General features: G+C 41.3%; 113 protein-coding genes, 4 tRNA genes and 2 pseudogenes (2 of these 119 only partly in view). 32 read left to right on the forward strand and 87 right to left on the reverse strand.

The annotated features are described in order from the left end of the window. The 3 genes from KAN5_RS13115 to KAN5_RS13125 all read right to left on the reverse strand — a co-directional run. A protein-coding gene (locus tag KAN5_RS13115) for a phosphoadenylyl-sulfate reductase (RefSeq protein WP_016709058.1) crosses the window boundary here: on the reverse strand, nucleotides 1-275 show its start. The gene continues 466 nt to the left of window position 1, outside the view; the window shows 275 of its 741 coding nt (coding positions 1-275); it begins with the start codon at nucleotides 273-275; the stop codon falls past the left edge of the window. A gap of 43 nt (nucleotides 276-318) precedes the next feature. Beyond that, nucleotides 319-2016 (reverse strand): assimilatory sulfite reductase (NADPH) hemoprotein subunit, encoded by a 1698-nt coding sequence (gene cysI, locus KAN5_RS13120; protein WP_016709057.1) that lies wholly within the window; start codon nucleotides 2014-2016, stop codon nucleotides 319-321. Between the two features lie 68 nt (nucleotides 2017-2084). Next, on the reverse strand, nucleotides 2085-3893 hold the full coding sequence (locus KAN5_RS13125) for an assimilatory sulfite reductase (NADPH) flavoprotein subunit (protein ID WP_016709056.1): 1809 nt from the start codon (nucleotides 3891-3893) through the stop codon (nucleotides 2085-2087). 394 nt (nucleotides 3894-4287) lie between these two features. Here KAN5_RS13125 and KAN5_RS13130 point away from each other — a divergent pair, with 394 nt between their 5' ends. Next, complete coding sequence (locus tag KAN5_RS13130) at nucleotides 4288-5916, forward strand: endonuclease (protein WP_244389885.1); 1629 nt, start codon at nucleotides 4288-4290, stop codon at nucleotides 5914-5916. 596 nt (nucleotides 5917-6512) lie between these two features. Here KAN5_RS13130 and KAN5_RS13135 read toward each other — a convergent pair. The 12 genes from KAN5_RS13135 to rpsJ form a co-directional block, all read right to left on the reverse strand. Next, on the reverse strand, nucleotides 6513-7277 hold the full coding sequence (locus KAN5_RS13135) for a hypothetical protein (RefSeq protein WP_244389886.1): 765 nt from the start codon (nucleotides 7275-7277) through the stop codon (nucleotides 6513-6515). Between the two features lie 234 nt (nucleotides 7278-7511). Beyond that, nucleotides 7512-7769, reverse strand: a complete 258-nt coding sequence (gene rpsQ, locus KAN5_RS13140) for a 30S ribosomal protein S17 (protein WP_016709053.1) — start codon at nucleotides 7767-7769, stop codon at nucleotides 7512-7514. Further along, nucleotides 7769-7960, reverse strand: a complete 192-nt coding sequence (gene rpmC / locus KAN5_RS13145) for a 50S ribosomal protein L29 (RefSeq protein WP_004588692.1) — start codon at nucleotides 7958-7960, stop codon at nucleotides 7769-7771. The genes rpsQ and rpmC overlap by 1 nt, the downstream gene beginning before the upstream one ends. Continuing rightward, nucleotides 7960-8373: a 50S ribosomal protein L16 gene (gene rplP, locus KAN5_RS13150; RefSeq protein ID WP_016709052.1), complete on the reverse strand. Its 414-nt coding sequence runs from the start codon at nucleotides 8371-8373 to the stop codon at nucleotides 7960-7962. The genes rpmC and rplP overlap by 1 nt, the downstream gene beginning before the upstream one ends. A 12-nt stretch (nucleotides 8374-8385) precedes the next feature. Further along, nucleotides 8386-9087 (reverse strand): 30S ribosomal protein S3, encoded by a 702-nt coding sequence (rpsC, locus tag KAN5_RS13155; RefSeq protein WP_008108350.1) that lies wholly within the window; start codon nucleotides 9085-9087, stop codon nucleotides 8386-8388. Nucleotides 9088-9098: 11 nt separating this feature from the next. Beyond that, on the reverse strand, nucleotides 9099-9431 hold the full coding sequence (gene rplV / locus KAN5_RS13160) for a 50S ribosomal protein L22 (RefSeq protein WP_004588690.1): 333 nt from the start codon (nucleotides 9429-9431) through the stop codon (nucleotides 9099-9101). 14 nt (nucleotides 9432-9445) lie between these two features. Next, on the reverse strand, nucleotides 9446-9724 hold the full coding sequence (gene rpsS, locus KAN5_RS13165; protein ID WP_010561269.1) for a 30S ribosomal protein S19: 279 nt from the start codon (nucleotides 9722-9724) through the stop codon (nucleotides 9446-9448). A gap of 15 nt (nucleotides 9725-9739) precedes the next feature. Continuing rightward, nucleotides 9740-10564 carry a 50S ribosomal protein L2 gene (gene rplB, locus KAN5_RS13170; RefSeq protein WP_016709051.1) on the reverse strand — a complete coding sequence of 275 codons (825 nt, stop codon included), beginning with the start codon at nucleotides 10562-10564 and terminating at the stop codon, nucleotides 9740-9742. Between the two features lie 17 nt (nucleotides 10565-10581). Further along, on the reverse strand, nucleotides 10582-10884 hold the full coding sequence (rplW, locus tag KAN5_RS13175; protein WP_016709050.1) for a 50S ribosomal protein L23: 303 nt from the start codon (nucleotides 10882-10884) through the stop codon (nucleotides 10582-10584). Then, nucleotides 10881-11486, reverse strand: coding sequence for a 50S ribosomal protein L4 (gene rplD / locus KAN5_RS13180; RefSeq protein ID WP_016709049.1), 606 nt, complete (start codon nucleotides 11484-11486; stop codon nucleotides 10881-10883). The genes rplW and rplD overlap by 4 nt, the downstream gene beginning before the upstream one ends. Before the next feature lie 17 nt (nucleotides 11487-11503). Continuing rightward, a complete protein-coding gene (gene rplC / locus KAN5_RS13185) occupies nucleotides 11504-12139 on the reverse strand; it encodes a 50S ribosomal protein L3 (RefSeq protein ID WP_016709048.1) in 636 nt (211 codons plus the stop codon). A 27-nt stretch (nucleotides 12140-12166) separates the two neighbouring features. After that, a complete protein-coding gene (gene rpsJ / locus KAN5_RS13190) occupies nucleotides 12167-12478 on the reverse strand; it encodes a 30S ribosomal protein S10 (protein ID WP_002957900.1) in 312 nt (103 codons plus the stop codon). 407 nt (nucleotides 12479-12885) lie between these two features. Between rpsJ and plsB the strand changes: the two genes are divergently transcribed. Next, a complete protein-coding gene (gene plsB / locus KAN5_RS13195; RefSeq protein ID WP_016709047.1) occupies nucleotides 12886-15339 on the forward strand; it encodes a glycerol-3-phosphate 1-O-acyltransferase PlsB in 2454 nt (817 codons plus the stop codon). On the opposite strand, the gene tesB is transcribed toward plsB, so the two are convergent. Next, on the reverse strand, nucleotides 15336-16193 hold the full coding sequence (tesB, locus tag KAN5_RS13200; protein WP_016709046.1) for an acyl-CoA thioesterase II: 858 nt from the start codon (nucleotides 16191-16193) through the stop codon (nucleotides 15336-15338). The two genes, plsB and tesB, sit on opposite strands and share 4 nt — an antisense overlap. A gap of 77 nt (nucleotides 16194-16270) precedes the next feature. Between tesB and KAN5_RS13205 the strand changes: the two genes are divergently transcribed. Together KAN5_RS13205 and KAN5_RS13210 are read left to right on the forward strand one after the other, a co-directional pair. Beyond that, nucleotides 16271-16729 carry an EVE domain-containing protein gene (locus KAN5_RS13205; protein WP_016709045.1) on the forward strand — a complete coding sequence of 153 codons (459 nt, stop codon included), beginning with the start codon at nucleotides 16271-16273 and terminating at the stop codon, nucleotides 16727-16729. A 117-nt stretch (nucleotides 16730-16846) separates the two neighbouring features. Next, nucleotides 16847-17878 carry a hypothetical protein gene (locus KAN5_RS13210; protein ID WP_016709044.1) on the forward strand — a complete coding sequence of 344 codons (1032 nt, stop codon included), beginning with the start codon at nucleotides 16847-16849 and terminating at the stop codon, nucleotides 17876-17878. Between the two features lie 150 nt (nucleotides 17879-18028). Here the strand turns inward: KAN5_RS13210 and KAN5_RS13215 are convergent, their stop codons facing one another. After that, nucleotides 18029-18241, reverse strand: a complete 213-nt coding sequence (locus KAN5_RS13215) for a hypothetical protein (RefSeq protein WP_016709043.1) — start codon at nucleotides 18239-18241, stop codon at nucleotides 18029-18031. After that, a complete protein-coding gene (locus tag KAN5_RS13220; protein ID WP_029216167.1) occupies nucleotides 18241-19308 on the reverse strand; it encodes a potassium channel family protein in 1068 nt (355 codons plus the stop codon). Before KAN5_RS13220 ends, KAN5_RS13215 begins: the two co-directional genes overlap by 1 nt. 151 nt (nucleotides 19309-19459) lie before the next feature. Between KAN5_RS13220 and KAN5_RS13225 the strand changes: the two genes are divergently transcribed. Continuing rightward, a complete protein-coding gene (locus KAN5_RS13225) occupies nucleotides 19460-20410 on the forward strand; it encodes a chemotaxis protein CheV (RefSeq protein WP_016709041.1) in 951 nt (316 codons plus the stop codon). 91 nt (nucleotides 20411-20501) lie between these two features. Beyond that, a pseudogene (locus KAN5_RS13230) lies at nucleotides 20502-21028 on the forward strand (TIGR00366 family protein); the annotation flags it as partial. Here the strand turns inward: KAN5_RS13230 and KAN5_RS13235 are convergent. The 8 genes from KAN5_RS13235 to KAN5_RS13275 all read right to left on the reverse strand — a co-directional run bounded on the left by KAN5_RS13235 (nucleotide 21025) and on the right by KAN5_RS13275 (nucleotide 26718). Continuing rightward, nucleotides 21025-21354 (reverse strand): hypothetical protein, encoded by a 330-nt coding sequence (locus KAN5_RS13235; RefSeq protein WP_244389887.1) that lies wholly within the window; start codon nucleotides 21352-21354, stop codon nucleotides 21025-21027. The pseudogene KAN5_RS13230 and the gene KAN5_RS13235 overlap by 4 nt on opposite strands. Nucleotides 21355-21401: 47 nt before the next feature. Further along, a complete protein-coding gene (locus KAN5_RS13240; protein ID WP_244389888.1) occupies nucleotides 21402-21569 on the reverse strand; it encodes a hypothetical protein in 168 nt (55 codons plus the stop codon). A gap of 64 nt (nucleotides 21570-21633) precedes the next feature. After that, nucleotides 21634-22410, reverse strand: coding sequence for a prolyl oligopeptidase family serine peptidase (locus tag KAN5_RS13245; protein WP_244389889.1), 777 nt, complete (start codon nucleotides 22408-22410; stop codon nucleotides 21634-21636). A 39-nt stretch (nucleotides 22411-22449) separates the two neighbouring features. Further along, on the reverse strand, nucleotides 22450-22686 hold the full coding sequence (locus tag KAN5_RS13250) for a hypothetical protein (protein ID WP_244389890.1): 237 nt from the start codon (nucleotides 22684-22686) through the stop codon (nucleotides 22450-22452). Between the two features lie 323 nt (nucleotides 22687-23009). Continuing rightward, nucleotides 23010-23717, reverse strand: coding sequence for a signal peptidase I (gene lepB / locus KAN5_RS13260; RefSeq protein ID WP_244389891.1), 708 nt, complete (start codon nucleotides 23715-23717; stop codon nucleotides 23010-23012). A gap of 65 nt (nucleotides 23718-23782) precedes the next feature. Beyond that, nucleotides 23783-23950 carry a hypothetical protein gene (locus KAN5_RS13265; protein ID WP_244389892.1) on the reverse strand — a complete coding sequence of 56 codons (168 nt, stop codon included), beginning with the start codon at nucleotides 23948-23950 and terminating at the stop codon, nucleotides 23783-23785. Between the two features lie 224 nt (nucleotides 23951-24174). Beyond that, entirely contained in the window at nucleotides 24175-25272 is a 1098-nt protein-coding gene (locus KAN5_RS13270; protein ID WP_244389893.1) for an HlyD family efflux transporter periplasmic adaptor subunit, read from the reverse strand. Nucleotides 25273-25701: 429 nt separating this feature from the next. Beyond that, entirely contained in the window at nucleotides 25702-26718 is a 1017-nt protein-coding gene (locus tag KAN5_RS13275) for a site-2 protease family protein (protein WP_244390952.1), read from the reverse strand. A gap of 145 nt (nucleotides 26719-26863) precedes the next feature. Here KAN5_RS13275 and KAN5_RS13280 point away from each other — a divergent pair, with 145 nt between their 5' ends. Next, nucleotides 26864-28084, forward strand: coding sequence for an EAL domain-containing response regulator (locus KAN5_RS13280; RefSeq protein WP_016709039.1), 1221 nt, complete (start codon nucleotides 26864-26866; stop codon nucleotides 28082-28084). On the opposite strand, the gene KAN5_RS13285 is transcribed toward KAN5_RS13280, so the two are convergent. Next, nucleotides 28081-29157, reverse strand: coding sequence for a hemolysin family protein (locus KAN5_RS13285; protein WP_244389894.1), 1077 nt, complete (start codon nucleotides 29155-29157; stop codon nucleotides 28081-28083). The two genes, KAN5_RS13280 and KAN5_RS13285, sit on opposite strands and share 4 nt — an antisense overlap. A gap of 166 nt (nucleotides 29158-29323) precedes the next feature. Here KAN5_RS13285 and KAN5_RS13290 point away from each other — a divergent pair, with 166 nt between their 5' ends. Both KAN5_RS13290 and KAN5_RS13295 read left to right on the forward strand, forming a co-directional pair. After that, complete coding sequence (locus tag KAN5_RS13290; protein ID WP_244389895.1) at nucleotides 29324-31810, forward strand: prolyl oligopeptidase family serine peptidase; 2487 nt, start codon at nucleotides 29324-29326, stop codon at nucleotides 31808-31810. Nucleotides 31811-31962: 152 nt separating this feature from the next. Then, nucleotides 31963-32667 carry a response regulator transcription factor gene (locus KAN5_RS13295; protein WP_016709036.1) on the forward strand — a complete coding sequence of 235 codons (705 nt, stop codon included), beginning with the start codon at nucleotides 31963-31965 and terminating at the stop codon, nucleotides 32665-32667. Here KAN5_RS13295 and KAN5_RS13300 read toward each other — a convergent pair. The 6 genes from KAN5_RS13300 to KAN5_RS13325 form a co-directional block, all read right to left on the reverse strand. Further along, nucleotides 32664-34178, reverse strand: a complete 1515-nt coding sequence (locus KAN5_RS13300; protein ID WP_138554581.1) for a YifB family Mg chelatase-like AAA ATPase — start codon at nucleotides 34176-34178, stop codon at nucleotides 32664-32666. The two genes, KAN5_RS13295 and KAN5_RS13300, sit on opposite strands and share 4 nt — an antisense overlap. A 33-nt stretch (nucleotides 34179-34211) precedes the next feature. Continuing rightward, a complete protein-coding gene (locus tag KAN5_RS13305) occupies nucleotides 34212-34826 on the reverse strand; it encodes a trimeric intracellular cation channel family protein (protein WP_016709034.1) in 615 nt (204 codons plus the stop codon). A 61-nt stretch (nucleotides 34827-34887) separates the two neighbouring features. Then, nucleotides 34888-35259, reverse strand: coding sequence for a hypothetical protein (locus tag KAN5_RS13310; protein ID WP_138554582.1), 372 nt, complete (start codon nucleotides 35257-35259; stop codon nucleotides 34888-34890). A gap of 89 nt (nucleotides 35260-35348) precedes the next feature. Then, nucleotides 35349-38951: a hypothetical protein gene (locus KAN5_RS13315; RefSeq protein WP_244389896.1), complete on the reverse strand. Its 3603-nt coding sequence runs from the start codon at nucleotides 38949-38951 to the stop codon at nucleotides 35349-35351. A gap of 629 nt (nucleotides 38952-39580) precedes the next feature. Further along, nucleotides 39581-43540 carry a two-component regulator propeller domain-containing protein gene (locus tag KAN5_RS13320; RefSeq protein WP_244389897.1) on the reverse strand — a complete coding sequence of 1320 codons (3960 nt, stop codon included), beginning with the start codon at nucleotides 43538-43540 and terminating at the stop codon, nucleotides 39581-39583. 159 nt (nucleotides 43541-43699) lie between these two features. Further along, nucleotides 43700-44971 carry an MATE family efflux transporter gene (locus tag KAN5_RS13325; RefSeq protein WP_244389898.1) on the reverse strand — a complete coding sequence of 424 codons (1272 nt, stop codon included), beginning with the start codon at nucleotides 44969-44971 and terminating at the stop codon, nucleotides 43700-43702. Between the two features lie 39 nt (nucleotides 44972-45010). Between KAN5_RS13325 and KAN5_RS13330 the strand changes: the two genes are divergently transcribed. After that, nucleotides 45011-46042 (forward strand): polysaccharide deacetylase family protein, encoded by a 1032-nt coding sequence (locus tag KAN5_RS13330; RefSeq protein WP_244389899.1) that lies wholly within the window; start codon nucleotides 45011-45013, stop codon nucleotides 46040-46042. Here KAN5_RS13330 and KAN5_RS13335 read toward each other — a convergent pair. The 13 genes and pseudogenes from KAN5_RS13335 to KAN5_RS13395 all read right to left on the reverse strand — a co-directional run bounded on the left by KAN5_RS13335 (nucleotide 46039) and on the right by KAN5_RS13395 (nucleotide 58570). Continuing rightward, complete coding sequence (locus tag KAN5_RS13335; protein ID WP_138554587.1) at nucleotides 46039-47070, reverse strand: chemotaxis response regulator protein-glutamate methylesterase; 1032 nt, start codon at nucleotides 47068-47070, stop codon at nucleotides 46039-46041. The genes KAN5_RS13330 and KAN5_RS13335 overlap by 4 nt on opposite strands. 10 nt (nucleotides 47071-47080) lie before the next feature. Next, a complete protein-coding gene (gene cheD / locus KAN5_RS13340) occupies nucleotides 47081-47698 on the reverse strand; it encodes a chemoreceptor glutamine deamidase CheD (RefSeq protein WP_016709026.1) in 618 nt (205 codons plus the stop codon). Further along, a complete protein-coding gene (locus tag KAN5_RS13345; RefSeq protein ID WP_244389900.1) occupies nucleotides 47688-48512 on the reverse strand; it encodes a protein-glutamate O-methyltransferase CheR in 825 nt (274 codons plus the stop codon). Before KAN5_RS13345 ends, cheD begins: the two co-directional genes overlap by 11 nt. 125 nt (nucleotides 48513-48637) lie before the next feature. Next, a complete protein-coding gene (locus KAN5_RS13350) occupies nucleotides 48638-51343 on the reverse strand; it encodes a methyl-accepting chemotaxis protein (RefSeq protein ID WP_138554589.1) in 2706 nt (901 codons plus the stop codon). Nucleotides 51344-51390: 47 nt separating this feature from the next. Beyond that, complete coding sequence (locus KAN5_RS13355) at nucleotides 51391-51876, reverse strand: chemotaxis protein CheW (protein ID WP_016709023.1); 486 nt, start codon at nucleotides 51874-51876, stop codon at nucleotides 51391-51393. After that, nucleotides 51873-53957, reverse strand: coding sequence for a chemotaxis protein CheA (locus KAN5_RS13360; RefSeq protein ID WP_016709022.1), 2085 nt, complete (start codon nucleotides 53955-53957; stop codon nucleotides 51873-51875). Before KAN5_RS13360 ends, KAN5_RS13355 begins: the two co-directional genes overlap by 4 nt. Nucleotides 53958-53971: 14 nt before the next feature. Next, nucleotides 53972-54334, reverse strand: coding sequence for a response regulator (locus KAN5_RS13365; protein WP_016709021.1), 363 nt, complete (start codon nucleotides 54332-54334; stop codon nucleotides 53972-53974). 9 nt (nucleotides 54335-54343) lie between these two features. Then, nucleotides 54344-54616 carry an STAS domain-containing protein gene (locus tag KAN5_RS13370; RefSeq protein WP_016709020.1) on the reverse strand — a complete coding sequence of 91 codons (273 nt, stop codon included), beginning with the start codon at nucleotides 54614-54616 and terminating at the stop codon, nucleotides 54344-54346. Nucleotides 54617-54789: 173 nt separating this feature from the next. Continuing rightward, complete coding sequence (locus tag KAN5_RS13375) at nucleotides 54790-55416, reverse strand: SCO family protein (RefSeq protein WP_244389901.1); 627 nt, start codon at nucleotides 55414-55416, stop codon at nucleotides 54790-54792. Beyond that, nucleotides 55413-56321, reverse strand: coding sequence for a heme o synthase (gene cyoE, locus KAN5_RS13380; RefSeq protein WP_036981111.1), 909 nt, complete (start codon nucleotides 56319-56321; stop codon nucleotides 55413-55415). The genes KAN5_RS13375 and cyoE overlap by 4 nt, the downstream gene beginning before the upstream one ends. An 8-nt stretch (nucleotides 56322-56329) precedes the next feature. Further along, nucleotides 56330-57319 (reverse strand): annotated as a pseudogene (locus KAN5_RS13385) (COX15/CtaA family protein). Between the two features lie 17 nt (nucleotides 57320-57336). Continuing rightward, the gene (locus tag KAN5_RS13390; protein ID WP_016709016.1) at nucleotides 57337-57831 is read right to left on the reverse strand and encodes a hypothetical protein; all 495 of its coding nucleotides are present in this window, start codon (nucleotides 57829-57831) and stop codon (nucleotides 57337-57339) included. A 1-nt stretch (nucleotide 57832) separates the two neighbouring features. Beyond that, a complete protein-coding gene (locus KAN5_RS13395) occupies nucleotides 57833-58570 on the reverse strand; it encodes an SURF1 family protein (RefSeq protein ID WP_016709015.1) in 738 nt (245 codons plus the stop codon). Here KAN5_RS13395 and KAN5_RS17565 point away from each other — a divergent pair. Beyond that, nucleotides 58524-58886 (forward strand): DUF2909 domain-containing protein, encoded by a 363-nt coding sequence (locus tag KAN5_RS17565; RefSeq protein ID WP_308700769.1) that lies wholly within the window; start codon nucleotides 58524-58526, stop codon nucleotides 58884-58886. The genes KAN5_RS13395 and KAN5_RS17565 overlap by 47 nt on opposite strands. Here the strand turns inward: KAN5_RS17565 and KAN5_RS13405 are convergent. The 6 genes from KAN5_RS13405 to KAN5_RS13430 all read right to left on the reverse strand — a co-directional run bounded on the left by KAN5_RS13405 (nucleotide 58786) and on the right by KAN5_RS13430 (nucleotide 64836). Then, entirely contained in the window at nucleotides 58786-59661 is an 876-nt protein-coding gene (locus tag KAN5_RS13405; RefSeq protein WP_016709014.1) for a cytochrome c oxidase subunit 3, read from the reverse strand. The two genes, KAN5_RS17565 and KAN5_RS13405, sit on opposite strands and share 101 nt — an antisense overlap. 11 nt (nucleotides 59662-59672) lie before the next feature. Beyond that, nucleotides 59673-60200 carry a cytochrome c oxidase assembly protein gene (locus KAN5_RS13410; RefSeq protein WP_016709013.1) on the reverse strand — a complete coding sequence of 176 codons (528 nt, stop codon included), beginning with the start codon at nucleotides 60198-60200 and terminating at the stop codon, nucleotides 59673-59675. Next, on the reverse strand, nucleotides 60200-61801 hold the full coding sequence (gene ctaD, locus KAN5_RS13415) for a cytochrome c oxidase subunit I (RefSeq protein ID WP_016709012.1): 1602 nt from the start codon (nucleotides 61799-61801) through the stop codon (nucleotides 60200-60202). Before ctaD ends, KAN5_RS13410 begins: the two co-directional genes overlap by 1 nt. Then, complete coding sequence (gene coxB / locus KAN5_RS13420; RefSeq protein ID WP_016709011.1) at nucleotides 61801-62943, reverse strand: cytochrome c oxidase subunit II; 1143 nt, start codon at nucleotides 62941-62943, stop codon at nucleotides 61801-61803. Before coxB ends, ctaD begins: the two co-directional genes overlap by 1 nt. A gap of 416 nt (nucleotides 62944-63359) precedes the next feature. Continuing rightward, nucleotides 63360-63977, reverse strand: coding sequence for a transcriptional repressor LexA (lexA, locus tag KAN5_RS13425; RefSeq protein ID WP_016709009.1), 618 nt, complete (start codon nucleotides 63975-63977; stop codon nucleotides 63360-63362). Nucleotides 63978-64050: 73 nt separating this feature from the next. Beyond that, nucleotides 64051-64836: a hypothetical protein gene (locus KAN5_RS13430; RefSeq protein ID WP_244389902.1), complete on the reverse strand. Its 786-nt coding sequence runs from the start codon at nucleotides 64834-64836 to the stop codon at nucleotides 64051-64053. Nucleotides 64837-64956: 120 nt separating this feature from the next. Here KAN5_RS13430 and KAN5_RS13435 point away from each other — a divergent pair, with 120 nt between their 5' ends. Beyond that, a complete protein-coding gene (locus KAN5_RS13435; RefSeq protein ID WP_016709007.1) occupies nucleotides 64957-65400 on the forward strand; it encodes a PaaI family thioesterase in 444 nt (147 codons plus the stop codon). On the opposite strand, the gene KAN5_RS13440 is transcribed toward KAN5_RS13435, so the two are convergent. Next, complete coding sequence (locus KAN5_RS13440; RefSeq protein ID WP_029216163.1) at nucleotides 65397-65777, reverse strand: hypothetical protein; 381 nt, start codon at nucleotides 65775-65777, stop codon at nucleotides 65397-65399. The genes KAN5_RS13435 and KAN5_RS13440 overlap by 4 nt on opposite strands. 163 nt (nucleotides 65778-65940) lie before the next feature. Here KAN5_RS13440 and KAN5_RS13445 point away from each other — a divergent pair, with 163 nt between their 5' ends. Together KAN5_RS13445 and KAN5_RS13450 are read left to right on the forward strand one after the other, a co-directional pair. Continuing rightward, complete coding sequence (locus tag KAN5_RS13445) at nucleotides 65941-66642, forward strand: hypothetical protein (protein WP_244389903.1); 702 nt, start codon at nucleotides 65941-65943, stop codon at nucleotides 66640-66642. A gap of 138 nt (nucleotides 66643-66780) precedes the next feature. Beyond that, on the forward strand, nucleotides 66781-67434 hold the full coding sequence (locus tag KAN5_RS13450; protein WP_244389904.1) for an endonuclease: 654 nt from the start codon (nucleotides 66781-66783) through the stop codon (nucleotides 67432-67434). Between the two features lie 37 nt (nucleotides 67435-67471). Here KAN5_RS13450 and hmpA read toward each other — a convergent pair whose 3' ends face one another. Genes hmpA through KAN5_RS13465 form a run of 3 tightly spaced genes read right to left on the reverse strand, consistent with a single transcriptional unit; the run spans nucleotide 67472 to nucleotide 70173 of the window. After that, entirely contained in the window at nucleotides 67472-68653 is a 1182-nt protein-coding gene (hmpA, locus tag KAN5_RS13455; protein ID WP_016709003.1) for an NO-inducible flavohemoprotein, read from the reverse strand. A gap of 18 nt (nucleotides 68654-68671) precedes the next feature. Further along, complete coding sequence (locus KAN5_RS13460) at nucleotides 68672-69904, reverse strand: NnrS family protein (protein ID WP_244389905.1); 1233 nt, start codon at nucleotides 69902-69904, stop codon at nucleotides 68672-68674. Continuing rightward, nucleotides 69904-70173: a hypothetical protein gene (locus KAN5_RS13465; protein ID WP_212748234.1), complete on the reverse strand. Its 270-nt coding sequence runs from the start codon at nucleotides 70171-70173 to the stop codon at nucleotides 69904-69906. Before KAN5_RS13465 ends, KAN5_RS13460 begins: the two co-directional genes overlap by 1 nt. Before the next feature lie 163 nt (nucleotides 70174-70336). Here KAN5_RS13465 and norR point away from each other — a divergent pair, with 163 nt between their 5' ends. Continuing rightward, entirely contained in the window at nucleotides 70337-71920 is a 1584-nt protein-coding gene (norR, locus tag KAN5_RS13470) for a nitric oxide reductase transcriptional regulator NorR (RefSeq protein WP_244389906.1), read from the forward strand. A gap of 15 nt (nucleotides 71921-71935) precedes the next feature. On the opposite strand, the gene KAN5_RS13475 is transcribed toward norR, so the two are convergent. Continuing rightward, complete coding sequence (locus KAN5_RS13475) at nucleotides 71936-72130, reverse strand: hypothetical protein (protein WP_244389907.1); 195 nt, start codon at nucleotides 72128-72130, stop codon at nucleotides 71936-71938. Between the two features lie 29 nt (nucleotides 72131-72159). Continuing rightward, nucleotides 72160-73056, reverse strand: coding sequence for a LysR family transcriptional regulator (locus KAN5_RS13480; RefSeq protein WP_016708998.1), 897 nt, complete (start codon nucleotides 73054-73056; stop codon nucleotides 72160-72162). Nucleotides 73057-73189: 133 nt separating this feature from the next. Between KAN5_RS13480 and KAN5_RS13485 the strand changes: the two genes are divergently transcribed. Beyond that, entirely contained in the window at nucleotides 73190-73759 is a 570-nt protein-coding gene (locus KAN5_RS13485) for an NAD(P)H-dependent oxidoreductase (RefSeq protein ID WP_138554602.1), read from the forward strand. An 11-nt stretch (nucleotides 73760-73770) separates the two neighbouring features. On the opposite strand, the gene KAN5_RS13490 is transcribed toward KAN5_RS13485, so the two are convergent. After that, entirely contained in the window at nucleotides 73771-74217 is a 447-nt protein-coding gene (locus tag KAN5_RS13490; protein WP_016708996.1) for a TerB family tellurite resistance protein, read from the reverse strand. Nucleotides 74218-74312: 95 nt separating this feature from the next. Between KAN5_RS13490 and KAN5_RS13495 the strand changes: the two genes are divergently transcribed. Further along, nucleotides 74313-74684: a hypothetical protein gene (locus KAN5_RS13495; RefSeq protein ID WP_016708994.1), complete on the forward strand. Its 372-nt coding sequence runs from the start codon at nucleotides 74313-74315 to the stop codon at nucleotides 74682-74684. Nucleotides 74685-74694: 10 nt separating this feature from the next. Here the strand turns inward: KAN5_RS13495 and KAN5_RS13500 are convergent, their stop codons facing one another. Then, nucleotides 74695-75288 (reverse strand): hypothetical protein, encoded by a 594-nt coding sequence (locus tag KAN5_RS13500; RefSeq protein ID WP_244389908.1) that lies wholly within the window; start codon nucleotides 75286-75288, stop codon nucleotides 74695-74697. A gap of 195 nt (nucleotides 75289-75483) precedes the next feature. Between KAN5_RS13500 and KAN5_RS13505 the strand changes: the two genes are divergently transcribed. After that, nucleotides 75484-75795 carry a hypothetical protein gene (locus KAN5_RS13505; protein WP_244389909.1) on the forward strand — a complete coding sequence of 104 codons (312 nt, stop codon included), beginning with the start codon at nucleotides 75484-75486 and terminating at the stop codon, nucleotides 75793-75795. A 53-nt stretch (nucleotides 75796-75848) separates the two neighbouring features. Here the strand turns inward: KAN5_RS13505 and leuD are convergent, their stop codons facing one another. The 19 genes from leuD to fabR form a co-directional block, all read right to left on the reverse strand. After that, on the reverse strand, nucleotides 75849-76448 hold the full coding sequence (gene leuD / locus KAN5_RS13510; RefSeq protein WP_016708991.1) for a 3-isopropylmalate dehydratase small subunit: 600 nt from the start codon (nucleotides 76446-76448) through the stop codon (nucleotides 75849-75851). Beyond that, nucleotides 76448-77848, reverse strand: a complete 1401-nt coding sequence (leuC, locus tag KAN5_RS13515; protein WP_016708990.1) for a 3-isopropylmalate dehydratase large subunit — start codon at nucleotides 77846-77848, stop codon at nucleotides 76448-76450. The genes leuD and leuC overlap by 1 nt, the downstream gene beginning before the upstream one ends. A 76-nt stretch (nucleotides 77849-77924) precedes the next feature. Continuing rightward, nucleotides 77925-79001 (reverse strand): 3-isopropylmalate dehydrogenase, encoded by a 1077-nt coding sequence (gene leuB / locus KAN5_RS13520; protein ID WP_016708989.1) that lies wholly within the window; start codon nucleotides 78999-79001, stop codon nucleotides 77925-77927. After that, nucleotides 78998-80551, reverse strand: coding sequence for a 2-isopropylmalate synthase (leuA, locus tag KAN5_RS13525; protein WP_016708988.1), 1554 nt, complete (start codon nucleotides 80549-80551; stop codon nucleotides 78998-79000). Before leuA ends, leuB begins: the two co-directional genes overlap by 4 nt. A 512-nt stretch (nucleotides 80552-81063) precedes the next feature. Next, complete coding sequence (locus KAN5_RS13530) at nucleotides 81064-85701, reverse strand: OmpA family protein (protein ID WP_244389910.1); 4638 nt, start codon at nucleotides 85699-85701, stop codon at nucleotides 81064-81066. 2 nt (nucleotides 85702-85703) lie between these two features. Continuing rightward, nucleotides 85704-86768, reverse strand: a complete 1065-nt coding sequence (locus KAN5_RS13535) for a hypothetical protein (RefSeq protein ID WP_244389911.1) — start codon at nucleotides 86766-86768, stop codon at nucleotides 85704-85706. Between the two features lie 57 nt (nucleotides 86769-86825). Continuing rightward, nucleotides 86826-87188 (reverse strand): hypothetical protein, encoded by a 363-nt coding sequence (locus KAN5_RS13540; RefSeq protein WP_244389912.1) that lies wholly within the window; start codon nucleotides 87186-87188, stop codon nucleotides 86826-86828. A gap of 1 nt (nucleotide 87189) precedes the next feature. Beyond that, nucleotides 87190-88257 carry a hypothetical protein gene (locus KAN5_RS13545; protein WP_244389913.1) on the reverse strand — a complete coding sequence of 356 codons (1068 nt, stop codon included), beginning with the start codon at nucleotides 88255-88257 and terminating at the stop codon, nucleotides 87190-87192. Nucleotides 88258-88351: 94 nt separating this feature from the next. Next, entirely contained in the window at nucleotides 88352-88714 is a 363-nt protein-coding gene (locus tag KAN5_RS13550) for a hypothetical protein (protein WP_016708983.1), read from the reverse strand. Between the two features lies 1 nt (nucleotide 88715). Continuing rightward, a complete protein-coding gene (locus KAN5_RS13555) occupies nucleotides 88716-89372 on the reverse strand; it encodes a peptidoglycan-binding protein (protein ID WP_016708982.1) in 657 nt (218 codons plus the stop codon). 33 nt (nucleotides 89373-89405) lie between these two features. Then, a complete protein-coding gene (locus KAN5_RS13560) occupies nucleotides 89406-89831 on the reverse strand; it encodes a hypothetical protein (RefSeq protein WP_244389914.1) in 426 nt (141 codons plus the stop codon). Continuing rightward, entirely contained in the window at nucleotides 89782-90291 is a 510-nt protein-coding gene (locus tag KAN5_RS13565) for a DUF2931 family protein (RefSeq protein WP_244389915.1), read from the reverse strand. The genes KAN5_RS13560 and KAN5_RS13565 overlap by 50 nt, the downstream gene beginning before the upstream one ends. Before the next feature lie 183 nt (nucleotides 90292-90474). Beyond that, a complete protein-coding gene (locus tag KAN5_RS13570) occupies nucleotides 90475-90987 on the reverse strand; it encodes a DUF2931 family protein (RefSeq protein WP_244389916.1) in 513 nt (170 codons plus the stop codon). Further along, the gene (locus tag KAN5_RS13575; RefSeq protein WP_244389917.1) at nucleotides 90972-91139 is read right to left on the reverse strand and encodes a hypothetical protein; all 168 of its coding nucleotides are present in this window, start codon (nucleotides 91137-91139) and stop codon (nucleotides 90972-90974) included. The genes KAN5_RS13570 and KAN5_RS13575 overlap by 16 nt, the downstream gene beginning before the upstream one ends. Nucleotides 91140-91170: 31 nt before the next feature. Further along, nucleotides 91171-91689, reverse strand: a complete 519-nt coding sequence (locus tag KAN5_RS13580) for a DUF2931 family protein (protein ID WP_244389918.1) — start codon at nucleotides 91687-91689, stop codon at nucleotides 91171-91173. Continuing rightward, nucleotides 91674-93380 (reverse strand): DUF2235 domain-containing protein, encoded by a 1707-nt coding sequence (locus KAN5_RS13585; RefSeq protein WP_244389919.1) that lies wholly within the window; start codon nucleotides 93378-93380, stop codon nucleotides 91674-91676. Before KAN5_RS13585 ends, KAN5_RS13580 begins: the two co-directional genes overlap by 16 nt. Before the next feature lie 3 nt (nucleotides 93381-93383). Then, entirely contained in the window at nucleotides 93384-94040 is a 657-nt protein-coding gene (locus tag KAN5_RS13590) for a peptidoglycan-binding protein (RefSeq protein WP_244389920.1), read from the reverse strand. A gap of 21 nt (nucleotides 94041-94061) precedes the next feature. After that, complete coding sequence (locus tag KAN5_RS13595) at nucleotides 94062-95240, reverse strand: hypothetical protein (protein WP_244389921.1); 1179 nt, start codon at nucleotides 95238-95240, stop codon at nucleotides 94062-94064. A 105-nt stretch (nucleotides 95241-95345) separates the two neighbouring features. After that, nucleotides 95346-95969, reverse strand: coding sequence for an HTH-type transcriptional repressor FabR (fabR, locus tag KAN5_RS13600; protein WP_016708980.1), 624 nt, complete (start codon nucleotides 95967-95969; stop codon nucleotides 95346-95348). Between the two features lie 126 nt (nucleotides 95970-96095). Between fabR and KAN5_RS13605 the strand changes: the two genes are divergently transcribed. Beyond that, nucleotides 96096-97229 carry a fatty acid desaturase gene (locus KAN5_RS13605; protein ID WP_138554608.1) on the forward strand — a complete coding sequence of 378 codons (1134 nt, stop codon included), beginning with the start codon at nucleotides 96096-96098 and terminating at the stop codon, nucleotides 97227-97229. 13 nt (nucleotides 97230-97242) lie between these two features. Further along, complete coding sequence (sthA, locus tag KAN5_RS13610) at nucleotides 97243-98670, forward strand: Si-specific NAD(P)(+) transhydrogenase (protein WP_016708978.1); 1428 nt, start codon at nucleotides 97243-97245, stop codon at nucleotides 98668-98670. 99 nt (nucleotides 98671-98769) lie between these two features. On the opposite strand, the gene hemE is transcribed toward sthA, so the two are convergent. Further along, nucleotides 98770-99834 carry a uroporphyrinogen decarboxylase gene (gene hemE, locus KAN5_RS13615; protein WP_016708977.1) on the reverse strand — a complete coding sequence of 355 codons (1065 nt, stop codon included), beginning with the start codon at nucleotides 99832-99834 and terminating at the stop codon, nucleotides 98770-98772. 473 nt (nucleotides 99835-100307) lie between these two features. Here hemE and KAN5_RS13620 point away from each other — a divergent pair, with 473 nt between their 5' ends. Beyond that, on the forward strand, nucleotides 100308-100775 hold the full coding sequence (locus KAN5_RS13620) for an Rsd/AlgQ family anti-sigma factor (protein ID WP_016708976.1): 468 nt from the start codon (nucleotides 100308-100310) through the stop codon (nucleotides 100773-100775). A 164-nt stretch (nucleotides 100776-100939) separates the two neighbouring features. Beyond that, on the forward strand, nucleotides 100940-101992 hold the full coding sequence (locus tag KAN5_RS13625; RefSeq protein ID WP_244389922.1) for an LD-carboxypeptidase: 1053 nt from the start codon (nucleotides 100940-100942) through the stop codon (nucleotides 101990-101992). A gap of 55 nt (nucleotides 101993-102047) precedes the next feature. Here KAN5_RS13625 and fkpA read toward each other — a convergent pair whose 3' ends face one another. After that, nucleotides 102048-102803, reverse strand: a complete 756-nt coding sequence (fkpA, locus tag KAN5_RS13630; protein ID WP_016708974.1) for an FKBP-type peptidyl-prolyl cis-trans isomerase — start codon at nucleotides 102801-102803, stop codon at nucleotides 102048-102050. Between the two features lie 201 nt (nucleotides 102804-103004). Between fkpA and KAN5_RS13635 the strand changes: the two genes are divergently transcribed. Continuing rightward, entirely contained in the window at nucleotides 103005-104003 is a 999-nt protein-coding gene (locus tag KAN5_RS13635) for a hypothetical protein (protein WP_016708973.1), read from the forward strand. Beyond that, the gene (locus KAN5_RS13640; protein WP_016708972.1) at nucleotides 103990-104205 is read left to right on the forward strand and encodes a SlyX family protein; all 216 of its coding nucleotides are present in this window, start codon (nucleotides 103990-103992) and stop codon (nucleotides 104203-104205) included. The genes KAN5_RS13635 and KAN5_RS13640 overlap by 14 nt, the downstream gene beginning before the upstream one ends. A gap of 10 nt (nucleotides 104206-104215) precedes the next feature. Here KAN5_RS13640 and KAN5_RS13645 read toward each other — a convergent pair whose 3' ends face one another. Next, nucleotides 104216-104419 carry a YheV family putative zinc ribbon protein gene (locus KAN5_RS13645; protein WP_029216159.1) on the reverse strand — a complete coding sequence of 68 codons (204 nt, stop codon included), beginning with the start codon at nucleotides 104417-104419 and terminating at the stop codon, nucleotides 104216-104218. A gap of 143 nt (nucleotides 104420-104562) precedes the next feature. Between KAN5_RS13645 and KAN5_RS13650 the strand changes: the two genes are divergently transcribed. From KAN5_RS13650 to KAN5_RS13685, 8 genes are all read left to right on the forward strand, one after another. Beyond that, entirely contained in the window at nucleotides 104563-106485 is a 1923-nt protein-coding gene (locus KAN5_RS13650; protein ID WP_244389923.1) for an ATP-binding cassette domain-containing protein, read from the forward strand. Next, on the forward strand, nucleotides 106472-106885 hold the full coding sequence (locus KAN5_RS13655) for a TIGR02444 family protein (protein ID WP_244389924.1): 414 nt from the start codon (nucleotides 106472-106474) through the stop codon (nucleotides 106883-106885). Before KAN5_RS13650 ends, KAN5_RS13655 begins: the two co-directional genes overlap by 14 nt. 628 nt (nucleotides 106886-107513) lie before the next feature. Further along, a complete protein-coding gene (locus KAN5_RS13660; RefSeq protein WP_244389925.1) occupies nucleotides 107514-108494 on the forward strand; it encodes a hydrolase in 981 nt (326 codons plus the stop codon). Beyond that, nucleotides 108491-108736 (forward strand): YheU family protein, encoded by a 246-nt coding sequence (locus tag KAN5_RS13665; protein ID WP_016708967.1) that lies wholly within the window; start codon nucleotides 108491-108493, stop codon nucleotides 108734-108736. The genes KAN5_RS13660 and KAN5_RS13665 overlap by 4 nt, the downstream gene beginning before the upstream one ends. A gap of 59 nt (nucleotides 108737-108795) precedes the next feature. Beyond that, entirely contained in the window at nucleotides 108796-109989 is a 1194-nt protein-coding gene (locus tag KAN5_RS13670) for a dipeptidase (protein ID WP_138554613.1), read from the forward strand. A 144-nt stretch (nucleotides 109990-110133) separates the two neighbouring features. Next, complete coding sequence (locus KAN5_RS13675; RefSeq protein WP_244389926.1) at nucleotides 110134-111057, forward strand: hypothetical protein; 924 nt, start codon at nucleotides 110134-110136, stop codon at nucleotides 111055-111057. 123 nt (nucleotides 111058-111180) lie between these two features. Continuing rightward, the gene (locus KAN5_RS13680) at nucleotides 111181-112119 is read left to right on the forward strand and encodes an alpha/beta hydrolase (RefSeq protein WP_244389927.1); all 939 of its coding nucleotides are present in this window, start codon (nucleotides 111181-111183) and stop codon (nucleotides 112117-112119) included. Between the two features lie 111 nt (nucleotides 112120-112230). Beyond that, nucleotides 112231-113085 (forward strand): hypothetical protein, encoded by an 855-nt coding sequence (locus KAN5_RS13685; RefSeq protein WP_244389928.1) that lies wholly within the window; start codon nucleotides 112231-112233, stop codon nucleotides 113083-113085. Between the two features lie 581 nt (nucleotides 113086-113666). Here the strand turns inward: KAN5_RS13685 and tuf are convergent. The 5 genes from tuf to KAN5_RS13710 form a co-directional block, all read right to left on the reverse strand. Further along, nucleotides 113667-114851 (reverse strand): elongation factor Tu, encoded by a 1185-nt coding sequence (gene tuf / locus KAN5_RS13690; protein WP_064668786.1) that lies wholly within the window; start codon nucleotides 114849-114851, stop codon nucleotides 113667-113669. Between the two features lie 135 nt (nucleotides 114852-114986). After that, nucleotides 114987-115062, reverse strand: a tRNA-Thr gene (locus KAN5_RS13695). A 12-nt stretch (nucleotides 115063-115074) separates the two neighbouring features. Next, nucleotides 115075-115149: transfer RNA gene (locus KAN5_RS13700), tRNA-Gly, on the reverse strand. A 45-nt stretch (nucleotides 115150-115194) separates the two neighbouring features. Then, nucleotides 115195-115279 (reverse strand) — tRNA-Tyr (locus KAN5_RS13705). 39 nt (nucleotides 115280-115318) lie between these two features. Beyond that, nucleotides 115319-115343, reverse strand: a tRNA-Thr gene (locus KAN5_RS13710) (it continues 51 nt past the right edge of the window).

Here is a 115343-nt window from a genome sequence, read left to right on the forward strand (position 1 = left end):
GTTAATTGCTCAATAAACTGATAAGTCTCTGGAAACAAATAGCCCGTATCGGTAAGTACCACAGGAATATCAGGTTTTAGCGAGGTTACTAAATGCAACATCACCGCTGCTTGAATACCAAAGCTTGATGATAAAAACTGTGTATCAGGCAAATTCTCAAGCGCCCACGCTACACGCTGCTCGGCACTCATATCTTTCAATACGCCGTTAGCATCAGCAAGCAATGCTGCTTGGCTTTCTTTATCTAGCTGTAATATGTTTTTAAATTCACTCATAGTAAATTCCAAACCTTAACCAGTGCTTTGCACTGGTTTTAAATTATGCGTGGAAATCGGTTACTGAGACTTTAACTTCAGCGACGATGCCTTTACGGATCACAAAGTCACCAAAACATTCGCCGTCATTACGCTCGCTTGCCCATTGACCTATTAATTTGTCAAAGGCCTCTAAATACACATCTTCACCGACATTTTCTAAATACAACTTAGGAATGCGCGTGCCTTCAAGGTTGCCCCCTAGATACACGTTATATTTACCAGGTCCTTTACCAACTAAACCCGCCTCAGCCAACATTGCACGACCACAACCATTCGGGCAACCAACAACGCGCATGATTATGCTGTCATTAGGAATACCATGCTTAGCAAGTAAAGCTTCTGTCTTCTCAATTAAGCTTGGTAAATAACGCTCAGCTTCTGCCATGGCTAATGGACAAGTTGGCAAGGCCACACAGGCCATCGAATTTTTACGTTGCTCTGAATCGTTATCATCAATCAAGCCATGATTACGAGCAATTTCTTCAATGACTGCTTTTTGATCCGCTGGAACACCGGCAATGATCAAGTTTTGGTTTGCCGTCATGCGCATATCACCTTGGTGAACTTCAGCAATTTTACGACAACCTGTCTTAAGTGGCTTACCTGGATAATCTAAAATACGACCACTTTGAATAAATAATGTTAAGTGATGCTTGCCATCAATGCCTTCAACCCAACCTATGCGGTCACCTCGATGAGTAAACTCATACGGACGACTGTCTGCAAACGTCACTCCTGCGCGTTTTTCTACTTCTGCTTTAAATACATCTGCACCAACACGATCTAATGTGTACTTAGTCTTTGCATTTTTACGGTTTGAGCGGTTACCCCAATCACGCTGTACAGATACCACGTGCTCAGCAATTTTTAACGTATGCTCAAGCGGTATAAAACCAAAATCATCCGCTTTACGTGGATAAGTCGCTGTATCGCCATGGGTCATCGCTAAGCCGCCGCCAACCAGCACGTTAAAACCAACGAGCTTGCCATTGTCAGCAATTGCCACAAAGTTTAAATCATTTGCGTGTACATCCACTTCGTTATTCGGTGGAATGGTCACTGTGGTTTTAAACTTACGTGGTAAGTAGTTAGATCCTAAAATAGGCTCTTCAGTAGTTTCGGCCTTTTCGCCATTTAACCAAATTTCAGCGTATGCTTTAGTTTTTGGTAATAAATGCTCAGAGATCTTTGCCGCCCACTCGTAGGCTTCTTGATGAAGTTCAGATTCCACAGGGTTAGTGGTACACAGTACGTTTCGGTTAACATCACCTGCAGTCGCGATAGAATCAATGCCCACACTATTTAGCATTTGGTGCATGCCTTTAATGTTTGGCTTTAATACCCCATGAAACTGAAACGTTTGACGGGTGGTTAAACGAATGCTGCCATAGCTGGTTTTTTCATCGGCAAATTTATCAATCGCCAGCCATTGCTCTGGCTTGATGATGCCACCTGGCATACGTGCTCGTAGCATTACATTATGTAATGGCTCCAGCTTTTGCTTCGCGCGCTCAGGGCGAATATCACGGTCATCTTGTTGATACATACCGTGGAAACGGATCAGTTGGAAGTTATCCGCAGTAAAACCACCGGTGATCTCGTCTTTTAAATCTTGCTCAATTGTGCCACGTAAAAAGTTACTTTCTCTTTTCAAACGCTCGTTATCAGAAAGCTTTACGTTTTTATCTTGTTCGCTCATGGTAAATCCTAAATTAGTTACAGTGACGGCTGTTAGCTTTGCTTTTATAAAGTAAGCAACGTGTACGTTTAGTACACGTCTTTCTGATAGCGATTTGCGCTACGTAAATCTTTTAAATACTGCTCAGCGTCTTCATCATTTTTACCGCTGTTTTCTTTGATGATATCAAGCAAAGCTTGATGTACATCTTTCGCCATACGATTTGCATCACCACAAATATAAAAATGCGCGCCCGCTTCTAGCCATGCAAATACATCTTTACTGTTTTGACGTAGCTTATCTTGAACATAAACTTTCTCAGCTTGGTCACGACTAAATGCCACATCAACTTTACTCAGTAGGCCTGATTTTAAGTAACCTTGGATTTCCACTTGGTATAAGAAATCTTGAGTAAAATGTGGGTTACCAAAGAATAACCAATTTTTACCTGATGCTTCACGGGCATCACGCTCTTGTAAGAATGCGCGGAACGGCGCAATACCCGTTCCAGGACCTACCATGATCACCGGTGTTTCATCGTTCGCTGGTAAACGGAAGTTATCGTTATGCTCGCTAAATACTTTTACTTTACAGCCTTCTTCAGCGCGACGTGCTAAATAACCAGAGCAACCACCTAAATGTTCACTACCAAAAGCTTCAAACTCAACCAAGCCAATCGTTAAATGAACTTCGTCTTCAACCTCAGCTTGGCTTGACGCAATTGAATACAAACGCGCTTGTAATTTACGTAAACAATCAACGAGTGTTTGCGCTTCAAGCTTGGCTGGGTTTTGGCGGATCACATCGAAGATTTGGCGAGGCTCAATGTATTCACGCATTGCTGCTTTATCTTCAACCAGCTTTAATAACTCAGGTGTACCCGTCGCCACGGCGTACTTTTCAACAAAGCCTGGGTATGATTGAGTTAACTCAAGTTTTTCGATTAAAGCATCACGAACGCTAAGTTCTTCCTCGCCTAATTTAACAATAGCTGCCGCATCAATTTGCGTAAGTTCTAGCACTTCATCAACTAAAGCTTCATCATTTAAAAAATACACACCTAGCGAGTCACCCGGCGTATAGGTAATATCTGAACCTTCTAGTGAAATTTCAACGTGACGCACGTCTTTTGTTGAATCACGGCCTGTGATCTTTTGTACTAGGCTCAGCTCTGCCGCAAATGGGTTTTGCTTGGTATATTGACTAGCAGCCGTTGCAGGTGCACCAAATGAAACCACTTGACCTGCAGTTGCACCTTGCTGTGCTTTTAAATCAGGTTCAAACGCATCAAGGGCACCCGTGATCCACGTTGCCGCTTCATCATCATAATCAACATCTAAATCAGCGCGCTGATAAATAGTCTCTGCACCCAGTTTATTTAAGCGTTGTTCAAAGTCTTTTGCTGTTTGGCAGAAAAACTCATAGCTTGAGTCGCCCAAACCAATTACCGCAATTTTCACGCCATCGAGCTTAGGGGCTTTTTTGGTTGCCAAAAACTCATGCAATGTTTCTGCATCCTCTGGTGGCTCACCCTCACCATAAGTTGAAACTACAACGCTAAGGAACTTTTCTTTTTTCAGGGCTGTTGGTTTGTAATCAGACATGCTAACCAACTTGACCGCAAGACCACGTGATTCAGCTTGTTCTTTAAGTTTCGTTGCTACACCTTTCGCATTGCCGGTTTGTGAACCGTACAAGATAGTTAATGCGGCCGCTTCTCCTGCACTTGGTGCTGCACCAACAACGCCACCTAAAGCTGCCGTATTGGCGTTCGCAGCAAGGTAGCCACTTACCCATGCTTGCTGAATTGGATTGAGCTCAGCAACTAAACCTTGTAGCTTCTGTACTTGCTCTTGCGATAGTGGACTTGCCGCAGCATTGAGTTGACCTAACAACATGAATTAATTCCCCGTAACCCTGAAAGTTATCTACAAAATGATCACCGTTCACAGTCAATCACTTTGCCTAAAATTTGTGTCGACTTTAAGGCAAATAACTCAGGCCCTAAAGATTTCTCTGAGTGTGAAGAATAACGGGGTATGCGCCAATAAAAAAAGAATAGAATCTGCTTTGTTATTCCATTTAGTTCTTAATTTATAAATTAACCAGTAAAAACAGATTAAAAGCTAGAAACAGTGCCCGTCTGCTAACGCAACACCCTAATCACCTCTCAAAAATAGTCATTATCAATCTTGATTACGAAATAATAAGTTAACTTTTTTGCAACAAAACTCGGGTACGGTATAGTGGAATTGGCCACATTTTGTGCGCCCATAACAATAAGGAAACACTATGTCACACGGGACATATAAAAAATGCATACTCGCCAGTGCTGTTTTATTAGCAGCACTACCTTGCTTAGCCGCCATTGATAATGGCGACTTTGAAAACTGGTCTGGTAATACCCCTAACAATTGGAGCACTATTGATTCTGGTATTACGCTATCGCCGTCAAGCTCTATCGTCAACAGCGGTTCACTCGCTGCAAAAGTAGAGGTGAATACAGCAAGCCAAAGTAATACGGATTTACTGCAACAGATAACTGTTGAGGCAGGCCAAAGCTATCTATTTTCAAGCTGGGTTTACCACACTGAAGGAGGTGTTAAAGCGCGCCTAATTGCTGACGACTATCAAGGCTACTCAAACCCTGCACTTTTAAATCAATGGCAACAGATCAGCTATACATACACAGCATCAAGTAACACGACCATTAGCGTTGGCCTACGCTTTTATGATGTTAGCGGTTTTGATGGCAGTGAAACTCTTTATGTAGATAGTTTTATGCCAAATTCTGCTGGCAGCACACCAACACCGACCAGTTGTGCTGATAACACTGTTAGTTTAGCGCTCACTACAGATAACTATGGCGAAGAGACAAGTTGGCAAATTACTAATGCACAAGGTACACCCGTTGCATCTGGTGGCGATTATAGTGGCAATAGTAGCTACTCAGAGCAAGCCTGTTTAGTGGATGGCGATTATACCTTTAGTATTTTTGATAGTTATGGTGATGGTATCTGCTGTTCATTTGGTGATGGCAGTTACGCGCTCACATTTGAGCAAACACCTCTTGCAAGCGGCAGTAGCTTTCAAACTAGCGAAGCAACGCCATTCACACTGGGCGATGATACTAACCCAGAAACGCCCCCCACAGAGCCAAGTGGTTATTATGTCACAACCCAAGGTTTAACAGGCTACGCTCTAAAATCAGAGCTATACAATATTATAAAAGACCACAATTCACAGGGATATTCAGCAATTTGGAGTTTTTACGATAGCGCATCTCGCGATAAATACTTTGAAAACGACAATTCGATCCTCGATCGCTATGCTGAAAATCCAATGGGCCAAGACAGTTATAACTACGTCGCTGTTACGGATCAATGTGGTACCTACAGAGGCGAAGGTGATTGTTATAACCGCGAACATTCATTCCCGAAAAGTTGGTTTGGCGGCACAAATGAGCCTATGAATTCAGACGTACATCATATTTTTGCCACCGATGGTTACGTCAATTCAAAACGCAGCAATTATCCGTTTGGTGAAGTAGGCAGCGCCAGCTACACCTCAAGTAATGGCAGTAAACTGGGCAGTGCAGCAAGCTCAATTAATTACTCAGGTACGGTATTTGAGCCAATCGATGAATTTAAAGGTGACTTTGCACGCGCCTACTTTTATATGGCAACCCGCTATGAGAATGTCATTGGAGCGTGGCAAAACAACACCACGGCTAGTAATGCCGTACTTAACGGCTCTAGTAACCAAGTATTTGAGAATTGGGTAGTCACTATGTTGGTTAATTGGCATAACGACGATCCTGTCAGTCAGCTTGAACTAGATAGAAACCAAGCCGCTTATGAGCATCAAGGTAATCGTAATCCATTTGTTGATCACCCAGAGTTCGTCGAGATGATCTGGTAACGGTCAGCGGTCAGCGGTCAGCGGTCAGCGGTCAGCGGTCAGCGGTCAGCGGTCAGCGGTCAGCGGTCAGCGGTCAGCGGTCAGCGCAGTGAAAAATATCAGCCTTTGCATTTGCAAAGGCTTTTAATTATAAATTACGTGTTTTTTAATGATAGCTTGGGCGCTGAACTGATCATTTGCGAAAGTAACTAACACTGAGTGTTGGGAATAGCGTATCAGCAATTCGTTAGCTGTTCGGGTTGATAGTCTATATCCCAACCTAATTAATATTTGTGCTAGCAAACTCAACTCTTTTTTATGTAATGAGTACATTGGATGCTGCATCGAATACACCAAAGCAGCCTCTAAGTATTCATCACACGACTTTATCGACTGCGAGACTAATTCTGTAATATTCAGCACCTGTGCAATAGATGGCTGATATTCGCTAATGCGTAGACTTAATAAGTAGTTTTGAATGATGCACATAATCATAAATAATAAGTAAAAAACACATCATAAAAGTTGGAGTAAAACCAAGGTCAAGTTATTTACAAACTAACTACTGATGTGCCTCTATTTTCCACAAGCCAAAAACTTCGTAAATTATGATCCTGCTATTTAAGTGGTTTTTTGCGGTTCCATTTATCCATTATTTTATCGAATAAAATAGCATCGTTATCTTTACATGGCCTTGGCGAACCTTGTGGGAGACCAGCTTTACCCATTACACCGTTGAAATCGATGTCATAACACATACCTTGATACATCTCCATTCGTTTACTGCCATCAGTGCTTTGCCACACTACATCTGATTTATAACTAGTTGAGTGTGCTTTCGGTACTGTTAATCGCAGTTTTTCATCAGCGCTTTGCGGTATTGCTGATTGAGAGTAGTCAAATGAGTTGCGCGCTTCATTTGCCGCTGTAACAAGAGGTATCGGTGCGTATGGATTAAGCTTTTTAAATGGCTGCTCTGTGCCTTGCTGATCACCACCTAATTTCTGCTTATCTGCCAGAACTTCAACTGCTGAGAGCTCAACCTTCGGCGAGCTTGCTGATGGTTCTGTCTGGGGATTTTTTTTACTAATAATTGCAGGCTCATCAACAGGCAACTTAGCATTGTTTTTACTCTGATGGATTTCTGGCTGCTCTATGGATTGAACAACTTCATCAGGCTCTATCTGCATTGCAGGGGCTGTCATCTCTGGTGTACTTATTTCAATTGCAGGCATTGCCGCAAGGTCAACCACAACATACGCTTGCATTGCTTTTTCTGTAGAAGGTGCTGCAATATCTACCGTTTGCCTTAAAACTAAATAAATAATAACGACATGTAAGCCAATAGAAATACCCCATGCCATATAGTTATTTTTAAACACGTGAACTCCCTGTGAACAGTTTGCTTTATGAGTGTTTAAATACAGATTTAGTTCAATCAGTGGAGTTTCAATTCTCGGCGCTCTTTTTCTCCTCGGGTTTCGCAATACTCAACCCAAGCTACGGCCCTCAAATTCACTCCGAGCTGACAGCTTACCGCTTAAAACTTACAGCTCCTAAAAACAAAAAGCCCCAGCTAATGCCGGGGCTTTTTATAAAACAGACTTAATTAAAAATTAAGCTTGTTTTGGACTAGAAATAACGTCTACTAATGTCCAAGACTTAGTCTTAGAGATTGGTGCGCATTCACGGATAGTAACTACGTCACCCGCTTTTGCTGTGTTATTTTCGTCATGTACGTGTAATTTAGTCGTACGTTTGATGAATTTCCCATAGATTGGGTGCTTCACGTAACGTGCGATAGCGATAGTGAAAGATTTTTCCATCTTGTCGCTAATTACAGTGCCTTGAAGAGTACGGATTTTATCGCTCATTATTGACCTGCCTTCTGGTTAATAATTGTTTTTACACGCGCGATATCGCGACGTACTGTTCTTAGCGTGTGAGTTTGAGCTAACTGACCAGTGCTTGCTTGCATGCGCAGGTTAAACTGCTCACGAAGAAGTCCTAGAAGTTCAGCATTAAGCTCTTCTACGCTTTTGTCTTTTAGTTCGCTTGCTTTCATCACATTACCGTCCGAGTTACGAAAGTTGTTTTGAATGGCAGTTTACGAGCAGCAAGGTCGAATGCTTCACGAGCAAGCTCTTCAGAAACACCTTCCATTTCGTAAAGTACTTTACCAGGCTGAATTTCAGCAACCCAATATTCAACAGAACCTTTACCTTTACCCATACGAACTTCAAGCGGTTTGTTCGTGATTGGCTTGTCTGGGAACACACGGATCCAGATTTTACCTTGACGTTTCACGTGACGCGTCATGGCACGACGAGCTGCTTCGATTTGACGAGCAGTCATGCGGCCACGGCCAGTAGCTTTCAAACCGAAAGTACCGAAGCTTACTTTGTTACCGTTTTGCGCTAAACCGCGGTTGCGGCCTTTGTGCATTTTACGGAATTTTGTACGTTTTGGCTGTAACATTACTCGCTACCTCTACTTAGCACTTTTTTTGGCTTTCTTTGGTGCGCGTTTAGCTGGCTTCTCTTGCTCTTGTACTAGTGGTAAACCACCAATAACTTCGCCTTTGAAGATCCAAACTTTAACACCAATGATACCATAAGTGGTTAAGGCTTCAGAAGTTGCGTAGTCGATATCAGCACGAAGAGTATGTAGAGGTACACGACCTTCACGATACCATTCTGAACGTGCGATTTCTGCGCCGCCAAGACGACCGCTAACTTCAACTTTGATCCCTTTAGAACCGATGCGCATTGCATTTTGTACCGAACGCTTCATAGCGCGACGGAACATAACACGACGCTCTAGTTGAGAGGCAATGCCGTCTGCTACTAGTTGTGCATCAAGTTCTGGTTTACGTACTTCAGAAATATTGATCTGAGCAGGTACACCAGCAATCTTAGTTACCGCTTGACGTAATTTTTCTACGTCTTCGCCTTTTTTACCGATAACAACACCCGGACGAGCCGTGTGGATTGTTACGCGGATTGATTTTGCTGGACGCTCAATAACGATTTTAGACACAGAAGCCGCTTTTAATTCCTTAGTAAGGAATGTACGTACTTTGTGATCGCCAAAAAGCTGTGCAGAGAAATCTTTTGAATTCGCGTACCAGGTAGAAACCCAAGGTTTAGAGATACCTAGGCGAATACCAGTAGGATGAACTTTTTGTCCCATTACTTATACTCCTAGCTATCTGAAACCACAACAGTGATGTGGCTTGTACGCTTAAGGATGCGGTCAGCGCGTCCTTTAGCACGTGGCATAATACGTTTCATTGTAGGACCATCGTCCACAAAGATCGTAGTTACACGAAGCTCATCAATGTCAGCACCTTCGTTATGCTCTGCGTTAGCAATAGCAGACTCAAGTACTTTCTTAACTAATACAGCCGCTTTTTTAGGGCTGTACGCCAGGATTTCTAGTGCGCGATCGACAGGTAACCCGCGGATCTGATCTGCAACTAGACGTGCTTTTTGCGCCGAACCAGAGGCGAATTTATGTTTAGCTAATGCTTGCATTTATCATTCCCCTCTTAACGTTTCTTCGCTTTCTTATCCGCAGCGTGGCCACGGTAAGTGCGAGTTGGTGCAAATTCACCTAGTTTGTGACCGATCATTTCGTCAGAAACGAAAACTGGTACATGCTGGCGACCATTATGGACAGCAATGGTCAATCCGATCATGTTAGGTATGATCATTGAACGACGGCTCCAAGTTTTAATTGGCTTCTTGTCACCGCTTTCCAAAGCTTTCTCTACCTTCTTCAGCAAGTGTAGGTCTATAAAAGGACCCTTCTTGAGAGAGCGTGGCATGGCTATTCCTCAATATTACTTAGTACGACGACGTACTATAAATTTATCCGTACGCTTGTTCTTACGCGTCTTAGCACCTTTAGTCGGTTTACCCCATGGAGACACAGGATGACGACCACCAGATGTACGACCTTCACCACCACCGTGTGGGTGATCTACCGGGTTCATGGCAACACCACGAACTGTCGGACGAATACCACGCCAGCGGTTTGCACCTGCTTTACCAAGTGAACGAAGCATATGCTCAGCATTGCCTACTTCACCTAGCGTCGCACGACAATCAGATTCAACTTTACGAACTTCGCCTGAACGAAGACGTAATGTTACATATTGACCATCACGTGCAAGGATTTGAACGTATGCACCAGCAGAACGTGCGATTTGAGCACCTTTACCTGGTTTTAATTCTACGTTGTGAACAGTCGAACCTACCGGCATATTACGCATAGGTAATGCATTACCAGGCTTGATTGGTGCATCAACACCAGACTGGATTGCATCGCCAGCTTTTAAGCCTTTTGGTGCGATAATGTAACGACGCTCACCGTCTGCATATAATACAAGAGCGATGTTTGCGCTACGATTTGGATCATATTCTAAACGCTCAACAACAGCTGGAATGCCATCTTTAGTACGTTTAAAATCGATTACACGGTAATGCTGCTTATGACCACCACCGATATGACGAACCGTAATACGACCATTGTTATTACGACCACCTGATTTAGAGTTTTTCTCTAAAAGTGGAGCGTAAGGTTTACCCTTATGTAAATCTGGGTTAACCACTTTAACTAGGTGACGACGACCCGCAGAAGTTGGTTTACACTTTTGAAGTGCCATAATTCTAACTCCCCTTATTACTCGGCGCCGCCGACAAAGTCTAGCTCGCTACCTTCTTTAAGAGTAACGTAAGCTTTCTTCCAGTCGCTACGACGACCGAAACGCATGCCAGTACGTTTTGTTTTACCCTTAACGTTTAGTGTGCGAACACCAGTTACTTCCACTTCAAAAAGCTTCTCAACAGCTGATTTGATCTCAGCTTTAGTTGCATCATTTGTTACTTTGAAAACGATTGTGTTGTTTTCTTCAGCAGCAATAGTGCTTTTCTCAGAGATATGTGGAGCAAGGATCACTTTTAAAAGACGTTCTTCACGGATCATGCTAGCGTCTCCTCAAGTTGCTTAACAGCAGCAGCTGTAATAAGTACCTTATCGAAAGCGATTAAGCTTACAGGATCGATACCAGCTACATCACGCGTGTCAACCTTGTACAGGTTACGTGCCGATAAGAATAGATTTTCATCTACTTCTTCAGTCACGATAAGAACATCTTTAAGCTCAAGTTCTTTAAGCTTAGCAACTAGTTCTTTAGTCTTTGGTGCTTCTAAACCAAAGCTTTCAACAACGATTAAACGCTCTTGACGAACTAATTCAGATAAGATGCTTTTGATCGCACCGCGGTACATTTTACGGTTTACTTTTTGGCTGTGGTCTTGTGGTTTAGCTGCGAAGCTAACGCCACCTGAACGCCAAATTGGGCTACGGATTGTACCAGCACGTGCACGGCCAGTACCTTTTTGAGCCCATGGTTTTTTACCACCACCGCTTACTTCAGAACGTGTCTTCTGAGCACGAGTACCTTGACGAGCACCTGCTGCGTATGCAACAACTACTTGATGTACTAATGCTTCGTTAAACTCACGTCCAAAAGTAGCTTCAGAAACTTCAAGAGCGCCAGAAGCGTCTTTAATTGCTAATTCCATCACTAAATCTCCAGGACTTATGCTTTAACAGCAGGTTTAACGATAACGTCACCGCCGATAGCGCCAGGTACTGCACCTTTAACTAAAAGCAAGTTACGCTCAGCGTCAACGCGTACTAGTTCTAAGTTTTGAGTCGTTACACGCTCAGCACCCATATGACCGGCCATTTTCTTACCTTTAAACACCTTACCAGGTGATTGGTTTTGACCGATTGAACCAGGAGCACGGTGAGATAGAGAGTTACCGTGAGTCGCGTCTTGCATGCTGAAATTCCAGCGCTTAACACCACCTTGGAAACCTTTACCTTTAGAAGTACCGGTTACGTCAACTTTGTTGATTTCGTTGAATAATTCAACAGTAAGCTCAGCGCCTACTTCAAAATCGCCTTCACCACCATTTAGGCGGAATTCCCACAGACCGCGACCCGCTTCAACACCTGCTTTAGCGAAGTGACCCGCTGAAGCTTTGTTTACACGACTTGCTTTTTTAGTGCCTGCGGTTACTTGAAGCGCGTTATAACCGTCTGTTGCGTCAGATTTGATCTGAGCAATGCGGTTAGGAGTCGCTTCAATAACTGTCACAGGGATAGATACACCATCTTCAGTGAAGATACGTGTCATACCCACTTTACGACCGACTAGACCTAATGCCATTTTCCTAAAACCTCTCTAATCTTTCGATTAACCCAGGCTGATTTGAACATCAACACCAGCAGCAAGATCTAAACGCATAAGAGCGTCAACAGTCTTGTCAGTTGGTTCTACGATGTCGATCAGACGTTTATGGGTGCGGATCTCATACTGATCACGCGCGTCTTTATTAACGTGCGGTGATGTAAGTACAGTAAAACGTTCAAAGCGTGTAGGTAGTGGAATTGGACCACGTACTTGTGCGCCAGTGCGTTTCGCAGTTTCCACGATTTCCGCCGTTGATTGGTCAATCAAACGGTGGTCAAAAGCTTTTAGGCGAATACGAATGCGTTGATTTGACATTCTTAAACCTCAATATAAAGAGCATTTAAAAGAGCATAAAAAAACGACCGAAACAATCTTAAAACCTTAAGATGCCGGTTGCTTAATTATATCTACGTTGAGTTCCAAATCGGAACTCCTGTTTATTAGCTTGAAATCCAAGCTTAATGTTCCTTTCAAACCCACAAGGAAATTTTGAAAGCCTGCGTATTATAGTGATATTGGTGATAAATGCAACAACTATTTTCAACGAGCCCAAGAATACTACTTGGTGTTACCAAAAATTGCATTTCTGTGTGTCGCCATTTCATGGAATTAACTATAGTTAATCACGTCCGAACTAGAATGGTAATGGTCAGTCCAGTTTTTACTTGTTATTATTCGCGCTAATTTTGCTTTTACTTCTAACCCTTAATCTTGGTGAGTTGATGCGTATTTTTAATTATTGTTTGAACTTTGTCTCTAAGGTGATGAATAGCTTGTTTGTGAAAAGCAAGGTATTGCCCGAAAACCCAATCGAACAATATGGCCTTAATCCGGCTTATCCAACCTTTTATATTGTTAAGCTCAATGCCCGCTCAGATTTAGCAGCTCTGGATAAGGTATGTAAAAAATTTGGCCTACCTTCCCCCATGCAATCACAACGCTTAGGCAGCCAAGAACTGGATCGCTTTATTGGTTTACAAAACCCGCCTCCTTTGTTTGGCGATAAAGCAAAACCAACAGATGCGCTTCAGCAGGGCAAACAAATCATTGATCAGTTACTCGCCAGTGGCGAACAAAATGTACAAGTGCTCCCTGTGACTATTTTATGGGGCCGTAACCCAGGTAAAGAGAAGCCGGGATTAGGCACGCTGGTTTCACATTCATTGACTCCCAGCTGGTTTCGTAAATTTTTTGTTTTACTATTTTCTGGTCGTGACAATTTTGTACGTTTTAGCCAGCCATTAGATTTATCATTACTTGTGAATGAAAAAGCGGATGTTGATGAGCTTCCTCATAAACTACTGCGTGTTGCGCGGGTACATTTTCGTCGTCAAAAGCTTGCGGCGACAGGCCCTAAGATGCCTTCACGTGAGCAACTGTTTAATTCTCTACTCGCCTCACCAACAATCAAAAAAGCCATTCAAACAGAGGCAAAAGAGAAGAATATTAGCCATGATCAAGCAAGACAAAATGCACTAAAACTATTAGACGAAATTGCCGCCAATTACAGTGATGCCACGATTCGTGTTGCCGATCGTGTTTTAACGTGGCTGTGGAACAAACTGTATAACGGTATTGATATTAAATACACGGAGCAGTTACATGATCTAACCAACAAAGGTCATGAGATCATTTATATGCCATGTCATCGCTCACACATGGATTATTTATTGCTCACCTACTCGATTTACCACTTAGGCTTAGTACCGCCGCATATTGCTGCGGGTATAAACTTAAACTTTTTCCCTGCCGGTGGCATCTTCCGCCGCTCTGGGGCGTTTTTTATTCGCCGCTCATTCGCAGGCAATAAGCTCTATTCAGCCGTGTTTAAAGAGTATTTAAGCCAGCTATTTATTAAAGGTTACTCAGTCAAGTTTTACACTGAAGGCGGGCGTAGCCGCACTGGGCGCTTATTACCTCCAAAAACCGGCATGTTAGCAATGACCTTACAAGCCATGTTACGCGGAATTGATCGCCCTATTTCAATTGTGCCTGTGTATATTGGCTACGAGCACGTGATGGAAATAAACACTTATTTAAAAGAATTAGCGGGCGATGATAAGAAAGGCGAGTCAATTTTTGGTATTTTTAAAGCCATTAAAAATTTAAAAAACTACGGCCGTGGTTATTTAAACTTTGGCGACCCAATCTCAGTTAATCAGTATCTCAATGAACACCAACCTAATTGGCGTGAATCAATTCACCCAACCGATGTACAGAAACCGCAATGGCTGGGCTCGCAAGTCGCCACTTTAGCCGACAAGGTGATGGTCAATATTAACAGTGCCGCTGCACTTAACTCAGTTAATTTATTAGCAATGATTTTATTAGTTAACGACAAGCAAGCATTGAGTAAGCCTAAACTGTTAGCGCAGCTAGACTTTTATTTGCATCTACAGCGCAGTGCCAGTTATAGCGAAAAAATCACCACCCCTGATGAAAATGCTGAGCAACTACTCACACATGCACTGAAATTAAATAAGTTTGATGTGATAAGTGACGAGTTTGGGGAGATTATCGCTATTAACGATAAAGAGAAAATCCTCTTTAACTATTATCGTAATAATATTTTACATGCCTTTGCAGTGCCTAGCTTACTGGCCTTACATATATTTAAAAGCCATAAAACAAGCATCACACAATGCCAAGAGTTGGTTAGTAGTTTTTACCCGTTATTTGCCAAAGAGTGGTTTTTACATGAGTTAGACGAAAACTACATTACCCGTATTTTAGCCAGCTTTGTTGATCAGGACTTAATTGAAATCGACGGCGATGCTATAAAAATCACCAATAGCAATGATTGCTTAGCCAAGTTGGAAATACTTGGCCGCGCACTCAGCCTAACCTTACAGCGTTATGCCATTGTGATTGGCTTTATTCAAACAAGTAAAGGGATTGACCGTGCTGAACTTGAGCGTGAAAGCCAAGTATTAGCTGAGCGTTTAGGAACATTACACGGCATCAAAACCCCAGAGTTTTTCGATAAAAAAGTATTGGTTAGTTTTATCAATAATCTGCGTGAACAGCATTTGATTAGTGAAACCGATAATGGCTTACAAGGCAGTACCGACCTGTGCGAAGTCTATATGCATCTAAAAGCTTTACTGCCAGCACGAGTCTGGCAGTCGATTAGTGATATTGTACTCAGCCAAGCACAGTCGTCAGTGTGTAATTAACGCTGACGCATCACTCCCTCTTGGATCGTCGAGGCAATTAAGTTGCCTTGGCGGTCAAAAAACTGGCCGCGCACCAAACCTCGTCCCGAACTCGCGCTCGGGCTATCAATACTATATAAGATCCAGTCATCTAGACGAAACGGGCGGTGAAACCACATCGCATGATCAATGGTCGCCACTTGCATATTAGGTTGCATAAACGACACACCATGCGGCTGTAATGCAGTCGGTAAAAACTCAAAATCAGACGCATAGGCTAATAAGTAATTATGAATTCGCTGATCATCCGGCATGTCACCATTGGCTTTAAACCAAATATGTTTAACTGGTTCAATTACCTCAGGTTTAAACGGGTTATGAAACGTAACCGGGCGCATTTCAATCGGCACTTCACGAATAAACTTATTACGGATCACCTCAGGAATATGCTCAGCATTGGCTTGGTAAAACTCAAGCGATGATTTTAATTCTTCCGGAGCAGGTACATCCGGCATGGTTGCTTGATGCGACAACCCCTCTTCAAGTCCTTGGAATGACGCCGTCATATAAAAAATAGGCTTACCGTACTGAATTGCTTTAACACGACGCGTGCTGAAGCTCTTGCCATCACGAATCGTTTCAACATCATAAACAATCGGTTTTGCGGCATCCCCAGGGCGTAAAAAATATGAATGTAATGAGTGTACAATGCGCCCTTCTGGCAAAGTTTCTTTGGCGGCAGAGAGGGCTTGTCCCATCACTTGGCCACCAAAAACCGCACGAAATCCCAAATCTTGGCTTTGGCCTCGATACAAGCCTTGCTCAATTTCTTCTAATGTTAATAACGACAGTAAATCATCTAAAACTTGGCTCATTTTATTACTCTTCAATCCCAGATAAGTTAATAATACTATACACTAGAGGGAAGTAAATCTTTGCTAGGAAACCCGCTATGGCATATTGGCTATTTAAGACAGAACCTGACGCTTTTTCAATCGACGATTTAAAGCACGCAGCAAATCAAACCACTATTTGGGAAGGCGTACGTAACTATCAAGCACGCAACTTTATGCGTGACGAAGTGAAAGAAGGTGACTTGGTGATGATTTATCACTCCAGCTGCAAACAAGTGGGTGTAGCTGGTATTGCAACCGTGACACGTGATGCTTATCCCGATCCTAGCCAGTTTGATTTAAAAAGTGACTATTATGATGCAAAAGCGACAGCCGAAAAACCGCGTTGGTTTGTGGTTGACGTAACATACAAACAACACCTTAATAAATTAGTCAGTCTAAAAGCGATTAAGGAAAATAATGCTATTACTGAGATCGCATTGAAAAAAGGGGGGCGGCTCTCGATTATGCCTGTGAGCCAGTCCGATTGGAGTGAAATTATCAGCATGGCTAACTAAACTATTGAATCATTACTCATGCTTTTGCTTACTAGTGCCAACTCATTCCAAAAAATCGCATTTTTATTATTTAAGCAAATTTGCTAAGATCGGCGCCTTAATGTGGTTGGAGGAAGAATGAAGTTACTGTATTGGTTAGATGAGTGGTTAACGCTTTCTCACGATGAACAACAAACCAGATTACCAATGTCTGGGGGCGACCTACTTGGCGATGTATTTGTTAAATACCACTTTATTGATATTAATAAGCCTTTATTATTCACTTTCTCCCCTGCGGGTACTAATTACCAAGAGCACGATCTTAATGATGAATTTAGCCCTTGGGGATTTCAGCTAGCGCAAAAACAACAGGTTAACGTAATTGCATTTCAGCACTTAGGAATAAGCAATTGGTTTAGACACCGTAATTTACTGTTTTTTCTCGAACAACTAGCTCCTTTGATCACACCATTTAACGAACGGTTAGGCTATGGTTTAAGTCGAGGTGGCTTTGCAGTAGGTGCCTTCGCTAATTTGCTAAAGCTAGATAAGGTACTATTATTTCATCCTGTTAGTACAAAAAATAAAGCGCTTGCTCCTTGGGATGACCGCTCAAGTACCGATATTGCGCAACAATTCGACTGGGAGCAAGATTACCACGATCTCGATTTAGGTAACGCTAAAGGCCATATCATTTATGATCCCACCAATCGTATTGACCGCATGCACGCTAAGCGTTATTCGCAGCTGACTCATTTACGCGTATTTGGTATGGGTCATGGTACTCATGCAACTTACCTGAGTAAATTTGGTTTTTACAAACAAGTCGCCGTTGATTTTATTCGTGATCAACAGATCGACATTGCTCAATTTAGATTACAAACCAAAACCCTACGCTTTAAAGAGGATTATTATAAACGACTCAATAGAGCCAATAAGAGCTCTCCACATCGCCTAGATTTACTTAGTAAAGCACACAATATACTCATTGATGAAAAGCACGCTCACGTACAAGAACATCAAGCAAATATTGATATTCAACCCTTGATTGATGTGGCACTTAAACACCAAGAGCAACATCCAAAAGATGCGATACAGCTACTTGAAGTTGCTCAGCAACTTGCCCCTGATGATCCGTTAGTAGAACATAAACTAAAGCAATTAAAGTAAAGCTAGCAGTACAAAATAAAAAGCCGATTTTGTTATAGTAATCGGCTTTAAATTTATCTATACCAATCGTGTTAAGTTACTGACCATTTATAGCGCAGTTAACGCTTTATTTAGCTCGCTAGAATGGTTAAATATTTAAGTCGATTGGTATTAACCTTTCACTTTTTTCTTAGTATGTTTATTTTTATGGCCATGCTTAGGCACGATAGCAAAATACATTAGCAGCGCGAGCCACGAAAAGAAAATAATACCGATTAACCAACCATTTTTTTCATGGCCTTTAGTGCGCTTACTGTTGAGCACAATCACTACAGGTAAAATATAGGCACTCAAAATTAAAATTAAAAACGCAATTTCACTCATTACTTAGCTAATCTCCGCCAATCAACCTCATTGCTCAATACGCGATCGACAGCGATATAATGTAAAATATCACCACTGTTAACAGGGTAATTAAGCGGCGGGTTTAAATCCATATTTTGAGCACTGAGGTTATGTGCAACGCCAAGTAAAATAGCGTCGTGGTCGTGTTTAAAGTGGTGAAATAATTTACCAAACTCCATTTCTGCCAAATCAGCGGGGATCACTAAGCTAAACTGAGTATCGCCATGTAGGGTTGAAAGCAACTCCTCTTGCACCCGACTTGAACCAGGATCTTGCATTGAGCGCACCAATATCTCTGCTGATTTGGCGCTTGAGCATTCTACATTACGGCAATGTTCGAGCAGCATTTCGACTTTGCTTTCATCGTTAAAGTGAGCACTAATATGGCACTCATCTTTAACTAACTTGCTGATCCGCAGCGCAGTGGTAAATGTTTGATCATCATCTTGACCATCAATAATAATTTTATCTGCTTGCTTTATAGCCACACGTTCAAGTTGTTCACAGTCGGTAAAACTTGATAAACGCACAAAATCAACATGCGCGTTAGTTAAAAATGGGTGCTCCATTTGCTCTGTTACTGCCAACAAAATACGCCTATCAGTACGCTTTTGATCAGCCAAAATATAATCAATCATTTTCTTGGTACGAGTTTGATGCCAGCCAAAAATAATAATGTGATTGTTGAAATGCGAAAAACTTTTATCACCAGTCATAGCGCGCCTAATTAAATAAGTAACTGTTTGCCCTGTTTTACCTAACAGAACACCAAATAAAGCTAAACCAAATGGGATTTGCAGTATGGCTACTATCCACCGCCCTAAATCGGTACTAGCACTAAAGTCACCGTAGCCTACCGTTGAGGTAGTTACTATATAGTAGTAAACGAAGGTACTAACGGGGCTTAATGCGGTTTCACCAGCCAAACCTAAAAGTAACCAAATCAAAAGCATGTGTAGCAATGTTGCAATTGCAACGGCCTGCCAGCTGACCTGATCAATATGGCTTCTGACCAGTAAAAATAATCGTTTAAATATAAAAGGCATACCACCACTTAATTGTTCCAACTTATCTACTCGCTAAGTTACTGCAATGCGATATTGATGACAATGTTTAGAGATTATTTTCTAGGCTGCTTTTTTAATGCAGAACAGTGTAAGCTATACTGAAATCATTAATTAGATAGTCGGGTGTGTTATGTCAGGTGTATTAGCTACTGTTGATCAACGAACTCAACTCGTTGGCGAAAATCGCTTAGAGTTATTGCTATTTTATTTGCACAGCCGACACCTATTTGCCCTTAACGTATTTAAGGTAAAAGAGGTCGTTAAACTACCTCACTTAAATATTATTCCTCACGCCCACCCAAAAATATCAGGCGTTGCTAACATTCGTGGCGAATCAATTCCGGTGATTGATTTACGTCAGGCGATTTGTATGCCAGCGGCACGCCACATCGAAGACAGTAATTTAGTGATCACTGAATATAACCGCACGGTACAAGGTTTTCTAATCGGTAAAGTGGATCAAATCATTAATATGACTTGGTCTGATATTATGCCCCCGCCAACTTCTGTCGGTAAAAACCATTACCTTACAGCACTGACCAAAATTCAGCGTGAAGGCCAAGAACAATTGGTCGAAATTATAGATGTAGAAAAAGTACTGGCTGAAATTATTGAATACGAAGTACAAATATCTGATGAAATATTGGATAAAAGTATTGTCAGTGAGTTTGTTGGACGAAAAATTCTCCACGCCGATGACTCACCTACAGCACGTAAACAAGTCAGTGATACACTGACTCAGCTAGGTATTGAGATCATCCCTGCCAGCAATGGCCTTGAAGCCCTGAATATGTTAAAAGCGTGGGCTGATAAAGGTATGGATGTAGAAAAAGAATTACTTATGGTGATCACCGATGCTGAAATGCCCGCAATGGATGGTTACCGTCTTACGTATGAGATCCGCAACGATAATCGCTTAAAGAACCTACATGTGGTGCTTAACACTTCCCTCAGCGGTAGCTTTAACCAAGCCATGGTCGAAAAGGTGGGCTGTAATGCGTTTTTATCTAAATTCCAGCCAGACTTGCTGGTTGAAGAAGTACAAGCACGTTTAAAAACAGTACTCGAGCAACAAAAATAGCGCGCTCATTTGCCAATTACCTGCTTGCGTCATTAATAATTGGCATGACACACATAATAAAAAATACATCACTTTTATTTTTAAGGACGACTCACTTAATTTAAATAGCGTAATTGCATTGTTTTTATTTTCTGCGACTTTGCTGCATCAAACACCGTACAATTTACTTAATAGCTTGCAGCAAGCAGTCTCCAGCGGTGCAGGGAGATTATTATCCAGTTCCCGTTTTATGCAGGGATCATGGCGATTATGGTTGATACCGGCTTAGCACAACAAATTTCGCAAGGCTTTATCGCCATAGCCAGTGCTGAATCATTGCCATTTTGGAGTTTTTTAAGTGCCGGCTTAGTGAATATATTTGTGCCATCAGGTGGTGGCCAATGGGCGGTACAAGCCCCCATTGTAATACCTGCCGCACAGGCTTTAGGGGCCGATATGCCTAGGATTGCTATGGCGGTAGCGTGGGGAGATGCTTGGACTAACCTGATTCAACCATTTTGGGCCTTGCCAGTGCTAGCAATTGCTGGCCTAAAAGCCAAAGACATTATGGGTTTTTGTTTAGTGCAGTTAATTATAACCGGCGTGTTTATATCCTTGATGTTGAGTTTTTACCCTTAAAATAAGGCGGGTAAAATACATAAGACTCGCTTTACTAAACCAATAAAAAATGTCGCAATAGATGCGTATCGGAGCTTAGGGAATAGTTCTGAGATAATAACCTCACTATTTAGTTTTAAAGTATAAATATTGAGTGGCAAAGTAATGACTCTCAAGTCATAAAGCTCATTACCAATAGGTACTTCAATGTTATGCCAAGGTAGCCAAATTAAGTGCTTCGAAAATACTTCCCCATCAATCTCAATCAATAAAGTAGCACTTAAAACACTGTACTTAAAAGTAACATGTGCCCCACTCAGCGTCGCTTTTTTACTGTATTTAAGCATAAGACCTATAAAAGGAGAGTTTCCACCCTCCTTATCAATAAGCTAACTTAATAAGCTTTTTTAGAAGTAAGAAGTGCCATGCCAAGCCCAAACAAAGCTCTTCCAGCAAGTGTTGCGCCTATAATTACTAAAGGTGCAACGCCAGCGCCAGCAACTTTCACTTCTTGAATTTTTTTTACCTTTGATTCTCCAATATGTAAAACTTCATATCCCATTAGTTAAGTCACCGGGTTGTTTATATGCTCAACCTTTTACATATAATTCTGAATGTCTTCCAAGTTAAAGAGTATTCGCAAACCAGTTAATAATTTCTCTTTGAACTTTATCACCTTGCTCTATCAAGGTATGAGAGCCATTTGGATATTCAATATATTTAGTTAGTTTATTTTGCTGTGAAAATAACGTATGAAATAGCCTGGCATGCTCTGGATTGATATATTGATCATCTTCTCCATGCAGCATAAGAAGCGGAATGATGGGTAAATCTTGATACCAATTAATTGCAGAACGATTAAAAAGCTCCTTGTCTTTATTATCTGCGTAATTTGGAATTAACCTTTTTAATACTTGCAGCTCAAACTCAGGCCTTTCTTTTGCTGTTGCAGATAAATCAACTAATGATCCACCTAAAACCATACTCTTTATTTTTGCACCGCTTTTTAATGCCAGTAAAGACATCATTGAGCCTCGACTCCAACCAACCGTTCCGAGCTTTTCAATATCTACCATTGGCATTGACTTTAAAATTGATACCAACGCAAGTACATCTTGTAGCTCTTTCCCACCAAACTCATCTACTCCAATGGCAAATTCTCTATCTTCAGGCCACACTTGAGCACCGCCATACTGACTAGCAATAACAACATTTCCTGCTGACGCAAGCTGGTACGGTAGTAAAAATAAATCCCCAACTTTTAATGTATGCCGATTCGAATCATTGCCTCCACGGTTAAAAATAATTGCTGGTAACTTAGAAAGCCTTTGCTCTTTAGGATGAAGAACAAAGCCGCGAACATAATAATTTTGAACTTTATATATAATGGAAACACAGTTCACTGATGACTTATAGTAGTCATACTCTTTCTCAGTAAGCCTTTACTCAAACTCTTTGTCGGTAACCTTTCCAATAGCTACCAGCTTTTCTCTCCAATTATTATAGTTACTAAATAAACCACTTAAACACTGGCCTTTTCTTATTATTGATTCATGATTTAGTTCTTGGAAACTTTTGCCTTTAATAAAAGATACATACTCATTTGCTAACAAGCTTTCAGAGCTCATTAAACCAAATAAACATATAAAAATATAAGTTTTTTTTAACAAGGTATTCATTTACTTTCATCCAAAATTTTAAGTGGTAGCCATAGGTTGGATCTTAAGAAAACTTGAAGTTGAACTCTGTTAATGATCAAATAGTTACGTCTATAAAAACATGACCAAAAACAGAGTTTCCGTGCAGATTAACCAAGTTTCAAAGCAATGAAAAGCCCTTATCTCAGGAAAGCACCTCATTGAGCTTACATATTCAATTTATGGCCGTGGTAGCACGCCACCATAGCCATTGAAGCGAGACCACATTCCGCAATTTCAGATTGGAGGATGAGAGGAGCTTGTTTAAAGCTTGAAAAATTTAGCTCACTATTCATTTGCAGTCATTACTCAAAAATAACAGATAGGCTAGTCTGCTCTTTAGAAATTGAACCGCTTTGATTAAGTTGAAACTTATAAAGAGAATGAGCAACAATATCTTTTCGTTTTACAGGTCCATAGTGCCTAGAGTCGAGACTATTGGAAAAATTATCACCAACAAGAAAATACTCTTCTTCGCTAAGCTTAAAAGCCGAGCCATTACTGCAGTTTTTATCCGACTTTAATTTTTCTGCCTTCCAGTTTGTTGTAATATTACGTGTAAAACCATTCACATATACTAAATCACCGCAGACTTGCACTTTATCATTTGGACCAGCAATCAGTCGCTTTCTATGCAAGTCACCTTGTTCATTTATGAAAGCATACATAGCACCTTTATCAAGACTAATATCAAAATGTTTGGATACTATATAATCATTTGAAGAAATAGTAGGCAAGTTTGACTTTGTTTCGTTTTGGTCAAAAGAATAACCTGTAACGAAGGGTAAATTTATTGAAAGCATAAACATGGTAATAACACTAACACTCACCGACGATAGTAAAGCATTTCGTTTTTTTTTCTGCATTAAGTCTGCTATAAAAAAGATTACAAACAATATTAAAAAACCATAAAACATATATTCAAATGAGTATAAATTAGAGCCAAGCTCACATAACCTAATAAAATATAAGTAAATAAAAACAATTAAAATCTTACATAAAATATTTTTCATTGCTTCAAACTACTCCCGTATTAAAGGTATAGCGCCTAAACGCCATACCTAAACTTAAAAAGTTTTTATGGGTAAACAGGCGTGGCGCCTTTCACAGGGACTATGGAGCAAGAGTCACCAGTGTCCCAATAACTTGGCATTTCACCATTCCCCATCTTTGTTGGCTTTAAATATCTCAACCAACCCCAGCCACCATTCACTTCTTGAATTTCTTTTACGTTTAATTCACGCATAATATTATACTCCATGTATCCGACACTTTTCGTGTCGGTTTGTTAATATGCTCAACCTTACAATTAGGTGAGCGGTTAATAGGCTGGCTTTAGATTTCCGTCTAAAGTTTGACTAAAGTCAGCCACTTTATCCTCTGCTTAATATTGCTTATTACAGCAAATTAAACAGATGAATTTTTGTTTGTTATCGGAATAAATTCCGACCTACATCCCACACCTCGCGATTAACTCACTCGCCCTTTAAGGCTGTACAGTGGCTCAAGCAACCATTCAATCAGTGTGCGTTGTTCTAACATAATATCCGCCTCAAACAACATACCGCTTTTAAGATCAAACGCTTTGCCATACGCTTGTACTTGCTGTTGATTTAGCGTGGCACGCAAACGGTACACGGGTTCTTGCAAAGCAATAGGCAATCGTACTTCGTTAGGTGTGATTAGTGCTTTGTCAATTCGGCTTATTTTGCTGTTAATAAAACCAAAGCGCTGATACGGAAAGGCATCAAAACGTAACCGCGTATCATTACCAAGCGCTACAAACCCTGCTGAGCGTGTTGGCAGTAACAACTCCGCCACCAACTCTGAGCCTTCAGGGATAATATGTAGTAAAGGTTTTGATTGCGCTTTTGACGAAGAAAGCGTTTCACCTTCCACCACTTGAATGCCCGTTACTACACCGCTATTACTGGCCGTAATGGTGTACTGATAGTTACTTTTAATTTGCGTAAGTTGGTTTTGAATATCAGCCTGCTGGCGTTTAAGGCTATTTATGCGCAGCGTATATTGTTGTGGTACGTTGGCAATACTAAAGTTAAGTTGGCTTAACTGGTTTTGTTGCTGCATCAGCAAACGCGCTAGGTTTTGTTTTTCTTGCTTAGCATCTAACAGGGCTTGCTGTTGCTGCTCACGCTCTATGTTTGATAAAAAACCGTTTTTATTAAGCTGATTAAGGTTACTTTGTTGGCGGTTCAGTAATGCTAGTTTTTCATCAGTAAGTTTAAGTTGGCTTTGTAATGCCGCTTGCTCATTAGTCAGTGCACGTTTTTGTGCTTGCAAGTTAAGTGACTCTTGCTTTTGTAGGGTGTGGTTTTGTGTTATCTCGTCATTAAGCAATTGTATTTGCATACTTAGCTGCACAATAATAGTCGCCAGTGGCTGACCTTTAGTAACGGCATCACCCTCTTGCACCAATAGCTGCTCAATCATGCCACCTTGGTTAGCAAAGCTTTGGATCACCCCTTTATTGGGCATTAAAAAACCGCGTACGGTTTCTTTACGGGAGTATTCAGCGGTAAATAAGAATGTAATGACTGCGACGGCCACACAGGCCAGAATAAACACAGTTAATTTTATTGATAACGGTTGTGGAGAGTGATAGCCCCCGTCAAACGCTCACTTTGCTGAGCGACAACTTCTTTTCTAAATAATGCCATATCAACGTCCCTATTTCGGTTAAAAAACTATATTCCCCCAGCCCCTTTTATATCAACAATTTATTTACCTCACCATCAAAACAATGGATTTATGTTTATAAAACATAAACTAACAAGGAAAAACATACGGACGCTCAAAGAAACCATTAACATTTGTGTAATTATTTAGCTCTCATGTTGCGTTAAAAAACCACTATATAGATTGATAAAATTGCGTTAACAGGAAGAGGGATATCAGGAAACAAGGAGAAAAATATGAATACAGCTTCATTCATAACTATAGCGCGAGTGGATCTCGCGCTCGTTAAATAATATACAATTAACTCGACAATATCTTCATCGGCAGGCTTAAAATTGCATTTTCAGAGTCAGCAAAGTGCATCATCACCGCGACGTGCCCTGCAACCACGAGTGCATACATTACCGCTGAAAAGCCTTGGCCGTATTTGTCCAGTGGTAACAAATGCGAATAATGACGGCCGCGCCATTCAAAGGCAATTTCCAATGCGCCAATAAATAAGAAAAACACTAATAGCATTAAACCAAAGGTGTAGCTAAGCCATAAACCAAATAATACACCTAAGATACATATGCTTAATCCAATCCAAGAGCGCATTGAAAAGCTGATGCTTTTTAATACATGGCCACCGTCGAGCGGTAAGATGGGCAATAAGTTAAATAAGTTAAGTAATGCGCTGAGCACCGCAACGCCTGCGAAGATTTCCATCTCGGTGGCGTAATAAAGCACAACTCCCAGTACAGAGGTAATTAAACCAAACGCGGGCCCCATAAGTGAGATAAGCACATCTTGCCAACGGGTGGTAATTTTATAGTCACTGACGGCAAGGCCGCCAACAAATGGAATTAAGTAAATGCCTTTGGTTTTAATACCAAAATATTGCATCGCTCTAACATGGCCATATTCGTGGATCACTAAACAGGCAATCAGCATCAAGGCGAATTCAAAGGTGAACAACCACGCATAACCGGCCACAGAGGCACCAGCCAACGCCACTTTAACTACTTTGGCACTTTTAAAAATCTTAAAACCTAAAGCAAATAATCCGAGTAACCCTTGCTTTGGTTTGGTTTTTTCAATTGGCGGTAAGGTGAGTTGTTGCACAAACTGATGATTAATATAAAGCGATAGTTTTTGTTCAACAACAGCGCTGGTGTCTAGGCCAATCACTTGATCGTCTAGCTTAAATTCAAAATAGTTTTCTCTGGGGTTATCAAAGCCAATCGCTTGTTGTTGCTGAAAAATTTTTATTATTTGTCGCCCAGCAAGCACTAAACTAAATTGTTGATCGGCGAGGGTCAGCTGTATTTGCATGATATTACTTTAAACCTTAAAAATTATACCGTTAGTATACCTATTTTTTTTACGAGATTATGGAATAAATTTTCAGTTATAAAGCTGACATTTTACGGTTTATCTACTACTTTTAAGCTACCAATATGTTTTATTTCAGGGAATAGAAATGACAAAAACAGCACGTAGCATTCTCGTTGTTGATGATTCAAAAGCGATTTTGGTCGTTATGCAAGCTATTTTAAATGAGCTTGATGTACCTCATGTGACCACCTGCTTAGACGCGCAAGATGCGCTCAATAAGGTAAATGAACAACCACTCTTTTTTGATGCCATCTTTACTGATCTTAATATGCCAGATATGGATGGTATGGAACTTATTCGCCATCTTGGAGAGATCCAATTTCCTGGCGCCGTTGTTATTATTTCAGAAATGAATTCGAAGATAATTGATTTAGCCGCTGACTTAGCACGTAAAAACAACGTGCACTTAATTGGCAATATTGCCAAACCAGTACAGCTTAACCAAGTTTATACTTTGCTGAAGAAATTAGAATACTTAACCTGTCACACTGAAAAAACCAACGAACCGATTTCTGAAGCGCAACTATTACATGCAATCAGCCATAATGAAATCACCCCGTTTTATCAACCAAAAGTAAACCGTGCTAATAATAAGGTTGATAGCGTTGAAGTATTAGCTCGAATTGTGACAGCCGAACAGGGTGCACTTGTTTTACCCGAGCGATTTATTTGTGTTGCTGAAGATTTAGATTTGATTAACCTGATCACCTTTCAACTATTTGAAAAAGCCACAGGGGATTTTTCAGAAATAAAGGCTCGTTTAGGCTATAAACTTAAGCTCGCTTTTAACTTATCGCCATACCAATTAGAAGATTTAAGCTGCCCTGATAAATTGGCACTCATTTTACAACTCAATCAACTGACCCCAAGCGAAATTATTCTAGAGATCACCGAACAACATGCGTTATCCAGTTCTGCACAATTAGAAACATTAAACCGCTTACGAATGCGCGGTTTTGGTATTTCGCTAGATGATTTTGGCACCGGCTTTACCAATATACAGCAGCTAAAAACGTTACCATTTACTGAAGTGAAAATAGACCGCACTTTGATAAGTAATATTGAAAGCGATCTATTTTCGCAAGTGATAGTTGGTAGTTTAGTAAATATTGCCATTCAAGATGACTTAAAGATTGTAGCCGAAGGCATTGAGCGTGTTGAAGAATTAGAATACTTAGATCGCTTTAAAGAGCATATCGTCATGCAGGGGTTTTTGATCAGTCGTCCAAAGGGAAAAACTGAATTTATTCGCTGGGCGCAGTCATGGCTACACATGGTTTCATTAAATAGTAATAGCCGACGTTAGCGCTGATTTTTAGACGCGTTTTTTTCGGCACTAAACAATGTATTACTATTTGCTAAGCGTTGTCGCCAACGTTGTTTTGCAACGGCTTGCATATTAGCTGATTGATCATGCTCATCAACAATTTCAAAGCCCATTAATGCTTCAATCATATCCTCAAGCGTAACAATCCCCTGTACATCGCCATATTCATCTATCACTAAACATATGTGCGTGCGTTCAGCTAACAAAGTATGCAATAGCGTAGGTACATATAAGGTTTCTGGCACAGTGTAAATAGGCTTTATCAATTTACTGATCTTATAATCTTTACCCAACCTGTGGAACGCCAGCATAACATCGTTTTTATGCACAAAGCCAATAATATCATCGCCGTTTTTATCGTACACCAAGACTCGAGAAAATGCTGCCGAACCATGCTCTGCTAAATATTGATCAACCGTTAGGTCTTTGTGTACTTTGAATAATACTGTGCGCGGGGTAAGTAAAGAATCTAATTTAGCATGACGAAAATGCAATAAGCTGCGGATGATTTCAGACTCTTCCTGATGCAGCGCTCCTGATTGCGATCCCATATCAGCCATAGCTTCAATTTCTTGACGAATATAATAAGCCTCGCTGTGGTTGCGACCCAAAACACTCGTGAGTTTTTCAGCAAACCAAACAAAGGGTTTAAGCGCTATAACCAAATAACGTAATGCTTTAGTTACTATAGGCGCCAATGCCCGCCAATGCTTTGCCCCTAGCGTTTTAGGGATAATTTCCGATAATACCAGTACCAGCAAGGTCATGATGGCTGAGGCAATTCCCACAGCTGCATCTGAAAATACCACCGCAGCTTGTGCACCTACACCGGCCGCACCGGCAGTATGGGCAATGGTATTTAAAGTTAAAATAGCCGCTAATGGCTGATCAATATTCGTTTTTAAGTGCTCAAACTGCTTTGCTAGTTTAGGCTTATTCTTACGCAGTAGCGCCACATAACTTGGCGTAATACTCAACAGCACAGCTTCCATAATAGAGCATAAAAAAGAAATAGTGATCGCTACGACCATGTAAACGATTAGTAATGTCACTGTGACCTCTTAGCCATTTTATTGTCGACGGTTTACACCTTACCAACTGTCATCGATAACCTCAAACCTTAGCTAAAAACAAAAACCACGGCATCTATCGCAGAGCACTTTTTGGCATAACTGAGCCATGCTATATTCTCTAAAATTCCCTACATTAGGCTCAACCATGAATTATAACTCAACATGGCGCGGTAAAGCCCCTCGCCTAACCACCGCACTGGCAATATTAACTTTAAGCACTGCGGCATTTGCTGCACCCATAAATAAAACCGATATTAAGTTTATAGGCCCAATTGCCGCTGATATGCAGCTAAAGCCATACCAAACTGAGCACCAAGATGCGATTATTAACAGCCTTTTACCTAGCATTCAACAACCAACAACAAGCATCACGGTATTTGGCGAAAAATTAAAATGGCAAAACTTAGATAAAGTAAATGCGTTAACTCTAGGCGGCTTACAAGCACTAAAATTTTCTACGCATGCAGAGCGTTTTAGCCAAGGCACGCTTACATTAAAAGGGATCGAAAAAGCCCAGCTGTTCATCAATGGTGAAAAGCAAACCGCTAAAAACGAAAAGTATGAGTTAGCTTTACCACAAGGCAATCACCAAATAGTGATTATTGCTGAGCAAGTTGCAAATTGGCACGATGTTGAGGTTGATTTCAGCCCAAGCACTGACATTGATACATTAACCTTTAGCACTACAGAACAACATGGCTTATCTGCCAAACAATTGTTTGATGCCACCACAGTCAGCGCATTATCATTAGCACCCGATGCTAAACAGTACCTAATTACCAAGCGCCATTATCAAGACAGCACGGGTAATCAAGCAAACCTAGTCACAGAACTAAAAAATGACGACCAACAAACGATTTACCGTTTTGAATCAGGTCAGCCTAGCAACATTATTTGGAGTCCTGATAACAATTATTTAGTGTATTTATTAGATGGTAAATTAACCCAACTAAACCGTAAAACACTCTCCCTTAAAGTGATAGCCAACAACCTAGATGGCGCAAACAGTTTTGCTTATTACGATAACAACAGCTTAATCTTTAGCTGGTCAAAGTCTCCGACAGCAAATAACAGCCTAACCAAACATTACCAAGGTCTACAAGATCGTTGGTCATATGCTCGCACAACCTCACAAGCTTATTTATTAGATATCAACACCGGCCTGAGTAAAGCACTAAGCCAAGGGCCGCTTAGCCACAGCATTGAAGACTTTAATAGTCAACGCGGTACTGTGTTACTCAGTCGCGGTACTGAAGCAATGCAAGCTGCTACACACCCAACAACGGAGCTCATTGAGCTGAATATAGCCAACGCTAGTACCACAGAGCTTGGTCAGTTTGCGACCTTTAACCAAGCAAAATACACTGGCGATGACATTTATGTCACGGCAGGACCTGACTTTAAAAAGGGTTTAGGCAGAAACTTACCCGACAACATGCTTGCTAACAACTACGATGGCCAGCTGTATTTGTTAACTAATAATGGTCAAAAAGCAACGCCGTTAAGCCGTGAGTTTGATCCCGCCATTGGCCAACTTGAAGTGCTTGCAAATGGTGATGCCATCATGAAAGTAACTGAACAAGATACCATCGCTTTGTATCTATACGATAAAAGCAAGCAGCGCTTTAGCAAGCTAAACACTGGATTTGATGTGGTTGAGCAATTTAGTTATTCAAGTAATCGTAGCCCTCAGGTATTAGTCAGTGGCTCGAATGCATCATCACCACAACAATTAAAACAGCTGAGTATTAGCAAAAACAAAGCGACCACTGTCTGGGATTCGCAACCACAAGCATATGCAAATACCGATATAGCTGACTTAGAGGAATTTAATTTTACCAATACAGCCGGTATTGAAATTAAAGGCCGCGTTTACTTACCAAGCAACCTTGATAAGAACAAACAATCCCCAGCATTAGTATACTATTATGGCGGCACTTCACCTGTGACTCGCGGTTTTACTGGCCGCTATCCATTTAATTTATGGGCCGAACACGGCTATGTGGTTTATGTTGTACAACCCACGGGCGCAACAGGGTTTGGTCAGCAGTTTTCTGCTAAGCACGTTAATGCATGGGGGCAATATACTGCTGACGATATTATGCAAGGCACGCAAGCACTGCTAAAACAGTATCCATTCATCGATAAGCAACGCCTAGGTAATTTAGGCGCATCTTACGGTGGTTTTATGACCATGTTACTAGCGACTAAAACCGATATGTTTAGTGCCTCTATCGCACACGCAGGTATTTCTAATATCACCTCATATTGGGGGCAAGGTTGGTGGGGTTATTTATATTCAGGCGAAGCGTCTAAAAACAGCTACCCTTGGAATAACAGCACGCTATACAGCCAACACAGTCCTGTTTTCCATGCAGATAAAGTAACAACACCACTATTACTGTTGCATGGCGATGCTGACACTAATGTGCCCGTGGGAGAAAGTCATAATATGTATACTGCGCTGAAACTACTTGGCAAAGATGTTGAGCTAATTGAATATAAAGGAGCTGACCATCAAATTTTTGCTCGTGATCAGCGCTTTAATTGGTGGGATACAATGCTGGCATATTTTGATAAGCACTTAAAACAACAGCCACAGTGGTGGCAGTACTTATACCCTGAAAAATAATTCTCCACTCAACAACAGGTAAACGAGCTAAGTTTACCTGTTGATATTAATCAAACAATCGCCTAAATAGCGCATAAATACTAAAATCGCTCTTCTCACCTTTTGTAAATGAGTGATAACATAGAGGCATCATTAAAGGTAATTAAGATACTATGACTGTTCATGTTTTATTGGTTGAAGATGACGAGCTATTAGTTAAACGCATAGTCAATCATTTTACACAGACTGAATTTTCTATTGAGAACGATGCAACAGGCGCAGACGCCCTAGCGATTGTACAATCGCGCGCTAATAGTCATAACGCCATATCGCTAGCAATTATCGACATTGTATTACCTAAACGAGATGGCCTACATCTAGCAAAAGAACTCAATACTCTCACCGATATTGGTGTGATCATGCTTTCAAGCCGAGACTCTCAAGCAGACCGCATCGCGGGGCTTGCCCAAGGCGCTGATGATTATATTTGCAAGCCCGTTGATCTATTAGAATTAGAATTACGCATGCGAGCGCTTTATAAACGCTTAAAGGGCAACAATGATAATGATGAAAGCGAAGAGTTTATTGAATACGCAGACTTTAAACTGCATCCCGATAACCGTACTTTAGTCACCGCTAACGGCATTGAATCAAGACTCACAGAAGCCGAACATAAGGTGCTTATTTGCTTGATCAGTAACGCCGGTAAAGCCACCTCTCGTGAAAAAATATCAGAAGAAATTGGTCAACCTGACTGGAGTCCTAATGATCGTACCGTTGATGTACTAATTGGTCGCCTGCGCAAAAAACTTAATGATGAAAAAGACCAAAAACGTATTGTTACCGTGCGTGGCAAAGGCTATATGTTGTCGATTTAATACTGTGTGAGTTGGCTTATTAACCGCTCAAAGGCACGGTAATTAAGCGCTTCTTTAAGCTCTGCTAGTGTTATATTTTCTTGCCCTTTTAAATCACTTATCGTCCGCGCCACTTTAATCACCCGATGATAAGAGCGTGGCGAGAGCGACAACTTCTCACTGGCTTTGGCTAAAAACTGCAATTCAGCGGCTGCCAGTACACAATACACACTCATTTCTTTATTATTCAGTCGGGCATTCACTTTCCCCTGACGTGTTAATTGAATATTATAGGCTGCTTCTACTCGGGCACGCACTGCAGCGCTTGTTTCTTCAGCTTGTGTACTTTGCAGTTGCGTACTGTTTAACCTTGGTAGTTCTATTTGTAAATCAATGCGATCAATAAAGGGCCCTGATACCCGTGATAAATAACGCATAACTTGATCAGGTGTCGCGCGTTTATCATTATGGCAGCCAGTAGGGCTGGGGTTAAGTGCAGCAATAAGTTGAAACTGCGCAGGGAACTCCATTTGCCGCGCCGCTCTTGATATAGTTACCGTGCCGGTTTCCATTGGCTCACGAAGTGAATCTAGCACCTTACGCTCAAACTCTGGTAATTCATCAAGAAACAATACCCCATTGTGCGCCAAAGATATTTCACCCGGTTTTGGGTTCGAGGAGCCGCCCACTAACGCGACCGCAGAGCAAGTGTGATGGGGATTACGAAACGGCCGCTTACGCCAATTTGTTAAGTCAACACTTTGTCCTATGATTGAATACAAAGCAGCGGTAGCAAGTGCCTCATCATCGGACATGCCCGGCATAATGGTCGGCATACGCTGTGCAAGCATTGACTTCCCCGTGCCTGGCGGCCCTAAAAATAATAAGTTATGGCCTCCGGCTGCGGCAATTTCTAACACTCTTTTCGCGCCAGGTTGCCCTTTTACATCACTAAGATCAATTAAAAACTCCACACCGCTATGCTGTTGTTCAGGATAACTAATATTAAGAGGTAAAGGCTGCTGATTGAGCAAATCACTCCACACTTCTTGAATAGAAGAAATAGCTTTACGCTGCACACCATGAACCAAGCTTGCTAAGCTGTCATTTACCAAGGGTAAAAAACAACAACGCTCCTGCGCTTTAGCAGCCAAAACAGAAGGCAGTATCGCATTCACGCCACGTACTTCGCCATTAAGAGCAAGCTCGCCGTAAAATTCATAACGCTCAATATCAGTGCAAACAATTTGTCCTGACGCCACTAAAATACCAATAGCAATGGCTAAGTCAAAGCGGCCACCCTCTTTGGGCAAATCCGCGGGCGCTAAATTAACGGTGATACGTTGATCAGGAAAGCCAAACTTAGAGTTTTCAAGGGCGCTGCGAACCCGATCTTTGGCTTCTTTTACTGACGCTTCAGGCAGGCCAACAATATGAAATGCCGGTAAGCCATTCCCTAAATGTACCTCTACGATTACTTCAGGTGCTTGAATGCCCACTTGGGCACGTGAAAAAATCCGAGCTAATGACATCCTTTGTCCCTGTAAAGTTATATTATTTACAGTCTAGTCAGGATATTTGAAAACATGTAGTGTTAGATGCCATTTCATTGCTGCCAAGCGTAACAATAAAGTCGTTAACATAGCTAATACCATGGCCATTTCTGTTGCTACGTTAAAGGTAATACCTTGGGTATAAACGATACCACCTGCAATACAAGTAATTGCATATAGCTCACCTTTTAATAACATAGGAATATTGCCAGCAAGGACATCACGGGTAACGCCACCAAAGCAACCTGTGATAACCCCCATAATAATAGCCGTTGTTGCAGGCATACCTGCAAGCAGCGCTTTCTGCGCCCCCATAACAGAAAAGAAGGCTAAACCAAACGCATCTGCAACCTGTAAATGATACAGTGGAATTGACTTTTGTTTATTTATCAAACGTGTGGTAACAAATACAGAAACAAAAATAGCAATAAAATAGCTCTGATCGTGTAACCAAAATACTGGAACATCCAAAATTAAATCTCGGATTGTGCCACCACCTATCGCAGTAACCGTTGCCAATACAAAGACACCAAAACCGTCCATTTTTTTATCATAGGCAATGAGAGTACCTGACATTGCAAATACCGCGATGCCAATTAAATCAAACCAATGGTAAAGTTCTGTCATATTTGTAACTAAAAGTTGAGAATATTAACGTTGTATCATAAACCTCAACAACTTTTAAGAATTAGTCACTTTTTTCTATCAACTCAATAAATTGTACACTTCTAGACATAACGTTATCTGCCAGCGTAACATTTGAAAAAAACGACGCCTGTTCAATTGAGCGACTTGGGTCAGCCACCAGCTGATTGTAATCTTTTTCAAGTTCAATCCATAAGCTGCGCTGCTGTGCATTTAAAGAGGCTTTGCGTTGCTTAACTTTATCGGCTTCATTAAATGCTTCTTGTGCTTTGAAAAATGCATCTTCGGCAGCAGGTTGCTCCTCAGAGCTTGAAAATACACTATTACTTAGCTCAGTAAGATCTTGCTGCATTGAATCTACAGTCTCACAACCACTGAGTAAGATGAAGAATAAGGTTAAAAATAAGAACTTCATTACATCACTCCTTATTTAAATAGCATCGGTTATAACGAGGTAATTAACACCAAGGTCATCGAACCCTGGTGTTAATTTATTTACTATTACTAAGGTTGTTTGATCATTTCTCCCATCACACTAATGTGTAATTCTGGGTCTTCTTGATCAGGGTGATTAGCTGGTGCTTCGAAGCCAAATGCTGATACCACAAAGCCATCTGCAATCATCGCTTCTGGCGAAATCAACACGCCATAGGCTGAATCACCTTCCAGTTCAAGTGGGCTATACAACTTAAGGTGCCCAAGCTCTAAAGACCATTCAACATTACGGATTTCGCCGTTAATTTCAAAGCGAGCTGTCTTGTCACTTTTCACTTCGATTAACAGCTCCACCGTGCCGCTGCCATCTTCAGTGATATAGCGTAAGATATGCTGGCCAAGAACATCCGCTTCAGTAAAGCTAATCGGCTCAATAATATTAGTGACTCGCTGCATCACACCGAAGTCATCGCCATCATGCCAAATCAGTTGATTTCCTTGAGCTTTGACAACAAAGTATGGGTCATAATATTCAGGTTCATCCAATTCATTGATATACGTTTCAACAGTAACACTTAAAACGTCAGGGTCACCGCTTGGATCGCCTTGCACTGTATAAGTCCCTACAGCAATGCCTTTTTCATACTCACTTGTATTTTCAAACTCAAAGAAGTAACCATCACTTTTTAGTACCGATAAGAAGAAATCATTGTTAGCAATAGAGCCTTCATAGTAGCCACCTACATGTGGTTGAGCGGGGTCATAAACACGCGTCATTTCATAACTGAACCGTTCATACCCCTCATCACCTTCAACACATTTACTACCACTATAACTGTCAGCACATTCATCCACAGTCAGCAGGAGCGTATCACCATCGCTTTGGGCACTCGCATAGATGACATTGCGAATATTATCTGTCCCTGGAGAGACAACATCACTGCTTAAGCCCCACGAACCATTGGTGTCTTCAATCACATTTACGGTTAATTGGCCTGTTGTTTCATCCCAGATAAAATCACCCACTTCATAACCAGAAAATGCATCGTCAACATTATCACCATCATTCGTTTGTATATGAACCCATTTACCATCTAAGAAAACAATGATTGCAGTTGGTTCATGCGCTAATTGCCACGCGCCATCCAGTGGATGAGCCGGTGTTGGGCGAACAGCAACTACTTGTTGTTGCGCTTTGGCAGCATCAAAATACCAACGTTGCTTATCTGACTCTGTACAGGTTGCTGTATTTTCATAAATACAAACAGTTAAGTAATCACGATCAAAGTCACTGATTTCAGCTTTCATCGTACCAAAGAGTATTTTTCCTGTCGCTAAGGTATAGCTATTTTCAGTAGTCATGCCTTGATACTGCTGAGTTAGCGTGTACTCATTTTTATCAAGCTCTTCGTTATACGTTGTCGCAATGGTAACTGATTCTACCGCTTGCTCTTTTGGCGTATAAAGTGTGATGTAATTAACATTGGTTGGGTAACCATTCTCATCAAATCCTGAATTATTCTCTAACCAATAAGGGGCAAATTTATTAACGCCATAATCAACTGATACCGAAAATTCACGAATATGTGACGAGTAATCTTCCATTCTCTCACTACCATCATAATTAAAGAAACGGTATTTACGGTAGCTGTAGTAATGGCCATTATGCTTCGCCAGTAGTTGCTGTGAAAACTCACTATAAACTGGACAGCTATTATCCGGACGATCACAGATAGGTTGGACACCCGAATCAGTAAAATAATTATTACGAATGAATTTACCTTCGCTATCGACTAACCAAGAGCGGTAGTCTTGGTCAAGATTAAAGTTCATTAAGCCATCTTCATATACATCATAATGAAGATCTGTTTGCGGCACGTTATAACCTTGGTAAATAGTCCATTTACCTAATAATTCTGAACGTTCAAATGTTAAAGAGTTATCTTTAATCATTAATCCGGAGGCAGTACGCGTTGCACTTTCATCTTTAGCATTCAACGATGCAACAAACTGATAGCCTGCAACAACATCTTTAACCAACCAAAATGCATAATTAAAACTAAGCTCTTCAGCTTCGCTGCTTACTTGTAGCTGATTAGCAACAATAGTCCAAGTGATTGCAACTGGGGTTTTATCATTATCAACCAATGTACCTGTACCACCACTTTGCAAGTTCAGTGCAACGGCCTCACTAAAACCATCAAGCCGAGAAATACGATCTACATACCAAGTCCCAACCAGTTGCTGTTCATTTACTGATAAGGTTTTTTCTTTCGCGATTAAAGTTAGGTTACTAGTGTACTCGTTTGTATTTACCACCTCAGCAGATGACTCTGCTATTGTCTGGTATTGTTCATAGAACTCCACTGTGCGATTAGCTTCGTTCTCTAACAAAACGGTCATACTCATTGCAACTAGGTAGTTACACTGCTCTTGTTGAGTGCCACTGTCGTCTGAAACAAAGCTGCATGACTCTTTCACCGGCTCAGCGAGTGAAATTGCAATATCGCCATCTTGTTGCTGCCAAGTAAACGATGTATCGATATTATAGGTACTATAATAACCAGAGCCATCACTATTAAAATTAACTTGTGAAGAACTATAGTTATAATACTTAGGCGTTAACATTACATACTGGCCGCTGATCCCACCAATACTATTATCTACTAGCTCACCATCTTCTTTTATTGTCTCTTTTATTGTCGCAATTAATGTCGGATCTTGGTTATTTACTGTATTAACAAAGTTTTCAATATCATCTGCATTGCTAATTAAGTCAAAAGTCGACTCCACTCCTTCCGGTAGCGCATATTCGTCATTATCAACAATTATTTTGATCAGTGCTGCTAATAGCAGTTTTTCATCAGCATCAACTGCTAATAATGCTTTATCGAGTGTTTGCTCATCAATTACTTCACCATTATCACGGCTAAGTAGTGCAAATTCGGCTGTACTAACATTGGTTATATTAACGCCGAAATTTTCATCTTTCGTCAGTTTTCCATCTTCTCCAGCTTGCGATAGTAAAGTGGCCACCGAGCGCAATTGTGAAATGAATTCAACTTCAGGATTAATCGCGTTATTACCCAACGCAACCAACTTCACTAACTTATCAGCATCAGAGTCATCAACTGTGATTTCAATGCTATATTTACCGCTTTGATCCGCATCGATTGTAAATTCTTCATCACCAACCATCACCACAATATTGGGTGAGTCAATCGGCCCATCCGTCACGATACCGGTAATAGTTACTGTTAAAACCTTACGCTTGATATTGATAGTGACTGTTGCCGTTGCTGTTGCTCCTTTGTCATCTGTGACCACCACCTCAAGGACTAACTGTTGGTCATCTTCAATATCTGGAGCAGTAAAACTCACTTGCTTCTCATTGGCTCCTGATAGCGTTACTTGCGGACCAGAAACATATTTCCAAGCATAGCTTGCGATACTACCATCACTGTCTGTGGCGGAAGCCGTAACTGTAATATCATTACCTTCAGTTACCTCTGTATCGCTCGTTATACTCACTGTGGGTTTATTGTTATCAACTGGCTGGGGGGTTGGAGCTGGTGAATCATCACTTCCACCACCTCCACATCCTGCAAGATGAAGAGAACTAACGAGTAGTGTCGCTGCTCCCAGCGCTTTAATTCTACTTTGTGAGTACATAGTATTTTCCTTTATTTAATCACCAAGCAAATGCGTGTAATCAATGTTTGATTGCCACGCTGGCATGTTTAGATCTGTGTTTTCATTTCAGCGATAGCAATAAGACATCACGAAAATACAAAGAGGAAAATAGTGGCGATTAGCAATTATAAACATCCATGTACAACGGTCTTTCTAGGTGCTTAATTTGTTCATATGCTTTAATGAAATGAGCTAATTAAATAGCGTAGAATAATTTAATAAAATAAAGGTGCTCATATGCGACTAAAATGAGCGAGCTACCGACAAAACATTAACTATCAAGATCTTAAAATTAAATTAAGTAATAAAAAACACAATTACTCCTGTTTTGAGTGAGTGCTTTTTATTAATTAAGTGACCTGTTGTTGCAGGTAATGAATACTGCACAAAACAAGAAAGCTGATGGGCTATATAGATGGGTGTGACTATGGCTTGTACAAGAAAATGGCAAAGGCCGGGCCTACTCTCCAACCTCTGCCTAAGGAGAAATTTCATCTGCACGCAGTGTTTCAAGCGGTGCTAATGAATATCATAGAGCAGACTCTATAAAAATCCGCTCTCTATTACGACTAAAATGTTCTCTATAACGACAAATCATTAAAATTCAATCAATTAGAACACTGAAATTCTTTTGCAGTCATATTATATTTAGCTTTAAAAGTCTTTGAAAAGTGAGAGCGGGAGGTAAAACCAACTTTTTCAATAACTAAGTTTATTTGCTGACCCGTGCGAATTAACTCCGCCGCTTTAGTTAGTCGATAATCACGGATGTATTCTGTGGGAGATACATTAACGAGCACTTTTAATTTTCGCTGCAATTGTCGTTCACTTAAAGCGAGCTGTTTTGCACACATAGGCACAGTTAACTCGGGACGATGGTAGTTTTCCGCTAAAAACGTATCAATATTAATTAACAGCTGGGAATCTTTTGGATCTGTCATCGCGGTTGTCGCGTCTAGCTGCGAATGAGAACTGTGCGTTGTTCTTTGCTGATGATATTTGGCAACCCAATCAACCCAGTTATCAACTTTCACTAATAACTCAGCACGCTCAAATGGTTTCGTTATTACATCCATTGCATAATGGTTTAAACCTTTTAATTTACTATCGTGATCCCCTTTAGCTGTTAAAATAATTGCTGGGATATGACAGGTTACATGCGATCGGTGTAACTCTTGTAAAAGACTAAAACCATCCATTTCAGGCATCATTAAATCGGTAATAATTAGGTCAGGCACGTATTCAAGTAATAAATCCATCGCCACCTTACCATTTTCAGCAGTCAATACTTTATATTTAATACTGAGTTCGCTATGCAAGTAATGACGAAGATCATCGTTATCTTCAACCACCAATATGGTCGCCGTTTTATTACTGTTTGGGTTACTTGTAACTGGGGTAACATGCTGTAGCAACGCAGTTGTTCGCTTTGGTAATGGCGTAACTAAATCGAGCAATACCGTAAATTCAGTGCCTTTTAATAGCGTACTACTTAGTGTGATTTTGCCTTTATATTTATCAACAAGACGCTTTACTATTGATAAGCCTACGCCACTGCCTTCAATGTTTGAGTGACCGCTGGCACGATAGAACAAGTCATAAACTTTATCTCTTTCAACCTCTGCAATGCCGCGTCCGGTATCACGAACTGTAATTTTGACCTGCTGTGTTTGTCGTAAGACAATAAACTCGATCTCTCCTTGAGTTGTATATTTAAACGCATTACTTAATAGGTTACTAAAGATCGTAATCAAACCTTCGCGGCTGGCATTTACATACAGGCCATCGTCTATTTGGTAATCAAACTGCAATTGCTGCTCACCCAACACATTAAATTGAGCTGCAACTTCACGAGCGATTGCCGAAAGAGAAATATATTTGATCTCTTCAGCGCTACTTTCATCAAAACGTGTGAGGGTTAACAGCTTATCGACTAGGTTTTCCAACCGCTTCGCGTTTCGTAGTGCTAAATTTAGATTGTGTCTTTTTTTCTCATTACTTTCGTTAGCAAGCAGCGCTTGCAACGGCGCGACTAATAAGCTCAGTGGGGTCCTTAACTCATGTGAGGCATGAGTGAAAAAGCGTACTTTATTTTCTAATGTATCACTAAGTGCGCTTGCCTGCTGCTCGATAAGTGTTTTTTGCTGGGCTATTTCTTGAGTGCGCAGCGCCACAAACTCTTCCAATTCCGCTTTTTGATGCCTTAACCGACGCGTCCATAAAACAATACACAGCCAAATAGCAGCAATACCAACAAAAAAGTAGCCAATATAGAATACCCAAGAGCGCCACCAAGGGGTAAGTACATTAAAATTGATGAATACCGGAGCTAAGGCTTGCACACCCGTTTTAGAGAATGCTTCAACGATTAACTGATACTGCCCAGGAGGTAGGTTTGTGTAATCAATTTTTAAGTTGCTGCCCTGTGCGGTACGCCATTGCTGCTCGAAACCGGTTAAACGGTAACGATATTGGTTTTTGTCGGGTTCTAAGTAATGTAGGTAGTTAATCGTTAATGATACCCGCTGCACATCAGCAGCAATCTCTAACTGGCGGCTTTTCTCAATTTCATAATGCATCCCCAGCGCACTATCATACCTATTAACCAATGCGTTATCGTCAAAACTTAACGCTGTTAGCGCAAGCTTTGCGCTTCCCTGATTTTGCGTATGCTCCCCAGGCTGAAACACGGTCACCCCCTGTGTGCCACCAAAGAAAATCTGCCCAGTCTTACTTTTTAAATAAGCCCCCGCGTTAAATTCATTGCCCTGCAAACCATCTTTAGCTTGAAAATGAGTAATTTGATAGCTTTGACTGTCAATTTTAACTAAACCGTTATTTGTACTTAGCCACACATTATGCTGCTTGCCACTAAGTAAGCCGTAGACAACCTGATTAGGCAACCCTTGCTCAAGACCTATATGAATAATTTTTTCAGAGTCTGCGCTAAGAATATTAATGCCATCTGAGGTCGCCAACCACATATCATTATTGTCACGCCGTAAAAATGCACGCACTGTGTTATGACTCAATCCCATGCCATTTTCTTGCTTGGTATAATTGGTTAGTTGGTTACTCATAAAATCATAGCGGTAAGCTCCTTTACCATCAGTGGCAAGCCATAATTGCTGATCGTTATCTTGGTAAATACTGGTAACCCGTGGAGCCGTTATTATTAGGTTTGAATCACCTTGCTTAACTGCATAACTGATAAATTGTTGGGTCGTGCTATCAAAGCGAAATAAACCACCTCCATTAGTTCCTACCCATACATCATTATGTTTATCTACTAACAAACAATAAATACTATTTTCAGTCAAACCATGCTCGCCAATGCCTGCTTTATAAGAGATCAGTTGGCCTTGTTTAGTGATCACATCGATACCATCAGCCCACGTAGCAATCCATGTATTGCCCTGCTGATCTTGCGTAATAGCTTTAATGGCATTACTTGATAACGCCAAAGGTTGTGAATCTTTATCTAAATGTTTTATGCGATTAAATTGGCGATCCAGTATATCAATGCCACCTCCCCAGCTTCCGTACCAAATGCGTTGTTGCGGGTCTTCATACAAGGCCCATGCATCATTACTGGTGAGTGGATTAGGCTTTTTCAATTTATTAAAATTAAGGGTGGTTGGATCAAGCTTACTAATGCCATTGGCTGTACCAAACCACATAATGCCAGTTTGGTCCTGAAACACGCTATACACCCTATTGTGTGCAAGACTATAACGATCAAATGGATCGTGTTCTAAACGGCTAAACTGTTTGCTTTGTCGATCATAGATACTGACTCCAGCACCACGAGTTGCCAACCAAACGCGTCCTTGCTGGTCAAATGCAATATCGCGTACTTGATCGCTTGATAGCGAGTTGGCATTGTTGGGATCATGTCGCCAATTTTGATAACTGTTTTTGACTAAATCGATTTCATACACGCCACCACCTTGCGTAGCCAACCAAATATGTGAATCACTACTTTGTTTAATGGCAAAAATACTAGGATGAATTGGCACGTCACCAAACACCTTAAGTAAATAATCTGCTACAAAGTTATTTTCTTTTAGATCAAAATGATGCAGGCCATTACCATGTGTGCCAATCCAAATTATGTCTTTCACTATAGTGAGTGCATACACCGGCTTTAGTAATTCATTCGCAATGAGCTCAACTTCAGCGGTATTTTGGTTAAGCCGATATACCATGCCGTCAAAAGTACCAACTATCAGCCAGTTTTTATAATTAAGTAGCGCCGTAATACGTTTGTTTTCGAGTTGAGGGGAAGCAAACTGATAACTGAATAGGTTTAAATGATTCACCCCACCATGCCGAGTACCTATAAACAGTTGATTTTGGCTATCTAATAGCAAAGGGTAAATGTAATTATTAGAAAGTGAGTTGTTACTTTTCGCCGATGTTTTAAACACCTCAAACTGATTACCATCAAAACGATTTAAACCATCTTGAGTAGCAAACCACATAAACCCTTGTTGATCTTGCTGAATGTTGAATACTACACTTTGCGAAAGCCCTTCTTCGATGCCGTAATGTTGAAAGGCTGCCAAGGTATTTTCACATCGTACAAAACAGAAAATGCAAGCTAACACCAACAACCGACTTAGCATATTTTTCTCTACCCTTTATTTCAAACTTCAGCATAAAGAATAAGGATAGACGAAACTAAAAATTAACACACGTAATTAATAGTATGTACCGATAGAATTTTAACGAAGCAATTGATTAGCTCTTCGTAACTGCCTGTAGCGGGCAATTAAGGTTAAGCCCCTAAGCAACATAAAGCAGCTCATTGCTAACCACAAGCCATGATTTTGCCAATCACTAAATAGCCAAAACACGCCAAAAAAACCGACTAACGCTGAAAATACCATTGTATTACGCATATCTTTTGCACGCGTTAAACCAACAAAAATACCATCAAACAAAAAGCAACTCATTGCTGCAAGCGGCATAAAAATCAACCATGGTAGGTAGCTATTTGCCGCTTCAATAACTTTCGGTATATCGGTTAATAAAGTAATTATCTGCGAGCCTAACAAAGCAAAAAACACGCAGTACGCAAAGGCAAAAAGCGCCCCCCAAAATACACTAATTTTTACCCATAAGTGAACGCGTCGCGCACTCCCTTGGCCTTTTGCTTGCCCCACTTTTGCCTCACTAGCATAAGCGATGCCATCTAAAGCAAAACTGACTAACATTAAAAAGTTTAGCAATACCGCATTCACTGCCAAGGTTATCTCGCCAATACGGGCCCCATAGAAGGTCATAAAGCTAAAGCAAAGCTGCAAAATTAAGGAGCGAATGAAAATATCACGATTCAAACTTAACAGGGCCCATATTTGCTGTGCGCTAAACCAGCCACTAATAAGCAAGGGAACCGCCATTTTTCTTGCTAATTTAAACACTAAAAATAATGCAAAGATAAAGGCTATATAATCAGCAATCACTGACGCCCATGCAGCGCCAGCCACTTGCCAATCTAAAAACACCACAAAATAAATGTCTAATACAATGTTGGTAAGGTTGGTGACGAGTAATAAGTAAAAAGGCCCTTTGCCATAATGAACCCCCAGCATCCACGCTAATAACACTAAATTACAAAGTGCCGCAGGGGCACTGAAAATGCGAATTTCAAAATAACGATAGGCTTGCACAAGTACCTCATCACTGGAGCCAGAAAGGTAGGCTATGGCATGTTTGATCAGCCCTGATAAAGCAATTAATATAAACGCAACCATGAGCGCTAAAAGTAAGCTGCGCTTCAATAACCCTGCTAATTGGCGGTAGTCTTTTTTTCCGTAAGCTTGTGCAACTAACCCCGTAGTGCTCATACGTAAAAAACCAGCAAGCCAAAATAATAACGAAATTACAGTGGCGCCTAGCGCAATGCCAGCCAAAAAATGCGCGCTGCCAAGGTGGCCAATTACAGCAGTATCAACTAATCCTAACAGTGGCACGGTTATATTTGATAGTATCATTGGACCGGCTAACAACAGCAAGCTTTTATGGTGTGCTTTATGACGTTTAAGAAACTTTTTCACAGTGTATTATCAATCCTATTCTGGCTATCTTTACCTGCTCACAGCGCAGTTATTTTACAGTACCATCATGTCAGTGAAACCTTACCGGCGGTCACAAGTGTTAGTGCAGAAACCTTCACTGAACACCTAAATTATTTAAAAGACCATGATTTTAATGTCATCCCATTGAATGATTTACTGACAAGCTTACAACAAGGCCAAAGTTTACCAGATAAAACTGTCGCAATTACCTTTGATGATGGTTACAACAACAATTACGAACAAGCCGCGCCGATATTAGAGAAATTTAAATACCCTTACACCATTTTTGTTAATCCAAAATTGATTGATGAAGGTGAAGCTTATGTGATGGGTTGGGATAAACTCAGAGAGCTTGCCAAAAAAGGGGCACTGATCAGCAATCATAGTGCACAACATGATTACCTACACCATAAACTAGCCAATGAAACAACCCAGCAATGGCAAGTACGTATCAAACAGGATATTTTGTCATCACAACAACGTATAAAAGAAGAAATTGGTCATGATTATAAATACTTAGCGTACCCTTATGGTGAATTTAATAACCAATTACAAAGTTTAGTAAAGGAGCTGGGATTTATTGGTATTGGTCAACACTCAGGCGCCGTTAATAAAGAGTCTGATTTTAGCCGCTTACCTCGCTTCCCTGCATCTGGCTTTTATAGCAAGCTTGACACTTTAATCACTAAACTTAACTCTCGCGCATTTTCAATCCAAAAACTCAGTTATCTAGATAGTGTAACGAATGAAAACCCACCGCAAATTAGCATCCAATTTAATATGGACGATTTTCATAAAAGTCAGTTAGCATGTTATGTATCAGGAGTCGGTCAAGCAAAATTAATATGGTCGGCTGCAGATACCGTGGTAATAAATTCACCAAAACCGCTTGCTCAAGGTCGCTCTCGATTTAACTGTACAGCACCATCAATTAGTCACAAGGGTAGTTACTATTGGTTTTCTCAACCCTGGGTGATCGTCGATTAATGCTTAATTGCTTGACTCAATAACTGCTGAGCAACCCTATCAAGTGAAACAACATCTATAGCCGCGCCCAATTCAATCGCGGCTTTAGGCATTCCCCATACCACAGACGATAGCTCATCTTGCGCTACGGTATATGCGCCATGCTGTTTTAATGCTAGTAAGCCTTTCGCACCATCGTTCCCCATACCAGTCAATAAAGCCGCAATTGTATTTTTGGGACACACCTCAACCAGAGAATTGAATAATACATCAACCGCTGGGCGGTGGCGATTGACCGGATCGCTCTGATCAAGTTGGCAGTATAAACTGCTCCCTCGTTGTACCACACTCAAATGTTGATCCCCTGGTGCAATATATGCCCAGCCAGCGGCCAACTTATCGCCATGCTGCGCTTCTTTCACATTAATAGCGCAAGTTCGGTCCATTCGCTGCGCAAACGAACTGCTAAACACTGGTGGGATATGCTGAGTGATCACTATTGGCGGGCAGTTTTCCGGCATTCGTATTAATACTTCTTTGATAGCTTCAGTGCCGCCTGTTGATGCGCCAATTGCCACCACTTTTTTCAGGCTAAACTGGCTGTTATGTAATGTTTCTATTGGCTTAACTTCATTAAGCTTAAAAGCTCGTACTCGGGCTGCAGCGGCTGTACGTACCTTTTGTTGCACTACTTTTGCGTACTGGGTAAATTGCTTAGAAGCATTGACTGTTGGCTTCGCAATAAAATCAACCGCCCCTAACTCCAAAGCTTCCAAAGTGATAGGAGAACCTTTTTGCGTCAGTGTTGAGATCATTACCACTGGCATCGGTCTCAGTCGCATTAAGTTTTTCAAAAAACTAATGCCATCCATTTTTGGCATTTCAATATCTAAGGTGAGTACATCAGGATTAAGCTGCTTAATCATTGTTCGTGCTTGATAAGGATCTTCTGCGCTGCCTACAACTTCAAGGTCATCAGCCTGCTGCAAAATTTCAGTTAATACCCGTCGTATCAATGGCGAGTCATCAATTACTAGCACCTTGACCATACTAAGCCCCTTAGAATAACTCGATATCGGTTTTTGAATCTTGTTCTTCGATATGGTGTAAATAGCTGATTTCGCGTTTTTCGATTGCCTCACTGTGCATTTCACGCAATTTTTTCACCTGCACTCTCCCTGTTTGAGGATTAAAATTGACCTTGCGAGGCCAAGGACCACCCACATCATGTGACACTAAGTTTAACCCCTCTTCTTGTACATAGGAATGTGCAAAGCGAATATTACCAAGGCCTATATCAGTCATTGAGCGAATAATCTTCCCGCCACCAAATAATTTTATTTTTAAGTTTTGCCTCGATGCGCCATTTTTAAGTACTTCATTTATTAAAAACTCCATTGCCCAATTACCATAACGACAATTTAAATTATGTGCGCTAGTAGGCTCTGCACCTCTTTCAATAGGCAGCATAAAGTGATTCATACCACCAATACCTAACTTGTCATCATAAATACATGCAGCAATGCATGAGCCTAGCACCGTAGAAATAACTTCATCGTGTTTTGATACATAAAACTCACCGGGTAAAACTTTAGCGACGACTCGCTGCAGTCCTGAATCCCAAAAGCGTTTGATATGCTCAAAGCCATGCAATACAGGTTTAAAATTATGCTCCATAGCTCACCTTAAGGTACATCGTTTTGCCTAAATTTTTAAACTCACGATGTTCCTTCCCGATCGTTTCAGAGTGACCTAAAAATAAATACCCTTGCTCAGCTAAAATATTGCAGTAACGAGTAAATAGCTGATCTTTTGTTTGTTTATCAAAATAAATCACTACATTACGACAAAAAATCACATCAAAAGGTCCCTTCATCGGCCACTGCTGCAATAAGTTCAAACGCTTAAAGTGAATGCTCTGCTGTAACTCAGGTTTAACTTTGAACTGCTCGCCATCTTTGCTTTTTAAAAACCAACGCTGTAATTGCTGTCGTTCCAGTCCGCTAACATTCGCTGCAGTGTAAGTACCAGACTGCGCCTTTGCTAATACGTTTGAATCTAAATCTGTGGCTAAGATTTTCACATCCCAATCACCAGGAAATAAGCCATGCAAGGTCATAGCGAGAGAGTAAGACTCTTCCCCTGTTGAGCAACCAGCCGACCAGATCCGCACTCGTCGAGTACCTTTATTGGCAACTAATAACTTAGGCACTACGTGTGATTTTAAATAATCAAAATGATGTGGCTCTCGAAAAAATGAAGTCAAATTAGTGGTTAACGCGTTTATAAAATCGCTAAACTCTTGTTCTTTATGGTTCTGTAAATAAGCCAAATATTGCTTAAAACTTGTAAACCCTAAGGCTCGGATACGGCGCGCAAGACGTGAATAAACCATTTCCCGTTTATGCTCACCTAAAACAATGCCGCACGCCTGATAAACAATCGTTGCTATCTGTTTAAAGTCACTATCGGTTAATAAAAACTCTTTCATTACAGATACTCGTAATAGGCGCGTCAGCAATGCGGTTAAACGTTACAACAATGGTAAGTAAAGCCGTGATACAGCGTAACGCCTTTACTTACGTTATTGTTTTCGGGCATTTAGTTTACAGAAACTTAAAACTCCTCCCACTCATCTGTTGAATCGGCAAAATTATCGCCTCGTACCTTACTGCGAATATTAGTACTACGAATATTAGTACTGCGAGCTGGTGCAGTCACTGGTTTCACTGACGCCACAGTTGACTCGTGTTGCTCACTTATAGTGAAAAAATTAAGCAAGCGACGCATATCATTTGCTTGCTCAGACATCGACTCGCCTGCAGCTGAAGCTTCTTCGACCAGCGCTGCATTTTGTTGCGTCATTTCGTCCATTTGTGATATCGCTTTATTTACCTGCTCAATACCCGAGCTTTGCTCTTCAGACGCCTGTGCAATATCTGAAATCATTTCCGTTACTTTTTGTACTGCAACCACAATTTCTTTCAAAGTGGCGCCTGATTCGTTCACTAACAAAGTACCGTCTTCAACTTTACCAACACTATCGCGGATCAGTTCTTTAATTTCTTTTGCCGCTCCCGCTGAACGCTGGGCTAAATTACGCACTTCACCTGCGACCACAGCAAAGCCACGGCCTTGCTCTCCAGCTCTCGCCGCTTCAACTGCTGCATTCAGCGCTAATAAATTAGTTTGAAAAGCAATTTCATCAATCACACTAATAATATCTGCGATTTTCTTACTCGACTCATTAATGGCTGACATACTAGTTACCGCACGGTTAACAACCTCCCCTCCTTGTTGCGCTTTACTTTGTGTTTCTTCAGCCAGCTGATTGGCAACTTTTGCATTGTCGGCATTTTGTCTAACCGTGCTGGTCATTTGCTCCATGCTTGCTGCGGTTTCTTCTAATGATGAAGCTTGCTCTTCAGTGCGCTGACTTAAATCAGCATTACCTTGCGATATTTCTTCTGCTCCACTGGCAACTAGCGTAGCGGAGGTGTTTATGCGGTTTATTACTTCAGTCAATTTATCTGCTGTTGTATTGGCGTCTTGCTTTAATTTATTAAACGAACCTTGATAATCTTTTTCGATACGAATCGTTAAATCACCATTAGCTAACGCATCTAACATAGTTGCAGTATCTGATACGGCAGCATCAACGATAGAAACTAAACTATTTAGTCCTTGCGCTAAGCGTAGGAAGAAACCATTTTTATTGGCTTCTTCAACTCTTACTTGTAACTCCCCCTTACCTGCGGCACTTACTAAACCTGCCATTTCTTGTTCTATGGCGACTTCTGCAGTGCGATCCGTCCACTCCACAACCGTGCCAATACGTGTGTTCTCAGGCGTAAAAATAGGGTTGGCAATCAAGCCAAATGTTCTGCCACCTACTAGAATTTCTGTTTTATAGGTCGTTTCTAACTTAGCTAACATATTCCGTTGATGGGCTGGATTTTTATGGAACACATCGATATTTTGCCCCATTAGCTGACTACTATCAAAATGCGGTAAATCTTTACGTAAATCGGACTCTGCCACTTGCATCATTTTTAAGACGGCTTCATTCATATATATAATGTCGTTACTAGCATCAGCAATCATGGTATTGGTAGCAACGCGATCGAGAGCACGGCGCACTCGCAAATTTTCTTCTGCTTCGAGCTTTTCTTTTTCAGCCCGATTTACCTCATCAGTAATGTCTTGCCACTCAACAATAGTGCCAAGCCGTTCGCCATCGGTGCCAACCCAAGGAGTCGCAATCAAACTAAAAATAAGCCCTGCTAAGCGTAATTGTGCTTTGTGTGGCTGCTGTAACTCAGCCAGTAGCTGCCTTTGATGTTCTGGTTTTTTATGAAAATCATCAACACAAGTGCCCACTAGATTTGCGACCGAAAAACTTGGTAGTACAGTTTTAAGAGTCTCTTCGCGTGCTTGTAACATACGCTGCACTTGATCGTTAACGTAAACAATTTCTAAATTATTATCAGCTATCATCACATTGGCTTGGCATACTTGTAGAGCTTGGGAAAGTTGTGCGTCATGCAATGATTTTACTTCTGCTTGTTTTTGCGCAGTTATATCAGTAGCGTATTTAACAACTTTATAAGGCTTGCCAGTTAAGTCAAAAATTGGGTTGTAGGAAGCCTGGATCCAGATTACTGAGCCATCCTTTGCGATGCGTAAATATTCACCAGAGTCAAACTCGCCACGACTAAGCTTTTTCCAAAACTGTTGATACTCATCACTTTTTGAGTAGGCTGTTTCAACAAACATACTATGATGCTTACCGACAATTTCATCACTTTGATAACCTAAGGTCTGTAAGAAGTTTGCGTTAGCCGAAATAATCGTCCCATCAAGTTCAAATTCAATCACCGCTTGTGACTTATCAATAGCTTCAATCTGCCCTGCCGTTTCATGGGCTTTATTTTTTTGTGCGGTAATATCGCTGGCAAATTTAACCACTTTAGTGACTGCGCCAGTACTGTCTAGCACAGGGTTATAGGTTGCTTGTATCCACACATTACGGCCATCTTTAGCAATCCGCTTAAATTCATCTGAAATAAACTCACCCGCGCGTAAACGCTGCCAAAATGCTTGATACTCCGTGCTTTTAGCTTCATTCTCAGCAACAAAAATTGCATGGTGCTGCCCTTGAACTTCTTCAAGTCGATAGCCCATAACAGTTAAGAAATTATCATTCGCCGTTAAAATAACGCCACTTGGCTCAAACTCAATGACTGCGAGTGACTTATTTAACGCCTCAACAACCAAATCATTGTCAGATCTTGAATTTTTAGAATTGCTAAACCACCCCATGCCCTTCACCTTTTTGTTTATTTACATTTGCTTATTTAGTGAAGACACTAAATATCCATTGTTTTTTTCAGATCAAGTAACGCCACCATTTTTTCACCAACGTTAACCAATCCTGCTACGAATTCAGCATTTTCTGAATCTGTTAAACTGGGCACTGTTTTCGCATCTTGCTCTGCGATACTGTAAACATCCGACACAGCATCAACGACCACGCCCATAATTTTACTGTTTTGCGCAAAATGCACTTTCACTACTATCACTACGGTCAGCGGGCCATAATCTATTGCCGCTAAGCCAAAGCGTAATCTCAAATCTAAAATAGGCACTATGGTGCCTCGTAGATTAATGACTCCTTTGAGATAATCAGGAGCATTGGGGATTTCAGTGATCTCTTCCCAACTACGAATTTCTTGAACCGTTAAAATATCAACGCCATATTCTTCATCAGCCATAATAAAAGTTAAAAACTGCTTAACGCCTTGCGCTTGTTCCAGCACTATTTTGTTATCTACTTTGCTTTGCGCAGAGATCATGACGCCTCCAAACTTGCTTTCGATTCAATTATTAAATCTTGGCTTCCAGGCTTTCTTAGCCCCGACAATTTAATTAAGCCACTGATATCAACAATCAATGAAACGCGCCCGTCACCTAAAATAGTCGCACCCGACACACCATCCACTTTTTGGTAATTTGCTTCTAAGCTTTTGATCACCACTTGCTGCTGTGACAATAAATCATCCACTAATAAGCCTACTTTTTGATTGTCGCTTTCAACCACCACGAGTAAGGTTTTATCAAGCGTTTCTATTGCCCCTTGATGATTAAAAATAGTGTATAAGCGTAAGATCGGGATATATTCATCTCGTAGCCTAAGAACATCTAAATCCTTACCTACTCGACTCACTTTGCTGATATCAATTTGCAGTGATTCAACAATGGAAATGAGGGGGATAATATAGGTATGCTTCGCGACTCGAACTAGCTGACCATCTAAAATAGCCAACGTTAGCGGCAGCCTAATCGTAAATGTAGAACCAACACCTGCGGCAGATGACACTTCTACAGAGCCATTGAGGGATTGAATATTACGCCGGACTACATCCATTCCCACACCGCGCCCAGAGATGTCACTCACTTCATCCGCGGTTGAAAAACCTGGCATAAATATCAATTCATTAATTTCATCATCATCCAACTCATCCGTGTCGGAAACTAATCCATTAGCAACGGCTTTTTGTTTTATTTTTGCCGTATTCAGACCTTGTCCGTCATCCATGATTTCTATAACAATATTACCCCCTTGATGAAACGCATTCAGGGTTACCTTGCCAACAGGATCTTTACCAGCTGCTATGCGCTGCTCAACAGTCTCTAAACCATGATCTAAAGAGTTACGCACTAAGTGCACCATAGGGTCTGATATTTTCTCCATTACGGTCTTATCAAGCTCGGTCTGCTCTCCAAGTAGTTTAAGCTCGACTTGTTTATTTAACTTTTGCGAAATATCTCTTACTAAACGAGGAAAACGGCTAAATACAAAACTGATCGGGAGCATACGAATTCGCATAACGCTCTCTTGTAAATCTCGGGTGTTATGCGCTAATTGCGCTAAGCCTTCTTGCAAGGCAGCGATACTCGCTTCGGTGACCTCCTGCTCTCCAATCTGACTTAACATAGCTTGCGTAATAACCAACTCCCCTACCATATTGATTAATGAATCAACTTTATCGATGCCCACTCTGATTGAGGTTGATTCTGCTGCAGCTGGAGTCGTTACTTTAGCTACCGCTGCTTTGGGGCTCGGATTAACCGCAATAACCTCCGCGACTGCTGGCGTTGATGCAAGCTTTTCTGCTATCGATTCCTGCGCAGCGGGGGGCGGTTCTTCCTGTGCAAACAAACCACCACAGAGCGTGATATTAATATCAGCATCATCCTCAACCCATTCAAAAATTTCTCTAATTGCACTTTCATCTTTTGCCGTATTTAAAAAGAACCGCCAAGATAGGAAGCAATCATCGGCACTTAAATCAATAATATCAGGTATCTCATTATGAAAAGCATGGGTCTGTAAATCACCCAGCTCTGCAAGCTCACTGATCATATATAGTGGTTCATTACCGGTTTTAAATAAATGATGGTGAGGTTTAAAATCAATTTGATAAGTATTTAGTTCAGGTTCAGCAGGCTTACTTTTGGTTACAATTTGCTCGGTACCAGCCGGGGTCACTCCTAAGATTTGCTCAAATTTACTTCTAAGCTCATTCGCCTCTTCCAAATTAGGCGCTTGCTCTGCCTGTAGGGCACTAAGCAAAGCGCGTAAGCAATCCACAGATTTCAGTAATAAATTAACATGCTCAGCCGTAAGCGCTCGTTTTCCCTCACGGATTTGATCTAACAGGGTTTCTAGTACATGGGTAAAATCGGATACAGAGTTAAAACCAAATGTACCGCTTCCCCCTTTAATTGAATGTGCGGCACGAAAAATAGTATTGATTGTTTCTAAGTCTTCTTCGCCAGGTACTAAATTTAATAGCTCAGCTTCCATGGCATCTAAACCTTCAAGGCTTTCTTCAAAGAAAACTTCAAAAAATTGACTTAAATCTATACTCATACCCGTCCCCTAGATTAGCGAATAACTTTTTTTAAAACCGCTAATAATTGTTCAGGATTAAAGGGTTTAACTATCCAGCCTGTAGCCCCTGCTGCTTTGCCTTCAACTTTTTTATCCATGCCTGATTCAGTGGTTAACATCAACAACGGAGTAAATTTATAGTTGGGCAAAGTTCGTAATTCTCGGATCAAAGTAATGCCATCCATTACCGGCATATTGACGTCCGATATAACAGCATCGAAGCCTTGCTGTTTGGCTATATTTAATGCTTCACTGCCATCCTTTGCCTCTGTTACATCAAAGCCTGCTTTCTTAAGCGTAAACCCAACCATTTGGCGCATTGATGCAGAGTCATCCACGGCTAAAATTTTTTTCATATGTACCCCTTAGTCTGCACTCTCAAGTATTAAATATTCGCTTAGGCCTAAGCGGTTAATAGCATTTTTTAAAGGCTCACTTTGCCCAATCCAAATAATTTTATGATGAACACATAGCAAGTGTTTTTGCAAAGCACATAACAGTTGAACTGAGGCAGTATCTGCGCGCACAACTTCGCTAATATCCAGACACACATCATCATTGCTGTGCAATTCTTGTAATAAATCTTGGTGTAAATTTTCAACTTGGGTGATTGCTAATTCTGCGGGAAGCTTCAACATTTTTTAGCACTTTCCATGTTTAACCAATTCATAACAAAAGCTTAGACTGAGTTAGTGAAAATGCCATAAATGCGTTAAAAAAAGAGTAAGTTTATTTATCTAGGAGGAAATAAAATGCACAAAAAAGGGGCTAACGCCCCGTTATAATCATCGAAAACATACTAATAACCCATTTATTTATAATGTTCAGCAATCAATTTAAATTCTGTTATTAATAATTTCGCATTAATTAATGGCACACTGCCTTGCTTAAACTCAGGTTTAAATATCGCCCTAACAGCGCCTTGCGGATCAACCATCGCGATTGAAGCACTGTGATCAACCGCATATTCTGGCTCATCGCTATCGCTAATTGCGTAAATGAGACCCAACTCTCTTACCAATGGAAATAAGTCTTTATGCTCTCCAGAAACGGCTAAAAAATCAGGGTTAAAGTAATCAATATAAGCTTTGCGTTTGGCAGTTGTGTCACGTTTTGGGTCAACGGCTAAAAACCAAATTTGCAATGGGTACTCATCATGCAAGGCGTTATAAACGCTTTTCAATTTTGCTAATGTCAACGGGCAGATATCAGGGCAACTGGTATAACCTAAAAAAACTAAATTCCACTGCCCTTGTAAAGTTTGTTTATTCACTGGCTGAGCATTTTGATCTTGCAGGGTAAAGTCACTCAAAGGCTTGGCTTGCTCATACACCAAAGCTTCAACCTCTGGCATAGAATTATCACTACAAGCTGCCAACAACAATAAACTTAATGCTCCCCAGATACCACGCCCACACCTAACTGCTAAGCTATTCATATAACAAACCATTTATCAATAAATAAGGCGACAAAGAGTAACATTAAATGCACAATCGAAAAACGAAATAAATCCATAGCGGTATCGTCATTTCCTGCCAATTTAAGTTTTACTGCCTTGTAAGTAAATATGCTATTGAGCAAAGTCGCCGCTACCAAATAAATAACCCCCGACATGCCAATCAAGTAAGGCAACACGCACACTAAAGTAAGTAATACTGAATAAGCAACTACACAGGTTTTACAAAAGTCTATTCCATGAGTAACGGGTAGCATAGGGATTTTAGCGCGCTCATAATCGCTTTTACGCGCGATAGCCAATGCCCAAAAGTGAGGAGGGGTCCAAGTAAATATGATCATCACTAGTAACCATGGCGCAGCAGCCATTTGGCCGGTTTCAGATACCCACCCGAGTAATGGCGGCATCGCCCCAGCAAGCCCACCAATAACAATATTTTGTGGTGTTGCACGCTTTAAAAATGACGTATAAATAAACGCGTAACCCACGAGCGCAAATAAGGTCAATATTGCTGTAAGTGTATTAGCCCAAACCACCAGCATTACAAAGCCACTAACACCAATCACTGCTGCAAAGCTTAATGCATGAAACTTAGATAATCGCCCTTTCGCCACTGGCCTATGACGAGTTCGCGCCATTTTGCTATCTATTTCACTATCGACCACATGATTGATCACCGCCGCTGCAGCAGATAAAAAACCGATCCCCAATAAACTAATAAACTGTACGCCAATACCGCGGCCAACATCTGGCGCTAGCGCTAAGCCAACCCATGCAGTAAGCACCAGCATAGCAACCACTTTAAATTTACTAATCGCTAAATAATCATTTATTAAGCCGCTAATTTGGCCGGGTGCTAACTTTGTTATTGCTATTAATTGTGTCATAACTACCCCTAAGTACGTGCTTTTAAGTAAAAACATAAACGAACTACCGTTAATAATAGTATGGCAGCCATTAGGTTATGCGCCAGTGCTACTGCTAACGGAAAATGCCAATGCACAACCGCCAAGCCCAAACAAATTTGGCACAACAATGCGACCAATACTGCAACGCAGCACTGTTTAATTTTTTTGATATTGCACGGCTATAAATACGCCACATGATCAGCGCTAACACGACACAAGTAACTAACGCCCAAATTCGATGTAATAAATGAATCGACATTCTAGCTTGCTGCGATAGCACACCATATTCATACGTGCTGTGCTCTAACGGCAGTTGAAACACACTGCTCAGTGAAAACGGTTGTCCGTAACTACACAGCGGCAACCCATTGCAATGTGGAGCTGCGTAATTAGCAGCGAGCCATCCTCCCAGTGCAATTTGCATTATCAGCACCACTAAGCCCACCAAGCTAAGTGTAAAGTAGCGTCGTGCAACTGCATCCCCCCCCAGTAATTGGTTTCGCTGTTAGCCGCAGATACAGCAATGTAATTAATGACAAAATACTAAATCCACCTAACAAGTGGCCCATTACGATTAATGGCTGCAAATTCATAGTGACTGTCCACATGCCAAGTACGGCTTGAAAAACAACCAAGACAAGTAATAAAAATGGCAACTTAACTGGCATTACTGGATGCTGACGCTTTATAAGAGCAACAATAAACAACGCCAAAATAAGCAACCCAAGAGTACCGGCGAAGTAGCGATGGATCATTTCTTTCCATGCTTTTGCCTTTTCAAACATCATATCTGGGTAAGTTTGCTCAACATGAGCTAAATCAGCCTCATGTTTTGGCACAGTTAAAAAACCATAACAACCAGGCCAGTCAGGACATCCTAATCCCGCATCACTAAGGCGCGTATAGGCACCTAAGCCAACAACTAAAATTGATAACAGAAAAGTGGCTAACACTAAGTGCTTATAATTTTTATACATAGTTAACACTCCCTTGATCAGCTAGAACGCGAATAGTTAAGTAATTTTTTTAAATCTTGGAGCAAGCCTTTTTGCGTTAAACGGTTCTGTTGTGGTTCTTCACGATACGGGTATTGCAAAACCACTAAGCCCATATGATCGATTAAATATAAGCTGGCTGGTGTCAGTTCCTCAATACCGGCTAGTTGCGGCCAAGTAGAGGAGGCTTGCTGCGTGGCGCCTAAAATAACCATATCAACCTTGCCTTGGTTTTTACCTAGCGCAATATATAGGTTATCTAGTGCTTGCAACTGCTCAGCGCATGCCTGCTGGCAGTGCTTTGGATGGTTTAAAGCAATCGTCCATTGCTTATGCTCTGAGTTTTTCCAATCTTTAATTTTTACTTCAGTAGTTAAAAACTCACCATTATTCGTCGATGTCGAAGGCATCCAGTCTAGCTTTAATGCTAAATAAGCCAGAACTAAAGGCACTAAACAGCAACCAATAAAAATAACCATAGGTTTATTTTTCATGTTAATTCCTTCTTTTACTCGCAAAAACAGTGACCACCACACATGCCAAAGCAATTAATAGCCATTGCACAGCATAGCCATAATGCTTTTGCGGGCTCATTACTACAGCTTGATAATGCGGTATACCTAACTCATCACCTAAACCTTGCCGATAACCAATAAAATCAGCCATTGCTTGTTCTGCTTGTTGAGTGAATAATTGTAAATCAATGGTTTGTACCCGCTTTGGCCAACGGCCATCCTCAGGTTTTATTGCTGCGTTATCTAAGGTGAAACCACTAAGCTTCCCCTGCTTGAGTTGAACATTGATTGTGATAGGTTTACTCGGTAGCGTTATAGACGGTAACTGTTCTCGTGACACCGGCGCTTTAACCCAACCAAAATTAATTAATAGAGGCACCTTGCTAGTAGTAGGCTTAAATAGCATTAGCACATCATAGCCAACTTGCCCTTGATACACTTGATTATCTAATAACCAATAACCATCACCGTTTATCCTGCCAGTTAAAGTCGCCTGCACGCCGGTTTTATTCCAATCATTAGGCAATGCCTGCACTTGTGACCATTGCATCAGCCCTTGAGCTTGCACACTGGCAATATGAGTAAGTTGCTGTGTTTTGGCTTGTGCTCGTTGAACTTGCCAATAACTTAATCGCAAACACACCATTACCACAACGATCACCACGCAAACGATGAAAATTGAGCTAAGCTTTTGTTTACGCCATAAAATTAGCTGCATAAAGGTGAACCCAGTGATTATTAAAATTATTATCGTACTGTTGTTATTGTTTATACTTTTTAACTTATTTAGAGCATTATTTATTATGGTCTCAGGTCGAAATAATGGGCGGCCAATGTCATACTATTTAGGCCGCCGCGTGTTATTTTCCGTCCTAGTACTTATCGTTGTAATTGCTGCACTTAAACTCGGTTACATCTACCCCAATGCCAACCCTACAACACATATACAAACACAAATAAACATAACCAAACCACATCAACAAAATGCCAGTACCAAGCTGCAGCTTGAAATGCAAAATGCTTATCTGGGCTAAAATGACCTTTTAAAATTCTAAACAATACCACTAGCAAAATAATGGTACCGAGGGTCACGTGCATGCCGTGAAAGCCGGTTAATAAGAAGAACGTATTGCCATAAACTCCAGCATCTAAAGTTAGCCCTAAGTCTTTATAAGCGTGAATATACTCAGCGACTTGCAAACCTAAAAATACAACGCCTAGCAAAATAGTGAGCCCTAAAAAAGCTTTTAATGGCCCACGTTTATTGTTTTCCATTGCCACATGCGCAAAGTGTAGTGTCACCGAAGAGGAAAGTAAGATTAATGTATTTATTAATGGTAAGCCCTGCCAGCCCATCGCTTGGGTGGTTCCCCCAGCAGGCGTTGTTACCAACGGCCACACTGCTTCAAATGTTGGCCATAAAACCTCATTAGTCATGGCGTTGTTACCCGCACCACCTAACCAAGGAACGGAGATCATTCGCGCATAAAACAAGGCACCAAAAAAGGCCATAAAAAACATTACTTCAGAGAAAATAAACCAGCTCATTCCTTGGCGAAATGAGCGGTCCATTTGTGCTGAATATAACCCTTGATGTGATTCTTCAATCACATTCTTAAACCAACTAAACAGCATGTAGAACAAAATGGCTATACCAGCGTAAAGAATATAATGGCCATTGCCAGCTTCAGAGCTTGCCTGCATAACCGTCAGTGCCGCGCCTACAGCAATTAAAAACATCGCCACAGCGCCGACAATAGGCCACGGGCTTTGTGCTGGCACATAATATTTATCGTAATTTTGATTCATCTCGTTTGCTCCTAATTACTAGCCACTAACTGACTACTAATATCAAACACGGTATAAGATAAGGTGAGCTCTTCTACATCATCTGGTAACTCTGTATCAACGTAAAAAAGTAACTTAAACTCAACCTCTTCACCGGCTTTCAATGGCTGTTGATCAAAACAAAAGCAGGCCATTTTGTGTAAATACTTGGCTGCTTTTCCTGGCGATACTGAAGGTACCGCCTGCATAACTTTATCTTCATTACTGAGGTTTTTTGCTTTAAACACTACTTCGCGCATTGCCCCAGGCTTTACTGCAACACTGTATTCAGCTGATTGCACCGTAAACGGTGCCCCACTTTGTGCATGAGTGGTAAAGCTCACATCCACCTCGCGTGCTTCATTAATACTGGTGCTTTGCTTCGCTTGTTCTAGCGATGGTTTACCATTGAGCCCGGTTACATCACAAAAAACGTCGTATAACGGCACCAACGCAAAGGCAAAAGCAAACATACCTAGGCATATCAGCACTAAACGCTTAAGCAGTGGTGCATGGCTCATTACTTGATCTCCGGTGGTGTTTCGAAGGTATGATATGGCGCGGGTGAATCTACTTCCCACTCTAATCCTTCAGCGCCATCCCAGACTTTCGCAGGCACTTTATTGCCACCTCTGGCGCACTTAAATACCACCACTACAAACAGTAATTGCGATAAACCAAAGGCAAAGCCACCAAGACTTATAATTGCGTTAAAATCAGCAAATTGCAGCGCATAGTCAGGAATACGACGTGGCATACCGGCAAGTCCCACAAAATGCATCGGGAAAAACAATACATTCACACTCACTAACGACAGCCAAAAATGCCACTTCGCCAAAGTGATATTAAACATATTGCCCGTCCATTTCGGTAGCCAGTAATAAGCCCCTGCCATGATTGAAAATACCGCGCCTGTGACTAATACATAGTGAAAATGTGCTACCACAAAGTAAGTATCGTGATACTGAAAATCAGCCGGGGTAATCGCTAACATCAAGCCTGAAAAGCCCCCTAAGGTAAACAACACGATAAATGCAATACTGAATAACATCGGCACTTCAAAACTAATTGAGCCGCGCCACATAGTGGCTACCCAATTAAATACTTTTACCCCCGTTGGCACTGATATCAGCATAGTTGCATACATAAAAAACAATTCAGCGGCGACGGGCATCCCTGTGGTAAACATATGATGCGCCCATACAATAAAGCTCAGTAAAGCAATCGAGGAGGTGGCATAAACCATAGAAGCATAGCCAAATAGCTTCTTGCGTGAAAAGGTAGGCACTATGGTCGATATAATGCCAAAGGCGGGTAAAATCATGATGTAGACTTCAGGATGACCAAAGAACCAGAAGATGTGTTGAAACATCACAGGGTCGCCACCGCCCGCTGCATCAAAAAAGCTCGTAGCAAAATACTTATCAGTGAGTACCATAGTCACCGCACCTGCCAATACTGGCATTACTGCAATTAATAAAAATGCGGTGATTAGCCAAGTCCAGACAAACAACGGAAGTTTCATCCATGTCATGCCTGGAGCACGCATATTCACTATGGTCACTATGACATTTATTGCGCCCATAATTGAGCTGATCCCCATAATATGCACAGCAAACACAAATAACGCAGTGTTATCATTACTGTAGGTGGTTGAAAGCGGTGCATAAAATGTCCAACCAAATGCAGGTCCGCCACCAGGCATAAACAATGACGCCAATAGAATTAAAAACGCGAATGGGAGGATCCAAAAACTCCAGTTATTCATGCGCGGCAAGGCCATATCTGGTGCGCCAATCATCAGTGGCACCATCCAGTTTGCAAGCCCTGTAAAGGCTGGCATAACCGCACCAAACACCATAATCAAACCATGTACTGTGGTCATCTGATTAAAAAAATGTGGTTCGACTAACTGCAACCCTGGCTGAAATAATTCAGCTCGGATCACCATTGCCATTGCGCCACCAATTAAAAACATGGTGAGCGAGAAAATTAAATATAAGCTACCAATATCTTTGTGATTGGTAGTAAATAGCCAGCGCTTAAACCCTTTAGCAGGGTGATGATGGCCATCATCATGATCTGCAGCTGTATTATCATGTTGCTGTGTTACGCTACTCATTATTTAGCCTCCGATGTTGCATCAAGCTCAGCTTGGATCTGACTCGGTTGAATAACATCGCCGGTATCATTACCCCACGCATTACGTTTGTAAGTAATAACCGCCGCTAATTGTTTAATTGATAATTGCTTAGCAAATGCTTGCATCGCAGTACCTGGGCGGCCATGTAGTACGACATCAATATGATCTTTAATATCACCAAGCACCACCGGATTGCCTTTCAGCGCAGGAAACACTCCTGGCAGCCCCATACCTGTTGGTTGATGGCATGCTGCACAACTGGCCATGTAAACTTGTTCACCCAACGTCATTAACTCTTCTTTAGGTAATGTTTGATCGAGTAATGCCGCATCCGCAGCAGCTGCTTTTTGCTTAGCTTGTTTAGCATCAGCCAGCCATGTCGCAAATTCTTGCTCAGATTTAGCTTCCACCACCACGGGCATAAAACCATGGTCTTTGCCGCACAACTCAGCGCATTGCCCGCGATAAATGCCCTGTTCATTTATTTTCGTCCACGTTTCATTGATAAAACCCGGGTTGGCATCTTTTTTAACCGCAAAATCAGGGACCCACCACGAGTGGATCACATCATCGGAGGTCATCAAAAAGCGTATTTTTTTATTGATTGGCAAGACTAAAGGTTTGTCTACCTCTAGAAGGTAGGTGTTAGTTTTATCCGCTTGATTGGTTATTTGTTCTTGTGGAGTTGATAGGATAGAGTAAAAAGCAACACCTTCGCCCATGTACTCATAATGCCATTTCCATTGTGACCCTGTAATTTTAATCGTTAAATCAGCTTTACTTGCATCCTCCATCGCAATCAACGTTTTAGTCGCAGGCACAGCCATCGCGATGAGAATAACAAATGGAATAGCAGTCCAAAGTATTTCAACTTTAGTACTTTCATGGAATTGGGCTGGAATAGCCCCTTTTGATTTACGATGATGTATTAACGCCCAAAACATAACGGCAAATACAATCACCCCAATCACACAACAAATTATAAATATAGTCATGTGTAGTTGATAAACATTATTACTTATATCGGTTACACCTTCGCGCATATTAAATTGGCTATTCGCCAACAATTGCTGCGGAAGCATAAGTAATATAAGCCACAAGGTAGCGCTCAGTTTACCCATGTGACGGCTCCTTTTGATGCTATTGCAAGACGCAAAGCGAAAAGGCGGCACTACTTTATTTCACGCCAATTCGTTATTTTTTTATTGTAACTGGTGATCAAACCTGCTTCAGAAAGTGCTTTTACTACAGAAACTCGCAACTTTTAAAGACAGTTGTTAACACAGTGTATTAACCAATTAGTTAAAAAACGAACAATTAGCAAGTTTTAGGGGCAATAAATTTCTCTTTTGGTGCATAAATAACAACTAAAAATCAGCGCGTTATTTTCTAATGGAGGGGATGTAGCAGTAGCCAAAAAGTAACCTAAAGTAGAGCTGGCAAGGGCTTGGGAAGCGTAGCTAAGTATTAAATTTAACCACTAAAGAAGTAAAAAAATTCAAAGCACCAAACTTCACCAATTTGGTGCGCAATAGGTTTACATCCAGTCAGCGTTACGGATCACGCCAACTGCCAGCCCTTCAATATTGAAAGATTCATGCTCCAAATCCACTTCAATTGGTGCAAATTCATCATTTTCAGCATGTAAGAAAACTTTTTTACCTGCTTTTTCAAGGCGCTTCACTGTTACATCATCATCAACACGAGCAACGACCACTTGGCCATTTTCAGCAACTTGAGTGCTATGTACTGCCAGTAAATCACCATCCATAATACCAATGTCTTTCATACTCATGCCTTGCACTCGTAATAAAAAGTCGGCAGCAGGTTTAAATAATAATGGGTCAACTTGGCAGTGACTCTCAACATGCTGCTCTGCCAAAATTGGCTCACCAGCAGCGACGCGGCCAATCAGCGGCAAACCTAGCTGCTCAGGCTCATCTTCCTCAACTAATTGAATACCACGGCTAGCGCCGGGCTTCATTTTTATAACACCTTTTTTAGCCAGTGCTTTTAGATGCTCTTCAGCTGCATTGGCGCTTTTAAAGCCTAACGTTTGCGCAATCTCAGCACGGGTTGGCGGCATACCGGTATCTTTAATAAATACTTTAATAAGTTCAAGAATTTGAGCTTGGCGATTCGTTAATGGGCGCATACAACTGGTTTTCCATACAGTACATTTAACTGTGAGTATATACAGTTATCTGAAAATCGCAAATATAAATTGACTATAAACGCGCCGTTAATAATAAGCTTACGCTATTTAAATCACTCTCAGAATCTAACGCCGAGCCAAGGCCAAACTTTAATGCTATATGCTGATTAAACCAATAGTGTGTTTGTAACTCATAGTTGTCACTAAGATGCTTTTCATTGCGTATATTAGCAATTAACCCCACTGACCAAGCCTGATTAACATAGTAAACAGCTTTACCTCGTACATATTTATAACGCCCTGCTAATTGTTTTAATTCTAAATCCCAACCTTGATTTTTATTGATATCTGTCCAGCGTACATAGGGCGCATATGTCCACTCTACTGCAACATTCTTAACCTCTTGCCGCCAATTGCTTTCAACACGACTGTAATAAGCGTTAAAACCAAGTTGTAGCTGCTCATTCATCTGCTTGCCAAGTGCAGCACTGACTAAGTAAGCTGTATCTTGCCAATCCTTGTTATCATCGGAGGTTCTTTGCAGACTGCCCTGCATAACTAACCCCTCGGGGCCATACACTGCTGCATCTGTATTTAAATAACTAAAATCACCGTTCGAAAACCCACCAAAAGCATAGTTATTGACTCTATTTAAGTCGGCTTTAAGATCATATGGCCCAGTTAGAGGCTCTAGATCTTCAGCAAAATAACGATAACGCGCTCCTAAAAATGACTCATCAAAACCGGCGAGGTCGGTAACACCCAAATCAAGCTGATGCTGTGTAGCAGCTATAGCTGGCGCCTGAGTAAGCACATTTACACACAATAATGCACCGAGTTCAAGTCCTCCTAACTTCATGCTTTAAACCTATTAACAAATACACAATAAAGGTACATTTTAACTATTTTTATGATCTTAACTGTAGAAAAATGTTTAAAAGTGTAGACTGAAAACTCACTAATTTAATGAGGCAGATTTATGAGTATTTGGTATCAACCGATCACCCTAGCGCAGTGCAAAGCATTAGATGAAGGCATTAATGGCCAAGGCACGTTAATGAAAACTATGGGGATTGAAATTAGTGAAATTGGCGATGATTATTTAGCCGCTACAATGCCTGCAATTCCAGCTCATCACAATCCTATGGGCATGGTACATGGCGGAGCAAATGTGGTGCTTGCAGAAACCGTAGCTAGCTACGCTGCAAACTTTGTAGTTGATTTTACGAAGTTTTATTGTGTTGGCCAAGAGATCAACGCTAATCACTTAAAAGCATCGCGTAATGGCACATTAACGGCAATTGCAAAACCGCTGCATTTAGGCAAACGAACATCGGTATGGGAAGTAAAAATCACCAATAGTCGTGGCGAATTATGCTGCGTATCAAGAATGACCGCAGCAGTTGTAGAGCGTAAAGGCTAGCTTGCCAGCGGATAAATCGTAATTTCAATTCCTGCACCAATCGCAGAGATACGCAATAATGTATCGGCACTGAGCGCTTGATTAAAACATTTTGGCGAAGTGCCTGATTCAAAGCCAATATCAAAGGTGCGTCTTGAGCATGATAACCACTGTTTTAATGCATTACGCGAGCACGACTCAATCAACTCACACAGGTGGTTAATTGCTTTATCTGGCGAGGTAACATCTTCTTTAGACTCAATACGTGCAAGTTGACGGTACTCATCTTTATCATAATGCAAAACCACAGCACTCTTTTTTAAGTCAGCAACTAGCAAACTAATATCTTGCTTTGATTCCAGCTCTAGATCTACATTTAAAAATTGAATTTCCGACATTGTTTCATTTTTACCCTGCGTTAATAACAACGCAAACTTTAACCCAATTTTACATTTATACCAAATCAACAGTGGATTTTATTATCTGCGACAATTTGCCACATTGGCAAACTCACTATAATTTATACAATAGCGCACTAATAATAACAAACAGGCTGAAGTAATGAATAAACGCATTTTTAAACATGCGCGCAAACTCCACAAATGGTTAGGTTACTTATTGGCATTACAAATTTTTGCATGGTTGCTTGGTGGTTTAGTGATGAGCGCCATCCCTCTTGAGAAAGTACACGGAAAGCACTTAGCTGCACGTCAATTAGATAACCCATTTACTCAAGCTGATTACCCTGCATCGCTAGATAACATTGTGTCCCAAGTACTTCGACCACAGCAAATAACTTATGAGCACTTTTTAACAACACCAATCATTACAGTGCATGGCCAAAGTGGTGATTACAGCTTTAATGGACTTACTGGGCGCCCTTTTATTGCTCCAACACAATCACAAATTATCGCCAATGCGAAAGCGCATCTACTAATAGATGCGCAAGCCAGCCAAGCAGTTAAGCTATCAACCGGCCCAAGAGAAGTAGGTTATAAAAAGAATATTTGGCAAGTCACTTTTGACGACAGTTTCAGTACCACATTATATTTACACGCAGATAGTGGCAAAGTTATTACCGTTCGCAGCACAATTTGGCGAATCTTTGATTTTTTCTGGATGCTGCATATTATGGATTATGATGAGCGTGAAGACTTTAACAACCCTCTACTGATCAGCTTTTCAGCCACCAGTGTATTATTTTGTATAACTGGTATTATTTTATTATTGCAAAATATCCGCTTGCGCCGCCGCACTCGTTAAACATAAGCGCGAGGTATTTCAATTTTCCTCGCGCTATTTATCATTGTATTTTAATCAACATACTCCGTTCACCTGATTTACCTATTTGAATGATCACTCTAAAATAGTGCTTCCTGTAGTTCACTAAAGTGATTGGATATGTCGCATTTTCTGCTTGCGCTAGTTTTGGCTTGCCTTAGTTTTAACCTCTACGCTGAACAATTTACTCGCTTTGCAAGTGCCAAAAAACACCTTATAAAAACCTTACCAGAAAACGCCACTAGCCTTTACTGTGGTTGTGATATAAAACGCCAAGGCAAAAAACTAGTACCCGATCCAACTGCATGTGGCTATGTGCCTCGCAACGCAGTCACTCGCTCAGGTAAACCAAATGCACGTGCTACTCGTATTGAATGGGAGCACATTGTTCCAGCGTGGGAATTTGGTCACCAGCTACAATGTTGGCAAGATGGCGGCCGAAAAAATTGTATTAAAACCAGTGCTCAATTTCGTAAAATGGAAGCAGATATAAATAACCTCGCACCGGCAATTGGCGAGATAAACGCCGACCGCTCTAATTATCGCTTTGGCATGATCACCGGGGATGCCAATCAATATGGTCGCTGCCAAGTAAAAGTCGACTTTAAACAAAGAGTAGTAGAGCCACCATTTTATGCACGAAAGCGCATCGCAGATGCCTACTTTTATATGCAAAAAACCTATGGTTTAAAAATATCCGACAAACAGCAAAAGTTGTTTAATGCTTGGCAAAATCAAGCTTTAGCAGCACAACAAAGCAATAAAGCACTCTAAGAGAAAGGCGCTATTAGCGCCTTGAAGTTTTGATTAATCAAATATCTTGATGTGGGCCAAACACTTCGTAATGGATACGTGCAGCATCAACATCAAGCGCGAGTAACTGCTGTTTAATTGCCGCCATAAACCCCGTTGGGCCACAGATATAGAAATCCCCTTCTCCTAGCGGTAGCTGCTTAGCAACAGCGCTGACATTCATCAACCCAGTAAATTCTGCCTCCTCGCCACCTTGATTAAACCAAGTGTAGTGATTTAACCGAGTATGCGCCGCGGCTTGCTCCACAAGAAATTGACTAAATGAATGTTGCTGGGTATTTTCACACGCATGTAAATAAGTAACCGTTTGATTCGTTGTATCACTTAATAACGTTTGTAGCATTGCCAGCATCGGTGTTTGACCAACGCCCGCAGAAATTAGTACCACAGGTTTATTATTTGCCCGCAAAAAGAAGTCACCAGCCGGTGGATAAAGCTCCACCACACTGCCCTCATCAAGTGAATGCAAGTAATTCGATACAATCCCCGCAGCTGGCACTAACTCTTTTTTCACGCTAATGCGGTAATTTTCACCATTACTTTGCTGAGAAATAGAGTATTGACGTATCTCACTATACTGCGCATCAGTGGGCTTCACTTTAATGCCTAAATACTGCCCTGGCTTATGGGTTATTACCGCTTTACCATCAACCGGTACTAACGTAAAACTGGTTACTAACTCTGATTCTGCTTGTTTCTTCGCAATGATAAACTGACGTGTGCCTGACCAGCCACCGTGATTATTTTTACTATGCGCGTATAGTGCGGCTTCCTCGGTGATACAAATATCAGCCAGTAATGCATACGCTTCACGCCACGCATATTCAACTTCAGGTGTAAATTGCGCTGGGATCAATTCTTTTAACGTGCCAATTAAATGCCCGCCAACAATCGGATAATGCTCAGGCAATATATGCATACTGGCATGCTTATGATTAATACGTGCTAGTGCTTCTTTTAACACGGCCAGATTATCAATATTTTGCGCATACGCTGCCAATGCATTAAACAATGCAAATTGCTGACGGCCACTGCGTTGATTCGCCATATTAAAAATATCTTGCAGCTCAGGATTATGGCTAAACATGCGATTATAAAAATGCTCAGTAACGACCGTGCCCGCCTCTGCCAATAAAGGCACGGTGCTTTTAACTATTGCAATGGTTTTATCAGATAACATACGACTTCCTAACATCAATTAACCACGACGCCCATCAACACGACGCCGCGTTAAGATAGGAATACAATGGATCAAGAACAATAAAAATGCCACCAGCCACAACACAGCGCTAAGCTGCCACGCTATATGTGGCCCAATAACAAAGGGTAATAACGAACGAACAATCGCTGCAACAAGCACTAAAGCAAACGCCACAGCCATAAAGTGTGGAATAGTTAAAGGACGCCCAGTATGACCATGCGATACGCGAGTCATCATGGCTACAATCATCATGCCAATCGTACCTATGGTGATCATGTGTAATGCATCTTTAAATAAGATCACAGGGCTATAAAAACTCAGTGCAACCAACACCAAACCAACCCCAAGCGCTAGGTACGAAAAGTGCAACGACCAGAGTAACGGCACTTTGAGCATTTTATTATTCCACCACAACAATGAGCGACTTAAATGCAATACAGCAACAGCGGCCAATGCCCAACCGGGATTAACACTCGGTATAAATAACTGGCTGATAAAATAAAGCGCAACAGCAAATAACGAGCTGTAAAGCAGCACTTTATCTAAACGCCCAGTACGCACTTGCTCAGCTAAGCCCAAACCGCGAGCGGTAAAAAAGGGCAGCACTCGCCCCGCAACCACACCTACCAGCAACGTCATAACCAACACGGCGGTATCAACAACAGCAAGTGCCAACAGCATGTTCTGCTCAATAGCCAACCATAAGTAGATAATATTTAACGCACACAAGGCGCTTAAAATCGGCAAAAATTGATAGTTATTTTTGTTATTTGCTTTAAGCAACATGTTAGCCAGCGCCGTAATTGCTGCTGACCACCACAGTAATTGCAGTAATAACACCGCATACAAATTAACGTTTTCAATACCAGTACCGGTAATAAAAAACGCAGCTCGGGCTGCCAGCCACACTAGGGTTAGTAGCATCAATTTACTCCCGCTGATACTCGCAACCCCGGTCCAGGTTTGTGCTGCGGTTAACAAAAACCCCACCGCAACAGCACCTGCAAAACCAAACATCATTTCGTGAGCATGCCAGAGCGTGGCTGGTATAGTTAGGCGCCAACGAGCATGACCCGTTAAAATAAGTAACCAATAGCCAATCGACAACACAGCCAATAAGCCAGCACCTAAAAAATAGGGTCGAAATGCCAACATCCATAACGGCCATTGGCTCACTTGGTACACCCGTACTTTTTCTGGCATGGGCTCGGTTAAATTGATTGGTCGCATTAACGTACCTCCTTTCCTAATCCATTAAGTGCTATGCAGCGCAGTACATAACTTATTTTTAAAATTGTGGCGGCAATAATCGTTGCTATATGCGCGACAATTTGTAATTGCATACTCAGTAGCTCAGCAAGCGGATAGCTCAATAAAACCGTGGCTATCATCACTAAGGCACTGACAGCGAGCGCTATATTTGCGCCACTTAACAGTTTAGAGTAGAAATCTGTGGCAACAGATACCTCGTAATAGTTATTAGATGCTGGCATTAACATAACAAGCTCACTTATGTATTCATGTATAACAATGCTATTGCACAGACCAAGCCAACATTTAAATTATATATTTTTCATTCGGTTACACTATTCCAGCTTGACAAAAAAGTCATTATGACTCACTCTTAAACAAATCAAATAAACACACTTGAGTCATTTTGACATGATAAATAATCAACGCTTATTAAATGCTGCCATTACGCTTGCTAAAGTGAATACTCAAGTTGAACCTTTTCAGCAGCTTATTGATTGCATTCAACAGCTGATCCCAAGTGATGCAATTGCCTTACTGACCCTACAAGGGGATGTATTAAAACCACACGCAATTGATGGCCTAACACCTGATACCTTAGGCCGTCGCTTTGTTATTAAAGAGCATCCGCGCCTACAGGCTATTTGTAATGCTAAACACCCTTTACAATTTGCCCACGACTGCCCAATGCCAGATCCGTATGATGGTTTACTCAGTGCTAAAGCTGGGGATATCCCCGTACACGCTTGTTTGGGAATGCCATTATTTGATAACAATGAAAATTTACTCGGAGTGCTGACCCTTGATAGCCTCAACGCGAGTGCGTTTGATAATTTAAGCCTTGAGCACTTAACTCAATTGAGCACGCTTTGTGCTGCGCATTTACACACCACACTGCAATTGCAGCAATATCAAAGTCATGCACAACATAGCAGTGCCTTAGTGCAAGAGCTAAACCGTGAAGCGCTGACCCGCGATGGAGTGGAAATCATTGGTCAAAGCCCTGCAATGCAAACCCTTAAAAATGATATAAAACTGGTTGCAGCGTCTGAATTTAGCGTGCTGATCCAAGGTGATACCGGAGTCGGCAAAGAGTTGGTGGCACGCAACATTCACCTTCATTCTAAACGTAGTGAAAAGCCGCTAATTCACCTCAATTGTGCGTCACTACCCGAGAACCTCGCCGAAAGTGAGTTTTTTGGTCATGCTAAGGGCGCATTTACTGGAGCAGAAAGTGCCCGCCAAGGTAAATTTCAACTCGCTGATGGCGGCACCTTATTTTTAGACGAAATTGGCGAACTGCCTCTTACCATGCAAAGCAAGTTATTGCGCGTATTACAAAGTGGTGAAATTCAAACGGTTGGTGAAGATGAAGTGAAATACGTGGATGTGCGAGTTATTGCTGCGACAAATCGCAATTTAAAGAATGAAGTAGCCGAAGGTCGTTTTAGAGCCGATCTCTATCATCGCCTCAGCGTATATCCACTCATTGTTGCACCACTGAGTGAGCGTGAAAATGATGTAATTCTATTAGCCGGTTATTTTGTTGAGCAAACCGCTCGCAAACTAGCAATAAAACAACTCAAACTCAGTGTCGAAACACAACTCTTGCTCACTCAATATGACTGGCCAGGAAATGTGCGTGAACTTGAACATGTCATAAGCCGTGCAGCTCTCAAAGCTAAACAAGCGCAATGGCAGCAGGCTATTATCACGATCACCCCTGCGCATTGTGATTTAAATCTAACTGCTTCATCTAATCATGATTCAGCAAAGCACCATACAACTTCTGCTCCAGTGCTAACTTACCCAGTCAATAGTCGTAACTTATCACTCAAGCAGGCCACCGACACGTTTACTCATCATTTAATTAGCCAGCAACTAGAGCAGCATGATTTTAATTGGGCCGCCACCGCCCGCACTTTGCATGTAGATAGAGCTAATTTAGTCAGGCTCGCAAAGCGCTTAGGTATTGCAGTAAAAAAATCATTTTAGTTGGTAAATCAAAATTTAAAGAGGCGTTAAAGCACTTTCATCTGGCATTAAACATGGCGTGGCTAAATAGTGTTTAGCCACGCTTTTTGCTTCAGGCGGAAAATACACGATAACCTCACAATGTAGTCCATGTGGCGCAACATGACGGACAAATAGCGGTAACTTACCTGCACTGTGCTTAATTTTATCAAGCTCTGAACTTGCAAGCATCGCATCTCCAAGGTTTTTGCAATACCACATCAGCCTAATTTACGCTCTTGGAAGTAGGCTTTTAGTAATTGACTAAACGCTTGCACTTTAGCGGTACGATGCACTAAATGATGAGTCACTAGCCATAAATCAGTCGGCCAATTAAGTTCATTCGCCAATACTGGGATCAGTTCAGGGTATTGCGCTGCAACATCATGCTGTAAACCACCAATACCTAGCCCTTTTACGATTGCTCGGGTCGCTTCTGAGGTTTCAGAAACGCGGAGTTTCACTTGCTCAGTAGGAATATTTTCATCAACCCAAGCGAAGTAAGGTACTTTACCGTTGTAACCCGCTACCCCAGAAACAAAATTATGCAGTGGCAGCTGGTTGAGAGTTTTCGGCATCCCGTACTTATCTATATAACGTTTAGAGGCGTAAAACCCGGATGATAAATGTGCTAAGTGCTGAGCGATATAATCACCTTCATCTGGGCGAGGCCCTGCGCGCACAGCAATATGTGCTTGACCGTGATCAAGGCGAAGGCGTTTTTGATCAAGTATGACTTCTAATTGCACCTGCGGATGCAAACTTTGAAACTGCTCGCATACATCACTTAACACATCAATAAAGCCGCTAACTGTTGTAAGCAACAAACTGCCACGCAAGGTGCTGTCTGCAGCAATAATATCGTTATGTAAGCGCTCAAGTTCACTGTTGATAGATTGCGCCGCAGTAAATAACTTAGCGCCTATTTCTGTCACTTTATAACCACGGGCATGACGATGGAATAAACGTGCGTTTAAGCTTTGTTCTAAATTATTGATCCGCCGCAGTACTGTGCTGTGGTGCACGTTGAGCTTTTCGGCCGCGGCCGTTAATGTGCCGAGTCGCGCCACTTCATAAGCGACTTTTACATCTTGCCAGTCATCAAATTGGATTGCCATACTCGCCCTTTCACTAGATTGTGCATATATGCACATAAGTTTTGCGTTTATTTGGCTTTTCTGCAAGTAAAAATTTGCTAAAGTAACTTATAGACAAACTAATCATAACTTAACCAACATTAAGGCGAACACTATGACTGCACCAAAAATTATTGCCTTAGCAGGCAGCTTGCGTAAAGACAGCTTTAATCAAAAATTGATCAATGAGGCAGCCCGCTTTGCATTAGAAAGCGGCGCAGAAGTAGAAGTGATCAAACTTGCAGATTTAAACTTACCTATGTTTGACGAAGATATAGAAGCGCAAGGTACACCTCAAGGCGCACAGCTATTAAAAGACAAATTACGTGCTGCGGATGGCATCTTACTAGCCAGCCCTGAGTACAATGGTTCGATCACCGCTGTATTAAAAAATGCCATTGATTGGGCATCACGCACCGAACAAGGCGCGGTTCCTGCATTTCGTAACAAGGTAACAGCATTATACGCCTCATCGCCGGGTGGCTTAGGCGGTTTACGTGGCTTAAACCATGTGCGCGATATTTTATCGGGTATTGGTAGCCTAGTGTTAGCTGATCAACTAGCTGTACCAGCAATTCACACTGTATTAGATGAAACAGGCCGCATTAGCGACCCAGTAACAGCTGAAAAAGTAGCTGGCCTAGCTCAACAACTTGTAAGCGTGACGAGTAAACTGAGCAAATGAGTAAGGTGACTCTAAGAGAGCTTTGTCGCGGCTAACTTTGCGGCGATAAAGTCCTCGTGAGTTACATACAATAAACTAGCAACACGACGAATTACATACTCTTCTTGCGGATCAAGCTCACCATCGGCATAAGCTAAACGCCATAACAGCTCAATTATTTCAATACGCTGTGCGGCGTTGCATTGCGCATTAATTTGTTTAGAAAACTGAAAGTAGTCAATTGCCTCATCCAAACTCTTGCCAGCTTGCTCTGTTAATTGTGCAACGTCTTCATCACTTAAGTTAAAATATTTTTTTAAAGTCAATGCTAACGTTTGCAGCTCATCTGCTTGCTGCTCACTATCGGCACGCATTACCTCAATCAGTAACGCAGCTATTGCCGTTTTTAAATCATGTTCTTGCATCGTCGATTGCTGTTCATTAAATGACGAAAAAAGCTGTTTAATTTGTTTGAACATCACATTTTCCCTTTTTGGGTGTTAGACTTAAATCATAACTTAGGCACCACTTTAGTGAAATCAATGGTGCAATACAATAATGGAGTGCAAGGTTTATGACAGGAAAAATAGCGCATTGCTTAAAAATAAGCAGCATTTTAACGCTATTGGCAAGCTGCACTGTGGCGCAAGCAGAAAAAGGTGAGACCGAAAAACTCTATGATTTTGATGAAAAAGTACATTATTACCAAACTAAAATTGATAATAATAACTACCATTTAGAAATTCAGTCTGACGACTATCAACACTTTAAAAACCAAAGCGTGTTTTTACTACGCCATGCTAATCGCTTATGCCGTGGTAATTCGTTTATGTTAAAGGTGACTGATGGCGTACAAGAGTATGACCGTTTTCCAACCAAACCTCGTAAATATCAGCCACCATTAACGGTATTTCTGCAATGTGAGACAGAGCCCACAAAAGACTAGGCTTTTCTTTCTAGTCTTTATAACCCCAAGGTGCAGCAGGTGGTGTAACTGGTTTGGTTAAATCAAAGTCCACACGAAACTCACGACCTTGGCGAATTAAACGGTAAGTGAATTTTTCAGGGTAAATATACATCTGCCATGTATTACCAATCGATTGCGGAATACCTTGGCTAACAAATAATTCTTTTGAATATTGATCCGCAGGGAATGATTGCACATTAGTAAAACCCGCATCAACGGTGTGACCACCATACATGGTTGATACGTCATCAGTGCCATCTTTATGACGATGATCGTGCTTTAAGCTCAAACCACTGCCTGTTTTAGTTATGATCCAGGTACGTGATGCATCATCACCCACATGAAACGGCACTTGTAGCTCACGCTCGTTACAGCGGCGCACATGCATCACCAATTTTTTACCTGCAAATGAACTCGGCCCAGTGGCATTATCAACCGTTACAGTCCCTTCATACGCTTTACCACAGTGAGCAGCAATATTATCAAAAAAACCATCATGGCTTGGAATAGAAACCAAAGGCGCAGGGCGTGCAAACGCCGCCGCAGATGCCAGTAATAGAGTCGCCGCAGTTAATAATCTCATAATCTGTTCCTAAAAATATAAAGGAGCAGCTTAGCGTGTTAATAAAAACAAAGGAAGTAATCGCGGTGAGTGGTAGTTCAGCTATAAGTAAGCGAGATAAAAGTTAGCGGGACGAAAAACAAAAGCGAACATCATTGTTGAACTTAAGTGAAAAAAAACTTATGTTTTTAAAAGAAATAAATTGGGAGAGATAATATGGAAAATTACCCTATATTGGCGTTTATTTTAATTTGTGCGCTATTTATTATACAAAACCGTAAATATAATGCGCTGCTTACACACTTATCACAGGCATACCCAGCACAATGGGAGCAATTAGCTAAAAATACACTCGGCGATACCTCACGCTCCGCTATTGCAGCTAATTTACATGAATCACTCAAAAGTGGCTTTTTCTCAACCCTAGACGACCCAAAAATTAATCAATTTAAAAGACTTAAAACGATTAACATGACTGTTTGTAGTGTACTTGCTGTACTAGGCTTGACGATTGCTTATATGTATTAACCACATAAAACGCGGCCTTAGCCGCGTTTCATTTTTAATAACTTTTAAACCTTTTACTGCCAAGGGCGCTCGGCGTTAAGCTTTGCTTCAAAGGCGTCGATTTGTGGGTTGAGGGTTTCGGTCACGCCGATAAAATCTAAACCACTTAATAAACGCTCTTTTACGTCTTTGCGAATATCAAAACTAATTGGTGCAAACTTGTTACTGGTAAGCTGCTGATTTTCAAGATCAATGTCGATATGAATATCGTCATGTTGCTCGCTCAGTACAAATAAGTCTTCCAATGTTTGCGCAGGAAGTGCAATCGCAAGCATTTGGTTATTGCCGCAGTTATTAAAGAAAATATCAGCAAAGCTTTCCGCTAAAATTACTTCAAAACCATATTGCTTAAGCGCCCATGGTGCATGCTCGCGTGATGAGCCACAGCCAAAGTTATCGCGAGTTAGCAGTATTTGCGCACCTTGGTAACAGGGGCGATTTAAAATAAACTCAGGGTTTGGCTCGCCGTTATCTAAATAACGCCAATCGTAAAACAACGCCGCATCAAAGCCATCACGGCTGGTTGAGGTTAAAAACTGCTTAGGGATAATTTGATCGGTATCGACATTGTTTTTATCAAGTGGGGCCATTAAGCCACTAAAAAAAATGCTCATTAGGCTTCTCCTCTTATATCAACAAAGCGACCATGAATTGCTGCCGCAGCGGCCATTGCAGGGCTCACTAAGTGTGTACGGCCACCACGGCCTTGGCGACCTTCAAAGTTACGGTTAGATGTAGATGCACAGCGTTTGCCAGCACCTAAACGGTCGTCATTCATGGCTAAACACATTGAACAACCTGGTTCACGCCACTCAAAGCCGGCAGCTTTGAAAATATCGGCTAAGCCTTCATCTTCGGCTTGTTTTTTGACAAGGCCAGAGCCTGGTACGATTAACGCCTCAACACCTGGGGCTACTTGCTTACCTTCAACAATGTGTGCTGCCGCTCGTAAGTCTTCAATTCGACTGTTGGTACACGAACCAATAAATACCGTATCTACAGTGGCTGACGATAACTTATCACCGGCTGTTAAGCCCATATACTTAAGTGCGCTGCGAATCGCATCCGCTTTAATTAAATCAGGCTCTTGGTCTGGATCTGGAATACACTCATCAACACCAATAACTTGCTCAGGGCTGGTGCCCCAGGTAATTTGTGGCTGGATGCTGCTTGCTTCAAGCTCAACTTCTAAGTCAAACTGCGCGCCTTCGTCAGTTTTTAGAGTTTCCCAATAAGCAACTGCTGCTTCAAAATCATCACCTTGTGGAGCAAATGGACGGCCTTTCAAGTAATCATAAGTAATTTGATCTGAAGCAATTAAACCCGCTTTAGCGCCCATTTCAATACTCATGTTACATAGCGTCATGCGCGCTTCCATTGACAGCGCTTCAATGCCTTCACCACAAAATTCTGCAACATAACCCGTACCACCAGCAGTGCCTAGCTTACCAATCACCGCCATGATCAAATCTTTAGCCGTAACAGTTGGACGCAGAACGCCATTAATTTGGATTTTTAACGACTTGGCTTTTTTCTGCTGTAAGGTCTGCGTAGCTAAGACGTGCTCAACCTCAGAAGTACCAATGCCGTGGGCAAGTGCACCAAATGCACCATGGGTTGACGTATGGCTATCGCCGCACACTATCGTCGTACCTGGTAAGGTGATCCCTTGCTCAGGCCCCATTACATGCACGATACCTTGGTTAATTGAATTTAAATCATAAAGTACAATGCCAAACTCTTTACAGTTGGCATCAAGCGCCATTAATTGGTTTTTAGATACTTCACTGGCAGCATCTAATGAACGACTTTTGGTCGAGACATTATGATCCATAGTCGCAATGGTTTTCTCTGGGCAACGTACTTTACGGTTTTTCTCACGAAGGCCTGCGAATGCTTGCGGTGATGTCACTTCGTGCACTAAATGACGGTCAATATAAAGTAAGTCGGTTTGCTCATTAATACTAGCTACAACATGTGCTTGCCAGATTTTATCGTATAACGTTTGGGCCACTTGCTGATCCCCTAATCAGTTTGACTCGCCGCGTGACGGTGCAGCGAGTGAATAATTGTTTAAATAGCCGCTCGCTTTATATGCGAGCAACAATCGCTGCGGCAACATCCTGCGTGGTATAACCCGCATTTGGATAGATATCTGGCGTGCCTACACCAGCTTCAACCGCTTCGGCAACGGCTTTTTCGATGCTGCGCGCGGCTTCATCTTGGCCTAGTGAATAACGTAACATTAACGCCGCACTTAAAATTTGCGCAATAGGGTTAGCGACCCCTTTACCAGCAATATCAGGTGCTGAACCACCCGCTGGTTCATACATACCAAAACCTGATTGGTTTAAGCTAGCTGACGGTAATAAGCCCATAGAGCCTGTGATCATTGCGCATTCATCTGATAAAATATCACCAAATAAGTTATCACACAGTAACACATCAAACTGGCTTGGCTGCTTAACTAACTGCATTGCTGCGTTATCAACGTAAATATAATCTAGGCTTACTTCTGGATAGTCCTTACTTACCTCTGTAACCACTTCGCGCCATAACACGCTCGAAGCAAGTACATTCGCTTTATCAACTGAGGTTACATGATTATTACGTAATTTTGCTGCTTCAAAAGCGAAACGAGCGATACGTTCAATTTCCTTGCGTGAATAAGTTTGCGTATCGAATGCCGATTCCTCAGCACCTTCGCCACTGCGGCCTTTTTCACCAAAATAAATACCACCGGTCAGCTCACGCACACATAAAATATCAAAGCCTTGTGCACTAATATCAGCGCGCAGCGGTGATGCAGCACTTAGCGCTGGTAACAGTTGCGCTGGGCGTAAGTTACAAAACAAGCCAAAGTGTTTACGCAGCGGTAATAGTGAAGCTCGCTCAGGTTGTTCATTGGCAGGTAGGTGCTCCCATTTAGGGCCGCCCACTGAACCAAATAAAATCGCATCAGCACTTTCGCAGGCAGCTAGAGTTTGATCAGGTAACGCTTTACCAAATTGATCAATCGCAGCACCACCAATAGCATGATGATGACGAGTTAAAGTAAAACCAAATTTACTGCTCACAGCATCCAATACTTGCTCTGCTGCTGCCATTACTTCTGGGCCGATACCGTCGCCTGCTAATACTGCAACGCTGTAATTTGATTGACTCATCCTGCTTTCCTTTGTTGTTTTAAATCAGACACTTTTTGTGCGCGATAAATTAAGTTATAAACGCGGATCATAGCGCGCACTGACGCTTCAACCACATCCGCTGCGATACCTGCACCATGATAAGGGCGGCCATCATATTTAGCGATTATATTTACCTCCCCTAGAGAGCTGGCGCCTTCACCGGTGGCCTCTAGGTTAAACTCAATCATTTCAACAGCCATGCCTGTTAAACGCTCAATCGCTAAGAATGACGCTTCTACAGGGCCATTACCGGTAGCCGCTTCTTGCTTAGACTCACCATTAATCGTCATACCGATTGTAGAGCTTGCTACTGATTGCGAGTTAGATGTTGAGTTAACAAACTCTAATTGGTATTTATCATCTTTATCACTAATTTGATTAAAATAAATCATCGCTTCAAGATCATAGTCATACACTGTGCCTTTTTGATCGGCAAGGGTTAAGAAGCTTTCATATAGGCTATCCATATCATAATCAGACTTTTGATAGCCTAATTCTTCAAGGCGGTGCTCAATAACATGACGCCCTGAACGAGAGGTCATGTTTAGTTGGTTATTTGGCACGCCGACACTTTCTGGCGACATAATCTCATAGGTATTTTGCGCTTTTAATACGCCGTCTTGGTGAATGCCAGAACTGTGAGCAAACGCATTCTCGCCGACAATGGCTTTATTTGGCTGCACCGGCATATTACAAATTTTTGCCACTTGGCGAGACGCACGGTAAATTTCTTCACTACGGATATCAGTATGCACTTTTAAGTGGTCTTGACGCATTTGCATGATCATCGCCACTTCTTCAAGCGAACAATTACCCGCACGCTCACCAATGCCATTGATCGTACATTCGATTTGCCGTGCTCCGGCTTGTACTGCAGCAATTGAATTAGCAACCGCTAAACCTAAATCATTATGGCAATGCACACTTAAACGCGCTTTATCGATATTTGGCACGTTATTCATCAAATGACGGATCATCGCCGCATATTCATCTGGTGTTACATAGCCAACTGTATCTGGTAAATTGATAGTAGATGCGCCAGCATTAATTGCCTGCTCAACTATTTTACATAAATCCCAATGCGGCGTTCGACCAGCATCTTCACATGAAAATTCCACATCATCAGTATAGTTACGCGCAAGTTTAATTGATTTAACCGCCATGGCTGTGGCGTCATCTAAACTCATGCGTAATTTATGTTCTAAATGCAAAGGACTCGTAGCAATAAATGTATGAATACGACTTTGTTGAGCTGTACGCAGGGCTTCACCGCAAGCTTCGATATCTTTAGCAACAGCACGTGCTAAACCACAAATAATTGGCCCTTTAACTTCTGTAGCAATACGTTGCACTGAACGAAAGTCAGCAGGGCTTGAAACCGGAAAGCCAACTTCCATTACATCCACATTTAGGCGGCTAATGGTATGCGCCAATTGGATTTTATCTTCTTCAGTCAGGCTTGCTTTAAGCGCCTGCTCACCATCACGTAAGGTGGTGTCAAAAATCCATACTTTATCTTGATCTTGCATAATCTGCCCTTAATTCTCAGCTACCCTGATTGCGAGATAAAAAAAACCCCGCATATTGCGGGGTTTTTTGTGTTTACTTAATGCAAATACACTAATCCCCGCTCACGTGCGCTAGCAGTAAGAGGTTTAGTTTTAATGTAATTAAACGTGTATTTTGCATCATCTTTACTAAATGTGTGTGTTCAGTGAGCCCTATTTTTAACACTTCAAAACACTGCTTGCAAGCATAATCTCACCTTTAAAATAATAAAAAAGCACAATCAAAGAAATAAAAAACCTTAAAAACACAAAAGTCGAGATATAAAATCCACAATAAACTCAAGGTGCCGATAAGATACTTGGCTTTATGGTAGATCCTGCTTAGATAAGTTTTCTATTTTAATTGCCACTACATGCTCAACTTTTATTAAAGCGGCCTGCTATAGTAGTTATTTATTCTCCCGCTATAGTGTTTGCTTTGAACGAAGTTCGTGTAATGTGCAACCGCGACCTTGCATCACAACAATATCGCTTTATTCGTTTTTAAAAGCCCCTAACGGTTTTACTTTCGACTTTGTCGCATCTTCAATAAACCACTGCTTTGCTTCATCTTCAGTCAACCCTTCCTCTGACAACCGTTTATACAATGCTTTTTGTGATGGAGTTGAATGCTCGCCATTTAGCTTGGCAGCTAACTCCTTTAAACCAGCTTCTGGTAATGTTTTCCCCCAAGGCAAATCGCTATTTGTAGGGTTAGGCAGTGGTAACTTTAACTGCAAACCATGGTTGCTGGTTTTATCAGTCATTGAGCCTATATCATTAAAGTTAAAACCAGAATTACCCGCAGAATTAAAGCTAGCAACGCCTAACTCCATCGTATATTGCCGCTCTTCTTTATCAGTAAAAATATCACTAAACTGACTAGTAAATATGTCACCAAAAGGCCTTAAACCATTAACGGTAACGCGCTTTGGCGACTCATAATCCAAACTAAAATTCGCCGCAAAAACAAAAACCTGCTCTTCACCGGCAAACGCTTTAGCGCTGCGATCATGCCAATTCAGAAGCGCTCGACCTTGCATGCCTCTGTCATTACTGTGCCCAGCCTTATTAAGTAGCTCAACAAACTCTCGGTATTCTCTAAACTTTGCACCTGTTGAGTCATCAAATTGATAGTTATCATCTTCCCATCTATTTAAAGCTTGGTTGTAGCCTTTATTTGCATTACGAGTCGCCTTACCTAAATAATAGAGTCTTGATTTATAAGTAGGGCCCACATCATTAATGCCAATGGTTTGTTGTAGAGTTAATTCACATGGCACACTGCGCCAATTCAAACCTATCAGTGTTTTTGTATAGTTTTCTGATTCAAGTTTTGTACAGGTAGCAACGACCATAATGTCTACTTTGGTATTCCAGTCAAAGTCATCAAAAATAATGCCATCACCAAACTGGCGTACTTTAAATCCTAAACTTTGTGCTGCATCAAATTGGCTTTCAAATAAACGGATTGAGTGTCCTTGCCTTTGTATTTTACTGGTTATTAAATAAGGCTTCCCTTCACCACCAAAACGCACCAATATTCGAACACTTTTTTCCCCGGCAAAAAGTTCAGGACGAACAAAACTAGAACTTTTACTGGTTAAAAAATCTTTTATTAGTAGTGACTCTTCATTGCCACCATCACGTTCTGTATTTAAATCTACATAAAAGTCGGTAGCTATATATTTATTTTTTATACCAAGCCCATTAAGAATATTTAAATAGCCGGAGTCAAAAATCATTTCATCGTTATTCTCTTCTCGCTCACCCATTAACGGCAATACTACTTCACGACTACTGCCAACTTGGGCACTAATGTAATAACGCATGTCAGCAAAGTTTTTAGCTCGATAATATTCAAGTGCAGAGTCATGCATAAATGGGTAAAAAGCTTCTTTATGCACCATGGGTTTAGTACCCAAATATGTTTTTGGCCCTAGCTGAAAAAACGGCGTAAACACACAGCCAAACTTTCCAGCAAAGTGCTTTTCGCTTTCTAATAGCTCAGACTCAACAAGTGGCCTTACCAACTCTTTATAAGCAAGCTCGTTATTTACCCCATCACAACGCGTAACTTTAAAGGTAATAGGGGCAATAGCGGTCATCGTATCGTTAAACACCACTAAAACACGAATAGGTGTGAATGGCGTTAAGCGCTTTAGTTTGTTAGCAATAATTGGCAACCATTTTTTTGATGTTTGGTCTTGATAATATATGGCGCTGTGATGATAACTTGCCTCACCATAGTCAGAAAATACCGGCTCAAAGGTGTTTGCAAAGCTTTCTAAGTATTTACTGCCTGCTTTTTCTTGGGTGCCAAAGGTATGAATAGGGAAGTAGTTTTGAAATTCAGCGGTAATATAGTTATGTTCACGCGCGAGTTTTGGCACCGTCATCATATAAAAGCCATATGGGTTAGACTGCGAATGTACATAAAGTGCATTTTGAGGATCTTCTACCACAGCTTTACGTGCGGCTTTATCTAACAGACTGTAATTGTCACTGAATCCATAGAGCGCTTTTTTATCATTGCCTACGTTTTGCTTTTGATCTGCGATACTGTCGATCAAAAACACCCAAAACGTATCCATTCGAATAGACGCACCGGGTAAATTAGGAAGCGCCCAGCTATCACCTAATAAAAAGTTTTCTATGTATTGTTTTACTTTATAGCGCTCTAGGTTGCTATAATATTCGCTTTTATCTCCTTCACGCTGGGCCCTTAATAACAAGCCCATCAGGCCCGATATTGCCTCTGAGCGCAGTCTAAATTGCGCAGCCCACTGCGTACTTTGTTCTGTGCTTTCGCTGTCTTTAAATTCATTAAGCAGCTCATGCATCATCCCTTGGTTAGCCGCACATTCTTGGCCTAGGCGTTTATCTCTTTGAATTTCGGCATAGTACTTTTTACAGGTATTATCGAGCAGTACTTCATCCATTAAATTAGCAGCTGATGTAGCTATAGCACCACCTGCTTTTATAACTGCCACCGCCGCCGCAATGGGCGCTGTTGCCGGAATAAATGCCATCACACCCAAAGCAATGTTGATCATTTGCCACGCCATGGCATCAACCGTTTCACCTACTTTTATGTCGTTAACCACAGTTAAATTACGAAAGCGCTCTAAGCTATCCATACCTTCGCGTGATGGGCAAACAGAGAGCTGGCTAATAGCATAAGCGGCAATATGTACACGGCGATTTTGCGCTCGGCTGGCTTCGTCTTTATTATTTACAAGTGGCTGAGTATAACCCAGACCTTGCACTTCAATGCGCGCTTCATCAATGCCTGCTTGAGTTACTAAAACATTTTTAACAGCATCGGCTCGTCGCTCAGATAGCGCCATATTATAATCGTAATGACCCAGATCGCAGGTATGGCCTGAAATAGATAGCTTTAAATCAGGGTTTAGCTCAAGCGCTTTGGTAATAGCTTCACTTTGTTGTAAAATAGTGTCGCGGTAAGATGCTGAAACCGTATCATCATCCAGTGCAAACTGTGCTTTAATCACCACTTCTTTTACTATTTCTTTGGCACTTAAATGCTCAAAGTAATCTTGTGCAACGGTTTTATAATGTTGCTTAGATTGCGCTAAATTAGGGATGTTAGTGCCAATTTGTTGTACTGTAGCTTGCCCGAGCGCAACAATGTTAGTCGCTAGATCAGCTATATTTAACGCATTACCTGTTGCATCCATTGCTACTTTAGGAATACCAATACGCCCAGATATAGTACCGCTGTACTCCCTCATTTGCGCAGGTGTATTATCGGGCAAGCGCCACAAGTTTTTTGCAAGCGCATCTTTCCAATCATCTGTGGTAAAGCCTGCGCGCGCACTGCGTAGCTTTTGCCACGCATCTTGCCCTTCTTGCATCGCAAATACAGAATCAAGGGTGGCTTGAATGGTTGTATCTGCATTCGCTCTTAAATGATCGTGTAAAGCTTTGGCAATTTTACTGCCTAACACAAATTTACCGTTAGTAGTAAAGTTACCATTACTGGCACTGGCGGTTATATCGGTATTTATTAACCCGGCGGCGAGTTGTGCGCGGCCTTTTGTCACCGCCCAACCATGACAAAAGCTTTCATAGCCACTAGCCATTTTAATGGGCTCATCGCTGACTTTAGCGCGGCCAATTTCTTTACCATTTTCATCTTTTACACTGATGTTTTTCGGGTCATAGGTAGCATGCTCGGTTTTTAAATCTTTTGCATAACTAATTAAGTGGCTATAAAAGCGCGGGAATTGCTTTATTATTGCCTCTTCAACCGAAAGCGGATCGCAGTTAATCACATCAAACTCACCGGCTTCATTTTTTATATCAAAGCGGAGCATTTCGGCAAGTTCGTAGTAATCGTAGTTATCATCTGACTGAACTGATTTGGCACACCAGTTTGAAATATTAGCTTGGTAGGTATCTTGATCAAGCCTTACTTTGATTCTATACAACCCTTTGGCTAGTATCTTGTTAGTACCTGATATCACTGCTAATTTAGTTTCAGTGTCGAAAGTAGCAAATAAATCTTCACCCACAGGCGGTGACAAAACAATATTTTCACCCGGAGAAAGAAGCGGGATGTTTGGATTAATACTTAAAATTACTGCTCGGGTTTTTGCCAGTATATAAGCTTGGATACTTTGTACGTTCTTCTGAGTTATTTCTTTTTCATACCATTTATTGTAAGTGTCATCTTCGCTATTTTCTGTAGGTTGTTTTAAATTGGTAACGGGGACTGTTTGTAACTCTAATAGCGGTGTATTTGTGCTACTGTAATTTTTTAAATTATTAACAAACTCTTTTGCCCAGCCTGTTGGGTTATTATTTGCAATAAGCCCTATAGACTCCATTGGCGGAATAATAATAGATCGTTGATTATTATTAGCCATGTATGCATGAAATGGCTGGCGTACCTCTAATGAATCACTATTTATTGTCGATAAAATACCTGCGCTATTTGTTTTTAATATAACAGGTTTTTTTACATCATAGGCAGCTGACTTAGGCTGTTCAGCCACCACAAATCGATTTGCTACCGGGGTTAATCTACCCACGGGCGTGTTGTTTTCAACATAACCAGTTAATAAGTACACTATTGGGCTGGCACTTCCTTTGCTCATGTCATGCATAATTAGTTACTCTGTGCTTTTTGGTTGGTAATAGCAATGGGCGCTATGCTTCTAAGCCCCCACATTCTCATTTCTTTAGTGCGTATTACCTGCTGTTCACCGGTTAAAATATTAGTTTGGGTAATAATACTATAAGTAACTGGCTTGTTATTTTCATCAACTTCACCTCTAGGGTTATAGCCAAATTTAAGGGTAACATCTTCATCAAGTGAAAAGATTACGCCATTTCCCTCCCCTTTTTCTGAGTGCTCTATTTCAGGGTTTGCAATATTCACCCAATGAAAGTGGGCTTTCGGTCTAGCGTGGGTCATAAACGCTAAATACTTGCCATCGGGCGAAATTCGATGGTTTTTCATTCTCCATTTGCGTGGAAAACCAAAATTCACTTCACGTACTATCTCACCATCAAACTTATGTATCCAAAAGCCATCATGCTTTACCGCTAAAAACTCTTTATCGCCGGGCAGTAAAAATAGCTCGTCAGCGTAAATTATTTCGCGCTGTGTAAGTGTTGCTGTTGATACCTTGTAGTTGTAATGCTTACCATCTGCATAAAAAATCACATTATCGCTATCTGAGGTCCAGTTAAATGAAGGATGACCACCACCGCCTGACATGGTAATTAACTTTTGCTCTTTAGTGTCGTACAACTGACGAGTAGCTCGGTCATTTATATAACCCGAAATAGCGATATAGCGGTTATCTGGGGAGCGGCTTGGTTTATGCAGCCCTACGGGTCTAAATTGCATAAACACTTCTTCAGGAATTATGCGGCGCCTGTCTGAGCCATCTAACCTTGATGACCACAGTGTGCGTACCTCACTGTATTTATATTTATTCCAAAACATTAACCGCGGGGTTGAAAATGTATCAGCATCACCATACACCTCTTCACGTATTTCCATTGGCCACTCAGGGTGGTTTTTATGCTCCTCTGCCCATGGGTATTTTGCAAGGTCAATCTCTACTTGCTCAGAACCCTGTGATGACGGCTCCGAGCAACCGCTTAGTACCAAGCTGGCACAAAGAGAGAGCACGCAAAACATGCTGTATTTTTCAAAAAACATCAAAAACTATCCTTTTACTGAATGAGCCTATTTATTGGATTGCTGTAAACAAACTCATTATTTAAAACTTTTTAAATTATCAACAAACTCTTTCGCCCATCCACTAGGGTTATTATTGGCAATGAGGCCAATGGACTCCATTGACGGAATAATAATAGGTCGTTGATTATTATTAGCCGTGTAGGCATGAAACGGCAGGCGCGTCTCTAATGAATCACTGTTTATTGTCGATAAAATACCAGCACTATTAGTTTTTAAAACAACTGTTTTTTTTGTATCGTAAGCGGCTGACTTTGGCTGTTCAGCCACCACAATCCGGTTTACTACCGGCGTTAATTTGCCAATCGGTTTATTATTTTCAACATAACCAGTTAGTAAGTACACTAACGGGCTTGCAGATCCTTTGCTTAGTTCATGCATATTAACTTCCTTGCATTGCCGAATTAGTAATTGCAATAGGGTATATTGAGCCCATACCCCAAATATTATTCTCTTTTTCTAATACTTCTGATTGCTCGCCTGTCACTATGTTTATTGTTCTTATAATACGCTCGGAAAGGAACCACCCTTTCTCATTACGCTCAGGCAAATTGCGATTGGTATATTCAAGCTGATAATCTTCTTTATCAGAGAAGATAACGCCATTACCTTCCCCTATTTCTGAGCTCTTTATTTCCGGGTTAGCAATATTAACCCAATGAAAATGTGCTTTTGGTCTACCTTGAGTCATAAATGCCAAGTATTTGCCATCCGGTGAAATACGGTGGTTTTTCATTTCCCACGCTTTTGAGAAACCAAAATTAACTTTGCGTACTATCTCGCCATCAAACGAGTGAATCCAAAAGCCATCATGCTTTACCGCTAAAAACTCTTTATCGCCGGGCAGTAAAAATAGCTCGTCAGAGTAAATTATTTCGCGCTGTGTAAGTGTTGCTGTTGATACCTTGTAGTTGTAATGCTTTCCATCTGCATAAAAAATCACATTATCGCTATCTGAGGTCCAATTAAATGAAGGGTGCCCCCCCCCGCCGGACATGGTGATTAGTTTTTGTTCTTTGGTGTCGTAAAGCTGGCGCGTCGCTCTATCATTGATATAACCCGAAATAGCTATATAGCGGTTATCTGGGGAGCGGCTTGGTTTATGTAGCCCTACGGGTCTAAATTGCATAAACACTTCTTCAGGAATTATGCGGCGCCTGTCTGAGCCATCTAACCTTGATGACCACAGCGTGCGCACCTCACTGTATTTGTATTTACTCCAAAACATTAACCGCGGGGTTGAAAATGTATCAGCATCACCATACACCTCTTCACGTATTTCCATTGGCCACTTAGAGTGGTTTTTATGCTCCTCTGCCCATGGGTATTTAGCAAGGTCAATCTCTACTTGCTCAGAACCCTGTGATGACGGCTCCGAGCAACCGCTTAGTACCAAGCTGGCACAAAGAGAGAGCACACAAAACATGCTGTATTTTTTAAAAAACATCAAAAACTATCCTTTTACTGAATGAGCCTATTTATTGGATTGCTGTAAACAAACTCATTATTTAAAACTTTTTATAATGAAGACAAAATGAATGCGCTTACTCTTCTGTTATTTCTGCCATTGTTACAGTTTTTGGTGTTTGCTTGTTAAGCTCGCTGAATGGCACGTTATCAAATATATAGTAAGTAGGCTGACCGTCGTTTGGGTCTTGTATTAAATCGAAATTGCCACTTTGGGGGATGTCGGTAAATTCTATACGAACCCAATCCCCCTCAGGTATTACACGTGATATGGGTTTTATTTGCTGCCAGTTATGTTGATTATTTACTAGCACAAGCTGTTCTTTTGCGTAATTTTTTGTATTTGTATCGACTTGATACAAAAATACAAAAGCGGGTTTCACAATCGTTAACAGATTTGTATTGTTAACTACCATTGGCATACTATGCGGGGTACTCATACTAACTCCCAAATACTTGTTGTAATTTTGCTTTGGTTTTAGGGCCAGGAATACCATCAACTTCTAGTTCATGTTGGTACTGAAATTCTTTTACCCCAATGCGTGTTTTTTCCCCCATGACGCCATCAACTTTACCGCAATTAAACCCCAACATATTACAACGTCCCTGCACGCCAGAAAGCGTGTCGATTGGATCTAGGTTGCCTATTTGTACCGCAAAGCTTTTAGTTGGTGTGGTGTCACCTGCTTTTAAATATAAATCGACGCTGCCAGTAAGTGCGTCATTATTATTAAGCTCTACTTCGATAAGCCCATCACTTTGCAATACGGTATCGATTGTTTGGCTGCCAATATTAAGCACGACACGTTTACCCGCAATATCCTCGCCATCGTCATACGCTACTTTTAGGCGAAAATATTCCTTTTCATCGCGAACCACAAAAGTGTTTTTACTACCTGTTTTTAGCGGCATGAATTTTTCGGTTTTTTGCGGGATCTTGATAATGTCACCCGGAAAAATTAAATTAGGATCAGGGCGTAGTGCTTTAAATTCAGCATTACTAGGGTGGTTATACAAGGCGGTTGAGGTTTTGTAACCATATTGGCGTGCTATGCGTAACAATGTTTCGCCTTGCGCAACGGTGTGTTGGTGTACCATTGATATATCCTTATATCTAAATATAAACCGCTGTTAGGTGATATGACCTACAGACCAGTCATGATCGGCAAGTTCAAAAAAACTCACTTTGGCGTTTTCAAAGTCAGGACCTGACACATTGGCGTAGCCATTTTGATCGAGCTGGCCGGTGATAACGTGGCCATTACGCAGGCGAATTTTATAGCCCATATTGGCTTGCGGTGCGCCGGCTTCGTCAAGCAATTCGATTTCATACGCTAATGTCGGCTGCTCAACTGTAAACGTGGTGGTGTCTACTGCACCACTGGCAGTAACAACCACGGTATAAACACCTGGTTTTACAGAAAAATAATGCTGCCAAAACGATACTTCATCTGGGCGCTTTTTATCGAGTTGCAAGGTTACTTGCCCGTTAGTTGGCCCTTGCCATTTAATAACCGCGCCATTGTGCTTGCCCAGAGCCAAGCTCGTGTAATACACGGCCTGTAAATCCAGCGGATGGCGTATTTGAAATCCAAACGTTGATTTCCCCTGATTCACCCATACCTACGATTAAATATGGGTAAATATCAGTTTCTACTTCGCCTGTATGGTAACTAAATCGAGGTAATTTACTGGCTAATTTATAGCCATTTTTATCTATTACCACTTCACCGTAGTAAATTCTGTTCTCTGACTTATCTAACCACTCAACCGCGACTTTTTCTGGGAATTTTTGATCGTAAACACCACTTGTTTTACCGGCAGTTTGCCAGCAACAACCAAGGCTCCCCATAGGAATACCCCAACTATTATCAAAAGTGATTGATTGCACCCAGATTTCATTGCCCTTTTGTGTCGCACCGCCTGCAACCATGTAATCAATTGTTCCTGTTGACGAGCACCCTACAGCGAATAATGTTAAAGCGAGTGTGATGAGTGATTTTATGAGCTTGTCCATAATCTATATCCATTTATTAGTTGTGACTGCCATTGCTCATTTGCTTCAGCTTGTTCTGGTTGGTTATAAAAAAGCTCACGTTGTTGGTTTTTAGTGGTGAATTCAGCGTCCTCTTCTGGGCCATGAGCTACGGGCTTTCTCTGTGAATACCTTATAAAACATAAGCTTAGGGTAGGGGCTTTACTACTTATTCTCACGCCATTGTGCTTGCCCTGAGCCTAGTTCGTGTAATACACGGCCTGTAAATCCAGCGGATGGCGTATTTGAAATCCAAACGTTGATTTCCCCTGATTCACCCATACCTACGATTAAATATGGGTAAATATCAGTTTCTACTTCGCCTGTATGGTAACTAAATCGAGGTAATTTGCTGGCTAATTTATAACCATTTTTATCTATTGCCACTTCACCGTAGTAAATTCTGTTCTCTGACTTATCTAACCATTCAACCGCGACTTTTTCTGGAAATTTTTTATCGTATACACTTACAGTCGCTCTAGTTTCACCATAGCAGCACCCAATCGCCCCCGACGGTATTCCCCATTCATCATCAAATACCACAGAGCGCCCCCAAATTGCATTGCCATTTTCGGTGCCGACACCTGCAACCATGTAATCAATTGTTCCTGTTGACGAGCACCCTACAGCGGATAATGTTAAAGCAAGTGTGATGAGTGATTTTATGAGCTTGTCCATAATCTATATCCATTTATTAGTTGTGACTGCCATTGCTCATTTGCTTCAGCTTGTTCTGGTTGGTTATAAAAAAGCTCACGTTGTTGGTTTTTAGTGGTGAATTCAGCGTCTTCTTCTGGGCCATGAGCTACGGGCTTTCTCTGCGAAGACATTATAGAACATAAGCTTAGGGTAGTGGCTTTACTACTTATTCTCACGCCATTGTGCTTGCCCTGAGCCTAGCTCGTGTAATACACGACCTGTTCTATTCATTCCTGAGCTTGTATTTGACAGCCACACTTTTATTTCGCCAGTTTCGCCCATGCCAACAATTAAATTAGGCCTGATATTTTCTTCTATTTCTCCTGTGCTTATCCATGTATAAGCAGGTAAATTTTTAGCTAATTTATAACCATTTTTATCTATTACCACCTCACCGTAGTAAATTATGTTCTCTGACTTATCTAACCATTCAACCGCGACTTTTTCTGGGAATTTTTGATCGTAAACACTCACAGTACCGCCAGCTTGTGCGTAACAACATTCGATTGCACCGGAAGGAATACCCCATTCATCATCAAATACCACAGAGCGCCCCCAAATTGCATTGCCATTTTCGGTGCCAACACCTGCGACCATGTAATCAATTGTTCCTGTTGACGAGCACCCTACAGCGAATAATGTTAAAGCGAGTGTGATGAGACATTTTATGAGCTTGTCCATAATCTATATCCATTTATTAATTGTGATTGCCATTGCTCATTTGCTTCAGCTTGTTCTGGCTGATTGTAAAAAAGCTCACGTTGTTGGTTTTTAGTGGTGAATTCAGCGTCTTCTTCTGGGCCATGAGCAATCGCATCAATCGTTGCTGAATATTTAACACTGTGGTGGATGTAATCTTTATATAAAGCCTGCCAGGCATCACTTTGTGGGCCAAAGCTACGGGCGGTATCAACGAGTGTTTTAAGCTCGTTAGGTAAAATATAAGGTATAGCTTGGCCGTCGGCTTGTTTGCGGTTAGCAAGTTCCGTTAGGCTTTGTAGCGGCACCCCTTGGTTAACCGCCGTTTCATGCATTAGCGCGAGGCTGTAATGGGGTAAGGTATTATTTAAATTACGCCGCCAATACGGTTTATAGCCTGTGTAAACTGTATCTTCTGGTTTATTGCGAATGCGTTTTGGTTGCCTGTTTACTCTTGGCCTGCTTGCTTTAAACTCAATATTAATGGTTGGCCAATAATATTTTTGCTCAAGTGACTTTTTAAGCTGCGCTAATTCTTTATCGTGCTCTGGCTCTCCGGCTTGCCCTGCAATATATTGCCACGGGTATAATATGGTGGTTTCTACGGGGCCATAACCGCCGCCAATATCTGAGTGCACACCGGGTAACTCTATTTCTCGCTGGTTTGCTAAAAGCTGCTTATTACGAGTGCGTAATGAGCTGAGTGGAAATTTATCTCGCTTTTCATCAAACGCCGCTAAGTGCATTACAAATCCCGCACTATTACTGGCTAGATTTAAATTAACGGGGTAATCAAGCTCATTATTGGCATAAAACTCACTGTGGTTGTTGTCACCATCGCCACCAATAGAGGCAACGCTGTCGAATAAACCAACAAAGCGAATTACGGGCTTAATACCGCCCCAATAGTGTGGATGATTTTTATATATCGCATTCACTTGATTAACAAATGCCCGCGCTTGCGCTGCACCGCGGCTAAAACCAAATACATCAATAACCCCAGTTTTTACGTACGCAAATTTTTTGAAAAACTCAATAGTTCTGAATAGCGTTTGTTCTATGCGCTCATCAAAACTAAATGCTAAACCCATATCTAAGGTTGAATCGCTTTCATGGGCTTTAGTACCAATACCTTCTTCATAATGCCTATCTTGAAAAGCCTTTACTGGATATAACTCAAACAACTTAACCACATTAGTTGGTTCTTTCGCGTCGGTTGAATCTTGTATGTCGTTAAGGCGGTTATTCCCCGTGCCATCAAAAAACACCCCAAAGCTAGGGGGCTCTGCGAGTAAAGTTATTTCAATATGGCCTTTTGGTAATATTTTATGCTCGAGTAATTGCGGCCCGCCTTTTTCACCAATATTGAATGACTGAACCTTTAATGGATCGAAATAATCTGCAAAGCTTTGCTCGTTAATAAGGGTTAACTCTGCTTCGCCCGCTATAATTACTTTTAAAGTATAAAGTGCTTGTTGAGACAGGTTTTTAAAGTGGTATTGTTGATTGCCCTGTTGCTCCAAGTTAACCGCGCTACCTTGGCTAAACAACTGCGCTTTTATATCTACATCACCAATCACTTTAACGATTATATGTTTTTGTAACGCACCAACATTTGTTTTGATAACCAGTGTGTTAACTCTATTGACTGCCATGGGCATTGCTTGGCTCATAACTTAGGCTCCATAAACATAAACAAGACGGCTTTTAGTAACCTGCCCTGCAATGCCGTCTACTTGTAGTTGTTGCGCTTGTTGAAATTCCCTCACCCCGGCTTTGGTTTTTGCACCATTAATGCCATCAACCTTGCCGCAATTAAACCCCAACATATTGCACCGGCCTTGCACACCTGAAAGCGTGTCGATTGGGTCTAAGTTGCCTATTTGTACTGTAAAGCTTTTAGTTGGTGTGGTGTCGCCTGCTTTTAAATATAAATCGACGGTACCGGTAAGGGCGTCGTTATTATTAAGCTCGACTTCAATAAGCCCATCACTTTGTAATACGGTATCGATAGTTTGACTGCCAATGTTGAGTACAATACGTTTACCGGTAATATCATCGCCATCGTCGTACGCTACTTTTAAGCGAAAGTATTCTTTTTCGTTTCGAACTACAAAGGTGTTTTTACTACCTGTTTTTAGTGGCATGAATTTTTCGGTTTTTTGCGGAATCTTTATAATATCCCCTGGGAAAATCAGGTTGGGATCGGGGCGTAGTGCTCTAAATTCAGCATTAATTGGATGCTGGTAAAGGCTTTTTGAAGTCCTAAAACCATATTGGCGTGCAATCCTTAACAGGGTTTCTCCTTGCGTTACTGTGTGTTGCTGGACCATGACTTATATCCTTATAAATAATTAGCTTAAGCCTACGAGCCAGTCTTTGTCGGCGAGTTCAAAAAAGCTGACTTTGGCGTTTTCAAAATCAGGGCCTGATACGTTGGCGTAGCCGTTTTTATCGAGCTGTCCGGTGATAACATGGCCGTTACGTAAGCGAATCTTATACCCCATATTCGCTTGCGGCTCGCCGACTTCGTCAAGCAATTCGATTTCATACGCTAATGTCGGCTGCTCAACTGTAAACGTGGTGGTATCTACTGCACCACTGGCGGTAACAACCACGGTATAAACGCCTGGTTTTACAGAAAAATAATGCTGCCAAAACGAGACTTCGTCGGGGCGCTTTTTATCGAGTTGCAAGGTTACTTGCCCGCTGGTTGGCCCTTGCCACTTAATAACCACTGTGCGACTGTTACTACATGAGCCTTCGATATTGAGCTTCCAGCCATCGGGCACTAATAAACTTGTGCCGGGTTTGGCGGGTTTGCGTTCACTAAAGCCTAAGTTGTAGTCGTAAATTAAGTTAGCATTTTTATAGCCTGTATATTGCTGGGCAAGTTGTTCTACGGTTTCACTTGCTTGTAAAAGATGGGTAGAAAAACTTTGCCTAACTTGATGCGATGCTTTTAACTGCACCGTACTTTGTAAAACGGGTTTGTATATACACACTGCGGGCAAATGAATTTCAACTACGGTTGGCTTTGAAGTGTGGCTATGTTGCTGCATTGATTGGGCAATATATTTTGCTTGCCCTTCACCGTACTGGCTATTAAGCAGTGCTGGGGTTGCTAAAAAACCGGCTTGTTGAGAGTCACTTAAAAAATGCTCTGATACTGAGTAATCAGGTGTAGCATTAGCTCCACCAGATGAGGAAAACTTAGTGGTATTCACAGGATCTTTTGGATAAACAGCTAAGCCTTGCGCAGTATTTTTATAGCTGTTGTAGCTGACTTTTCGCCATGTTTTTTCATTTATCCAAAATTGGCTGCGGGGATCATCACGAAGCCGTGCGGCTTGACGTTTATCGATTACACCATACTGATTATCTTGAATAAGCCGTTGGAGTTTTTTCGGTAATAGAGTGAATTCAGCACGCCTGACGTACGTAAACGTTACAACAGGTGGTGTAATTACTTCGTCTTTAATTTCATCAAAAATATGGGCATGTTGAAAGTCCACCGCGTCCTTGGTGAGCATGTGCGTCCTCGCTTTCTTTATTACCTAGCTTTAATTAACTAGGTACAAATGTAGTTGCCAATAATAAAGAAATAGGAACAAAAAATCTACAAGCATTTATACTGATTATGCGCTATCGGTTTTATTCTCTCTTACATAATTACTTGCACCACGAGTAATATAACGTAATTGCCATATAACGCGCTCAACCAGTTCATCACGTTGCTGACCTTCAATATCAAGGGCTTCGGCGCCAGCGTTAAACACTAACGTTACCATAGCCTCTGCTTGAATATACGCTTGACTTGCATTACACGGTGTTTCACTTTCAAGATAATGTGCAAGTTCTAAAATAAAATGCTTTATTTCACGAGCTACAGCGGCGCGAAACGCTTTAGAAGTGCCAGATCGCTCACGCAGCAGTAGCCTAAATTGATTGCTCGAATTATCAATAAACTCCATAAAAGTAACCACAGAAGTAGTAATAACACTACCGCCACTGGCTATGCGGCGACGAGCTTGACGCATTAGCTGACGCAGCGTTAAACCCGCCTCGTCAACCATCGTTAAGCCCAGTTCATTCATGTCTTTAAAATGGCGGTAAAACGAGGTAGGCGCAATCCCCGCTTCACGAGCTACTTCACGTAAACTGAGGTTCGAAAAGCTATGATCAGCACTAAGTTGATTAAATGCCGCCTCAATTAGAGCTTGTCGTGTTTTTTGTTTCTGTTGCGCGCGAACACCCGACATAAACTACTCCTGATTTAATTAAAATCAATTTATGGTGATTTTTATCTTAATTCCCCAGTCTAATACTTGACGGCAAGAGAATGAAATATTATTTTAGCTTACAAGTGTACGCTCAGATTTTTTAAGATGAAAAAACCACCTATTATCTGGACTAACGTCCTATTTTTCAGTATTACCTTTTTGGCAGCCGCCATCTTAGTTCCTTGGTATGGATTTACCAGTGGCTTTAGCAGTGCGCATTGGATCGCCTTCGTTGCGTGTATGTTTTATGCTGGTATGTCGATTACCGCTGGCTATCATCGCCTTTGGGCACATAAAACTTATGATGCTCACCCAATTATTGAATTTATCTTCGCTTTAGGCGGTGCCTTTGCACTACAAAATAGCGCGTTACATTGGAGTAGTGATCACCGTGTTCATCATGGTCAGGTTGATGATCCAGTAAAAGACCCTTACGCCGCAACCAACGGTTTTTGGTATAGCCATATAGGGTGGATGCTACGTGACTACCAAGGCGACAGCTATGGTGATTACTCTAACTGCCGTGACTTACAACGCAATAAAGTAGTGATGTGGCAGCATCGTCATTATATGAAACTAGTTCTGGCAACTAATATTGGTATTCCCCTGTTACTAGGTTTAATGATAGGCGATGTAATTGGTATGCTATTATTAGCAGGGTTGTTACGTTTAGTATTAAGCCAACACTTTACCTTTTTTATTAATTCAGTTGCGCACATTTGGGGGTCACGCCCTTACACTGAGAAAAATACAGCACGAGATAACGGCTTTTTGGCTCTGTTTACTTACGGTGAAGGTTATCATAATTTCCACCATATTTTTGCCAGCGACTATCGAAATGGCATTAAATGGTTTCATTATGATCCAACAAAATGGATGATCCGCGCCTTTGCCAGTGTTGGATTGGCAAAGAAATTAAAACGTACACCAGTTGAACGTATCGAAAAAGCCAAAGCCGAAACGTTAATGAACAAAACACAAAACCGTTTAGCTAAATTGCCTTTAGCGCAAGATAAGCTTACATTATTGCAGCAAGAGTACGATTTATTGCTAAAAAAGCTACAACACTTTTGTGCACTAAAAAAGCAAGTATTAGAAGTTAAAAAGAATAACATGCTGCAACAATGCGAAAAATCGGCTTTAATGGCACAATATCATGAGTTGGAAGCTGCCTGGGAAAATCAAAAACAGGCATGGCTTGCACTAAATGCGAGGTTATTAAAAGCCTCTTTTAGTTAATGTAGGAGTGGCTGTGGCCAAACAACAAGTAAAGAAAGAGCAACAATCGTTTCAATATGATGCGATTATTATAGGCACAGGTCCTGGCGGTGAAGGTACCGCCATGAACCTATCTAAAAGCAACAAGAAAGTAGCCGTTATTGAACGCCAAGAAGGTGTTGGTGGCGGTTGTGTACATTGGGGTACTATTCCTTCAAAAGCGCTACGTCATTCTGTGAGCCGCTATATCGAATATAAAGCAAACCCATTATTTAATATCGGCGAACGCCCTAGTCGCTTAACATTCCCTGATATTCTGCGCCACGCCAGTTCAGTGATTTCTAAGCAGTCAAATCTGCGCAGCAGTTTTTACGATCGTAACCGGATCCACCTATTTCAAGGTGATGCTAGCTTTGTAGATAAAAACACAATTGAAATTACGCGTAATGATGGTTCGACTGAACGATTAACAGCTAAAACAATTGTTATTGCAACAGGTTCTCGCCCATATCGTCCACCAGAAGTAGACTTTACCCATTCGCGCATTTACGACAGCGATACTATTTTAGGGCTAGAACATGACCCTCACCGCGTATTAATTTATGGTGCTGGGGTTATCGGTTGTGAATACGCATCAATCTTTAAAGGGTTAGGGGCGAAGGTTGATTTAGTGAATACCCGTGACCGTTTGTTGGCATTTATGGATGCTGAAATATCAGATGCCCTAAGTTATCACTTTTGGAATAGCGGCATTGTTATTCGCCATAACGAAGAATTTGATCGCGTTGAAACTCGCGACGATTGTGTAGTGATGCATTTAAAATCAGGTAAACGCGTCAAAGCAGACTGTATTTTATTTGCTAATGGTCGCACCGGTAACACTGACGGTTTAAACCTTGAAGCTGTAGGCTTAAAAGCAGATGGTCGTGGCCAGTTAAAAGTCAATGAAACCTACCAAACAGAGGTTGATAACATTTATGCCGTGGGTGATGTTATTGGCTACCCAAGCCTTGCCAGTGCTGCATTTGACCAAGGTAGAATTGCCGCCGATGCCATAGCTTGTGGCAATTGCGATGAAAAACTAATTATTGATATTCCGGCAGGCATTTATACCATTCCTGAAATGAGTTCTGTCGGTAAAACCGAGCAACAGCTTACTGCGGCTAAAATACCGTACGAAGTAGGCCGTGCGCAATTTAAGCATTTAGCGCGAGCGCAAATTGCCGGTACTGAAGTGGGTAGCTTAAAAATATTATTTCATACCGAAACGAAAGAAGTATTGGGTGTCCATTGCTTTGGTGAGCGCGCCTCTGAAATTGTTCACATCGGCCAAGCCATTATGGAACAAAAGAATGGCGGCAATAACATTGATTACTTTGTAAATACCACGTTTAACTACCCAACCATGGCTGAGGCCTACCGTGTTGCTGCGTTAAATGGTTTGAACCGCTTATTTAAGTAACCCATATTTAAAAGCGTTTAAAAGACAACAAAAAAGCCCGCTAACATTAGCGGGCTTTTTACTACGTAAATAACGAGTGGCTCGTTATTCTAACAGTTATTATTTATGATATTGCGCACTTAACTCATGTACGGCATTGATAAATACGCCGGCATGTTCAGGGTCTACATCTGGCGTAATACCATGGCCTAAGTTAAATACATGGCCATCACCGGTACCAAAGTCTTCAAGTATTGTTGCTACTTCTTGGCGAATGCGATCAGGTGTACCATGCAGCATTGATGGATCCATATTACCTTGTAATGCCACTTTATCGCCAACACGACGTTTAGCATCACCAATGTTGATAGTCCAATCAAGGCCTACGGCGTCACAACCTGTTGCTGCGATTGCTTCTATCCATTGGCCACCATTTTTAGTAAACAGCGTTACAGGCACTTTACGGCCGTCATATTCACGAATTAAGCCATCAACAATTTTGTGCATATACTGCAAAGAGAACTCATTATAATCACGTGGGCTCAATACCCCACCCCATGAGTCAAACACCATTAACGACTGTGCACCCGCTTTAATTTGTGCATTTAGGTAGTCGATCACTGAATCTGCTAACTTATCAAGTAACAAATGTAATGTTTGCGGCTCTGCAAACGCCATTTTTTTTATTTTACCAAATACTTTGCTACTACCGCCCTCAACCATATAAGTGGCTAAAGTCCAAGGTGAACCAGAGAAACCAATCAGTGGTACTTCGCCTTTTAATTCACGGCGAATGGTGCTTACTGCATTCATTACATAGCCAAGCTCATCGGTTGGATCAAGCTTTGGGATCTTTTTTACATCAGCTAATGATGAAATAGGGCGCTCAAACTTAGGACCCTCACCTGTTTCAAAATACAAGCCTAAGCCCATTGCATCTGGAATCGTTAAAATGTCGCTGAATAAAATAGCAGCATCTAGCGGGTAACGACGCAACGGTTGCAGGGTTACTTCGCAAGCTAGCTCAGCATTTTTACACAAGCTCATAAAATCGCCCGCTTGTGCACGTGTGGCACGGTATTCTGGTAAATAGCGCCCTGCTTGGCGCATCATCCATACCGGAGTTACATCAACAGGTTGTTTTTGTAGTGCACGTAAATAACGGTCGTTTTTTAATTCGCTCATGCGTAAGAGATCCTAAAGCTGTTATGAAATTGCGCAGATTGTATCACCATATCGCACCGTGCTCTATTGCAATGTACTTGCCGATGATACAGATCAATGGTTTTATTTTACGCTTAAAATTCAAGCAACAAAAAATAACATTTGAAATTTTTCATTAATATGTTTGCAACATTACAAAAAGCTTGGTATAACTTGTTCCGCGTTAACAATAAAAACAATAAAAATTATATAACAACAAAAATAAAAATCTTCCCATAACAATAAGAAAGCTTGTTTTAACAAGTCATGGAAAAGAAATTAAACCACCATTTATGGTGGTTTTTTCTTGCCCAGAACAATTGCAAAGTAGTAATAATAACTACCTATATATCAATACATTAACCTTTTATTACTAAATTATTTAAAAAATGTGTTGATCTTTTCTGCATATTTCATTGTTATAGAAGAAACCAACCCAGCTAAGGAGAAAGATAATGCTGACGCGTTTGGAAAAAGCTCAACAAAAATGGGGTGGTAGCCACACCGTTATCGATAAATGGCTTACAGAACGTCAAGAGCTGTTAGTTTTATATTGTCGTATTGCTGGCTTTTCACCGTATGATCAAAAAGACCACGCTTTACCAGATCAATTACAGATCCAAAATTTTTGCCAAATCTTGATGGATTACTTATCTGCTGGGCACTTCGAGGTGTATGACGACATTGCCAAAGCATGTGAACAAAAAGGCCCTAGTAGTCAAAAGCTTGCCAATGAACTTTATCCACGAATTTCAGAAACCACCGATACTGCTCTTGATTTTAATGATAAATATGCAGAAGTAGATAAAGAAGATTTACTCAATGACTTTGATCATGACTTATCAAAACTAGGCGAAGCACTTGAGCTGCGCTTTGAATTAGAAGATGAATTAATCGATAATTTGTATTCTAATCATACCTAAATAGCACCACTATGCTGTAGCAAGGAGCTCTGCTCCTTGTCTGTTTTCTACCTGTTGCCTTACCGATAAAAATTAAATATTCCAAACCACCCCAAATAATTGAAATTTATATTTCCATAATGTAATGATAGAGCCATTGTGTATAAAAATAACAAAGGCTCGCTATGAATAAACGTACATTTTTAAAATCTGTATCACTTCTCAGTGCTGGATTACTCGCAGGTAATAGCGTGCAAGCAGTCGCTAATTCATCAAACCACAACGTATTAAGTTTGAAAAAACCTACCTCACTACCAAGAAAGGGGACTATTGGCGTAGTCAGTCCATCCGCGGCAACTGCAAATCAAAAAGATATTATTTTAGCCAAGCAAGTAATAGAGGCACTTGGTTACAAAGCAAAGTTAGCTCCTAATATTATGGCAAGACGCGGCCACCTTGCCGGTACAGATACACAGCGTGCGGACGATCTTAATGCGCTGTTTAACGACAGTAGCGTTGATGCTATTTTTTGCTTGCGAGGCGGCTCAGGGGCTGCGCGTATCTTGCCATTACTGGACTATGCCATGATCCGTGCTAACGCCAAACCGCTAATGGGTTACTCTGACATAACAGCATTACACAATGCACTGCTTGCTAAAGCGGGCATTGTTAGTTTTCATGGCCCCAATGCATCAAGCAGCTGGAACCGATTCCATGTTAAGCAGTTTCAGCAAATGTTTGAGCAACAAACACGTATGCATTTTAGCAACCTACCTAAGGGCGAAGACGAATTGGTAAATAGCCAATACCTGACCCAAACAATCACTCCTGGTAAAGCAACAGGACAACTGATTGGAGGTAATTTAACCGTACTAACCGCTTTAGCAGGCTCAACTTATTTACCTGAGTTTGACGGGGCGATTTTATTTTTAGAAGATATTGATGAAGCACCTTATCGCATTGATCGCATGCTTAGCACGTTAAAACTCATGGGGGCGCTGGATAAAATAGCCGGCTTTGTATTTGGCGATTGTAACGACTGTACACCGGGTCGAGGTTATGGCTCATTAACGCTTGATGAAATTTTTGCAGATTATATTAAGCCACTGGGCATTCCCGCTTATCGCGGTGCGATGATTGGCCATATTAAGCGACAATTTATTTTACCCGTCGGCACACAAATTGAAATTAATGCGGATGCCGGCACGTTGACTATGAAAGAGGCGGCCTTCAGCTAAAATTTACACAATAAAAAAGGGGCAAGTGAGCCCCTTTTCAATCCAGAATAACTAATTACTCTGCCGCAGCAGCTTGCTCTTCGTTTTGAATTTCAAGTAGTTCTACTTCAAAAACAAGTGTTGAGTTAGCTGGAATTTTACCTAAGTCACGGTCGCCGTAAGCAAGTTCAGCAGGAATGGTGAACTTGTACTTAGAGCCAACTGGCATAAGTTGTAAACCTTCAGTCCAACCAGCGATTACGCGGTTAAGAGGAAAAGTTGTTGGTTCGTTACGTGAATAAGAGCTGTCAAATTCAGTACCGTCTAATAAAGTACCTTTGTAATGTACTTTAACTACATCTGTAGCAACTGGCTTTTCACCATCACCTTCAGTGATCACTTCATATTGAAGGCCTGATTCAGTCACTGTAACGCCTTCTTTTGCAGCATTATCAGCTAGGTATTTTTCACCTGCAGCTTTGCTTTTTTCAGCTTCAACTTTCGCATGAGCTTCTTGCTTAGTACGTACAGATGTATCAAGTGTAGTTAATACTTCACGAATTTTTTCTTCGTCAAGTTTTGCTTCGCCAGCAAGTGCATCTTCAAAACCACGAATAAGCAGTGCTTGGTCAAGCTCAATACCTAACTCTTTTTTATCAGCTAAATCTTTATTTAAAAAGTTACCAACTGATGCACCGATACCGTATGCTTGTTGTTGTGCTTCAGTATCTAGCTTAACGGGTGCTGCTTGTTCTTGTTTTGCTTCTTGATTACAAGCTGTTAGCGCAAAAACTGACGCTGCAATCAATGACAATTTAATCGTCTTTTTCATTTTAAATCTCCGACACACTTTGCAGATGTCATTTATTGTATTATTACTAGTTAATGATTAACGGCCCGTGATAGGCTACTTATCTAATTTCTGATTGTAAGCTACCGCGCACTTTCAAGTTATTAGATAAACAACCTTGGCCTTCAACGTGCCCTAGTCTAACCTCTCAATCACTAAGAGTTAAGGGGAAATACCTGTAATATGTCGATATTTCGTACTTTTTTGTATCTTCTGTGCTGCACCTTGCTAATTGCCTGCTCAGAACAAAAAGACCAAGCGACTGCAAGCTATGAGCATGCAGCTAGAGGCTCCTTTGCCTCAGCAGTATCTCATGATGGCAAATACAGCCTGATCTCATCCATACACCATGGGGTCGCCCTATGGGATAATCAACAGCAAGTGCTAAAATACCAATGGTTTCAGCAACAAGCCCAAGATAGCCTAGTTCACACTGTCGCCATTGCGTATGACAATAGCCATGCTGTCACCGCAGAAAAAACCACCTTTGCTGTTTGGGATATTGCTAGCGGTAAAAATACCGGCTATTACAAAATCAAAACGGCCACCATTCGTGATATCGCAATCAGTAACCAAGGTCGCAGCGTTTTATACGGTCGCAGCGACGGCGTGGTTGTTTATCTCGAATTAGAGACCGGTAGACGCATAGAGTTCCTTGGTCATCAAGAAAAAATTAACGCGGTCGATTTATCCCCCAATGGACATTTTGCCCTCAGCGGCTCTAACGACTACGTAGCCTATTTTTGGGATACTCGAACAGGGCAAGTGATCCATCGCTTTAATCACCCCACCAGAGTGACTCAAGTAGCCCTTGATCCACAAGGTCGCTATGCATTTACCGCCGACAGTATGACACAGGCACATGTATGGCAGCTGACAACGGGTGATCTTGTTAGTAAACTGGCGTATATTGCCCGACAAAGAATTTTCACTGCGGTTCGCTTTAATGATGCAGGCACCTTACTTGCTACCGGCTCACCCAATCGCTTGGTTGATTTATGGCAGTTAGATACGGGTGAAAAAATTCAGAGTTGGCATGTCACCCCGCGCGAAGGCAGCAGACCTAAATCAGCGGTGGTGCTTGATGTTGCTTTTACTGACAACGATACCAAGTTGTTAACCGAAAGCTCCAGCGGAGTCGCTGAGCGCTTTATTAGACGAGATAAAAATGAACACAATTGAACATCGCTTAATGGAACTTGAAGCCAAAGTCGCTTTTCAAGATGAAACGATTGATATTTTAAATGACGAAATTAAGGTGCACCAGCAGCTGTTAGCGAAGATGAAACGCCAAACAGAGCTACTGGCTGAAAAAATTAAAGAGTCGCAATCAGCGCCGTCGATGATGTCAAACATGCCAGAGCCACCACCGCCGCATTATTAATTAGCGCGGCTTAATCGCCCGGTTTAAACACGCCGATTACTTGCTCAAATTGGCGTGTTGACGCTTGTACTGCCTGTTCTGGCTGCGCCATTTTATGGCCGCACTGCATGCACTCAACTTTTTCTACGTCATGCTCTTTATAAAGCATCATCATATCCATTGTTTTACACTCTGGGCAGGTTGCTCCAGCAATAAATCGTTTTTTCTGCTTCACTACGCTTTCTCACAGTTTGAAAAGAAACTCGCCGCATTTTAACCCAATAACTGTTCAGTTGATACGCTAGCAATTGAAATATAGCCCAGCTTCCGTGCTATGATAGCGCCAAGTTCACACAGGCACAGTAAAGCGCATTATACATGATCCAGATCTCAGAAATTGAATTACTCCGCGGCGGTAAAGCACTGCTTAAAGATGCATCGGCTACCTTATTTCCAGAACACAAAGTCGGCCTCGTTGGTGCAAATGGTTGCGGTAAATCGACGCTTTTTAGCTTATTAAAATCTGAGTTACAGCTTGATGCGGGTAATTGCAGTATTCCAAAGGATTGGTCGATTGCCTCGGTAAAACAAGAAACCCCAGCACTTGAAATAAGTGCCATTGACTATGTATTACAAGGCCATCCAGATTATTACGCATTACGTATTGCTCTGCGCGAAGCTGAACAAAATAACGATGGCGACACGCAAGCCAAAGTTCATATCCAGTTAGAAAACATCAAAGGCTACAGCATTGAAGCCAAAGCCGGTGAACTGTTGCATGGTTTAGGTTTTGCCAATAACCAAATCGAAAACCCTGTAAGTGATTTTTCCGGTGGTTGGCGTATGCGCTTAAACTTAGCTCAAGCACTTATTCGCGATGCTGATTTATTATTACTGGATGAGCCAACCAACCACTTAGATTTAGATGCCGTGTATTGGCTCGAGCGCTTTTTACGTGCTTACACAGGCACCTTGGTATTAATATCACATGACCGTGAGTTTCTGGATGCCGTGGTCGATCAAATTTGGCACATTGATAAGCAGCTGATCAATGTCTACAAAGGTAATTACTCGCAGTTTGAACGTCAAAAAGCTGAGCGTTTGTTGCAACACCAAGCGATGTTTGAAAAACAACAAGAACAAATTGCTCACCTTGAGCAGTTTATTACTCGCTTTAAAGCAAAAGCAAGTAAAGCTAAGCAAGCACAAAGTCGTGTTAAAGCCCTTGAACGCATGGAAAAGCTCGCCCCCGCTCACGCTGATTCCCCCTTTGACTTTGAGTTTGCGGAACCTACAGCATTACCAAACCCATTGATGACGCTCGATAAAGCACAAGCCGGCTATGGTGATGTGACAATATTACACAGTATAAAGCTCAACTTAGTGCCAGGTAGCCGTATTGCTCTACTTGGTCGTAATGGTGCAGGTAAGTCTACCCTGATAAAGTTGCTCTCTGGCGAGTTACAACCGCAAGCTGGTGAGGTGTTCCAACATCAAGGTTTAAATATAGGTTACTTCGCCCAGCATCAGCTGGAGTCACTAGATTTAAAAGCCAGCGCCGTCACTCATTTACAGCGTTTAAATCCAAAAGCAAGCGAGCAATCACTACGTGACTTTTTAGGTGGTTTTGCCTTTATAGGTGATAAAGCCCTTGAGCCAGTTGCACCGTTTTCTGGTGGCGAAAAAGCCCGCCTAGTTTTAGCTATGCTGGTTTATCAAAAACCTAACTTACTGCTACTGGATGAGCCAACCAACCACCTTGACTTAGAAATGCGTCACGCACTGGTTATGGCATTACAAGGCTTTGAAGGCGCAATGGTAACCGTATCCCACGATCGTCACATGCTAAAAAATACTGCCGACGAATATTACTTAGTCGACAACGGTGAAGTAACCCAGTTTGGCTACGATTTAGACGAATACTACCAATGGCTACTCAATGCTAACAAAGAAGCAGCTAAAGCCACGCAAGCTGATGATGAGCCTAAAGCAAACTCGCAAGTAAATCGCAAAGAGCAAAAACGCCTAGAAGCCGAGTTTAGAAAAGCCGTTCAACCACTTAAAAAACAGATTGAAAAGCTTGAAAAGCAACTCGATAAATACTCAGCCGAATTAGCTGAAATCGAAGAATCACTTGGCGATAACGAGCTTTATAACGATGACAACAAAGCAAAACTCAAAGAGTTACTCGCTAAACAAGCGACATTAACACCCAAAGTAAATGACATCGAAGAAGAGCTACTTATGACCCTTGAAGAAATGGAAGAAAAAGAACAGGCCTTTGCCGATGAACTTGCTTAACGGCGATGATTTTTGGCAGTTTGCATGTCAGCTTTATAGCGAAGATGGTATGCAAGCACGCCTGTTAGATTATCAAAACCAGCAAGGTAAAAACGTTAACCTATGCTTGCTACTGTACTATTTAGATTCTCTCAATCTCACCATCAACAAAGCCCAGCTAAACAAACTTGAACAATGCATTAGTGAATTGGATCAACAGGTATTAACACCCTTGCGTGCCACACGCGCTTATTTAAAAGCAAATCAAACCACGATTTCAGATTATGCTGCGATTCGTAAAAACCTGCTCAGCGCCGAGTTAAAGCTGGAAAAGCAACAACAACAGTTGTTAATAACCACAATTAATAGCTTTGCTCTAACACCTTGCAGCACGCCAAGTAACACAAAGCTCTATTTGTAAAAGCTCTCATGTAGGTCGCGCTTTAGCGCGTTAATTTTAATAACGAAATAATTCATGGCTAAAGCCGCTTACCACCAGTAGTCATATTTTGTTGAAGAAACCTACTTTTGTTGCAAATAAATTTTTAACTCCCCCTCATTTACTTCTCATTCTGTTCTCTTTGTGCAAAAAGATCTTTAACTGACTTACAGCAAAAATTGTCGCCATAAATGACGACCTACAGCAATTCATTACCTTGTAATTTTCCTCTCGCTAGCTGACTTGATCCAAATCAACTTCTGTATCACTGCTAATCAACTTAGGAAAATAGCTTGATCTGGATCATACCAAGCTCAGCTAAGCCAGCCTATGATTAACCCATAGACATCAGGAGGCAAGTTATGGACGTATTCTTTAGAGATTTTTTTAGCGACCCAGTACTATTTTTATCATTTGGTTTTTTAGGAATAGTAATCAGCTTATGCCTTTTCTTTGTGTATTTCTTTATGAAAAAAATACACGATGCAGATATCCCCAATTAGAATTAAGCACGACGCGCAAAGCCCCTATCAAGTTATTTGATTAGGGGCTTTTTTATTGCCAAAAATTTGTTACACTTATACTTCAATTAGCTAGGTAGTCGTCAATAATGCTTACAAATTTCAAGCCTGCGTGGTGGATGAGTAATCGTCATGTGCAAACCATTATGCCGCGTTTTTTTCGTCCTTTTCATAATACGCGTTATCAATTAGAGCTGCTTGATACCCCAGATGGTGATTTTTTAGAACTTGCTTGGTCGTTACCAAAAAATGACGATGCACCGCTGGCCATTGTACTGCACGGCCTTGAGGGTAATATAAACAGCTTTTATGCCAAAGGTATGATGAAAGCCCTAAAAAAGCAGGGGTTTAGCGTTGTTTTAATGCATTTTCGTAATTGCTCAACGCAAGTAAATCGCCTCCCTCGCGCGTACCACAGTGGTGAAACTGGCGATCTCGATTTTTTTATCAAACAACTTAAACAACAATTTCCAAATCGCCCGTTACTGGCAGTTGGCTTTTCACTCGGTGGCAATGTACTTGCTAAATATTTAGGCGAACAAGGCCAACAGTGCAGACTTGATGGCGCAGCTGTGGTGTCGGCTCCTTATGAGTTGTCGGCATCATGCCAAGTAATACGAAAGAGCCTAGCAAAAATTTATCAAAAATATTTGCTCGACCGAATGAAGAAATCCATGCAACGCAAACTGCCACAAATTGAGCAACAAATCGATTTAACACCCAAGCAATTAATGGAAATTAATGATTTATGGCAATTTGACGACCAACTAACCGCTCCTTTGCATGGTTTTTCTGGTGCTGAGGATTATTACCAACAAGCTAGTGCCAAGCCCTATTTAAAACACATAACCACACCGACGTTAATTGTGCACGCTAAAGACGACCCAATGCTATCGATTAAAGCCGTACCGAGCAGGCAAGATGTGAGTGAACATGTTACGCTACGCATCTCAGAAAAAGGCGGCCATGTTGGTTTCATTACGGGCAGTAACCCATTTAAACCGGTTTACTGGTTAGAGCAAATCGTGCCTGAGTACTTCAATCAGGTAGTTAAAAAAGAGCAGTTATGATCATTCCACACCAGCAACTCGATAAAGACACACTCTATAACTTAATCGAAAGTTACGTTTTACGTGAAGGCACCGACTACGGTGAACAAGAATTTAGTATTGAAGCAAAAGTGGCGCAAGTTAATCAGCAATTAAACGCTGGCGAAGCGATGGTGTTCTTCTCTGAACTACACGAATCAGTCACCATTATCTCTAAGAGCGAGTTTAAGGCGCTACAAAGTGAAGAGCAGTTTAACGAGTAAACTTGTCAGCCTCACGATAAAACTTCACAATGGCTCTTTTACTTCAAGAGCCATTAAAAATGATAAAACTAAGCTCAATAGTTGTTGCTATTTCTCTAGCTCTTAGCAGCCAAGTGAATGCAGATACAACTACCCCCTCTGATAAAGCTATCAAGCTCACACAAGAAACCATTTTAATCGATACGCACATTGACGTTCCATACCGTATTCACAAAAGCTGGGCAGATGTAACCAAAGCCACTGACGACGGTGATTTTGACTACCCTCGCGCCGTTAAAGGTGGTTTAAATGCGCCGTTTATGTCGATTTATATTCCTGCTAATTTAGAATTTGAAGGTAAAGGAAAAAGCTATCAACTAGCGAATCAACTCATTGATAGCATGGAAGCGATTGCACAGCGTGCACCAGACAAATTTGCCATTGCAAGCTCTACCTCTGATATTAAAACGCAATTTAAGCAAGGCAAAATGTCACTTGCAATGGGTATGGAAAATGGCTCGCCAATTGAAGGCGATATGAAAAACTTACAACACTTTTTTGACCGTGGTGTGCGCTACATCACTCTTGCCCATTCACAAAGCAACCATATTTCTGATTCATCTTACGATATTCGCCGTAAATGGAAAGGCTTGAGCCCATTTGGTAAAAAGCTGGTCACTGAAATGAACAATATCGGTATGCTGATTGACGTATCGCACATCTCAGATGATGCGTTTTACCAAGTAATGGAGCTATCTAAAACCCCTGTAATTGCCTCACACTCGTCGCTGCGCAAATATACGCCGGGCTTTGAGCGTAACATGGATGACGATATGCTACTTGCACTGAAAAAAAATGGCGGGGTTATCCAGATTAATTTTGGTTCAAGCTTTGTCACAGCCAGCTCCCGTAGCTGGTATGATCAGCTAAACAGTAAAAAAGACTCGGCGAAAAAACAAGGCACTAAATTAAGTAAAGATTTTGACGCGGCGTATCGCGCTAAAAATCCATTCCCGTTTGCAAGCCTTGCACAAGTGCTTGACCATATCGATCATGTCGTTGAACTAATTGGTATCGATTACGTTGGTATTGGCTCTGATTATGACGGTGTGGGTGATTCATTGCCAACTGGCTTAAAAGATGTTTCAAGCTATCCTAACCTAGTACAGGGTTTGATGGATCGAGGCTACAGCAACACTGATATTAAAAAAATACTCAGCGGCAACATGCTACGCGTATGGCAGCAAGCCGAAGCGTATGCGAAAAAACATTAATCTGTACATTTTAAGCTCTGGGCAACCGGAGCTTACACAAAGCCACTGAAAAACTCATTTTTGTACCTGCCTTTCTACATATTTTAACAGAACTTTTTCGCCAAAATAGGTAAATTAGCGTTTTATCTTTGGAGCACATTTTTAATGCCTATCAATAAGGGCTCTGTAGCAATTGTTATCGCCACAATTGCCATTGCTATATCATGTTACGGTACTTTTTTCGCAAAACATGTAGTAACCCCACATGCAAAACAAAACGCTATACACCAAAATGGTTCGGAAATAGTGGTCACTAACATTCCGTTAAATAACGACTATAACGAGCTATCTATCGATCTATTAAATAAAAAGATTACCGCCTTACAATTGCAACTCGCTAATTTGCAAATGCAAAACCCAGCATTTGAGGAAGCGACCAATCACGACGAATTTAAAGAGCTGGTAATTGCGGTACTCAATGAAAAAGATCAGCAAGAAGCCGAAAAAATGCGTAAAAGTAACCCTTTATATGACTTTTATGCTGGTTTACCAGAAGATTATGACTTACGTTTAAAGTCAGAACCGGCCTATGCCGAAAATATGGCGGTACAATTACGACAGCAAATTCTTGACCAAAATGCCAGTGATATTAATAGATTAGCAGCGCTAGCTCAATTACAAATGAACTTATATATTTTAAATCAAGCCAACATACCTGAGTATGATTATGAGGTTTTTAAAAATGTATTAGATCTGGCCGATAATAGTCATGATGATAAATTTAAAATTCAAGCCATAGAAATTACAACTCAATCGCCAGTGCTTGATTATCGTTTGGCTGAACGCTTTACAGCACTGCTAGAGCAAGATTCTAACGATTATATTCGTCGCTTAGCCGGTCAAGGTTTAGTAACTCAATTCTATCAAGCTCAGAGCGAGAGAAGCGACTATAGCCAACAGATTGCACAACACATTCTATCGCTATATCAAGACTCTGCCGACGATAACGTCTATTCGGTATTAAACGAAATGATTGGCAATGAAAACATGCTAGCAGAGCTGCAAAAGTACGCTGATGGCGGTAGTTAAAAGCAAATAACTACAAGCAGAAGCTTTGGAATATAAAAAATTCATACTAATGAGTATGAAGCTACTCGTTGTTCTGACTATACTTTGCATAATTAATTAGCTGCATTAGATCCATAATCGACTATGCGCACTATTAAAACGAGCAGCGGTATCAACATTAGCTATCAAGATAGCGGAGAGCTTGCTGCTCCCGTTATTATTTTGATAATGGGACTCGGTGCGCAATTAACAGTATGGCCCGACGAACTGTATTATGGCTTAGTGAATAATGGTTTTCGGGTGATCCGATTTGATAACCGCGACACGGGGCTTTCAAGCCAACTTGGGCAGCTAGGCAACCCAAACCTATTTAAGATATGGTTAAGCAAACGCCTCCCCGTCGCTTCTCATATCCCTTACACTCTGGATGATATGGCGAATGATGTACTGGAGTTAATGGCTGCGCTAAAAATTAAAAAAGCGCACCTAGTCGGTGCATCTATGGGAGGCATGATTGCGCAACTTATTGCCGCACAAAATAAGAAAAAGGTTTTAAGTTTAACCTCAATTATGTCGAGCTCAACTAAACCTAAACTCTCGGCAGCTAGCTTGAAATTATTCATACAGCTTGCTAAACATCGTCCGCGACGTGAAAACCGTGACAGTGCTATTCATTACAATATCAAACTAAATCAACTAATAGGCAGCCCCGCTTATCCACAAGATGAACAAACACTACGTAAACAAGCTACATTAGGAGTGGATAGAGCACACAACCCCCAAGGTTTTTACCGACAACTCGCAGCCATTGCCGCCAGTGATTGTAGGCAACATTTAATGCCGAAGATCAAAGCTCCAACATTAGTTATTCATGGCAGCTCAGATCCTGTCATGCCTGTGGCCGCAGGAAAACAAACCGCACACCAGATACGCAAAGCAAAATTAAAGATAGTAAACGGGATGGGCCACGACTTCCCGCCAGCATTAATGGCAAAAATGACCAAGTGGATCAGCAAACACGTTAAAAAAGCAGAGCAAAAGCGCGCACAGAAAAAGCTTAAGAAACAAATAGCGGACACGTAACTGCAACAAATGTACCTAAAATCACACATTCAGAGTTGCGTTACAGTGCATATAAGATCAAAATACAACCATCATTAATGCTATATAAAAATCAAAAAATAGAAGAAGCACATGAAACTTTGCAATTTAATCCTAAAGCTACTAATTATTTTTCCTACTATTACAATGGCAAATGACTATAAAGTCCAATGCCATGAACTTATAAATATCCTAAAAGCGAAAAATAACGCCAATTTAGTGTGGGGTGACTATTCTACGAGTAAATTGATGGCTATTGAAAAAATTCAAATGAATGGCTTTGAAGTACCTATTATTGTTACTGAAAACGTGGAATATAGTGCTTTTTATGACAGTAACTCCTCAGGCTTAACCATAATGGAGCGGGATGAAGATGATGACGAAGGTGGTTTTAAATCTCAAATACTCTTTTTCAACTCATTACTGTCACAAAGCGCTGAGAAAAAATTCCCACCACCATTCCCGGATACTGTTTTTGAAATAATTAAAGAGAGCCTATCTGTTACACCTGATGATGTTAATTGTAATATAACCACACCAGAAGAAATGAATACCCTCATAAAGCAATCGGTTATGATTAGCACAAAGTCTCTTTATGCTCGTAGTAATAAAGCTAGTGCAATTAGGATAAATGGTAGAAATGCTTTCATAATAACTAATAACTTTGGTTTCGAATATTTTGAGATGCGTTACGGGAAGACGCTAATGATGGTCGTTGATACTTATGAGGCAAGTGACTTGGACCAATTTATCAATTCACTTAATTCTCAGAATACCTTAAGTGAACCGCCAATTGTCAATCAAGCCATTTTAGAAGGAATTAACTCCAATAAGGTAGCTGACTGGGAAAATGTGCTAAAAATAATGGAAGTGAATAACTATTCTGAATCATCTACAAATAACATTATTGAGTTAATTTCGAAATTAACAGAACAAAATAAAAAATAAATTTTAAACATCCCCTTAATTTGGGTGAAGTTTAGTGAAACTCAGCCGAATTAAAACTAAGGTAAGACTAACACCGAGCTGCTTAAAACTTACGGCTGACGGCTTACAGCTCAAATCGCAGACATTAAAAAACCCGAGACTAAGCTCGGGTTTTTTTAGTATTAATTAGCTAGGCTAACTATTACTCAACGATAGTTGCTACAAAGCACCTACGCCTATGGGTAACAACGCCACCTTCACATGACGTAGATTTCGGGCATTAAAAAAGGCCACCGAAGTGACCTTTTTCTAACAATTAACTTATAAGTTAATTGTTACTCTACGATAGTTGCTACAAAGCACCTACGCCTAAGGTAATAGCGCCACCTTCACATGACGTAAATCGCAGACATTAAAAAACCCGAGACTAAGCTCGGGTTTTTTTAGTATTAATTAGCTAGGCTAACTATTACTCAACGATAGTTGCTACAAAGCACCTACGCCTATGGGTAACAACGCCACCTTCACATGACGTAGATTTCGGGCATTAAAAAAGGCCACCGAAGTGACCTTTTTCTAACAATTAACTTATAAGTTAATTATTACTCTACGATAGTTGCTACAACACCAGCACCTACAGTACGGCCACCTTCACGGATAGCGAAACGAAGACCTTCGTCCATCGCGATTGGCGCGATTAGAGTTACTGTCATCTTAACGTTATCACCAGGCATTACCATTTCTACGCCTTCTGGTAACTGTACGTCACCTGTTACGTCAGTTGTACGGAAGTAGAACTGTGGACGGTAACCTTTGAAGAAAGGAGTATGACGACCACCTTCATCTTTAGAAAGTACGTATACTTCTGAAGTGAATGTAGTGTGTGGCTTGATTGAACCAGGCTTAGCTAGTACTTGACCACGTTCAACGTCTTCACGCTTAGTACCACGTAAAAGTGCACCAATGTTCTCACCAGCACGACCTTCGTCTAGTAGCTTACGGAACATTTCAACACCAGTACAAGTAGATTTAGTTGTATCACGGATACCAACGATTTCTACTTCGTCATTCACGTTGATGATACCAGCTTCAACACGACCAGTTACAACTGTACCACGACCTTGGATTGAGAAAACGTCTTCGATAGGCATGATGAATGGCTTATCGATGTCGCGCTCTGGCTCTGGGATGTAAGAATCAAGTGCGTCTGCAAGTTCAATGATCTTGTCTTCCCACTCTTTCTCGCCTTCTAACGCTTTAAGCGCAGAACCAGCGATTAGTGGTAAGTCATCACCTGGGAAGTCGTACTCAGAAAGAAGTTCACGAACTTCCATTTCTACTAATTCAAGTAGCTCTTCGTCATCAACCATGTCACATTTGTTCATGAACACAACGATGTAAGGTACGCCAACTTGACGAGAAAGAAGGATGTGCTCACGCGTTTGTGGCATAGGGCCGTCAGTCGCAGCAACAACTAGGATAGCGCCGTCCATTTGAGCAGCACCAGTGATCATGTTTTTAACATAATCGGCGTGTCCTGGACAATCTACGTGTGCGTAGTGACGAGTAGGTGTATCGTACTCAACGTGTGAAGTTGAGATTGTGATACCACGCTCACGCTCTTCTGGAGCGTTATCGATTGATGCGAAATCTTTAGCAACACCGCCGTATACTTTTGCAAGTACGTTAGTGATTGCTGCAGTTAGGGTTGTTTTACCGTGGTCAACGTGGCCGATTGTACCTACGTTTACGTGCGGTTTTACGCGTTCAAACTTTGCTTTTGCCATGACGGAACCTATCAGTTTTGTGTATCTAGATTACATATGAAAATAATCCACCGGAGGTAGATTAAGTTAAATTTTTCAAATTTCAAATAGTATTTTCTGACAGATAAAGGAAGTATTCAAGAAGATTCGTGTGACTGGTGCTGATAGGCAGATTTGAACTGCCGACCTCACCCTTACCAAGGGTGCGCTCTACCAACTGAGCTATATCAGCAACACCAGAAACTGGAGCGGGCAGCGGGAATCGAACCCGCATCATCAGCTTGGAAGGCTGAGGTAATAGCCATTATACGATGCCCGCGTTAGGAACCTGTTCTTAAACTACCTCTAACCGTCAAGAATAAAGTGGTGGAGGGAGCTGGATTCGAACCAGCGAAGGCTGAGCCGTCAGATTTACAGTCTGATCCCTTTGGCCGCTCGGGAACCCCTCCACGATAATTCTTTACTAAGCACTTTCGGTAAAAGGAAAGTGGTGCCGACTAACCGAGTCGAACG

The organism is Pseudoalteromonas sp. KAN5 (genome assembly GCF_022846535.1).
GTDB lineage: Bacteria > Pseudomonadota > Gammaproteobacteria > Enterobacterales > Alteromonadaceae > Pseudoalteromonas > Pseudoalteromonas haloplanktis.

Bases quoted from the DNA above. Each gene is read 5' to 3' on its own strand.
- KAN5_RS13310 (WP_138554582.1), bottom strand. From the start codon at position 35,259: ATGAAGTTCTTATTTTTAACCTTATTCTTCATCTTACTCAGTGGTTGT.
- rpsS (WP_010561269.1), bottom strand. From the start codon at position 9,724: ATGCCACGCTCTCTCAAGAAGGGTCCTTTTATAGACCTACACTTGCTG.
- KAN5_RS13500 (WP_244389908.1), bottom strand. From the start codon at position 75,288: ATGAGATTATTAACTGCGGCGACTCTATTACTGGCATCTGCGGCGGCG.
- KAN5_RS13375 (WP_244389901.1), bottom strand. From the start codon at position 55,416: ATGAATAGCTTAGCAGTTAGGTGTGGGCGTGGTATCTGGGGAGCATTA.
- KAN5_RS13235 (WP_244389887.1), bottom strand. From the start codon at position 21,354: ATGCTTAAATACAGTAAAAAAGCGACGCTGAGTGGGGCACATGTTACT.
- KAN5_RS13405 (WP_016709014.1), bottom strand. From the start codon at position 59,661: ATGAATCAAAATTACGATAAATATTATGTGCCAGCACAAAGCCCGTGG.
- rplB (WP_016709051.1), bottom strand. From the start codon at position 10,564: ATGGCACTTCAAAAGTGTAAACCAACTTCTGCGGGTCGTCGTCACCTA.
- KAN5_RS13680 (WP_244389927.1), top strand. From the start codon at position 111,181: ATGCGCACTATTAAAACGAGCAGCGGTATCAACATTAGCTATCAAGAT.
- ctaD (WP_016709012.1), bottom strand. From the start codon at position 61,801: ATGAGTAGCGTAACACAGCAACATGATAATACAGCTGCAGATCATGAT.
- KAN5_RS13595 (WP_244389921.1), bottom strand. From the start codon at position 95,240: ATGCTCACCAAGGACGCGGTGGACTTTCAACATGCCCATATTTTTGAT.
- rplD (WP_016709049.1), bottom strand. From the start codon at position 11,486: ATGGAATTAGCAATTAAAGACGCTTCTGGCGCTCTTGAAGTTTCTGAA.
- plsB (WP_016709047.1), top strand. From the start codon at position 12,886: ATGCGTATTTTTAATTATTGTTTGAACTTTGTCTCTAAGGTGATGAAT.
- KAN5_RS13215 (WP_016709043.1), bottom strand. From the start codon at position 18,241: ATGAGTGAAATTGCGTTTTTAATTTTAATTTTGAGTGCCTATATTTTA.
- KAN5_RS13660 (WP_244389925.1), top strand. From the start codon at position 107,514: ATGCTTACAAATTTCAAGCCTGCGTGGTGGATGAGTAATCGTCATGTG.
- fkpA (WP_016708974.1), bottom strand. From the start codon at position 102,803: ATGAAAAAGACGATTAAATTGTCATTGATTGCAGCGTCAGTTTTTGCG.
- KAN5_RS13675 (WP_244389926.1), top strand. From the start codon at position 110,134: ATGCCTATCAATAAGGGCTCTGTAGCAATTGTTATCGCCACAATTGCC.
- KAN5_RS13330 (WP_244389899.1), top strand. From the start codon at position 45,011: ATGACGTTTAAGAAACTTTTTCACAGTGTATTATCAATCCTATTCTGG.
- KAN5_RS13685 (WP_244389928.1), top strand. From the start codon at position 112,231: ATGAAACTTTGCAATTTAATCCTAAAGCTACTAATTATTTTTCCTACT.
- KAN5_RS13225 (WP_016709041.1), top strand. From the start codon at position 19,460: ATGTCAGGTGTATTAGCTACTGTTGATCAACGAACTCAACTCGTTGGC.
- KAN5_RS13130 (WP_244389885.1), top strand. From the start codon at position 4,288: ATGTCACACGGGACATATAAAAAATGCATACTCGCCAGTGCTGTTTTA.
- KAN5_RS13390 (WP_016709016.1), bottom strand. From the start codon at position 57,831: ATGAAAAATAAACCTATGGTTATTTTTATTGGTTGCTGTTTAGTGCCT.
- KAN5_RS13280 (WP_016709039.1), top strand. From the start codon at position 26,864: ATGACAAAAACAGCACGTAGCATTCTCGTTGTTGATGATTCAAAAGCG.
- lepB (WP_244389891.1), bottom strand. From the start codon at position 23,717: ATGAAAAATATTTTATGTAAGATTTTAATTGTTTTTATTTACTTATAT.
- KAN5_RS13355 (WP_016709023.1), bottom strand. From the start codon at position 51,876: ATGATCTCTGCGCAAAGCAAAGTAGATAACAAAATAGTGCTGGAACAA.
- KAN5_RS13570 (WP_244389916.1), bottom strand. From the start codon at position 90,987: ATGGACAAGCTCATAAAATCACTCATCACACTTGCTTTAACATTATCC.
- KAN5_RS13430 (WP_244389902.1), bottom strand. From the start codon at position 64,836: ATGAAGTTAGGAGGACTTGAACTCGGTGCATTATTGTGTGTAAATGTG.
- KAN5_RS13565 (WP_244389915.1), bottom strand. From the start codon at position 90,291: ATGGACAAGCTCATAAAATCACTCATCACACTCGCTTTAACATTATTC.
- KAN5_RS13655 (WP_244389924.1), top strand. From the start codon at position 106,472: ATGAACTTGCTTAACGGCGATGATTTTTGGCAGTTTGCATGTCAGCTT.
- KAN5_RS13490 (WP_016708996.1), bottom strand. From the start codon at position 74,217: ATGTTCAAACAAATTAAACAGCTTTTTTCGTCATTTAATGAACAGCAA.
- KAN5_RS13575 (WP_244389917.1), bottom strand. From the start codon at position 91,139: ATGTCTTCGCAGAGAAAGCCCGTAGCTCATGGCCCAGAAGAAGACGCT.
- fabR (WP_016708980.1), bottom strand. From the start codon at position 95,969: ATGTCGGGTGTTCGCGCGCAACAGAAACAAAAAACACGACAAGCTCTA.
- KAN5_RS13530 (WP_244389910.1), bottom strand. From the start codon at position 85,701: ATGCATGACATGAGCAAAGGAAGTGCCAGCCCAATAGTGTACTTATTA.
- KAN5_RS13540 (WP_244389912.1), bottom strand. From the start codon at position 87,188: ATGCATGAACTAAGCAAAGGATCTGCAAGCCCGTTAGTGTACTTACTA.
- KAN5_RS13440 (WP_029216163.1), bottom strand. From the start codon at position 65,777: ATGTCGGAAATTCAATTTTTAAATGTAGATCTAGAGCTGGAATCAAAG.
- KAN5_RS13590 (WP_244389920.1), bottom strand. From the start codon at position 94,040: ATGGTCCAGCAACACACAGTAACGCAAGGAGAAACCCTGTTAAGGATT.
- hemE (WP_016708977.1), bottom strand. From the start codon at position 99,834: ATGAGCGAATTAAAAAACGACCGTTATTTACGTGCACTACAAAAACAA.
- lexA (WP_016709009.1), bottom strand. From the start codon at position 63,977: ATGCGCCCATTAACGAATCGCCAAGCTCAAATTCTTGAACTTATTAAA.
- KAN5_RS13410 (WP_016709013.1), bottom strand. From the start codon at position 60,200: ATGAGCCATGCACCACTGCTTAAGCGTTTAGTGCTGATATGCCTAGGT.
- KAN5_RS13670 (WP_138554613.1), top strand. From the start codon at position 108,796: ATGATAAAACTAAGCTCAATAGTTGTTGCTATTTCTCTAGCTCTTAGC.
- rpsC (WP_008108350.1), bottom strand. From the start codon at position 9,087: ATGGGACAAAAAGTTCATCCTACTGGTATTCGCCTAGGTATCTCTAAA.
- rpsQ (WP_016709053.1), bottom strand. From the start codon at position 7,769: ATGAGCGATAAAATCCGTACTCTTCAAGGCACTGTAATTAGCGACAAG.
- KAN5_RS13265 (WP_244389892.1), bottom strand. From the start codon at position 23,950: ATGCGTGAATTAAACGTAAAAGAAATTCAAGAAGTGAATGGTGGCTGG.
- KAN5_RS13290 (WP_244389895.1), top strand. From the start codon at position 29,324: ATGAATTATAACTCAACATGGCGCGGTAAAGCCCCTCGCCTAACCACC.
- KAN5_RS13345 (WP_244389900.1), bottom strand. From the start codon at position 48,512: ATGAAAGAGTTTTTATTAACCGATAGTGACTTTAAACAGATAGCAACG.
- KAN5_RS13535 (WP_244389911.1), bottom strand. From the start codon at position 86,768: ATGTTTTTTGAAAAATACAGCATGTTTTGCGTGCTCTCTCTTTGTGCC.
- KAN5_RS13335 (WP_138554587.1), bottom strand. From the start codon at position 47,070: ATGGTCAAGGTGCTAGTAATTGATGACTCGCCATTGATACGACGGGTA.
- cyoE (WP_036981111.1), bottom strand. From the start codon at position 56,321: ATGACACAATTAATAGCAATAACAAAGTTAGCACCCGGCCAAATTAGC.
- KAN5_RS13480 (WP_016708998.1), bottom strand. From the start codon at position 73,056: ATGGCAATCCAATTTGATGACTGGCAAGATGTAAAAGTCGCTTATGAA.
- rpmC (WP_004588692.1), bottom strand. From the start codon at position 7,960: ATGAAAGCAAGCGAACTAAAAGACAAAAGCGTAGAAGAGCTTAATGCT.
- leuA (WP_016708988.1), bottom strand. From the start codon at position 80,551: ATGCAAGATCAAGATAAAGTATGGATTTTTGACACCACCTTACGTGAT.
- KAN5_RS13665 (WP_016708967.1), top strand. From the start codon at position 108,491: ATGATCATTCCACACCAGCAACTCGATAAAGACACACTCTATAACTTA.
- KAN5_RS13495 (WP_016708994.1), top strand. From the start codon at position 74,313: ATGACAGGAAAAATAGCGCATTGCTTAAAAATAAGCAGCATTTTAACG.
- KAN5_RS13640 (WP_016708972.1), top strand. From the start codon at position 103,990: ATGAACACAATTGAACATCGCTTAATGGAACTTGAAGCCAAAGTCGCT.
- KAN5_RS13460 (WP_244389905.1), bottom strand. From the start codon at position 69,904: ATGCGACCAATCAATTTAACCGAGCCCATGCCAGAAAAAGTACGGGTG.
- cysI (WP_016709057.1), bottom strand. From the start codon at position 2,016: ATGAGCGAACAAGATAAAAACGTAAAGCTTTCTGATAACGAGCGTTTG.
- cheD (WP_016709026.1), bottom strand. From the start codon at position 47,698: ATGGAGCATAATTTTAAACCTGTATTGCATGGCTTTGAGCATATCAAA.
- KAN5_RS13605 (WP_138554608.1), top strand. From the start codon at position 96,096: ATGAAAAAACCACCTATTATCTGGACTAACGTCCTATTTTTCAGTATT.
- KAN5_RS13505 (WP_244389909.1), top strand. From the start codon at position 75,484: ATGGAAAATTACCCTATATTGGCGTTTATTTTAATTTGTGCGCTATTT.
- leuB (WP_016708989.1), bottom strand. From the start codon at position 79,001: ATGAGTCAATCAAATTACAGCGTTGCAGTATTAGCAGGCGACGGTATC.
- hmpA (WP_016709003.1), bottom strand. From the start codon at position 68,653: ATGTTATCTGATAAAACCATTGCAATAGTTAAAAGCACCGTGCCTTTA.
- KAN5_RS13325 (WP_244389898.1), bottom strand. From the start codon at position 44,971: ATGATACTATCAAATATAACCGTGCCACTGTTAGGATTAGTTGATACT.
- KAN5_RS13650 (WP_244389923.1), top strand. From the start codon at position 104,563: ATGATCCAGATCTCAGAAATTGAATTACTCCGCGGCGGTAAAGCACTG.
- KAN5_RS13315 (WP_244389896.1), bottom strand. From the start codon at position 38,951: ATGTACTCACAAAGTAGAATTAAAGCGCTGGGAGCAGCGACACTACTC.
- KAN5_RS13305 (WP_016709034.1), bottom strand. From the start codon at position 34,826: ATGACAGAACTTTACCATTGGTTTGATTTAATTGGCATCGCGGTATTT.
- KAN5_RS13300 (WP_138554581.1), bottom strand. From the start codon at position 34,178: ATGTCATTAGCTCGGATTTTTTCACGTGCCCAAGTGGGCATTCAAGCA.
- KAN5_RS13465 (WP_212748234.1), bottom strand. From the start codon at position 70,173: ATGTTAATGCCAGCATCTAATAACTATTACGAGGTATCTGTTGCCACA.
- KAN5_RS13635 (WP_016708973.1), top strand. From the start codon at position 103,005: ATGTCGATATTTCGTACTTTTTTGTATCTTCTGTGCTGCACCTTGCTA.
- KAN5_RS13250 (WP_244389890.1), bottom strand. From the start codon at position 22,686: ATGAATACCTTGTTAAAAAAAACTTATATTTTTATATGTTTATTTGGT.
- rplC (WP_016709048.1), bottom strand. From the start codon at position 12,139: ATGGCATTAGGTCTAGTCGGTCGTAAAGTGGGTATGACACGTATCTTC.
- KAN5_RS13240 (WP_244389888.1), bottom strand. From the start codon at position 21,569: ATGGGATATGAAGTTTTACATATTGGAGAATCAAAGGTAAAAAAAATT.
- KAN5_RS13210 (WP_016709044.1), top strand. From the start codon at position 16,847: ATGAAGTTACTGTATTGGTTAGATGAGTGGTTAACGCTTTCTCACGAT.
- rpsJ (WP_002957900.1), bottom strand. From the start codon at position 12,478: ATGTCAAATCAACGCATTCGTATTCGCCTAAAAGCTTTTGACCACCGT.
- KAN5_RS13445 (WP_244389903.1), top strand. From the start codon at position 65,941: ATGAATAAACGCATTTTTAAACATGCGCGCAAACTCCACAAATGGTTA.
- KAN5_RS13125 (WP_016709056.1), bottom strand. From the start codon at position 3,893: ATGTTGTTAGGTCAACTCAATGCTGCGGCAAGTCCACTATCGCAAGAG.
- KAN5_RS13370 (WP_016709020.1), bottom strand. From the start codon at position 54,616: ATGTTGAAGCTTCCCGCAGAATTAGCAATCACCCAAGTTGAAAATTTA.
- rplP (WP_016709052.1), bottom strand. From the start codon at position 8,373: ATGTTACAGCCAAAACGTACAAAATTCCGTAAAATGCACAAAGGCCGC.
- KAN5_RS13220 (WP_029216167.1), bottom strand. From the start codon at position 19,308: ATGCCTTTTATATTTAAACGATTATTTTTACTGGTCAGAAGCCATATT.
- leuD (WP_016708991.1), bottom strand. From the start codon at position 76,448: ATGAGCATTTTTTTTAGTGGCTTAATGGCCCCACTTGATAAAAACAAT.
- KAN5_RS13350 (WP_138554589.1), bottom strand. From the start codon at position 51,343: ATGGGGTGGTTTAGCAATTCTAAAAATTCAAGATCTGACAATGATTTG.
- coxB (WP_016709011.1), bottom strand. From the start codon at position 62,943: ATGGGTAAACTGAGCGCTACCTTGTGGCTTATATTACTTATGCTTCCG.
- KAN5_RS13365 (WP_016709021.1), bottom strand. From the start codon at position 54,334: ATGAAAAAAATTTTAGCCGTGGATGACTCTGCATCAATGCGCCAAATG.
- KAN5_RS13435 (WP_016709007.1), top strand. From the start codon at position 64,957: ATGAGTATTTGGTATCAACCGATCACCCTAGCGCAGTGCAAAGCATTA.
- rplV (WP_004588690.1), bottom strand. From the start codon at position 9,431: ATGCAAGCATTAGCTAAACATAAATTCGCCTCTGGTTCGGCGCAAAAA.
- norR (WP_244389906.1), top strand. From the start codon at position 70,337: ATGATAAATAATCAACGCTTATTAAATGCTGCCATTACGCTTGCTAAA.
- KAN5_RS13395 (WP_016709015.1), bottom strand. From the start codon at position 58,570: ATGCAGCTAATTTTATGGCGTAAACAAAAGCTTAGCTCAATTTTCATC.
- KAN5_RS13205 (WP_016709045.1), top strand. From the start codon at position 16,271: ATGGCATATTGGCTATTTAAGACAGAACCTGACGCTTTTTCAATCGAC.
- KAN5_RS13475 (WP_244389907.1), bottom strand. From the start codon at position 72,130: ATGCTTGCAAGTTCAGAGCTTGATAAAATTAAGCACAGTGCAGGTAAG.
- KAN5_RS13450 (WP_244389904.1), top strand. From the start codon at position 66,781: ATGTCGCATTTTCTGCTTGCGCTAGTTTTGGCTTGCCTTAGTTTTAAC.
- KAN5_RS13550 (WP_016708983.1), bottom strand. From the start codon at position 88,714: ATGAGTACCCCGCATAGTATGCCAATGGTAGTTAACAATACAAATCTG.
- rplW (WP_016709050.1), bottom strand. From the start codon at position 10,884: ATGATCCGTGAAGAACGTCTTTTAAAAGTGATCCTTGCTCCACATATC.
- tesB (WP_016709046.1), bottom strand. From the start codon at position 16,193: ATGAGCCAAGTTTTAGATGATTTACTGTCGTTATTAACATTAGAAGAA.
- KAN5_RS13580 (WP_244389918.1), bottom strand. From the start codon at position 91,689: ATGGACAAGCTCATAAAATGTCTCATCACACTCGCTTTAACATTATTC.
- KAN5_RS13585 (WP_244389919.1), bottom strand. From the start codon at position 93,380: ATGAGCCAAGCAATGCCCATGGCAGTCAATAGAGTTAACACACTGGTT.
- KAN5_RS13620 (WP_016708976.1), top strand. From the start codon at position 100,308: ATGCTGACGCGTTTGGAAAAAGCTCAACAAAAATGGGGTGGTAGCCAC.
- KAN5_RS13360 (WP_016709022.1), bottom strand. From the start codon at position 53,957: ATGAGTATAGATTTAAGTCAATTTTTTGAAGTTTTCTTTGAAGAAAGC.
- KAN5_RS13555 (WP_016708982.1), bottom strand. From the start codon at position 89,372: ATGGTACACCAACACACCGTTGCGCAAGGCGAAACATTGTTACGCATA.
- KAN5_RS13485 (WP_138554602.1), top strand. From the start codon at position 73,190: ATGACTGCACCAAAAATTATTGCCTTAGCAGGCAGCTTGCGTAAAGAC.
- KAN5_RS17565 (WP_308700769.1), top strand. From the start codon at position 58,524: ATGAAAATTGAGCTAAGCTTTTGTTTACGCCATAAAATTAGCTGCATA.
- KAN5_RS13295 (WP_016709036.1), top strand. From the start codon at position 31,963: ATGACTGTTCATGTTTTATTGGTTGAAGATGACGAGCTATTAGTTAAA.
- KAN5_RS13625 (WP_244389922.1), top strand. From the start codon at position 100,940: ATGAATAAACGTACATTTTTAAAATCTGTATCACTTCTCAGTGCTGGA.
- tuf (WP_064668786.1), bottom strand. From the start codon at position 114,851: ATGGCAAAAGCAAAGTTTGAACGCGTAAAACCGCACGTAAACGTAGGT.